110 protein-coding genes and 1 riboswitch (2 of these 111 cut by a window edge) are annotated in these 110491 nt (G+C 69.4%); of the genes, 36 read left to right on the forward strand and 74 right to left on the reverse strand.

Annotated elements, in window-relative coordinates; genetic code table 11:
• From O9255_RS03440 to O9255_RS03450, 3 genes are all read right to left on the reverse strand, one after another.
• A protein-coding gene (locus O9255_RS03440; RefSeq protein WP_297865435.1) for a DUF1631 domain-containing protein crosses the window boundary here: on the reverse strand, positions 1-752 show its 5' end (the start). It extends 1627 nt beyond the left edge of the window; only the first 752 of its 2379 coding nucleotides appear in the window; the start codon lies at positions 750-752; its stop codon lies off the left edge, out of view.
• Positions 753-911: 159 nt separating this feature from the next.
• Positions 912-2738, reverse strand: coding sequence for a TonB-dependent receptor (locus tag O9255_RS03445; protein ID WP_297865436.1), 1827 nt, complete (start codon positions 2736-2738; stop codon positions 912-914).
• Positions 2739-2881: 143 nt separating this feature from the next.
• Positions 2882-3064: riboswitch (cobalamin riboswitch) on the reverse strand.
• Between the two features lie 23 nt (positions 3065-3087).
• The gene (locus O9255_RS03450; protein WP_297865437.1) at positions 3088-3270 is read right to left on the reverse strand and encodes a CPXCG motif-containing cysteine-rich protein; all 183 of its coding nucleotides are present in this window, start codon (positions 3268-3270) and stop codon (positions 3088-3090) included.
• 95 nt (positions 3271-3365) lie between these two features.
• On the opposite strand from O9255_RS03450, the gene O9255_RS03455 reads away from it, so the two are divergent.
• Positions 3366-3956 (forward strand): histidine phosphatase family protein, encoded by a 591-nt coding sequence (locus O9255_RS03455; protein ID WP_297865438.1) that lies wholly within the window; start codon positions 3366-3368, stop codon positions 3954-3956.
• Between the two features lie 18 nt (positions 3957-3974).
• On the opposite strand, the gene hemW is transcribed toward O9255_RS03455, so the two are convergent.
• From hemW to rph, 4 genes are read right to left on the reverse strand one after another with little or no spacing between them, the layout of a single operon-like run.
• Entirely contained in the window at positions 3975-5213 is a 1239-nt protein-coding gene (gene hemW, locus O9255_RS03460) for a radical SAM family heme chaperone HemW (RefSeq protein WP_297865439.1), read from the reverse strand.
• 3 nt (positions 5214-5216) lie between these two features.
• On the reverse strand, positions 5217-5831 hold the full coding sequence (gene rdgB / locus O9255_RS03465; protein WP_297865440.1) for an RdgB/HAM1 family non-canonical purine NTP pyrophosphatase: 615 nt from the start codon (positions 5829-5831) through the stop codon (positions 5217-5219).
• Complete coding sequence (locus tag O9255_RS03470; protein WP_297865441.1) at positions 5828-6241, reverse strand: VOC family protein; 414 nt, start codon at positions 6239-6241, stop codon at positions 5828-5830. The genes rdgB and O9255_RS03470 overlap by 4 nt, the downstream gene beginning before the upstream one ends.
• A 23-nt stretch (positions 6242-6264) precedes the next feature.
• On the reverse strand, positions 6265-6981 hold the full coding sequence (rph, locus tag O9255_RS03475; protein ID WP_297865442.1) for a ribonuclease PH: 717 nt from the start codon (positions 6979-6981) through the stop codon (positions 6265-6267).
• Positions 6982-7057: 76 nt separating this feature from the next.
• Between rph and O9255_RS03480 the strand changes: the two genes are divergently transcribed.
• The 4 genes from O9255_RS03480 to O9255_RS03495 all read left to right on the forward strand — a co-directional run bounded on the left by O9255_RS03480 (position 7058) and on the right by O9255_RS03495 (position 10121).
• On the forward strand, positions 7058-7921 hold the full coding sequence (locus O9255_RS03480) for a YicC/YloC family endoribonuclease (protein ID WP_297865443.1): 864 nt from the start codon (positions 7058-7060) through the stop codon (positions 7919-7921).
• A 19-nt stretch (positions 7922-7940) separates the two neighbouring features.
• Complete coding sequence (gene gmk, locus O9255_RS03485) at positions 7941-8588, forward strand: guanylate kinase (RefSeq protein ID WP_297865444.1); 648 nt, start codon at positions 7941-7943, stop codon at positions 8586-8588.
• A 145-nt stretch (positions 8589-8733) separates the two neighbouring features.
• The gene (gene rpoZ / locus O9255_RS03490) at positions 8734-9030 is read left to right on the forward strand and encodes a DNA-directed RNA polymerase subunit omega (RefSeq protein ID WP_297865445.1); all 297 of its coding nucleotides are present in this window, start codon (positions 8734-8736) and stop codon (positions 9028-9030) included.
• Positions 9031-9152: 122 nt separating this feature from the next.
• The gene (locus O9255_RS03495) at positions 9153-10121 is read left to right on the forward strand and encodes an IS5 family transposase (protein WP_297865446.1); all 969 of its coding nucleotides are present in this window, start codon (positions 9153-9155) and stop codon (positions 10119-10121) included.
• 169 nt (positions 10122-10290) lie between these two features.
• Here O9255_RS03495 and O9255_RS03500 read toward each other — a convergent pair whose 3' ends face one another.
• Positions 10291-10992 carry an amino acid racemase gene (locus O9255_RS03500; protein ID WP_297865447.1) on the reverse strand — a complete coding sequence of 234 codons (702 nt, stop codon included), beginning with the start codon at positions 10990-10992 and terminating at the stop codon, positions 10291-10293.
• Between the two features lie 51 nt (positions 10993-11043).
• Between O9255_RS03500 and O9255_RS03505 the strand changes: the two genes are divergently transcribed.
• The 6 genes from O9255_RS03505 (at position 11044) to O9255_RS03530 (ending at position 16292) form a co-directional block, all read left to right on the forward strand.
• Complete coding sequence (locus tag O9255_RS03505) at positions 11044-11904, forward strand: methylated-DNA--[protein]-cysteine S-methyltransferase (RefSeq protein ID WP_297865448.1); 861 nt, start codon at positions 11044-11046, stop codon at positions 11902-11904.
• Positions 11905-12002: 98 nt separating this feature from the next.
• Positions 12003-12536 (forward strand): hypothetical protein, encoded by a 534-nt coding sequence (locus tag O9255_RS03510; RefSeq protein WP_297865449.1) that lies wholly within the window; start codon positions 12003-12005, stop codon positions 12534-12536.
• Between the two features lie 173 nt (positions 12537-12709).
• Positions 12710-13639: an ABC transporter ATP-binding protein gene (locus tag O9255_RS03515; RefSeq protein WP_297865450.1), complete on the forward strand. Its 930-nt coding sequence runs from the start codon at positions 12710-12712 to the stop codon at positions 13637-13639.
• Positions 13636-14424: an ABC transporter permease gene (locus tag O9255_RS03520; RefSeq protein WP_297865451.1), complete on the forward strand. Its 789-nt coding sequence runs from the start codon at positions 13636-13638 to the stop codon at positions 14422-14424. Before O9255_RS03515 ends, O9255_RS03520 begins: the two co-directional genes overlap by 4 nt.
• 67 nt (positions 14425-14491) lie before the next feature.
• Positions 14492-15307 (forward strand): alpha/beta hydrolase, encoded by an 816-nt coding sequence (locus tag O9255_RS03525; protein ID WP_297865452.1) that lies wholly within the window; start codon positions 14492-14494, stop codon positions 15305-15307.
• Positions 15308-15317: 10 nt separating this feature from the next.
• The gene (locus tag O9255_RS03530) at positions 15318-16292 is read left to right on the forward strand and encodes a GGDEF domain-containing protein (protein ID WP_297865453.1); all 975 of its coding nucleotides are present in this window, start codon (positions 15318-15320) and stop codon (positions 16290-16292) included.
• Positions 16293-16295: 3 nt separating this feature from the next.
• Here O9255_RS03530 and O9255_RS03535 read toward each other — a convergent pair whose 3' ends face one another.
• The 10 genes from O9255_RS03535 to O9255_RS03580 form a co-directional block, all read right to left on the reverse strand.
• Positions 16296-17489, reverse strand: coding sequence for an ATP-binding protein (locus tag O9255_RS03535; protein ID WP_297865454.1), 1194 nt, complete (start codon positions 17487-17489; stop codon positions 16296-16298).
• Between the two features lie 160 nt (positions 17490-17649).
• Positions 17650-18354 (reverse strand): hypothetical protein, encoded by a 705-nt coding sequence (locus O9255_RS03540; protein ID WP_297865455.1) that lies wholly within the window; start codon positions 18352-18354, stop codon positions 17650-17652.
• Between the two features lie 146 nt (positions 18355-18500).
• Positions 18501-19322, reverse strand: coding sequence for a TatD family hydrolase (locus O9255_RS03545; RefSeq protein WP_297865456.1), 822 nt, complete (start codon positions 19320-19322; stop codon positions 18501-18503).
• Positions 19319-20521, reverse strand: coding sequence for an NAD(P)/FAD-dependent oxidoreductase (locus tag O9255_RS03550; RefSeq protein WP_297865457.1), 1203 nt, complete (start codon positions 20519-20521; stop codon positions 19319-19321). The genes O9255_RS03545 and O9255_RS03550 overlap by 4 nt, the downstream gene beginning before the upstream one ends.
• A complete protein-coding gene (locus tag O9255_RS03555; protein ID WP_297865458.1) occupies positions 20511-21056 on the reverse strand; it encodes a YaeQ family protein in 546 nt (181 codons plus the stop codon). The genes O9255_RS03550 and O9255_RS03555 overlap by 11 nt, the downstream gene beginning before the upstream one ends.
• Positions 21057-21111: 55 nt before the next feature.
• Positions 21112-21969 (reverse strand): alpha/beta hydrolase-fold protein, encoded by an 858-nt coding sequence (locus O9255_RS03560; RefSeq protein WP_297865459.1) that lies wholly within the window; start codon positions 21967-21969, stop codon positions 21112-21114.
• On the reverse strand, positions 21966-22106 hold the full coding sequence (locus O9255_RS03565; RefSeq protein WP_297865460.1) for a hypothetical protein: 141 nt from the start codon (positions 22104-22106) through the stop codon (positions 21966-21968). Before O9255_RS03565 ends, O9255_RS03560 begins: the two co-directional genes overlap by 4 nt.
• Positions 22107-22160: 54 nt before the next feature.
• Positions 22161-23501: a Fic family protein gene (locus O9255_RS03570; RefSeq protein ID WP_297865461.1), complete on the reverse strand. Its 1341-nt coding sequence runs from the start codon at positions 23499-23501 to the stop codon at positions 22161-22163.
• A gap of 296 nt (positions 23502-23797) precedes the next feature.
• Positions 23798-26632: a DNA methyltransferase gene (locus O9255_RS03575; protein ID WP_297865462.1), complete on the reverse strand. Its 2835-nt coding sequence runs from the start codon at positions 26630-26632 to the stop codon at positions 23798-23800.
• Positions 26633-26644: 12 nt separating this feature from the next.
• Positions 26645-27139, reverse strand: coding sequence for a hypothetical protein (locus O9255_RS03580; protein WP_297865463.1), 495 nt, complete (start codon positions 27137-27139; stop codon positions 26645-26647).
• A gap of 91 nt (positions 27140-27230) precedes the next feature.
• On the opposite strand from O9255_RS03580, the gene O9255_RS03585 reads away from it, so the two are divergent.
• Entirely contained in the window at positions 27231-28382 is a 1152-nt protein-coding gene (locus tag O9255_RS03585) for a serine hydrolase domain-containing protein (protein ID WP_297865464.1), read from the forward strand.
• Here the strand turns inward: O9255_RS03585 and O9255_RS03590 are convergent.
• The 4 genes from O9255_RS03590 to O9255_RS03605 are packed head-to-tail and all read right to left on the reverse strand — an operon-like array spanning position 28343 to position 34183.
• Positions 28343-31576, reverse strand: coding sequence for an efflux RND transporter permease subunit (locus tag O9255_RS03590; RefSeq protein ID WP_297865465.1), 3234 nt, complete (start codon positions 31574-31576; stop codon positions 28343-28345). The genes O9255_RS03585 and O9255_RS03590 overlap by 40 nt on opposite strands.
• Entirely contained in the window at positions 31569-32642 is a 1074-nt protein-coding gene (locus tag O9255_RS03595) for an efflux RND transporter periplasmic adaptor subunit (protein ID WP_297865466.1), read from the reverse strand. Before O9255_RS03595 ends, O9255_RS03590 begins: the two co-directional genes overlap by 8 nt.
• A gap of 11 nt (positions 32643-32653) precedes the next feature.
• On the reverse strand, positions 32654-32857 hold the full coding sequence (locus O9255_RS03600) for a DUF2892 domain-containing protein (RefSeq protein WP_297865467.1): 204 nt from the start codon (positions 32855-32857) through the stop codon (positions 32654-32656).
• Positions 32858-32914: 57 nt separating this feature from the next.
• Positions 32915-34183 carry an FAD/NAD(P)-binding oxidoreductase gene (locus tag O9255_RS03605; protein ID WP_297865468.1) on the reverse strand — a complete coding sequence of 423 codons (1269 nt, stop codon included), beginning with the start codon at positions 34181-34183 and terminating at the stop codon, positions 32915-32917.
• A 227-nt stretch (positions 34184-34410) separates the two neighbouring features.
• On the opposite strand from O9255_RS03605, the gene O9255_RS03610 reads away from it, so the two are divergent.
• Together O9255_RS03610 and O9255_RS03615 are read left to right on the forward strand one after the other, a co-directional pair.
• Positions 34411-34794: a metalloregulator ArsR/SmtB family transcription factor gene (locus tag O9255_RS03610; RefSeq protein WP_297865658.1), complete on the forward strand. Its 384-nt coding sequence runs from the start codon at positions 34411-34413 to the stop codon at positions 34792-34794.
• The gene (locus tag O9255_RS03615; RefSeq protein ID WP_297865469.1) at positions 34794-35027 is read left to right on the forward strand and encodes a DUF2798 domain-containing protein; all 234 of its coding nucleotides are present in this window, start codon (positions 34794-34796) and stop codon (positions 35025-35027) included. Before O9255_RS03610 ends, O9255_RS03615 begins: the two co-directional genes overlap by 1 nt.
• A 25-nt stretch (positions 35028-35052) precedes the next feature.
• Here O9255_RS03615 and O9255_RS03620 read toward each other — a convergent pair whose 3' ends face one another.
• Positions 35053-35781 (reverse strand): peroxiredoxin, encoded by a 729-nt coding sequence (locus tag O9255_RS03620; protein WP_297865470.1) that lies wholly within the window; start codon positions 35779-35781, stop codon positions 35053-35055.
• A 40-nt stretch (positions 35782-35821) separates the two neighbouring features.
• Positions 35822-36718 (reverse strand): MBL fold metallo-hydrolase, encoded by an 897-nt coding sequence (locus O9255_RS03625; protein WP_345781359.1) that lies wholly within the window; start codon positions 36716-36718, stop codon positions 35822-35824.
• Positions 36719-36818: 100 nt separating this feature from the next.
• Here O9255_RS03625 and O9255_RS03630 point away from each other — a divergent pair, with 100 nt between their 5' ends.
• The 3 genes from O9255_RS03630 (at position 36819) to O9255_RS03640 (ending at position 39097) form a co-directional block, all read left to right on the forward strand.
• Complete coding sequence (locus O9255_RS03630; RefSeq protein ID WP_297865472.1) at positions 36819-37799, forward strand: hydrogen peroxide-inducible genes activator; 981 nt, start codon at positions 36819-36821, stop codon at positions 37797-37799.
• A gap of 103 nt (positions 37800-37902) precedes the next feature.
• Entirely contained in the window at positions 37903-38673 is a 771-nt protein-coding gene (locus tag O9255_RS03635) for a sulfite exporter TauE/SafE family protein (protein WP_297865473.1), read from the forward strand.
• 40 nt (positions 38674-38713) lie between these two features.
• On the forward strand, positions 38714-39097 hold the full coding sequence (locus O9255_RS03640; protein WP_297865474.1) for a rhodanese-like domain-containing protein: 384 nt from the start codon (positions 38714-38716) through the stop codon (positions 39095-39097).
• A 69-nt stretch (positions 39098-39166) separates the two neighbouring features.
• Here O9255_RS03640 and O9255_RS03645 read toward each other — a convergent pair whose 3' ends face one another.
• From O9255_RS03645 to O9255_RS03665, 5 genes are all read right to left on the reverse strand, one after another.
• Entirely contained in the window at positions 39167-39928 is a 762-nt protein-coding gene (locus O9255_RS03645) for a class I SAM-dependent methyltransferase (RefSeq protein WP_297865475.1), read from the reverse strand.
• 145 nt (positions 39929-40073) lie between these two features.
• A complete protein-coding gene (locus O9255_RS03650; RefSeq protein ID WP_297865476.1) occupies positions 40074-41732 on the reverse strand; it encodes an ATP-binding cassette domain-containing protein in 1659 nt (552 codons plus the stop codon).
• Positions 41729-43429, reverse strand: coding sequence for a thiol reductant ABC exporter subunit CydD (gene cydD, locus O9255_RS03655; RefSeq protein WP_297865477.1), 1701 nt, complete (start codon positions 43427-43429; stop codon positions 41729-41731). The genes O9255_RS03650 and cydD overlap by 4 nt, the downstream gene beginning before the upstream one ends.
• Entirely contained in the window at positions 43413-44411 is a 999-nt protein-coding gene (cydB, locus tag O9255_RS03660) for a cytochrome d ubiquinol oxidase subunit II (RefSeq protein ID WP_297865478.1), read from the reverse strand. Before cydB ends, cydD begins: the two co-directional genes overlap by 17 nt.
• A gap of 18 nt (positions 44412-44429) precedes the next feature.
• Positions 44430-45842 carry a cytochrome ubiquinol oxidase subunit I gene (locus O9255_RS03665; protein ID WP_297865659.1) on the reverse strand — a complete coding sequence of 471 codons (1413 nt, stop codon included), beginning with the start codon at positions 45840-45842 and terminating at the stop codon, positions 44430-44432.
• A gap of 213 nt (positions 45843-46055) precedes the next feature.
• On the opposite strand from O9255_RS03665, the gene O9255_RS03670 reads away from it, so the two are divergent.
• Both O9255_RS03670 and O9255_RS03675 read left to right on the forward strand, forming a co-directional pair.
• Positions 46056-46418, forward strand: a complete 363-nt coding sequence (locus tag O9255_RS03670) for a rhodanese-like domain-containing protein (RefSeq protein ID WP_297865479.1) — start codon at positions 46056-46058, stop codon at positions 46416-46418.
• A complete protein-coding gene (locus tag O9255_RS03675; RefSeq protein WP_297865480.1) occupies positions 46415-47383 on the forward strand; it encodes a DUF3365 domain-containing protein in 969 nt (322 codons plus the stop codon). The genes O9255_RS03670 and O9255_RS03675 overlap by 4 nt, the downstream gene beginning before the upstream one ends.
• A gap of 18 nt (positions 47384-47401) precedes the next feature.
• Here O9255_RS03675 and O9255_RS03680 read toward each other — a convergent pair whose 3' ends face one another.
• Complete coding sequence (locus O9255_RS03680) at positions 47402-47599, reverse strand: hypothetical protein (RefSeq protein WP_297865481.1); 198 nt, start codon at positions 47597-47599, stop codon at positions 47402-47404.
• On the opposite strand from O9255_RS03680, the gene O9255_RS03685 reads away from it, so the two are divergent.
• The 3 genes from O9255_RS03685 to O9255_RS03695 all read left to right on the forward strand — a co-directional run bounded on the left by O9255_RS03685 (position 47591) and on the right by O9255_RS03695 (position 51215).
• Positions 47591-48139 carry a Crp/Fnr family transcriptional regulator gene (locus O9255_RS03685; protein ID WP_297865482.1) on the forward strand — a complete coding sequence of 183 codons (549 nt, stop codon included), beginning with the start codon at positions 47591-47593 and terminating at the stop codon, positions 48137-48139. The genes O9255_RS03680 and O9255_RS03685 overlap by 9 nt on opposite strands.
• A 75-nt stretch (positions 48140-48214) precedes the next feature.
• Complete coding sequence (locus O9255_RS03690) at positions 48215-48859, forward strand: DUF3592 domain-containing protein (RefSeq protein WP_297865483.1); 645 nt, start codon at positions 48215-48217, stop codon at positions 48857-48859.
• Positions 48860-48962: 103 nt separating this feature from the next.
• Positions 48963-51215 (forward strand): TonB-dependent receptor, encoded by a 2253-nt coding sequence (locus O9255_RS03695; RefSeq protein WP_297865484.1) that lies wholly within the window; start codon positions 48963-48965, stop codon positions 51213-51215.
• A gap of 9 nt (positions 51216-51224) precedes the next feature.
• Here O9255_RS03695 and O9255_RS03700 read toward each other — a convergent pair whose 3' ends face one another.
• Positions 51225-51917: a cupin domain-containing protein gene (locus O9255_RS03700; protein WP_297865485.1), complete on the reverse strand. Its 693-nt coding sequence runs from the start codon at positions 51915-51917 to the stop codon at positions 51225-51227.
• 99 nt (positions 51918-52016) lie between these two features.
• Here O9255_RS03700 and O9255_RS03705 point away from each other — a divergent pair, with 99 nt between their 5' ends.
• Complete coding sequence (locus O9255_RS03705; RefSeq protein ID WP_297865486.1) at positions 52017-54086, forward strand: TonB-dependent receptor; 2070 nt, start codon at positions 52017-52019, stop codon at positions 54084-54086.
• A 6-nt stretch (positions 54087-54092) separates the two neighbouring features.
• Here O9255_RS03705 and O9255_RS03710 read toward each other — a convergent pair whose 3' ends face one another.
• The 7 genes from O9255_RS03710 to O9255_RS03740 all read right to left on the reverse strand — a co-directional run bounded on the left by O9255_RS03710 (position 54093) and on the right by O9255_RS03740 (position 61017).
• Positions 54093-54596 carry a hypothetical protein gene (locus tag O9255_RS03710; RefSeq protein WP_297865487.1) on the reverse strand — a complete coding sequence of 168 codons (504 nt, stop codon included), beginning with the start codon at positions 54594-54596 and terminating at the stop codon, positions 54093-54095.
• 24 nt (positions 54597-54620) lie between these two features.
• A complete protein-coding gene (queF, locus tag O9255_RS03715) occupies positions 54621-55451 on the reverse strand; it encodes an NADPH-dependent 7-cyano-7-deazaguanine reductase QueF (protein ID WP_297865488.1) in 831 nt (276 codons plus the stop codon).
• 63 nt (positions 55452-55514) lie between these two features.
• Positions 55515-56882 (reverse strand): hypothetical protein, encoded by a 1368-nt coding sequence (locus tag O9255_RS03720; RefSeq protein WP_297865489.1) that lies wholly within the window; start codon positions 56880-56882, stop codon positions 55515-55517.
• On the reverse strand, positions 56879-57970 hold the full coding sequence (gene zapE, locus O9255_RS03725) for a cell division protein ZapE (protein WP_297865490.1): 1092 nt from the start codon (positions 57968-57970) through the stop codon (positions 56879-56881). The genes O9255_RS03720 and zapE overlap by 4 nt, the downstream gene beginning before the upstream one ends.
• A 7-nt stretch (positions 57971-57977) precedes the next feature.
• Complete coding sequence (locus O9255_RS03730) at positions 57978-58652, reverse strand: alpha/beta fold hydrolase (RefSeq protein ID WP_297865491.1); 675 nt, start codon at positions 58650-58652, stop codon at positions 57978-57980.
• A gap of 27 nt (positions 58653-58679) precedes the next feature.
• Positions 58680-60434 (reverse strand): ExeM/NucH family extracellular endonuclease, encoded by a 1755-nt coding sequence (locus O9255_RS03735; protein ID WP_297865492.1) that lies wholly within the window; start codon positions 60432-60434, stop codon positions 58680-58682.
• A 64-nt stretch (positions 60435-60498) separates the two neighbouring features.
• Complete coding sequence (locus O9255_RS03740) at positions 60499-61017, reverse strand: c-type cytochrome (protein WP_297865493.1); 519 nt, start codon at positions 61015-61017, stop codon at positions 60499-60501.
• A 92-nt stretch (positions 61018-61109) separates the two neighbouring features.
• On the opposite strand from O9255_RS03740, the gene O9255_RS03745 reads away from it, so the two are divergent.
• The 5 genes from O9255_RS03745 to O9255_RS03765 all read left to right on the forward strand — a co-directional run bounded on the left by O9255_RS03745 (position 61110) and on the right by O9255_RS03765 (position 69345).
• Positions 61110-62624: a hypothetical protein gene (locus O9255_RS03745; RefSeq protein WP_297865494.1), complete on the forward strand. Its 1515-nt coding sequence runs from the start codon at positions 61110-61112 to the stop codon at positions 62622-62624.
• 102 nt (positions 62625-62726) lie between these two features.
• A complete protein-coding gene (locus O9255_RS03750) occupies positions 62727-63326 on the forward strand; it encodes a TetR/AcrR family transcriptional regulator (protein ID WP_297865495.1) in 600 nt (199 codons plus the stop codon).
• Between the two features lie 3 nt (positions 63327-63329).
• Positions 63330-64613, forward strand: a complete 1284-nt coding sequence (locus O9255_RS03755) for an efflux RND transporter periplasmic adaptor subunit (protein ID WP_297865496.1) — start codon at positions 63330-63332, stop codon at positions 64611-64613.
• A 3-nt stretch (positions 64614-64616) separates the two neighbouring features.
• The gene (locus O9255_RS03760; RefSeq protein ID WP_297865497.1) at positions 64617-67889 is read left to right on the forward strand and encodes a multidrug efflux RND transporter permease subunit; all 3273 of its coding nucleotides are present in this window, start codon (positions 64617-64619) and stop codon (positions 67887-67889) included.
• Positions 67882-69345 (forward strand): TolC family protein, encoded by a 1464-nt coding sequence (locus tag O9255_RS03765; protein ID WP_297865498.1) that lies wholly within the window; start codon positions 67882-67884, stop codon positions 69343-69345. The genes O9255_RS03760 and O9255_RS03765 overlap by 8 nt, the downstream gene beginning before the upstream one ends.
• On the opposite strand, the gene O9255_RS03770 is transcribed toward O9255_RS03765, so the two are convergent.
• Together O9255_RS03770 and O9255_RS03775 are read right to left on the reverse strand one after the other, a co-directional pair.
• Positions 69321-69692, reverse strand: a complete 372-nt coding sequence (locus O9255_RS03770; protein ID WP_297865499.1) for a YchJ family protein — start codon at positions 69690-69692, stop codon at positions 69321-69323. The two genes, O9255_RS03765 and O9255_RS03770, sit on opposite strands and share 25 nt — an antisense overlap.
• Positions 69689-70930: an MgtC/SapB family protein gene (locus tag O9255_RS03775; RefSeq protein WP_297865500.1), complete on the reverse strand. Its 1242-nt coding sequence runs from the start codon at positions 70928-70930 to the stop codon at positions 69689-69691. Before O9255_RS03775 ends, O9255_RS03770 begins: the two co-directional genes overlap by 4 nt.
• Before the next feature lie 93 nt (positions 70931-71023).
• On the opposite strand from O9255_RS03775, the gene O9255_RS03780 reads away from it, so the two are divergent.
• Genes O9255_RS03780 through O9255_RS03805 form a run of 6 tightly spaced genes read left to right on the forward strand, consistent with a single transcriptional unit; the run spans position 71024 to position 76102 of the window.
• Entirely contained in the window at positions 71024-72028 is a 1005-nt protein-coding gene (locus O9255_RS03780; RefSeq protein WP_297865501.1) for a class 1 fructose-bisphosphatase, read from the forward strand.
• A gap of 3 nt (positions 72029-72031) precedes the next feature.
• Positions 72032-72742 (forward strand): 2OG-Fe(II) oxygenase, encoded by a 711-nt coding sequence (locus tag O9255_RS03785; protein ID WP_297865502.1) that lies wholly within the window; start codon positions 72032-72034, stop codon positions 72740-72742.
• A complete protein-coding gene (locus O9255_RS03790; RefSeq protein WP_297865503.1) occupies positions 72739-73653 on the forward strand; it encodes a DMT family transporter in 915 nt (304 codons plus the stop codon). The genes O9255_RS03785 and O9255_RS03790 overlap by 4 nt, the downstream gene beginning before the upstream one ends.
• Positions 73650-73871, forward strand: coding sequence for a hypothetical protein (locus O9255_RS03795; protein WP_297865504.1), 222 nt, complete (start codon positions 73650-73652; stop codon positions 73869-73871). The genes O9255_RS03790 and O9255_RS03795 overlap by 4 nt, the downstream gene beginning before the upstream one ends.
• Before the next feature lie 15 nt (positions 73872-73886).
• A complete protein-coding gene (locus O9255_RS03800; protein ID WP_297865505.1) occupies positions 73887-74144 on the forward strand; it encodes a DUF1653 domain-containing protein in 258 nt (85 codons plus the stop codon).
• A 50-nt stretch (positions 74145-74194) separates the two neighbouring features.
• Positions 74195-76102, forward strand: coding sequence for an alpha/beta fold hydrolase (locus O9255_RS03805; protein ID WP_297865506.1), 1908 nt, complete (start codon positions 74195-74197; stop codon positions 76100-76102).
• Between the two features lie 24 nt (positions 76103-76126).
• Here the strand turns inward: O9255_RS03805 and O9255_RS03810 are convergent, their stop codons facing one another.
• The 26 genes from O9255_RS03810 to O9255_RS03935 all read right to left on the reverse strand — a co-directional run bounded on the left by O9255_RS03810 (position 76127) and on the right by O9255_RS03935 (position 103021).
• Positions 76127-77641, reverse strand: coding sequence for a sigma-54-dependent Fis family transcriptional regulator (locus O9255_RS03810; protein WP_297865507.1), 1515 nt, complete (start codon positions 77639-77641; stop codon positions 76127-76129).
• Positions 77638-78024 (reverse strand): response regulator transcription factor, encoded by a 387-nt coding sequence (locus O9255_RS03815; RefSeq protein WP_297865508.1) that lies wholly within the window; start codon positions 78022-78024, stop codon positions 77638-77640. Before O9255_RS03815 ends, O9255_RS03810 begins: the two co-directional genes overlap by 4 nt.
• A gap of 39 nt (positions 78025-78063) precedes the next feature.
• Positions 78064-79467, reverse strand: coding sequence for an RNA polymerase factor sigma-54 (rpoN, locus tag O9255_RS03820; protein WP_297865509.1), 1404 nt, complete (start codon positions 79465-79467; stop codon positions 78064-78066).
• Between the two features lie 118 nt (positions 79468-79585).
• On the reverse strand, positions 79586-80167 hold the full coding sequence (locus O9255_RS03825; RefSeq protein WP_297865510.1) for a class I SAM-dependent methyltransferase: 582 nt from the start codon (positions 80165-80167) through the stop codon (positions 79586-79588).
• Positions 80168-80242: 75 nt separating this feature from the next.
• Entirely contained in the window at positions 80243-80923 is a 681-nt protein-coding gene (locus O9255_RS03830) for a NeuD/PglB/VioB family sugar acetyltransferase (protein ID WP_297865511.1), read from the reverse strand.
• Positions 80920-81675 (reverse strand): SDR family oxidoreductase, encoded by a 756-nt coding sequence (locus O9255_RS03835; RefSeq protein ID WP_297865512.1) that lies wholly within the window; start codon positions 81673-81675, stop codon positions 80920-80922. Before O9255_RS03835 ends, O9255_RS03830 begins: the two co-directional genes overlap by 4 nt.
• Before the next feature lie 24 nt (positions 81676-81699).
• The gene (locus tag O9255_RS03840; RefSeq protein WP_297865513.1) at positions 81700-82476 is read right to left on the reverse strand and encodes an SDR family NAD(P)-dependent oxidoreductase; all 777 of its coding nucleotides are present in this window, start codon (positions 82474-82476) and stop codon (positions 81700-81702) included.
• Position 82477: 1 nt separating this feature from the next.
• Positions 82478-82702, reverse strand: a complete 225-nt coding sequence (locus O9255_RS03845) for a hypothetical protein (protein WP_297865514.1) — start codon at positions 82700-82702, stop codon at positions 82478-82480.
• On the reverse strand, positions 82695-83783 hold the full coding sequence (locus O9255_RS03850) for a ketoacyl-ACP synthase III (RefSeq protein ID WP_297865515.1): 1089 nt from the start codon (positions 83781-83783) through the stop codon (positions 82695-82697). The genes O9255_RS03845 and O9255_RS03850 overlap by 8 nt, the downstream gene beginning before the upstream one ends.
• The gene (locus tag O9255_RS03855; RefSeq protein ID WP_297865516.1) at positions 83780-84007 is read right to left on the reverse strand and encodes an acyl carrier protein; all 228 of its coding nucleotides are present in this window, start codon (positions 84005-84007) and stop codon (positions 83780-83782) included. Before O9255_RS03855 ends, O9255_RS03850 begins: the two co-directional genes overlap by 4 nt.
• Positions 84004-85557, reverse strand: coding sequence for an amino acid adenylation domain-containing protein (locus O9255_RS03860; protein WP_297865517.1), 1554 nt, complete (start codon positions 85555-85557; stop codon positions 84004-84006). The genes O9255_RS03855 and O9255_RS03860 overlap by 4 nt, the downstream gene beginning before the upstream one ends.
• Before the next feature lie 11 nt (positions 85558-85568).
• Positions 85569-86276: a formyltransferase family protein gene (locus O9255_RS03865; protein WP_297865518.1), complete on the reverse strand. Its 708-nt coding sequence runs from the start codon at positions 86274-86276 to the stop codon at positions 85569-85571.
• Positions 86276-87094 (reverse strand): phytanoyl-CoA dioxygenase family protein, encoded by an 819-nt coding sequence (locus O9255_RS03870; RefSeq protein WP_297865519.1) that lies wholly within the window; start codon positions 87092-87094, stop codon positions 86276-86278. Before O9255_RS03870 ends, O9255_RS03865 begins: the two co-directional genes overlap by 1 nt.
• On the reverse strand, positions 87091-88305 hold the full coding sequence (locus O9255_RS03875) for a DegT/DnrJ/EryC1/StrS family aminotransferase (protein WP_297865520.1): 1215 nt from the start codon (positions 88303-88305) through the stop codon (positions 87091-87093). Before O9255_RS03875 ends, O9255_RS03870 begins: the two co-directional genes overlap by 4 nt.
• Before the next feature lie 150 nt (positions 88306-88455).
• Entirely contained in the window at positions 88456-90804 is a 2349-nt protein-coding gene (locus O9255_RS03880; protein WP_297865521.1) for a tetratricopeptide repeat protein, read from the reverse strand.
• A gap of 58 nt (positions 90805-90862) precedes the next feature.
• Complete coding sequence (locus O9255_RS03885; RefSeq protein ID WP_297865522.1) at positions 90863-91402, reverse strand: PilZ domain-containing protein; 540 nt, start codon at positions 91400-91402, stop codon at positions 90863-90865.
• Positions 91395-91685, reverse strand: a complete 291-nt coding sequence (locus tag O9255_RS03890; RefSeq protein ID WP_297865523.1) for a hypothetical protein — start codon at positions 91683-91685, stop codon at positions 91395-91397. Before O9255_RS03890 ends, O9255_RS03885 begins: the two co-directional genes overlap by 8 nt.
• Before the next feature lie 4 nt (positions 91686-91689).
• Positions 91690-92073: a flagellar export chaperone FliS gene (gene fliS, locus O9255_RS03895; RefSeq protein ID WP_297865524.1), complete on the reverse strand. Its 384-nt coding sequence runs from the start codon at positions 92071-92073 to the stop codon at positions 91690-91692.
• A 6-nt stretch (positions 92074-92079) separates the two neighbouring features.
• Positions 92080-93408 carry a flagellar filament capping protein FliD gene (gene fliD, locus O9255_RS03900; RefSeq protein WP_297865525.1) on the reverse strand — a complete coding sequence of 443 codons (1329 nt, stop codon included), beginning with the start codon at positions 93406-93408 and terminating at the stop codon, positions 92080-92082.
• Positions 93409-93497: 89 nt separating this feature from the next.
• Complete coding sequence (locus O9255_RS03905) at positions 93498-94712, reverse strand: flagellin (RefSeq protein ID WP_297865526.1); 1215 nt, start codon at positions 94710-94712, stop codon at positions 93498-93500.
• Between the two features lie 241 nt (positions 94713-94953).
• On the reverse strand, positions 94954-96147 hold the full coding sequence (locus O9255_RS03910) for a flagellin (protein WP_297865527.1): 1194 nt from the start codon (positions 96145-96147) through the stop codon (positions 94954-94956).
• Positions 96148-96278: 131 nt separating this feature from the next.
• Positions 96279-97478: a flagellin gene (locus tag O9255_RS03915; protein WP_297865528.1), complete on the reverse strand. Its 1200-nt coding sequence runs from the start codon at positions 97476-97478 to the stop codon at positions 96279-96281.
• Positions 97479-97628: 150 nt separating this feature from the next.
• Complete coding sequence (gene flgL, locus O9255_RS03920) at positions 97629-98849, reverse strand: flagellar hook-associated protein FlgL (protein WP_297865529.1); 1221 nt, start codon at positions 98847-98849, stop codon at positions 97629-97631.
• A 12-nt stretch (positions 98850-98861) separates the two neighbouring features.
• A complete protein-coding gene (gene flgK / locus O9255_RS03925) occupies positions 98862-100745 on the reverse strand; it encodes a flagellar hook-associated protein FlgK (RefSeq protein ID WP_297865530.1) in 1884 nt (627 codons plus the stop codon).
• Entirely contained in the window at positions 100745-101863 is a 1119-nt protein-coding gene (gene flgJ / locus O9255_RS03930; RefSeq protein ID WP_297865531.1) for a flagellar assembly peptidoglycan hydrolase FlgJ, read from the reverse strand. The genes flgK and flgJ overlap by 1 nt, the downstream gene beginning before the upstream one ends.
• A 9-nt stretch (positions 101864-101872) precedes the next feature.
• The gene (locus O9255_RS03935) at positions 101873-103021 is read right to left on the reverse strand and encodes a flagellar basal body P-ring protein FlgI (RefSeq protein ID WP_297865532.1); all 1149 of its coding nucleotides are present in this window, start codon (positions 103019-103021) and stop codon (positions 101873-101875) included.
• A 299-nt stretch (positions 103022-103320) separates the two neighbouring features.
• Between O9255_RS03935 and O9255_RS03940 the strand changes: the two genes are divergently transcribed.
• Positions 103321-103956, forward strand: coding sequence for a hypothetical protein (locus O9255_RS03940; protein WP_297865533.1), 636 nt, complete (start codon positions 103321-103323; stop codon positions 103954-103956).
• 27 nt (positions 103957-103983) lie between these two features.
• On the opposite strand, the gene flgH is transcribed toward O9255_RS03940, so the two are convergent.
• The 8 genes from flgH to O9255_RS03980 all read right to left on the reverse strand — a co-directional run bounded on the left by flgH (position 103984) and on the right by O9255_RS03980 (position 110132).
• Positions 103984-104667 (reverse strand): flagellar basal body L-ring protein FlgH, encoded by a 684-nt coding sequence (gene flgH / locus O9255_RS03945; RefSeq protein ID WP_297865534.1) that lies wholly within the window; start codon positions 104665-104667, stop codon positions 103984-103986.
• Between the two features lie 8 nt (positions 104668-104675).
• Positions 104676-105461, reverse strand: a complete 786-nt coding sequence (gene flgG, locus O9255_RS03950; protein WP_297865535.1) for a flagellar basal-body rod protein FlgG — start codon at positions 105459-105461, stop codon at positions 104676-104678.
• Positions 105462-105473: 12 nt separating this feature from the next.
• Entirely contained in the window at positions 105474-106229 is a 756-nt protein-coding gene (locus O9255_RS03955) for a flagellar basal body rod protein FlgF (protein WP_297865536.1), read from the reverse strand.
• 26 nt (positions 106230-106255) lie between these two features.
• Positions 106256-107479, reverse strand: coding sequence for a flagellar hook protein FlgE (gene flgE, locus O9255_RS03960; protein ID WP_297865537.1), 1224 nt, complete (start codon positions 107477-107479; stop codon positions 106256-106258).
• A gap of 57 nt (positions 107480-107536) precedes the next feature.
• On the reverse strand, positions 107537-108214 hold the full coding sequence (locus tag O9255_RS03965) for a flagellar hook capping FlgD N-terminal domain-containing protein (RefSeq protein ID WP_297865538.1): 678 nt from the start codon (positions 108212-108214) through the stop codon (positions 107537-107539).
• 20 nt (positions 108215-108234) lie between these two features.
• Positions 108235-108642, reverse strand: a complete 408-nt coding sequence (flgC, locus tag O9255_RS03970) for a flagellar basal body rod protein FlgC (RefSeq protein WP_297865539.1) — start codon at positions 108640-108642, stop codon at positions 108235-108237.
• A gap of 25 nt (positions 108643-108667) precedes the next feature.
• Entirely contained in the window at positions 108668-109102 is a 435-nt protein-coding gene (locus O9255_RS03975; protein WP_297865540.1) for a flagellar basal body protein, read from the reverse strand.
• 88 nt (positions 109103-109190) lie between these two features.
• Positions 109191-110132, reverse strand: coding sequence for a chemotaxis protein CheV (locus O9255_RS03980; protein WP_297865660.1), 942 nt, complete (start codon positions 110130-110132; stop codon positions 109191-109193).
• A 162-nt stretch (positions 110133-110294) separates the two neighbouring features.
• On the opposite strand from O9255_RS03980, the gene flgA reads away from it, so the two are divergent.
• Positions 110295-110491, forward strand: the 5' portion of a protein-coding gene (gene flgA, locus O9255_RS03985; RefSeq protein WP_345781357.1) for a flagellar basal body P-ring formation chaperone FlgA. The gene runs 577 nt beyond the window's last position; the window shows 197 of its 774 coding nt (coding positions 1-197); its start codon is at positions 110295-110297; its stop codon lies off the right edge, out of view.

Raw genomic sequence — 110491 nt, forward strand, 5'->3', positions numbered from 1 at the left:
GTGGTGCGCGCGTCCGGCGGTTCGACCGGCTTGGGCGCGGCGTCGCCTTCGACCGGCTTGGCGTCCGCGGGCCTCGATGCAGCCCGGGCCTGCGGCGCCGCCGGGCTGCGGAAGGGCATGTACTGCAGCCCCGGAAGCACGCCGTGCTTGATCAGGTGGTTGTTCAGCGCTTCGAGCAGGCGGCCGTACTCGGCGAGCATCTGGCGCTCGAACAAGCGGTACAGCAGCACCCGGTGCTCGGAGGAGATCTCGAGGTTCGCCGCGGCGACACGGAGGATCTTGCACAGCGTCTGCGGCCCGACCGGCAGGGCTTCCGCATCGAAGGCCGGCTTGCCGGCCAGAACGCCGAAGCGTTGGCCGAGCAGGTAGATCGGCAGGCTGTGGCGCATCTCGATGCGGCTGCCGATCTCGGCCAGCGTCGTCGATTCGTCCATCTCCGAGGCTTCGATCAACGACAGCTCGGCCATGTTGCGCTGCGTGGCGCGCTCGGCCTCGGTAGCGCTCGGTTCGCGGATGGCGGCCAGTTGCGCTTCGACGCCCTGCAGGAAGCGGGGAACCAGATCGGGGCGGGTGCGACGGACCGTGCGCAGGGTTTCCAGCCAGCGCACCTGGATGTTGTTGCTGCGGGCCTGCTCGGCGTTGTTGAACGCCTGCTGCTCGAACTCGTTCAGCGCCCCGGTGAGCTCACGCTCGAACGCATCGGCCGCCAGTCCGTAGAACCCCTGCAGGATCTGCCGCACCTTGCGGGGCAAGCTGCTTTTGGAAAGGCTGGCAGGGGAATTCGAGCTGGAGGCCGCTGGGCCGGGCATGCGCAAGTCCCATTGCGAATAGTCAATGAAACTGAATATAGCAGGCAGGCCGGAGCCTCGCCGCCCCCTGTGGGACGGCGAGGTGAAGGTCGCGGGCGGGGTTCAGCGACCGGGGCGCCAGGCCAGCTCGACGAGCAGGCTGCGCTCCGGGGGGGCGAAGCCGCTGGCCAGGGTGTAGCGGCGGTCAAGCAAGTTCTCGAGCCGCGCGCGCAACGCCCAGTCCGGCCCAAGATCGGCCTCGGCCCTCAGGTCGAAGCGCGTGTAGCCCCCGAGTGGGCCGTCGAAGTCCTGCCGTCGCGAGGCCGCGGTGGCGTCCAGTCCGAAGCGCAGCCCGTCGTTCGCAGGCAGGTCGAGGCTGAGTGCGCCCTTGCGGGGAGCACGGCGCAGCAACGGCGCGCCCGTGACGGCGTTCTCGGCGCGCTGCCAGCCGACGTTGCCGCGGATGCCGAGGCTGCCCAGCGTCCAGCGGCCGTCCAACTCCACGCCATCCAGCCGCGCCTGGTTGATGTTGGTCGCGCCGAAGGTGGGGCCGGCGAAAGCGATCAGGTCGGTCACCCGGCTGCGGTAGGCGGAAAGCTCGAGCCCGCGGTCCTCGCCCTGCCAGCCGAGCCCGAGCTCGGCGCTGCGCGAGCGTTCCGGGTCGAGGTTCGGATTGCCGGCGAAGCCGCCGCCGAAGCCCGGCGAGTACAACTCGTTGGTGTTCGGCGCCCGGAAGCCCTGGCCCCAGCTTGCCCGCAGGCGCCAGCCGTCGCCGAAGGCCAAGCCCCAAGCCGCCTGCGCGGTGGTCGTGCGGCCGAACTGACTGCTGTCGTCGCTGCGTGCGGCGAGGTCCCATTGCTGCGCGCCGATCGTCCCGCGCCAGGCGGTGAACACGCCCGTGTTGTTTCGGCCGCGGTCGTAGACCACCGCGTTCGAGGCATTGCGCGACACGGCGTCCTCGGCCACGCGATTGACTCCGAACAGCAGGGCCTGGCCCTCGGCCAAGGACAGGTCGTGCAGCCAGTCCGCCGAGCGGCGGCGGCTCTCGAAGCGGCTGCCGAAGCTGGAGAGCGTCTTCAGGTCTTCGCGAGCCTCGCCCAGCGCGAGGCTGTGCGACCAGCGCGCGGCCAAGGGGCCACCGAGCGTCGCGCCACCGCTCACTGAATGCGATTGCGTCAGGCCGCGATCGAACTCGACGTCGGCCACCGTGGAGAGCAGGTTCACACCGAGGGCCTGCGTGCCGAGCGTGGTGCGGCCGCCGAGGCTCAGGTGGCGATTGCGGAAGCCGTCGCGGTCCGGGTCGAAGCCGAAGCTCCTCGGCGTGCTGACGTTGTAGCCCTCCGCGTCCTGCACGCCACCACCGATGCCGAAGCTGCCGCGCTCGCCGGAGACGCCCCATTGCGCGGCGCTTTCGACGCGCTGGAAGCTGCCGAAGCGCGCCTGCGCGCCGTGCTGGCCGGGATCACGGGTGAAGATCTGGATGACGCCACCGATCGCATCCGAGCCCCAAAGCGCCGCGCGCGGGCCGCGCACGATCTCGATGCGTTCGATGCGGTCGATCGGCAGGCTGCTGAAGTCGTACAGGCCCTGCTGCACGGAGTTCACCCGCACGCCGTCGACCAGCACCAGCACATGGTTGGAATTGCCGCCGCGCAGGAACAGCGTCGATACCGAGCCGGGGCCGCCGGTGCGGGAGACGTCGATGCCCGCCTGGTGGGCCAGCAGGTCGATGAGGTCGGGGGCTTGGGCCTGTTCGATGGCGGCGCGGTCGAGCACGGTGGTCGAGGCGAGGCCGCGAGCGATCGGCATCGGCGAGCGCGTCGCGGTCACCACGACGGCATCGAGGGTTTCGGCGGAGTCGCTGGCGTCGGCGGACGACGCCGGCGCGGCAACGACGATGGGAGCGACAAGCGCCAGCGCGAGGCCGGCGGCGAGGGGAGAACGGTTCATGGACATCCTTCTTTGCAGCGCACACCCGCGGGAGGCGCGAGCGGGAACGCAAGGACGTCGATCGGCCACGACGCAAGCGAGGCCGAACCCACGCCTCGCTGCCCACCGCAGCGCGCCATGACCGCCCACGCGCCCGGGATGTGGCGCGTCGACGGTCTGAAGGCCGGTCTCCGGACTTTCCGCTTGCGATGCGTGGCGCATCGCGGCCTGCCGCCTTCCCAGGGCGAGCCCCAGTGGCGATCTGGCAGGTTGGCAGCGGATTACCGTTGCGGGGGCAGTGCCGGATTCACACCGGCTTCCCGAACACCTTCAGCGCCGAGGAGTGTAGCGGATTCGTGAAGAACTCGGCTCACTCGTCGTCGCGGAACACCCGCAGCCGTCCTCCGCGGGCACCGGGGCGCAGCTCGAATTCGATCGGTCGGCAGCACACTTGGCAATCCTCGATGTAGCGCTGCGCCTCGTCGGTCGATTCGATCTCGACCTCGATCGGTTCGCCGCAGTAGGGGCAGTCGATGGAACGCGAACGCAGCATGGGCAGGACCTCCGCCAGCGACGATACTGCGGCACCGCTGCCATGCCCCGTGAACCCGCGATGCCCGACGCCTTCGTCCCATCGATGCCCGCGCCGTGAGACCCGCCCCGCTGATTGCCATCCGCCACACGCCGGTGCAGGGCGGGCAGGGCGTGTGCTACGGCCGCAGCGATCTGCCCGTGCATGCGCGCGATGTCAGCGACGCGGCGCGACGCCTGCGCCTCGCCTTGCCGGACTGGCCCATCGCCAGTAGCCCGCTCACGCGGGCGCGCGAGCTCGCCGAGGCCACGGCAAGGGCGTTCCCAATCGAGGTCGCCCCCGGCCGCGGCGTGCCGCCCACGCCCTGGCCGATGGCGAAGGCGCGGTCTGACGTGCGCCGGATCCGATTCGACGAGCGCCTCGCCGAACTGCATTTTGGCCAATGGGAAGCCCAGCCCTGGGACGCCATCGACCGCAGCGCCTTGGCCGCGTGGGAAGCCGATCCCGCCGGCTTCCAGATGCCAGAGGGCGAGCGCTACCTCGATCTCGAGGCCCGCGTGGCGGCCGCGCTGGCGGACCACCGCGAACCGACGCTGTGGTTTACCCATGCCGGCGTCATCCGCGCGCTGCACCACCTCATCAGCGGCATCGATCGCGAGGAGGCCCTGCGCATGCCGGTGCCCTACGCCACGCCGATCCGCTTCTGAGCCGGAGCGTCCGCGGCGTCAGTCCTTCAGGAACAGGCTGACGAGGTCGTTGTTGAAGTTGCGGCCCTGCGCGGTGAGCGCATAAACCTCGCCGTTGCCTTCGAGCCAGCCGCGCGCTTCGGCCATCGCGATCTCGCCGGCGATCGCGCGGCGCGACAGCCCCGTGGCCTGCTCGAACTCGGTGAGCGCGAACGGTGCATGCAGGCGAAGACGGTTCAGCATGAAGTCGAAGGGGCGGGCGGGCATCAGCACGTCCTCGTCGCCGCCGATGAGGGCACCGTCGGGCGCGCCCGGTGCCAGCGCGGCGAGGTACTCGCGCGGGTTCTTCTTCTTCCAGCGCCGCAGGATGCGGCCATCGAAACCGAAGCTGATCTTGCCGTGCGCCCCGGCACCGATGCCGAGGTAGTCGGCATAGGTCCAGTAGGCGAGGTTGTGGCGGCACTGCCGACCCGGCTTCGCGTAGGCCGAGATCTCATAGTGGCCGAAACCGGCTTCCGCGATCCGCTGCTGGCAGGCCTCCTGCATCGCCCACGCGTCGTCTTCATCCGGCAGGCCCTCGGGCGGGCGGGCGGCGAAGACGGTGTTGGGCTCCATCGTCAGGTGGTAGTGCGAGAGGTGCGCCGGCTGCAGGGCGATCGCGCGTTCAACGTCGTGCAGCGCCATTGCCATGGTCTGGCCGGGCAGCGCGTACATCAGGTCGATGTTGAGGTTGTCGAGGCCGGCGTCCTGCGCCAGCTTCACCGCGCGCTCGGCTTCACCGCTGTCGTGGATGCGGCCCAGCGCCTTCAAGCAGCCGTCGTCGAAGCTCTGCACGCCGAAGCTCAGGCGGTTCACGCCGGCGGCGCGGTAGCCCTCGAAGCGGTCGAACTCGGCCGTGCCCGGATTGCATTCCAGCGTCACCTCCGCGCCCGGCGCGAAGCGGAGGCGCGAACTGCAGGCCGCGAGGATGTCGTTGATCGCCGAGCCAGGGAACAGGCTGGGCGTGCCGCCGCCGAAGAACACGCTGTGCACCGTGCGGCCCCAGACGTTCGGCAGGTCGAACTCGAGGTCGCGCACCAAGGCGGCGACGTACTCTGCGACCGGCAGTTCCTGCGGCCGCTGGTGCGAGTTGAAGTCGCAGTACGGGCATTTGCGCACGCACCACGGGATGTGGATGTACAGCGCCAGCGGGCCCGGCACGAGCGCGGGCGCGGCATCGTGGTCGCAGCCGGGGGCGCAGTGCTCGCTGTGCGCGTGGGGCGCGTCGTGGGCGTGCATGTCTCAGCCCGTCGCTGCGCCGCGCGCGATCCAGTCGGCGAGGCGTGCTTTCAGCACGGCCAGCGCACGGCCGCGATGGCTGATCGGGTTCTTCTGCTCGGGCGGCATCTCGCCGGCCCCGAGCCCCGTGTCCGGATCGAAGAACACCGGGTCGTAGCCGAAGCCGCCGCTGCCGCGCGCGGCCTCGAGGATCAGGCCCGGCCATTCGCCTTCAGCGATCAGCGGTTGCGGGTCCTCGGCATGGCGGAGCAGCACCAGGCAGCAGTAGAACCGCGCCGTTCGGCGTTCGCTGGGCACGCCCTGCAATTCGCTGAGCAGCTTGGCGATGTTGCCCTTGGCGTCGCCGTGCACGCCGGCGTAGTGCGCGCTGATGAGGCCCGGCGCGCCGCCGAGCGCATCGACGATCAGTCCGGAATCGTCCGCCAGCGAAGGCAGGCCGGAAATCCGCGCCGCGTTGCGTGCCTTGATCAGCGCGTTCTCGACGAAGGTGTGGCCGTCCTCGACCGGATCGGCGATGCCCAGCGCGCCCTGCGGCACCAGCTCGAGCCCGGCACCGGCCAGCAGTTCGCCGAGCTCGGCGAGCTTGCCCTTGTTGCCGCTGGCAAGAACGACCTTCATGCGGTCGCCCCGCCCGTGGCCGGTTGAATCAGGTCCCAGCGGTTGCCGTAGCGGTCGATGAAGACCACCACCTTGCCGTAGGGCTCGTCGCGCGGGGTTTCAGCGAATCGCACGCCGCGGGCGGTCATCGCCGCGACATCGCGCTCGAAATCATCGGTGTGCAGGAAGAAGCCCACGCGGCCGCCCGTCTGGTCGCCGATGCGTGTCTTTTGCGCTTCTGTCGCGGCCTTCGCCAGCAGCACGCGGCACTGCGAAGCCGGTGAGGGCGTCACTTCCACCCAGCGCTTGCCGTTGCCGCGATCCTCGTCGCAGACCAGCGTGAAGCCAAGATCGTCGACGTAGTGGCGGATGGCAGTGTCGTAATCGTCGACGACGAGCGCGAAGAGGGCGAGGTGGCGGTGGGCGCTCATGTGGTGGCGGTGCCTGACGGGGCTCAGCCCGCCAGCGCCGCGCGCTGCGCGGCGACCAGCTCGGCGATGCCCTTCTCGGCCAAAGCCAGCATCGCGTCCATCTCGCTGCGGCGGAAGGCATGGCCTTCGGCCGTGCCTTGCACCTCGATGAAGCCACCGCCGTCGTTCATCACCACGTTCATGTCGGTGTCGCAGTCGCTGTCCTCGGCGTAGTCGAGGTCGAGCACCGGTTCGCCGCGATAGATGCCCACCGAGACCGCCGCCACGGCGCCGAAGATCGGATTCCGCGTGGTCTTCAGTGTCGAGACCGCGTCCACCAGGGCCACGTAGGCGCCGGTGATCGCCGCGGTGCGCGTGCCGCCGTCGGCCTGCAGCACGTCGCAGTCGAGCGTGATGGTGCGTTCGCCCAGTGCGTTGCGATCCACGCAGGCCCGCAGGCTGCGGCCGATCAGGCGCTGGATCTCCAGCGTGCGGCCGCCCTGCTTGCCCTGCGCCGCCTCGCGGCCCATGCGCGAGTTGGTCGAGCGCGGCAGCATGCCGTACTCGGCGGTGATCCAGCCTTCGCCCTTGCCGCGCAGGAAGCCCGGCACGCGCTCCTCGACGCTGGCGGTGCACAGCACCTTGGTGTCGCCGAAGCTCACCAGCACCGAGCCTTCGGCGTGCTTGGTGTAGCGGCGCTCGATGCTCACGGAGCGCATCTGGTCGGGTTGGCGGCCACTGGGGCGGGCGATGGCGGTCATGGAACGGGCCGGTGGTGGCGAAAGGGCGCGGAGTTTACCATCCGCGTCCCTGCCGCCCGCCGCGCGAGCCACCCGCATGATCCGCAGCATGACCGCCTTCGCCGCGGTCGAACGCGCCACCGCCGCCGGCACGCTCGCCCTCGAGCTGCGTGCGGTGAACCATCGCTACCTCGAACTCTCCCTGCGCCTGCCGGACGAACTGCGCGTGCTGGAGCCGATGCTGCGCGAGAAGGTCGCCGCGAAGATCTCGCGCGGCAAGCTCGACCTCGGCCTGCGCCTGCGCAGCAGCGGCGACGCCCTTCGCCCGCTGAGCGTGAACGAGGCGCGCCTGCAGCAGCTCACCGAGCTGCACGCCACCTTCGCCGCGCGCTTCAGCACGCTGGAAACCAGCTTCACCGACCTGCTCGCCTTCCCCGGCGTCCTGGCCGATGCCGGCACCGACATGGACGCCCTGCGCGCCGAGGCCGCCGCGCTGGCCGATGCGCTGCTGGCCGATTTCCTCGCCCATCGCGAACGCGAGGGCAAGGCGCTCGCCGCGTTGATCGAGGAGCGGCTCAAGGCCATCGAAACCATCATCGCGACCGTGCGCGGCGTGCTGCCGGAGCTGCGCAGCGCGATCCGCCAGCGCATCGAGACCCGCTTCGGCGAACTGAAGATCGAGGTCGATCCGGCACGGCTCGAGCAGGAACTCGTGCTGCTGCTGCAGCGTGCCGATGTCGACGAGGAACTTGACCGCCTCGCCACCCACGTGGTCGAAGCCCGCCATGCCATGAAGCGCGGCGAGGCCGTCGGCCGTCGGCTCGATTTCCTGCTGCAGGAGTTCAACCGCGAGGCGAACACGCTGGGCTCGAAGGCGGTCGACGCCCGCTTGACCCAGGCCTCGGTCGAACTGAAGGTGCTGATCGAGCAGATCCGCGAACAAGTGCAGAACATCGAGTGAGGCCGGAGGGCCGCCCCGCATGAGCCACCCCCACGCCCCCACCGAACGCGGCACCCTGTTCGTCGTCGCCGCGCCCTCGGGCGCCGGCAAGTCGAGCATGGTCAACGCCGTCCTCGCCCGCGAACCCGGCATCGCGCTGTCGATCAGCTACACCTCGCGCGCGCCGCGCCCCGGCGAACGCCACGCCCACCACTACCACTTCGTCGACAAGGCCGAGTTCGAGCGGATGATCGCCGCCGGCGACTTCTTCGAATACGCGCTGGTGCACGGCGACTACAAGGGCACGGCCCGGCAGTCGGTCGAGCCGCAGCTGGCCGCGGGCAAGGACGTGCTGCTCGAGATCGACTGGCAGGGCGCCCGCCAGGTCCGGGAGAAGATCCCGGACGCGGTCAGCGTCTTCATCCTGCCGCCGTCCACCGACACCCTCGAGACCCGCATGCGCAACCGCGGGCAGGACAGCGAGGCCGTGATCGCCCAGCGTCTCGCCGCGGCGCAGGAGGAGATGTCGCACGCGTCCGAGTTCGACTACTGGATCGTCAACGAGCACTTCGACACGGCCGCCAACGAGCTGCGTTCGATCTTCATCGCCCACCGCCTGCGCCGGGAAGCCCAGGTGCGTCGTCACGCCAGCCTGTTCGCCGGGCTGATGGCGGGTTACGAGCCTTGATCCACTACAAGTCGTTGATCTGATTGGTGGGTCGGCAGGCTCGTTCAGGCCCGGGCGGGGATTTTCCTTGCCCGCAGGCAGCCCGCCCGCTATCCTGCGCGGTCTTTGAAGGCAGGCCCGTCGGCCCGCCGAGCCGGAGTACCGCATGGCCCGCATCACCGTTGAAGATTGCCTGGACGTCGTGAACAACCGCTTCGAGCTGGTCGTTCTGGCCTCGAAGCGCGCCCGCCAGCTGGCCAAGGGCGCCGAGCCGACCCTCGACAACAGCGAGCACGAAGACAAGCCGACCGTGCTGGCCCTGCGCGAGATCGCCGCCCGCCAGATCGACGAAGCGCTGATCGAGCAGGTCGAGAAGGCCGAGCGCGAGCGCCGCGAGCGCGAAGCCCTCGAGTGGGCCGCCGCCGAGGTGGTGGACGACGACATGAAGGGTGGCGACGACTGATCCACGTCGTCATCACGACCCTCGCGCGGCTTTCCGCTGCGTGAACCAAGGCCCGTTAAGGAAGGTCTGAACAACTCCTCCACTTTCGGCGAGAATCGGTCATCGCTTCAAGGGTGAGTTCGATGCAGCTTTCGTTTGGTGATGCTGAGGATCTTGGAGGCCGCAAGCGCACGCGGCGCGAGGTGTTCTTGGCCGAGATGGACCAGGTGGTGCCGTGGAAGGCGCTGCTTGCCCTGATCGAGCCGCATTACCCGAAGATGGGCCGGCCTGGCCGCCAGCCGTATGCCTTGGCGACGATGCTGCGGATCCACCTCCTGCAGCAGTGGTACGCGCTGTCCGACCCGGCGATGGAAGAGGCGCTGGTCGACACGCCGGTCATGCGGCGGTTCGCGCAGCTCGGTGGGCTGGACGACATCCCGGACGAGACGACGATCTTGAACTTCCGGCGTTTGCTGGAGACGCATGGCTTGGCCGAGAAGCTGTTCAAGCAGGTCAATGCGCACCTACAGCGCAAGGGCCTGAGTCTGCGATCGGGCACGATCGTCGACGCGACGATCATCAACGCGCCGAGCTCGACGAAGAACGCTGACGGCGAGCGGGATCCGGAGATGCACCAGGCGAAGAAGGGCAACCAGTGGTTCTTCGGGATGAAGGCGCACATCGGCGTGGACGACGCGTCGGGCTTGGTGCACCACGTGGAATGCACGGCGGCGAACGTGTCGGACGTGACGCAGGCGCACAGGCTGCTGCACGGCAAGGAGGACGTGGTGTACGGCGACAGTGGCTACACCGGCATCGCGAAGCGCGAGGAGTTGAAGGACGTTGATGCGGTGTTTTTCATTGCCGAGAAGCCCTCGGTGATCAAGGCGATGAAGACGAAGCGCGAGCAGAAGCAGGCCCGGGCGCTGGAGCGCTTGAAGGCGAGCGTGCGAGCCAAGGTCGAGCATCCGTTCCGGGTGATCAAGCGACAGTTCGGCTACGTGAAGGTTCGCTATCGCGGCATCGCGAAGAACGCGGCCCAGGTGCTGACGCTGTTCGCGCTGTCGAACCTGTGGATGTCGCGCCGGCGTTTGATGCCGGCGGCAGGGTAAGTGCGTCCGCTGAACGGGGAAACCCGTCTGGCGGCGCGGCAAAACGTGGAATTCCGACCGGATTGACGCGATTTCGGCCTTCCTGCCGCGAAATCACGAGGGTTCGGCGGATTGTTCAGACCTTCCTTAGGCGCCGAAGAACGCGCAGGCGGCCTGAAGCACGCCGCGCTCAGGCCTCGCCCAGCAACCAGGCCACGCCGGCCGCGGCGTGGAGCGCCATGGTGTCGAACAGCGGCACGGCGCTGTCCTCGTCGCGCACGATCATCATCAGCTCGGTGCAGCCGAGGATGACGCCCTCGGCACCGGCGGCCACGCCGCGCGCGATCACCGCTCGAAGCTGCTCGCGCGAAGCATCGAGCACCCGACCGGCGACCAGCTCCTCGAAGATGACGCGATGCACCTCGGCGCGGTCGGCGGCCTCGGGAACGAACACCTCGAGCCCTTCGGCGCGCAGGCGGTCGAGCAGGAAAGGCTGCTCCATCGCGAACGCCGTGCCGAGGAAGAGCAGTCGCCGGCAGCCGGCCGCGCGCGCCGCGGCGGCCGTGGGCGTGGCGATGTGCAGCACCGGTAAGCCGCCACCGGCTTCCACCGCGTCGACGAGCTTGTGCATTGTGTTCGCGCAGATCATCACCGCACTGGCACCCGCCGTCGCGAGGCCGCGCGCCGCGTCGGCCATCAGCAGCGCGAGCTCGTCCCAGCGCCCCGCGTGCTGAAGCGCGCTGATGCGGGCGAAATCAAAGGAATGCAGGCGAAGCTCGGCAGCATGCGGCGCACCGCGCGCCTCGCGCACGCCCTCGTTGAGGGCGCGGTAGTAGTGGGCGGTGCTTTCCCAGCTGATGCCGCCGATGAGGCCGAGGACGCGATCCGACATGGCGGCAAGAAGCGGAGTGCGGGCGCAGCCCGGGGCGGCCAGAATGCCGCCATGCCCGACCGCTACGCCACCTTCCGTGACTGCGACGACGCCACGTTGATTGCGATGGCGCGCGCCATCGTCGCCCGCGCCGACGAGCCGTGGCCCTTGGCGGCGATGGCCGCCGAATTCGGCCTCTCGCCCTCGGCCTTCCAGCGCCGCTTCACCGCGCTCGTCGGGCTGTCGCCCAAGGCCCTGCAGGACGCCGCGCGGCTCGGCCGCCTGAAGCAGGCGCTCAAGGCCGGCTCCACGGTCACCGACGCGATCCTCGAGGCCGGCTTCGGCTCGACCAGCCGGGTGTACGGCGAAGCGCCACGCGACCTCGGCATGACCCTCTCGGCCTACCGCGACGGTGCCCCGGGCGAGACGATCCACTGGGCGGCGCGGCGCACGCGGCTCGGGTGGCTGGCGATGGCCGCCACCGCGCGCGGCGTGTGCTTCGCGCAGTTCGGCGATAGCGCCGATTCGCTCCGCACCGAACTCGGCCGCGAATTTCCGAAGGCCACGATCCTCGCCAGCGAAGCCCACGCGCCGCTCGATGCCTGGATCGACGCCCTCGACGCCCACCTCTCGCGCTCGGCCCCCGCGCCCGACCTGCCGCTCGACCTCCGCGGCACCGCGTTCCAGATGCGGGTGTGGCGTTTCCTGCAAGGCATCCCGCTCGGCGAAACGCGTTCGTATGCCGACGTCGCCGCCGGCATCGGCGCACCGAAGGCCACGCGCGCGGTGGGGACGGCCTGCGGCGCGAACCGGGTGGCCGTTCTGGTGCCCTGCCATCGCGTGCTTCGAGGCGACGGGGCGCTCGGCGGCTACCGCTGGGGGCTGGAGCGCAAGCGCGCGCTACTCAAGACAGAGGCGACGACGACCCAGTGACGAGCCCCAAACGCTTGCCCCCCCCCCCACGGACTCGCCTAGGATTGAATCGCGCCTTGCGGTGCACCCCCCAACTCAATGACAGAGGACGTTCCCCCATGTCCATGCTTGGACTCACGCTTGCGCTCGCGGTTGCTGCCGCGCCCGAAGCCGCAACTCCCGAGATGATTCCGCCGGCTGCTGCCCAGTGCGTTGGGCAAAGTGTGTTGATCGAATCCCGCCGATCGTTGCGTGGTGCAGAGGCCGCCCGCACGCACGAAGCGGTCGGACGTATCGTTCTCCAAACACCGGGGCTTTCAAACTCTAGTCGCACTTCGTTTCTTCGCCGATCGCCGGCAACGGTCGGCACGGCGTACGCTATTTCTCGTCGAACGATCTGCATTGCGGCCGCTGAAGCGACAACGAAGGGTGTCGTCGATCCGCCTGATTTCCCGGACATTCCGCTCGACCGTTTCGCGTCACCCGGGGACACCTTTGTCTACAGCACGTGCGACCCCATCAGCAGATACAAGGCGACGTACACGCTCCGCTATGTGAGCGACAAGGACGGTAACCCGGCCACGAAAGACCCGGGCTGGATCATCGACAAGGAAGTGAAAGAGTTGCTTACCGCCGGTTGCCCCGTCGAGTAACGAGCTTGGGGGAGGGGTCCGCAACGGCTCCCTCCTCGCTCCACCGGGACTGCAGCCGCCGTACCGTCGCGCTGAACGCCGCATTCCGGCGCAGCTACGCGCCAGCTGCCCGGCGCGGAAGCCGGGGCACCTATACTTCACGCCCTGCACTCCCGCCCGCCGCCTGAAGGCCCATGGCCGCCGTCCCCGCGCTCTGCGTCACCGACCTCCGCAAGACCTACGACAACAAGACCGAGGCCCTGAAGGGCGTCTCGCTCAGCGTGCAGCCCGGCGACTTCTTCGCCCTGCTCGGCCCCAACGGCGCCGGCAAGAGCACCCTGATCGGCATCGTCAGTTCGCTGGTGAATGCCAGCTCGGGCTCGGTCTCGATCTTCGGCGTCGACCGCTTCGCCCACCGCGAAGACGCGATGCGGCTCCTCGGCCTCGTGCCGCAGGAGATCAACTTCAACATGTTCGAGAAGCCCTTCGACATCCTCGTGAACTACGCCGGCTTCTATGGCGTGCCGCGCGCCGAGGCCGAACGCCGCGCCGAGGAGCAGCTGAAGCTCGCGCAGCTGTGGGAGAAGGCGCAGGTGATGAGCCGCACGCTCTCCGGCGGCATGAAGCGCCGGCTGATGATCGCCCGCGCGATGATGACGAACCCGCGCTTGCTGATCCTCGACGAGCCCACCGCGGGCGTCGACATCGAGATCCGTCGCGGCATGTGGAAGCTGCTGCGGGAAATCAACGCGCAGGGCACCACCATCATCCTCACCACGCACTACCTCGAGGAGGCGGAGAACCTCTGCCGCAATCTCGCCATCATCGACAAGGGCCGCATCGTCGAGCAGGGCCCGATGCGCGACCTGCTGGCCAAGCTCGACGTCGAGGGTTTCGTGTTCGACATCGAAGGCGCCTTGCCGGCCACGCTGCCGGCCATCGAGGGCGTCAAGCTGCACGCCGAGAACAGCCAGACGCTGAAGCTCGAGATGCCGCGCGAGATGGACCTCAACCGCGTCTTCGCCGCCTTCCAGCAGGCCGGCATCACCGTGCGCTCGATGCGCAACGAGGTGAACCGCCTCGAGGAGCTCTTCGTCCGCCTGACCAACAAGGACGCCGCATGAGCGCCGCCACCCCCAACCCCAACTGGACGGCGTTCCGCACCATCATCCGCCGCGAAGTCGCGCGCATCGTCCGCATCTGGGGCCAGACCCTGGTGCCGCCGGCGATCACGATGACGCTGTACTTCCTGATCTTCGGCAAGTTGATCGGCAGCAAGATCGGCGACATGGGCGGCTTCAGCTACATGGACTTCATCGTGCCGGGCCTGGTGATGATGTCGGTGATCCAGAACGCCTACGGCAACATCAGCTCCAGCTTCTTCGGCGCGAAGTTCGGCCGCCACATCGAGGAGCTGCTGGTGGCGCCGCTGCCGAACTGGGTGATCCTCGGCGGCTACGTCGGCGGCGCGGTGCTCCGCGGCTTCATGGTCGGCGCCATCGTGCTGGCCGTGGCGATGCTGTTCACCAAGGTGCGCGTGCACGATTGGGCGGTGACGGTGAGCACCGTCCTGCTCGGCGCGGTGATCTTCTCGCTCGCCGGCTTCGTCAACGCGGTGTACGCGAAGAAGTTCGACGACATCGCGATCATCCCCACCTTCATCCTGACGCCACTCACCTACCTCGGCGGCGTGTTCTATTCGGTGAAGCTGCTGCCGGACTGGGCCGAAGCGGCCACGCACGCCAACCCGATCTTCTACATGGTCAATGCCTTCCGCTACGGCCTGCTCGGCACCGGCGCCACCGACGTGCCGCTGTGGAGCGCGTATGCCGTGATGCTGGGCGCCGTCATCGCACTGACCTGGCTCGGCCTGTGGCTGCTGCAGCGCGGCGTCGGCCTGCGCAGCTGAGGAACCCCCGCCCGATTCGGGCGGGCGCTATGCTCCACGCGACCAACTCGGGGCGCGGGAGTACGTGATGGACGACGCTGCCACGCTCGATATCCACCGGCGCCACCGCGTGCGGGTGGAGGGAACCGGCCCCACCCTGCTCTACGCGCACGGCTTCGGCTGCAGCCAAGCCATGTGGGACGCAATCCTGCCGGCGTTCGCCGGGAGCCATCGCCAAGTCGCGTTCGATTACGCCGGATCAGGCCGGTCCGATCGTGCCGCGTACGATCCGAAGCGCCACGCCTCGCTCGAAGGCTACGCCGACGACCTGCTCGCGATCGCGCGCAGCGTCGCGCCGCCCGAAGGCCTCACCCTCGTGGCCCACTCGGTGAGCTGCAGCATCGGCATGCTCGCCGCCGCGCGCGAGCCCGCCCTCTTCCGCGACCTCGTTCTGCTCGGCCCGAACCCCTGCTTCATCGACCATCCGCCCGACTACATCGGTGGCTTCCAGCGCGCCGACCTCGAAGGCCTGCTCACCCTGATGGACCAGAACTACCTGGGCTGGGCGCAGACGCTGGCCCCGGTGGTCGCCGGCGAAGGCGGCGGGGCCGAGGTGGCAGGGCGGCTTTCCGAAAGCTTCTGCTCGACCGACCCCGATGTGGCGCGCCAGTTCGCTGCGGCCACCTTCTTCTCGGACAACCGCGCCGACGTCGAGCGCGTCCGCACGCCCGCGCTGCTGCTGCAGCACCGCCACGACGCGCTCGCACCTCTGGACGTCGGGCGCTGGCTGAAGGCGCGCCTCCCGCAGGCCACGCTGGAGGTGCTCGACGTCGCCGGCCATTGCGCCCACATGAGCCACCCGGCGCTGGTGGTCGACGCGCTGCGGAGGCGGCTTGCCCGCTGAGCGCTCATCGATGGCCGAGCTGCTGCCGCGCCTGCCGGCGCTGGTGGTCGTCACCGATGCGAGCGGGAGCCTGCAGACGATCACTGGCGACGTCGTCGAAGAGCTGGGCATCGAAGCCGGCGCCCTCGACTACATCGGCACGCTGTTCGGCCGCGCCTCGGCCATTTTTCTTGAGACCCACCTCTGGCCGCTGCTGCGTCGCGATGGGCGTTTCGATGAATGCCACGTGCTGCTGCAGTCGCCGGGCGGCACCCCATGGCCCTGCCTCGTCAGCGCACGTCGCCTCGACGACGGCGCGCGGGTGCTCTGGCTGTTCTTCCCCGCGAGGGAGCGCGCGCGCTTCGAAGCCGAGCTGGTGGCCGCACGTCAGTCCGCGCAGGGTCTCGCGCGCGAGCTGGCCGAGGCCAATCGGCGCCTCGAGGCGCAGTCCGAAGCCATCCGCACGCGCAACGACGAGCTTGACCAGCTCGCCCGCACCGACCCGCTCACGGGCCTCGGCAACCGGCGCGCGCTCGATGCCGCGTTCATGGCCAGGCCGGCCGCCCCGCAGGACGGCACGCCGTCAACCGACAGTGCGTTGCTCATGGTCGATGCCGACCACTTCAAGGCCATCAACGACCGCTGGGGCCATGACGTCGGCGACACCGTGCTGGTGGCCATGGCAGGCGTTCTCCGAACCTGCCTGCGGCGCAGCGACACCGTCGTGCGCCTTGGCGGCGAAGAGTTCGCGTTGTGGCTTCCCGACGCGAGCCCCGAGGCCGCCGCTCGCGTGGCGGAAACCGTGCACGCCAAGATGGCGGCCATGCTGCTGCCGGATGCCACCCAGGCACTGACGGTGAGCATCGGCGCGGCGATGCTCGGCGGCCAACGCCATCGCAACGACCTCGCCTTGCTGCTCAAGCGCGCCGACGAAGCGCTTTACCTCGCGAAGAGCGCCGGCCGGCACTGCACGCGCCGGGCGGACGCGCTGCCGCATGCCGACTGACGATCAGCCCTCGCGCCAGTCCTCGCCGGGCAGGATGCGCCGCAGGTAGGCGTCGAACATCGGCACGGTGAACGCGGTATCGCCGTGGTTCGGGCTCCACACCATGCCCTTGTCGATCAACTGCGCGCGGATCGGCCCCATCGCGGTGACCTTGCGACCGAGGGTGTCGGCGATGTCGCCGGAGCGGTGCGGGCCCGGCCCCAGCGCCGCCATCGCGCGCAGGTAGCGCTTCTCGGCCAACGTGAGGCGATCGAAGCGCACGCGGAAGAAGCTTTCGTCGAGGGCCGCCACCGCCTCGCGCGCGGCGCGTTCGACGTCGGCGACCGTGATCGGCGAGCCCTTCGCCACGTCCCAGGCATGTTTGCCCCACTCCTGCAGGAAGTAGGGGTAGCCCTCGGTGGCTTGGAGGATCGCCTCGGTGGCCGCGGGCTCGAAGCGCACGCCCAGCGCGGCCGCCGGCACCTCGATGGCATCGCGAGCGGCCGTGGCGTCGAGCGGCCCGATGAAGGGGAACGCGAACAGCCGCTCGGCATAGGACTTCGCGCGGCCCATCTGGCCGGGCAGCGACGGCAGGCCGGCGCCCACCAGCACCACCGGCACCTGCTGCTGCGCGCAGCGATGCAGGGCCGTGACCAGCGAGGCCAGCTGCTCTTCCGGCACGTACTGCAGCTCGTCGACGAAAAGCACGAGGGCGGTGCCGTCGGCCTGCGCGGCACGGGCCGCGGCTTCCAGCAGGGCCAGCAGATCGCTCTCGAGGTCGCCGTTGTCGGCGAGGCCGGGCTCGGGATCGAGGTCGATGCCCACTTCGAGATCGGCGTACTTGAGCTTCAGCGATTTCGCGAACCCGGCCAGCGCGCGCAGGCCGCGGCTGGCGAGGTCCTTGGCCTTGTCGCGACGCGACAGGCGCAGCAAGGCGAGGCGCAACTGCGGCGCCAGCATGGCCGGCAGCGAGCGGCCTTCCGGCGCTTCGATGCGGATGGTCTCCATGCCCGCGGCCTCGGCGTCCTGTCGCATGCGGTCGAGCAGCACGGTCTTGCCGACGCCGCGCAGGCCGACCAGCAGCACGCTCTTGGCCTGCCGGCCGGCACGGATGCGCGCGATGGCGATCCGCACCTGCTCGATCAGGGCGTCACGGCCGGCGAGCTCGGGCGGCGGCGCCCCGGCACCGGGGGCATAGGGGTTGGCGATGGGGTCCATGGCCGCAGCCTAGGCCGATCTTCGGAAAATTACAAAGAAAAGATAATCTTCCTAACTTCGACCAAGCCAGCGGCCGGGGTGGTCGGCGAGAACCGCCGCAGCGCCCGGAATGGCGGCGCAGCGAGCCCAGGTATCGACGCGGATGACGTGGTGATGCCGATCAATGGCCCGCCCGGGCCGGAACGCGCGGGATGATCGTTCGCCGCCGGACGCCTCGGCCCAGCGCCGCGAAGGTCCGGGTGAGATGCCGCCGCGCGAAGACCTGCAGCAGTGCCAGCCCCCCGACGAAGCAGAACACCATCGCCGCCAGGGCCACGCGGTCCTTGCGGTCACCCGCCTGTTCGCGGGTCTCGATCTGCGCCTTGAATTGGCTGCGTATCGCCTCCGCCGCCCCCGAAAGGCTCTCCACGAAACCACCACGGAGAGCCTCGTGGCGGCGACTCAGGAGGACAGCGCGCGGGCCGCCGCCGGGGAACGGCTGCAGGGCCGAGCGTTCGTAGGTGCGGAGCTGCTTCCAGGCATCGAGGGAGCGCTCCAGCGGCGAAAGGAGGGCAACGCCCGCGCCGGAGGCTTCCAGGGCATCGAACTGCGCCTCGACGCGCCCCGTGGCCTCGTCGAGATCGGCCAGGTCGGCCTTGATGTCGTCGACCAGTCCGGGACCGAGGGCAGCACGGCTCACGGCATGCGAATGATCGAAAGCGAGGTCGCGCAAGGCATCGACGAACGCCTCCGAGAGTTCCTGTTGGCGGGCGAGCTCGCGTTCGCCCTCCGAACCCGCGCGATGGAGCAGCAAGGCGGCGATGGCCACGCCACAGAGCGTCACGACGATCGACAGGGAAACACGGCTGATGGTTGCGATCCGCATGGCACGCCCTCCTCGCTTTTTTGCCGGTTTACGACCCCGATCAAGCCCATTCCGTCGACCACGTCGCGTCCGCGGCGAGGCATCGCGCCGCACAAGGTCACACGCGGTCAAGTGCGGTCGGGCGTCACACTCTGCCGCCCGCGGGCTCAGGCCTCGGGCAAGCGGAAAAACGCCCGTGCCGTCGCCGTGGTGCTGGCCGCCGTCACCGCCACGTCTTCGCCGCGGTCCTTCGCGAGCTCGTGGACGATGTGCGGCAGGAAGGCCGGCTCGTTGCGCCTGTCCTTCGGCGTGGGCTTCAACGTGCGCGGCAGCAGGTAGGGGCAGTCGGTCTCGACCATCAGGCGGTCGGCCGGGATGCGCTTCACCAGCTCGCGGAGGTGTTGGCCGCGGCGTTCGTCGCAGAGCCAGCCAGTGATGCCGATGTAGCAGCCGGCGTCCAGCGATTCCATCAGCGCACGCTCATCACCGGTGAAGCAGTGCACCACCGCCGGGCCGCAACGCGGCAGGAAGGGCTTGAGGATGGCGAGGAAATCGTCGTGGGCGTCGCGCTGGTGCAGCAACAGCGGCTTGCCGCATTCGACGGCGAGCTCCAGCTGGCGTTCGAAGGCGCGCTGCTGGGCATGACGCGGGGCGAAATCGCGGAAGTAGTCGAGGCCGGTCTCGCCCACCGCCACCACTTCCGGGTGCGTGAGCAGTTCGCGCAGATCGGCGACGGCTTCATCCGTCACCTCGATCGCGTGGTGCGGGTGCACGCCGGCGGTGGCGAACAGCCGGCCCGGGTGCGCGCGGGCGAGATCGAGTGCGTGGCGCGAGCCCTCGCGCGAGGCGCCGGTGACGACGAGCTGGTGGACGCTGGCCTCGGCCGCGCGTTCGAGCACGGCGTCGAAATCATGGCCGAAGCTCTCGTGCGTCAGGTTGGCGCCGATGTCGACGAGCGGGTGCGGGAAGGTGGTGCGGTAGGGGTTCATGCGTGTTGTCCGGCGGCATGGCCGGAAGCCGAGGCCCATTGGAAGTTGTAGCCACCGAGCCAGCCGGTGACGTCGAGCACTTCGCCGACGAAGTAAAGGCCCGGCACGCGACGGCTTTCCATCGTGCTGGACGAGACTTCCTTGGTGTCGACGCCGCCCAGCGTGACCTCGGCGGTGCGGTAGCCCTCGGTGCCGCTGCAGACCAGCGGGAAGCGGGCGAGCATCTCGGCGATGCGCTGCAGCGGCTTCGGGTCGAGCTGCTTCATCGGTCGGCTCTCGAACACGGTCTCGCACAGGCGCTCGGCGAACCGCTTCGGCAGCAGCTCAGCGAGGACCGTGCGCAGCTGGGCGTCGGGCCGCGCGGCTCGCAGGGCCGTGAGGGTTTCGAGCGCGTCCTGCCCGGGCAGCAGGTCGAGTTCGAGCGCCTCGCCCGGCTGCCAGTAGTTGGAGATCTGCAGGATGGCCGGGCCGCTGATGCCGCGGTGCGTGACCAGCATCGCGTTGCTGAAACTCGTCTTGCCGGCCCGTGCGGTGACAGGCAAAGCGACACCGGCCAGCTCCGCCATCTGTTCCGCCGGCTTGCCGCTCTGCGTAAGCGGCACGAGGCCGGCGCGGGTGGGCAGCAGCGCATGGCCGAACTGCTTCGCCAGCGCATAGCCGAAACCGGTGGCGCCCATGCTCGGGATCGAAAGGCCGCCCGTGGCGACCACCAGCGATTCGGCCTCGACCACGCCCTGCGACGTGGTGATGCGGAAGCGCGGAGCGCTTTCGGCCGCGCCCTCCCGCGTCTCGACGGACTCCACCGCGCAGGACGTGCGCACATCGACGCCAGCGTCTTCGCACTCCTTCAGCAGCATCGCCACGATCTGCTTGCTGCTGTCGTCGCAGAACAGTTGGCCGAGCTCCTTCTCGTGGTACGCGATGCCGTGGCGCTCGACCATCGCGATGAAGTGCGCCGGCGTGTAGCGGGCGAGTGCGGACTTGCAGAAGTGCGGGTTGGCCGAAAGGAAGTTCGCCGGCGTGGTGCCGGTGTTGGTGAAGTTGCAGCGCCCACCACCTGACATCAGGATCTTCTTGCCGCAGCGGTTGGCATGCTCGATCACGCGCACGCGCCGGCCGCGACGACCGGCGGTGAAGGCCGTCATCAGCCCGGCCGCGCCGCCGCCAATCACGACGACGTCGACACGTTCAGCCCGCACGCTGGTGCCACACGGGCGTGACGCTGACCGAGCCGCCCTCGCCCATCAGCTGCACTTCGCCGTCCTGCACGAGGCACTGCAGGTCCATGCCGCGGGCGAGCAGCGGCGCGAGCGCTTCGGCCGTGCCCGCCGGCAATTCGACGACGTCGAGGTTCGCGCAACGCGCCAAGCCGGCAGCGTTCTTCTCCCACCACAGGCCGAAGCCGCGGCCGCTGTAGCCGACCACCGTGACGCGACGCGAGCGCCCACAGGCGCGACGCACGTCGGCCTCCTCGGGCTGGCCGAGTTCGATCCAGTGCTCGATGTCGCCGGTGAGCGAGCGCAACCACACGTCGGGCTCGCCCTCGCTGCTGATGCCGCGGCCGAACTCCAGGCGCTCCTCGGCGAACAGGCCGAAAGCGAGCAGGCGCACCATCAGGCGCGCATCCGTCTCCGACGGGTGCTGCGCCAGGGTCAGCGTGTGCGTGGCGTAGTAGTGGCGATCGAGGTCGGAGACCTGCAGCGTCGCGCGGTGGACGGTGGCCTTGAGCGCCATGGGAATTCCGGGGAAGAAGCGGCACGCATTGTAGGCGAGCCCGCCTGAAGCGCCCTCAGCACGGCTCGCAGATCGGGGCGAAGCGCCAGCACAGGGCGGTCGGCAGCGCCGCGCGCCACGCGGCTTCGTTGTGCCCCGCGTTCGGGTCTTCGAGGAAGTTCAGCCGCGTGGACGGCGATCGAACGCTGAAGGTTTCGAACATCGCCCGGGCTTGGGGCAGCATCGATTCGCTCTCCATGCCGCCGGCATACACGTAAACCCGCTGGCCGGACTTCAACGGCGTTGCTGCGGTCTCCTCGGCAATGGCCCGCGAGAACCAGTAGCTCGGCGAGAAGATGATCGCCCCGCCGAAGACATCAGGCCGCCGCAGCACCGCGGCATGCGCCATCAGCCCGCCCATCAAGCTGCCGACGATGGTGGTCGAGGCCGCCGCGGGGCGCGTGCGGTAGCGCGCGTCGATGGCGGGCTTCACCGCACCGACGAGATCGGCGAGGAAGGCCTCGCCACGGGCCGGCTTGAACTCCGGGTTCTCCCACACGCTGAGTTCATTCATCCGCGCCTCGCCACCGTGGTCGACGCCGACGGCGATCACCGCGAGGTCGTGCTTCACCAGAAGCTCGTCGAGCGCCTCGTCCGCACCCAATTCGCCGACATAACTGGTGGCAGCGTCGAAAACGTTCTGGCCATCCATGAAATAGACGACCGGATAGCGGCAGCCCTCGCAGTTCGTGTAACCGCGCGGCAGGTAGACGCGCAGCGTGCGCTCGACGCCGAGCGTGGGCAGCGCGACGGTGAAGGTCTCGAAGCGCGAGGGCGCGGCCACCGTGGATTCGCGCACCGCCTCGGCGGGCGCCGCGGTCACGGCCCAAGGCGCGAACGCCAGAAGGGCGGACGCCAGCAGCGCGCGCTTCACTCCGCCTCCGGCAAGGTGTACTCGAAGCGGTAGAAGTGGTCGCCACCGGCGATGTCGGTGCCCATCCGCGCGTCCAGCATCCCGACCACGCGTTCGATGGCGACATGGCCGGCCGAGCTGCGGCGGAGCATCCGCATGCGCCAGCGTTTCGGGCGTCATCTGGACGTGGAAAGGGCCTTCGATGGTGTGGGTCATGGGTGTCCCTGCTGCATGCGCGTTTCAAGATCTTCGGCAGGAAGATAGATCACGCGGCGCCCAGAACGGACGGCACGCAGCCAACCCTTATCGACAAGGTCAAGAAGATCGGCGCGCGCCGTAACGCCGCTGATGCGGTGCGACGTCGCGTGCGAATCATGGCTGTACTCCGCTTCCGGCCGCCTCAGCGCGTGATCGAGCAGCGCGAGCTGCCGATGGTTGAGGTCTCCGCGATCGGCAAGGCGTCGACGCAAGACGGCCTGCGCGCTTCCCTTGCGTTCGACATACGCGAAGAGTTCCGCCACCGCCTGATCCAGCACTTCCAGTTGCTGGATGAGGAAGTACGTAGCGTCCTGGTCGTCGCTTTCGACCTGCTGGTAGGCCAGCTCGTAGGGCCGGCGATTGCGGTACAGCAGGCGGGAAATGGAGAAGAACTCGGCGAGCCAGTAGCCGCGATGCAGCATCGACCAGTAGAACAACGCGCGCGCAGTCCGGCCGTTGCCATCGTAGAACGGATGGTCGTAGGCGAGTTGGAAGTGGAGAAGAATCGATCGGAGCACCGGATGCAGATACTGGCCATCTTCAATGTCGGGCGCGTTGGCGAAGGCGATGAGCGCCGCCATCCGCTCCGGCAGCTGCTCGGCCGGCGGCGGCGTGTGGACGATGCGATTCACACGATGATCGACCACATCGACCCGAACGTCGCTAGGCTGCTGCAGTTTCCCAGCCTGCGAATCATCGTCCAGCGTGCCGTCGGTGAGGATGCGATGCAGCTCGAGAACCCCGTCCAGACTCAAGGGCTCGGGCGCCATTTCACGCAGACGCTCCATGGCACGGAAATTGTTGAGGATCATCCGCTCATCGCGATTCAACGGTTCGCGACGCGAGCGCAGCATGTCCTTCGCCGCCTCGCGCGTGCTCACGGCGCCCTCGAACAGGCTCGAATGGATGGCCTCCTCCATCAGCGAGCTGGCAAGGTACTGGTCGCGGGTGACCGGGCTCGCGGCGGCCTGCGGCAGCGTCTGAGGACCGGCGAGAAAGCGGTCCATCCGCGACACGCCGAGCTCCACCCGCGCGTGCCGAGTGTAGGTGAGCGTCCGGCCGTTGATGGCCCTCAGCCGCGGTACCTGCACAGCGGCGCTGGCACGCCGCCATTTCAGCGCGAACCACCACTCCTTGGAGGACAGCCCCGCCGGTGGGGTGCGGTGCCGCAGGGCCTCCCAGTGCAGGTAGGCCAAATCGTCGAGAGCCGCGGCGCGCTCGGCGACCGCGCGCACGCGCTCCGGCGGTAGTCGGAACAGATCGTCCAGCGTTGGGGTGGGGGGGAGCGGCTTCATTTGAAGACTTTTAAGTTTTAAGCGAACTTAATTCAAGTGAAGTGCCCTCGATGCGCTCCCTCGGCGGATCGAGGCTCCAGCCCACCGGGAAAGGTTAAACCATTGATCCATATGATTTTTTCGTGCGGCGCCTTGGCGCCTCCGCCCGATGTCCTGCTACACACCCCTAAGGCGCGGACAGGGGTCATGGAGAAGAAAGCGCGGCGAGGGCGGGACTTGAACCCGCAGTCCTATGCGGCCATGTCGGCCGCCATCCCCTTTACCGTGGTGGGGCCCTACCCGCCGCGCAGCGCACGCTACGCCCGCGCATCACGCCTCGCAAGGACCTTGCGCGACGACCGCGCCTTCTTCGTATTCGTCACCGGCAGCAGCGAGGTCAGGGCCTCGTAGCGCTCGAACAGAAAGGCGATGCGCTCGGCGTCGCTGCCGAGCTTCGGCGCCTTGCGGCCGGCGGCCTTCTCCGCAGCGACATAGGCGGCATCCACGGCTCTGTCGAGCTGTTGGTGCGCCTTCACCAGCGCGGGCGGCATGGTCAGCGGGTCGTACAGATCGGCCAGCGTGCTGCCGGGGAAGGCGGCACGCGCGTCGATCATGTCCTGTGCGGCGGCTTCAATGGCAGTGCGTGCTTTGTCGTCCAGCGGCTCGGGCCAGGGGAAGTTGTTGTAGACGATGCCGGCGGAGTAGCGGTAATCGCTCTTGATGCGACCACATGTCGTTCGAATCCACGCCATATGCATTCGCGATGAAATGACTCCGAAGAAGCAGAGATCATCGGACGACACGATGAGGTTGGCATCGCCCGAAAGATCGTTTGGCGACATGAAACCTGAAGGCATGTAGTCACGGTTCTCGGAGAAATGGCGCGGCAGCAACAAGTACGAAGTCTTGGGAAGATTTTCGACATGAAACCGGGTGGGCGTCGGGGCGAGAGCTAGAGAACTCTGGCCCGCCTTTGCCTCTCGACCACTTTTCGCATCAATCTCACCCAAACGATAACGACGGACTTTTTCAACAAGAGCGAGCACGGCAGGCATCGCCCGAATCGCAGACGGTTCTGCATCAGCAAGCCAAACGCAGTAACGCTCGATCCCGTTCAAGAACTCTGTTGCGCCGAACCAGCGCTTGATGAATCGAGCGGCATTGGGTTCAGCCTGCAAGAGTAAATCCCGCTCTTCTGGCGTCAACAAGTAGTAGCCGCCATCGATCGGCTTATTGCCAATCCCGATTTCCGGCACATCACAGAGCGGCTTGCTCCGATTCAGAAGCAGCACATCGTGCGCATCCACCAGATAGGGGTTGATGTTGCCTGCCGCAACTTCCTGCGGCTCGCCGCCCACCGTCTCGTAGTCAAACAGCCGCCTCGGGCTCGGCGGCGTACGGCTCATGCCGACGATGATGCAATGCACAGCTGCCACGCCCTTTGCTTCGCTGTTCCAACGAAAGGTCCGATGCGCGAAGGCGATGCGCCAGCCGCGCGCCAGCAACTCGCCCCACAGAATGCCCACCTGCTCGCCCTGGCAGATCGAGTTGGTGGATACGAAGGCGATGCCGATGCCCGTGCCTTCCGCGTAAGCCGTTGCCTTCAGATGCCAAGCGCAGACGAAATCAAGAACGCCAGCACCTTTCAGCTTGCCGGCCACGGCCAGCAGATCGGTGCGCTGCCCTTCCGTCATCAGCTTCGAGCCGATGAACGGCGGATTCCCGAGGATGTAGCTCAGCTTCTCCTTCGGAATCACGCTTGCCCAATCAATGCGCAATGCATTTTCGTGCACGATGGTCGGGCTCTTGGTCAACGGCAGGCGCGCGAAGTACTCGCCGAAGCGTTCGGCCACCTGCAGGTTCATCTGGTGGTCCATCAGCCATAGGGCCACCTGTGCGATCTGCGCCGGGAACTCCTCGATCTCGATGCCGTAGAACTGGTCCACGTCCACCAGCACGTGGTCGCCCACGCGGGTGAACACGCTGCCCTGCTTCGCGTACAGGCGGTTCAGCACCTCCAACTCGATCAGCCGAAGCTCGCGGTAGGCGATGACAAGAAAGTTGCCGCAGCCGCACGCCGGGTCGAGAAAGCGCAGCGTGCCCAAGCGCGCATGGAACTCGCGCAGCTTGGCTTCGTGGCTGCCAATCTTCTCCAGCTCTGCCTTCAAGCCATCGAGGAACAGCGGCCCGATGAGCTTCAGGATGTTCTTCTCGCTGGTGTAATGCGCGCCGAGGTTCCGGCGCGCCTTCGCATCCATCACGCTCTGGAACATCGAGCCAAAGATGGCCGGGCTGATGCGGCTCCAGTCCAGCGCCGCCGCGTCCAGCAGCTGCTGGCGCATGGTGGCGTTGAAGTTGGCGAAGGGCAGCGGCTCTTCGAACAGCTTGCCGTTGACGTAGGGGAACTCCGCCAGCTGAGCATCGAGCGTGCTCTGGCGTTTGGTGGCCGGCGTGTTCAGCGTCTGGAAGAGCTGGGCCAGCCAAAGGCCGAGGTCGGCACCGTCCACGCCGGTGCGCTGCGCCACCAACTCGGTGAAGGCATGGCGCGGGAAGATGCCGGTGTCGTCGGCGAACAGACAGAACAGCAGGCGCACCAGCATCACTTCCAGCGCGTGGCCTTCGTAGCCAGCGGCCTTCAGCGCGTCGTGCAGCCGGCCCATACGCTCGGCGGCCTGCACGTTGACGGGGTCTTCGTCCTTGTACGTGCGCGCCTGATAGCCCGCCATGAAGCCGAAGCGCTTCACCTGCTTGTGCAGGTCGCGCAGCGCGAACTCCACCGGCGACTCGCCGGTTTCGAGGTCGTAGAGCCGGAAGCGCGCGAAGTCCGAGACCAACAGGTACTTCGGCAGCTCGGCATCGCTCAGGCCGGCGAAGTAGTCGCGGGCCTGAGCGTGGGCTCGATCGAGGTCCTTGCCGCGGGATTTGTGCTCGACCAGCAGCACGCCCTTCCAGAGCAAGTCGATGAAGCCGTCCTTACCGTCGAGCTTCTTCACCTTTTTCTCGAAGGTGCCGACGCGACGGCGCGGCACCCCGAACACCTCGAAGAAGCCATCCCAGAAGGACTTGGCCTCGGCGTCCTCGCTGGCTTCATCCGCCCATTCGCGACTGAACTTCAGCGCGCGGTCCTTGATCTCGTTCCAGCTCAGTGGCATCCGGCCTCTCCCTCAGTTGCAGCGGATGGTGCCAGCGTCCTGCGCCGGGCGTTGGCCCCGCGCGGCCTGCACACGAAGCACCTCACCGCCCACGGAACGCTTCAGCCAACCCGCCGCTTGGCCGCAGATGGGTCCGGCCGCTTGGGCCGCAGTCAGGCCCTGCAGCTCCACCATCACTACCGGCCCGCCGGCGGCGTCACTCACGCCTTTCACACGCACTGCCGCGAGTCGCTGCTCGAAGGTGAGTTGCTGGCGTTCGGCAGTCTCACGAGCCATAGCGTCGCCCGCTGCTTGGATTTGTGCCTGCATCTGGCGGGTCGCCTCACGGAGATCCCGTTCCGCCAGCTTGGCGTGCACGGCGTATTCGTAGAACGGGTAGATGGCCAGCATGACGAGCCCGGCACCAAGGCCGACCCAAAGCCGGCTCCAGGCGCCTCGGTCGGTGTCGTCACTGGCTTGGCGGCGGCGAGCCCCGAACTCCCCGGCTTCGTTTCCCCACGTCGTCATGACATCGCGCTCCGTATCCCTTCGAGGTGCCATTGGGGCCCAGCCGCAACACCCCGGTCAACCATCCCGCCCCCGCCGCGTTATCCGACCCATGCGCCCGCTCCTCGCCTTCCTCGCCCCCCTGCTGCTGGCCCTGCCCACCGCGGCACGGTCGCCGGCGAAAACCGATTTCTCGGCCATCGATGCCCGCATGCAATCCCTGGTGGCGCGCTACCGGCTCGATGGCGCCTCGCTGTGGGTCTCGCACAATGGCCAGCCGGTGTTGATCCGCTACTACGGCGGCTACTCGGAGGCGACGCGCATCCCCATCGCCTCGGCCAGCAAGTGGGTGTCGGCCCTGGTGCTCGCGCGATTGGTCGAACGCGGCACCCTGCGCTGGGATTCAACCGTCGGGGAATGGTGGCCCACGGCCCCCGCCGACAAGCGCGCCATCACCTTGGCGCAGCTGTTCTCGCACACCAGCGGCTTGCCCGGCGACGAGTCCGGCTGCATCGCGAATGCGCTGACGACGCTGCAGGCTTGCGCGGGACAGATCCTCGCCGGGCCGATGATCGCCGCGCCGGGCAGCACCTTTGCCTACGGCGGCCTCTCGATGCAGGTGGCCGGCGCGATGGCCGAACGCGCGACCGGGCTGGGCTGGGACACGCTCTTCGCCCGCGAGCTCACCACCCCACTGGCGCTGACGGCCACGGAGTTCGGCTTGAACAGCAGCGCCCCCGGGATCGTCACCCTGCCGAACCCGCGCATTGCCGGCGGCGTGCGCAGCACGCTCTCGGACTACCGGAAGCTGATGGCGATGTGGCAGGCCGACGGCATCATCCGCGAAGGGCCGAACGCCGGGCAGCGCTACCTCGCCGTGTCCACGATCCGCGCCATGCAGCGCGACCACGCCGCCGGAACGGCGAAGGTGGACGTGCCCAATGTGCCGCAATCCATCGGCAACTGGGGCTACGGCTTCGGCTATTGGCTCCTGCCCACCACCCGCGCAGGCGCGCCGGTGGTGGAGTCCAGCCCCGGGGCCTTCGGCTTCCAGGGCTGGGTGGACGGCGCCGCGGGCATCGCCGGCGTGTTCATGGTGCAGGACACGAACGCGCGGATGGCGCCGGAAGCCGCGGCCGTGCAAGCGGATCTGGCCCGCCTGCTCGATCCGCCGCGCTTCACGCAGTCGGCGGGCGCGGCCATGAACCCGCCGCCACCCCCGCGTCAGGCCGTGCGCGGACGCCCGCTGAGCCAGGCGAAGTAGAGCAGCGGGATCACCACCAGCGTCAGCAGGGTGGAGACGGCGATACCGAAGATCAGGCTGATGGCGAGGCCGTTGAAGATCGGATCGTCGAGGATGAACAGCGCACCGAGCATCGCCGCCAGCGCGGTGAGCCCGATCGGCTGGGCGCGCACGGCGCAGGCTTCGACCACGGCGTCGGCGAGCGCGCGGCCGTTCGCGATCTCGTGGTTGATGAAGTCCACCAGCAGGATCGAGTTGCGAACAATGATCCCGGCCAGCGCGATCATGCCGATCATGCTGGTGGCGGTGAACTGCGCGCCGAGCAGCGCATGCCCGGGCATCACGCCGATCACCGTCAGCGGGATCGGCGCCATGATCACCAGCGGCACGACATAGCTGCGGAACTGCGCGACGATCAGCAGGTAGATCAGCACGAGGCCGGCGGCATAGGCGAGGCCCATGTCGCGGAAGGTCTGCCAGGTCACCTGCCACTCGCCGTCCCACTTGATGGTGAAGGCCAGCGGGTCGTCCGGCGCGGTGAAGAAGCGCTGCGCCACCGGCACGCCGACGTCGAGCGAGTCGACGCGCCCCACCAGCGAGAACATGCCGTACAGCGGCGAATCGACATCACCCGCCTCGTCGGCCATCACGTAGGCCACCGGCAGAAGATCCTTCTGCATCAGCATCGGCTCCCACGGCTCGCGACGGACCTCGACGAGTTCGACCAGCGGGATCATCCGGCCGTCTTGGGCGCGCACCTTCAGCGCCAGCAGCTCTTCGATGCGGGCCTGGTCGCCGGCCGGCAGGCGCAGGCGCACCGGGATGGCGTGCTTGGCTACGCCGTCGCGCAGGTAGGTGGCGTCCACGCCACCCACGGCGAGCGCGAGCGTCTGCGCGATGGCCTGCTGGCTCACGCCGAGGCGCGCCGCGCGCACGCGGTCGATCACGACCGTCTCGCGCGAGGCTTTCGCTTCCAGCGTGGTGTCGATGTCGACGAGGCCGTCGGTCTCACGCGCCAGGCCTTCGAGGCCTTCGACGATGCGACGCACCGTGGCGGCATCCGGGCCATAGACCTCGGCGACCAGCGGCGCCAGCACCGGCGGGCCGGGCGGCACTTCGACCACCTTGAGCGCGGCGCCGTAACGCGCCGCGATCGCCTGCAGCGCCGGCCGCCACGCGCGGGCGAGATCATGGCTCTGGTCGTCGCGGTCGTGCTTGTCGACGAGGTTCACCTGCAGGTCGCCGAGCGCGGCGCCTTCGCGCAGGTAGTACTGGCGCACGAGCCCGTTGAAATTCACCGGCGCCGAGGTGCCGGCGTAGCCCTGCACGTCGAGCACTTCGGGGCGCTCGCGGAGTTCAGCGGCCAGCTCCAACAGCAGCGCGTTGGTGCGCTCCAGCGGCGTGCCTTCCGGCAGGTCGACGACGATCTGCAGCTCCGACTTGTTGTCGAAGGGCAGCATCTTCAGCACGACCAGCTGCACCGCGACGAGGCCGACCGACAACGCCACCGCCGCACCGATGCCGGCGAAGAGCTTGAAGCGTCGCGACCCGCCCTTGCCCGGGTCGAGGAAGGGGCGCATCAGGCGATCGAACACCCCGTGCAGGCGCGCCGCGAGGCCACCGTGACCGTGGCCACCCGCCTCGCCGAGGCGCGCGTAATGGCGCGAGAGCAGCTTCACCGCGAGCCAAGGCGTGACCGTGAGGGCGATCAGCAGCGAAAGCAGCATGCCCACCGACGCGTTGATCGGGATGGGCCGCATGTACGGGCCCATCAAGCCGGTGACGAAGGCCATCGGCAGCAGCGCGGCGATGACCGTGAAGGTCGCCAGGATGGTCGGGCCACCGATCTCGTCCACCGCCGCCGGCAGCGCCTCGCGCAGCGACTTGCCGCCGAGCGTCATGTGGCGGTGGATGTTCTCGACCACGACGATCGCGTCATCCACCAGGATGCCAATGGAGAAGATCAGCGCGAACAGCGACACGCGGTTGATGGTGAAGCCCATCGCCCAACTGGCGAACAGGGTGACGGCCAGCGTCAGGATCACCGCCGCGCCGACCACCAGCGCCTCGCGCCAGCCCAGCGCGACCAGCACCAGCAGCACCACGGCCATGGTCGCGAAGACCAGCTTCTTGATCAGCGTGATGGCCTTTTCGTTGGCGGTGAAGCCGTAGTCGCGCGTCACCGTGGCCTGCACACCATCGGGGATCAGCGCGCCCTCGAGGGCAACGAGGCGCTCGCGGATCGCAGCGGTGATGTCGGCGGCATTGGCCCCCGGCTTCTTGGCGATGGCCAGCGTGACCGCTGGCGCCCATTCGAGCGGCGCGGCCTCACCGGACGGCGCGCCCGCACCGGCCGCATGCCACACGTAGGCGGTAGGCCGGTCGGCGGACTCGCGGATGGTGGCGATGTCGGCGAGACGGAGCGGCTGGCCCTCACGAAGGCCGAGCACCAGATCGGCCACGCCATTCGCATCGGCGAGGAAGGTGCCCACCGTTACCGGCACCTGCGTGCCGCCGGCGTCGACGCGCTCGCCGGCCTGCAGCACCACGTTGGCCGCGGCCAGCGCCTGCTGCAGCTCGCCCACGGTCATGCCGTGGGCGGCGAGTCGCGTGGCGTCGAGTTCGACGACCACCGCGCGCTCCGGCGCGCCGATGGTGGTGATGTCACGCGTACCGGGCACGCGCTTGAGTTCGGTTTCCAGCGCGCGTGCGACGGCGCCGAGCTCGGTCGCGCCGCGCTGCGGGTCGTCCGTCCACAGGGTGACGCCCATCACCGGCACGTCGTCGATGCCCATCGGGCGCACCAGCGGCGGGCCCACGCCCAGCCCCGGCGGCACGAAGTCGGCGTTGGCGAACACCTGGTTGTAGAGGCGGACGAGGGCGTCCTTGCGCGGGATGCCCACGTCGAACTCGACGGTGACCACGGCCATGCCGGGACGGCTCATCGCATAGACGTGCTTGACGCCTTCGACTTCCGAGAGTTTCTGCTGCAGCGGCACGCTGACGAGCGATTCGACATCGTGCGCCGACGAGCCCGCGAAGGGCACGAACACGTTCGCCATCGTCACGTCGATCTGCGGCTCTTCCTCGCGCGGCGTGATCATCACCGCGACGAGGCCGAGCAACAGGGCCGCCAGCGCCAGCACCGGCGTCAGCGGATTGGTCTGGAAGGCCCGCGCTAGGCGGCCGGATACGCCAAGTCGAGGCTCACTCATCGGCGGCCTCCCGCGCGGCGCGCTGGGCCACGAGCGCCGCGACCGGATCGAGCGCGACGGCCTCGCCCGTCGCCAGGCCAGCGATCACTTCCACGCGATCGCCGAACACCTCGCCCACGCGGATCTGGCGCAGGCCGACGCGGCCTTCGGGCGACACCACGTACACGGCGGCGATCTCGCTGCGGCGAACGAGGGCGGTGGCGGGGATCAGCAGGCGCTCGGCCTCGCCCAGCTTGAAGCGCACCTTGGCGGTGTTGCCGGGCTGCAGACCGGTTTCCATTTCCGGCAGTTCGACGCGAACGGTGAAGGTGTGGGTCTGCGGGTTCGCGGCCGGGAACACGATGACCTCGCGGGCTAGGACGTCGCGGCCGTCGGCCAAGCGGATCGTGGCGGCCTTGTGTTCACGGATGGCGGCGATGTCGGCCTGCGGCACCTGCACTTCCACGCGCAGCTGGCCCAGCGAGAGGCCCGACACCAGCGGCTGGCCGGGCGCGACGGTCTCGCCGATTTCGACATGGCGCTGCGTGACGAGCCCCGAGTACGGCGCGCGCACCACGGTGTAATCGACCTGCTCGCCCGCCTGCTTCACGCCGGCCTCGGCGGCGGCGAGGGCGGCACGCGCGGCATCGCGTCGTGCCGTGGCCTGGTCGAGCTGCGAGCGCGCCACCAGCTGGCGCCCGGCCAGGTCGGCGATGCGGCGCTGGTCGGCTTCCGCTTCCGCGGCCTGCGCACGCGCCGCACGCAGGGCGGCCTCCGCCTGCGCGCGACCGCTGCGCTGCTCGACATCGGTGAATCGCACGACGACATCGCCGGCCTTCACCACGTCGTTCACATCGAAGGGCAGTTCGACCACCCGGCCGGCCGTCTGCGCCGCCAACGTCGCCTGATGCACCGCCTGCACCACGCCGTCCCAGCTGCGCTCGCGCGCGGCGCTCGCCGGTGCAACGGCGAAGGTTTGCAGGCCGGGATCCGTCGACGTGGGGGCCGCGTCCTCGCTGCCCGAACAGGCGGAAAGCGCGAGAGCAGCAACGAGGGCGGCGGCGAGGGGCAGGCGGCGGAGGGCCATGGGGGAATCCTTCAGCGGAACGCGCAGCCGGACGACAGGCCCAGCTTCTTGAAAATGATGGCGGCCGGGCAGAAGCCGGTAAAGGCCGACTGCAGCAGATTGAGGCCGATGAACGCCGTGAAGAGGACGAACCACGGCGAGACGAAGTGGGTCAGGGCGATGGAAAGAAGGGTCATGACGCCGGCAAAAGCGAAAACGGCACGGTCGAGGTTCATGGCGGGACTCCGGGGAAAGAAAGGGCGGAACGGAAAGCGCGAGGCGCGGGTCGATCCTTACTTCAGGCGCTCGATGCCCAGCGCCTTCAGGATGTACTTCTCGTAGATCGGCTCGGTGTTGCCGGATTTCATCTTGGCGAGGAAGTACTTCTCGAACGCCACCTTCGCCACATGCACCCACTTGCCGACCTTTGCCCACGTCACGTTGCGGGGCGGGATCTGCGGGATGGCGACGAAGGCGGCACCCGTGTCGCCCATGTCGGCGAGGCAGATGGCGTTCCACGTCGGCACCTCGTCCGGCTCACGCCCGGCGAGCACCGCGGCGAGGTTGTGCGCGATCGCGGTCACCATGGATTCGATCATGAAGCCGGTCTTGGGCGCGCCGGTCGGCACCGTCGTGACCTCGACCGGCGGGATCGCCACGCAGACGCCCGCCGACCAGACGTTCGGGAAGGCCGGGTGGCGTTGGTGCTGGTCGATCAGCACGAAGCCGCGGGGATTGACCAGCCCTTCGACGCCGCGAACGGCATCCACGCCGGTGAAGGGCGGCATGATCATGGCGAAGCGATGGGCGACGGCGTGCTCCTTCACCACGTTGCCACGCTCGTCGAACTCGGTGGCGCTCACCGTGTCCGCGGTGACGCCGGTGATCTTCGCGTTGGCGATCCACTTGATGTGGCGCTGACGGAGCTCGCTCTCGAGCAGGCCCTTGCTGTCGCCCACGCCGCCGAGCCCCATGTGGCCGATGTAGGGCTCGGGCGTGATGTAGGTCATGGGCACGCGGTCGCGCAGCTTGCGCTTGCGCAGGTCGGCATCGAGGATCATCGCGAACTCGTAGGCCGGGCCAAAGCAACTGACGCCCGGCGCTGCACCGATGACGATCGGGCCGGGGTTCTTGAGGAAATCCTCGTAGGCGGCCCATGCGGTGGCCGCATGCTCGGTGGTGCAGATCGAATGGCTGTGCGCATCCGGACCGAGCCCCGGAACTTCGTCGAAGGCGAGGCGCGGCCCCGTGCAGATCACGAGATGGTCGTACGCCAGTTCGCGACCGTCCTTCAGAACGAGACGATTGCGGACAGGATCGACGCGCTGCGCCCCAGCACCGTCGAAACCGATCTGCTTCTTGGCGAGGTGCCCCGCGACGTCGATCTGGATGTCGGCGGCCTTGCGCCAACCCACGGCAACCCAAGGATTAGAGGGCGTGAAGCTGAACTTCCCGCCTTCGCCAACGACGGTCACCTCATGCTCGCGCCCAACGGCGGCTCGGATTTCATAGGCGGCGCTCATGCCGCCAAGACCTGCACCGAGAACGACGATCTTTGCCATGGCGCGCCCCGCATTGGTTTGGTTGTTTTCTAATTTAGCACGCGCTAAAGTTAAGTCAAGCAACGCCCGATCGACGGTCGGCCGGGCGTCGCGTCATCCCCGTCGGAGGCCCCATGTCCCGCCCGAACGAACGTCGAAGCGCCGGCGGAAGCGGGCTCTGCCGCTTGGCGGGGCCGTCGACCTACAATGACGCGCCTATGCCCAAGACCACGAACCGCCTCCCGCCGATGGCCGCCGCCATGGCCGCGCAGGCCGAAGCCGCCGCAGAACTCCTCAAGACGCTGGGCAACCCGCAGCGGCTCCGCATCCTCTGCCTGCTGGTGGAGGGCGAGCATTCGGTCGGTGAGATCAACGCCCACGTGCCGTTGTCGCAGTCGGCGCTGTCGCAGCACCTTGCTGTCCTGCGGGAACAGGGCCTCGTCGAAACACGGCGCGAAGCGCAGACGATTTTCTACGCCCTCGTCGACGGCCCCGCCCGCGCGATGCTCGGAACGTTGCACGATCTCTATTGCCCTACGCCGGAGAGCGCTGCGCCGAAGTCCCGCCAAAGCGCGAAGTCGGCACCACGGCCTACGGCAGCGAAGACAGCCTCGCGTCGGAATGCCTCGTGATGGACAGCCTCAAGTTTCGCAGCCTGTTCGCCGTGCTCATGGCCCTGCTGATGGCCTTCCTGATGAGCGCGGTGCTCACTGCGGTGAACACTGGCGTCGGCGCCGGCTTCGTCGGCCGCTGGCTGCACGCCTTCATCGTCGCCTGGCCGATCGCCATCGTCGCGGCATTTTTCTGCGCGCCCATCGCGCGGCGCTGGACGATGCAACTGCTCGGAATGGGGGGGCCGCGCTAGGCGGACCCCACTCTTGCTGAAGTCTTCAGGACGCCTTCTTCATCGAGAAGTACCAGTCGGTCGTCTCGAGCCCTTCGCCGAGTCGGGCCTCGAGGTCCGCGACTGTCTTCGGTGCGCCAACCAGCACCTTGTCACCCGGCTGCCAGCCTTCCGGCGTCGCCACGCCCTGCGAAAGGCTGGTCTGCAGGCCACGAACGAGGCGGAGGATCTCGGCGACGCTGCGGCCGTTCGTCATCGGGTAATAGACCATCGCGCGCAGGATGCCGTTCGGATCGATGATGAAAGTAGCGCGCACCGCCGCCGTATCCGATGCGCCCGGGTGGATCATCCCGTAGGCGCGGGCGACGTTCATCGACAGGTCCTCGATGATCGGGAAGGGAATCTCGACGCCGAACTTCTCCTTGATGTTCTGCACCCAGGCAAGGTGGGAGTAGATCGAGTCGATCGACAGGCCCAGCAGTTCGCAGTTGATCGCCGCGAAGTCGGCGGACGCCTTGGCGAAGGCGGTGAACTCCGTCGTGCAGACCGGCGTGAAGTCGGCGGGATGCGAGAACAGAACCAGCCACTTGCCGCGGTAGTCATCGAGCGAACGCGGGCCGAAGGTGGTCTGGGCTTGGAAAGCCGGCGCGCGCTCGTTGATGCGCGGGAGGCCGTAAGCCATCGGCTCGGCGGCGGAAGACGGGGCCGAGGGCGTGGACGCGGCGGGCGCGGCCTTCGGAGCGACGGGAAGGACGTTGGATTCAGAGCAGCTCATGGCGGATCTCCTGGGGGCCGCGCGTGGCGCGGCGAAAGGGTCAGAGTGAGTCGAGGGGAACCTTGAGGTAGCGGACGCCGTTGCTCTCGGGTTCCGGAAGAGCGCCGGCTTTCATGTTCACCTGCAGGGAAGGAACGATCAGGGTCGGCATGCCGAGGGTGGCGTCGCGGGCGGTGCGCAGCCGCACGTAGTCGTCCTCGGCGATGCCGTCGCGCACGTGGATGTTCGAGGCTCGCTGCTCGGCGACCGTGGTTTCCCAGCGGATCTCGCGGCCGCCCGGGCCGTAGTCGTGACACATGAACAGGCGCGTCTCAGGCGGCAGCGACAGCACGCTGCGCATCGACCGATAAAGCGTGCGCGCATCGCCACCGGGAAAGTCCGCGCGGGCGGAACCGCCATCCGGCATGAACAGCGTGTCGCCGACAAAGGCGGCGTCACCGATCAGGTGGGTCATGCAGGCCGGGGTATGGCCGGGCGTGTGCAGCGCGAGGGCCTGCAGCGCACCAATGGTGTAGCGCTCGCCGTCCTGAAAGAGGTGGTCGAACTGGCTGCCGTCGCGGCGGAACGCCGGGCCTTCATTGAAGATGCGGCCGAAGGTGTCCTGCACCACGTCGATGCGTTGCCCGATGGCAATGCGGCCGCCGAGCTCACGCTTGAGCCACGGCGCAGCCGACAGGTGGTCGGCGTGCACATGGGTCTCGATCAGCCACTCGACTCGCAGGCCCTCGGCCCGCACCACGTCGGCGATGGCCTGGGCCGATCGATGGCTCGTGCGGCCGGAGGCGTAGTCGAGGTCCAGCACCGGGTCGACGATGGCGCAGGCCGGGCCGTCCGGCTCGCGGACCAGGTAACTCACCGTGTGGGTCGCGGGATCGAAGAAGGCCGTGACGCGCGGGGTGGGGCCGCCAGGGCCTTCGAGGGGGTCATTGGCGCTCATCGCGATGTCCTTGTTCGTCGTCATGGGAGGCACTCTAGGTCGCTTATTTGATTGATAGAAATGAATAGTTTTGATCGCTGTGTATGGTAACGTCGAACACATGGACAACCCACCCAGCCTTCGGCAACTCGAATACCTCGTCGCCCTCGACGCCCATGGCCATTTCGCGGAGGCCGCGCGTGCCTGCGGCGTCGGGACGCCGGCCTTCAGCAGCGGCCTCGCGGAGTTGGAAGAGCGCCTCGGCGTTCGCGTCGCCGAGCGCGACCGCCGCCACGTCACCATGACACCGATCGGGCGGCGGCTCGCAGCACAAGCCCAGCGCGTGCTCACGGAAGCCACGGCTTTTGTCGCGCTGGCCCGGCAGGACTCGCGGCCGATGGCGGGCGCGTGGCGGCTCGGCAGCATCCCGACCATCGCCCCCTTCCTGATGCCGAAGCTGCTGCCGGCGATGCGCGAACGGTTTCCCGAGCTCGACCTCCGGCTCTCGGAAGACAAGACGCCGGAGCTTCTCGTGCAGCTGGAGATAGGCCACCTCGACCTGCTGCTGATCGCCTTCCCCTACGAGGTGCCGGGCTGCGACACCGACCGGCTGTTCCATGACAGCTACCGGTTCGCCTGCAGCCCGCGGTGCGCGCTGGCGAAGTCAGCGCGGATCGGCCCGAAGGACATCGCCTCGCAGCCCCTGATGCTGCTGGAGGCGTCGAACTGCCTGCACCACCATGCCCTGCCCGTCCTCGAAACGGCCGCGGCGGCGCCGCAGACCACCTTCGCCGGGACCAGCCTGCAAACCCTGGCGGCGATGGTGGCCGTGGACATGGGCAGCACCCTGCTGCCGACGCTCGCCATCGAGGGCGGCCTGTTGCAGAGCGCCGACGTGGTCACGCGTCCGCTCGACTATGAGGGGGGGCGCCGGACCTTGGGCCTGTGCTGGCGGCGCGGCCATGCGCGCGCCGCGGAGTTCCGCGAGTTCGGTGCCGCCATCCGTGCGTGGGCGTCGGCCGCCCGGATCGGCGAGCCCCTCGCGCTCCCGGCAGCCCGCGCGGCGAAACGCGCGGGTGTGCGCGCATCGAAGCGCGACTGACCGGGACGTCGGACGGCGATGGCGTGGCGGTTTGTGCATTAGCAACTACTAATGTATATTCCGCGCATGTCCATGCCCTCCGCCATCGACTGAGGTCGCCCCGGTGATCTGGCTCGCACTGCTCGGCGCGATGATCGTGGGCCTGTCCTTGGGGCTGCTCGGCTCCGGCGGCTCTATCCTCACTGTGCCGCTCCTGGTCTACCTGGTGGGCCAGCCGGAGAAAGTCGCCATCGCGGGCTCACTGGCGGTCGTTGGCGGCATCGCGCTCGCCGGCGCCATTCCCTCGGCGCTGCGCGGCGGCGTCGAGTGGCGAAGCGTCGGCTGGTTCGGCGTCCCCGGCATGCTGGGCACGGTGCTCGGCGCCCACCTTTCGCGATGGATTCCCGGTGACGTTCAGTTGCTGCTGTTCGCGGCCGTGATGCTGGTCGCGGCCTGGCGCATGGCCCGAGCCGCACCGGCGTCGACCGCAACGGGGACGCCGAGATCACGGACGTGGATCGTCATCGACGGCCTTGGCGTTGGCCTGCTTACCGGCCTCGTCGGCGTCGGCGGTGGATTCATGATCGTCCCAGCCCTCGTCCTACTGGGCGGCCTGCCGATGCAACGGGCCATCGCCACCAGCCTGTGGATCATCGCGCTGAACGCGTTCAGCGGCTTCGCCAAGCACCTGTTCGTTCTCGATGCCGCGGGCTTGGCCCTCGACTGGACACTGCTCGCGCTGTTCACTGCCGTAGGCGCGATGGGCAGCCTCGTCGGCCAGAAACTCGCATCACGTTTGCCACAAGCGCTGTTGCGTCGTGGCTTCGCCGCCCTGCTGGTGGTGATGGGCCTCTACATCGTCGGGCGGGAACTGCCCACCTTGCTTGCTTCCTGACCTCGCCGCGAGAGCGGCGTCCCTTGCCGAGGAGAATCCGATGAAAACCGTGCAGGACCTGGTGGCCAACGCGAAAGCCCGCATCCGGGAAATCGACCATGCGGAACTCGAAACGCTGCTTGCCCAGGGCGCGCCAATCATCGACGTGCGCGAGCCCGGCGAGTTCGCCGAAGGGCGCATCCCCGGCGCGGTGAACATTCCGCGCGGCGTTCTGGAATTCGAAGTCGACGGTCATCCGGCGGTGAATTGCATCAAGGACCCGGCGTTGTCGCATCGCGAGACACCCGTGATCCTGAGCTGCCGAAGCGGCGCACGGAGTGCCTTGGCGGCCGCTGCATTGAAGGACTTGGGCTTCGCCGAACCCGTCTCACTCGCCGGCGGGTTCATGGGCTGGACCAACAGCGGCAAACCCGTGGAGCGCTGATCGCGAAGTAACTTCCGCTGTGCTCCGAACCGGAAGGCCCTTGGCGAATGGCGCATCGCTGGATGCGCCTCAGGGACCATCATCGATCTTGCGGGCGATGTAGAAACCGTAACTCACGAAGCGTCGGAAGCGCTCGTAAAGATCAATCTCCAGCACCTCGGCCGCAACGACGGCCTTGGCGGCCTCGCTCGATCCGTGACGTTCCAGGAACGCCGGGAAGCGTCGCTGCATGGGGCGATAGTAGGCATCGATCCAGCAATGCTCAGGCAGGACGAAGTACCCAACCGGCTCATAGCCGGCACGTTCGAGCACGTCCATCTTGGACGAAGCGGTCGCGACTTCAGCGTATTGGGCGCGCCAGTGCTCCTCCAGCTCGACAGGCCGGCGAGCCGTCAACCACGTGAGTTCTGAGACAGCCAGCAGACCGCCTGGTTTGAGGAAACGTCGCCACTGCCGCACGCCGTTGGCGAAACCGATGTTGTAGATGGCCCCTTCCGACCACATCACGTCGAGGCTTCCATCCTCGAACGGCAGGCTATCCATCGAAGCACTCATGGTGGTGATGCGATCCGACAGTCCAGCCCGCTCGGCGCGCGATCTCAGCGCACCAAGGAACTCGGGCAGGGTGTCCACAGCAACGATCTGAGACCGAAGATCTTGCGCGAGGACCATCGTCGAAGCACCGGTACCGCAGCCGATGTCTGCGACCTTCAGCTGGCTCGATGGCGACAACCCCGCCAACGCGATGGCCTTGCGCGTTTGCGCGGCATCACCGGGGCCTTGACGGTCGGCCCCAACATGAAGGTCGATCAGCAGATTCAATTCATCCATGGGGTCATCCTTCCCGTTGGCAGAGTCGGTTGTTCGGGGCTGGCAGATTTCCATAGGACGCTCACACGGCACTTCACACCGGGGCGCGGCCCGTCTGACGGCGGCAACCGGTCGACCGTCTGAACGAACCCGAGCTGACGCCTCTTCACTCCGACCTTGCCAGCGGCCAACGCTCTCGCCGCCAGCCCGACGGCAAGGCTTCTGGCGCATGCGTGACGACGAGGCAACAGCGCGCTTCGAGCCACGACTGGAGGATCGGCAGAAGGTTCGCCATTACCGCCGCATCGAGGCCGCGGAAGGGTTCATCGAGGATCACCAGATCGGGATCGCGCAGCAGGAGCGCGGCCAACTGAAGGCGTCGCGCCTGCCCCCCGGACACGCGTGACCCTCGTGGACCCAGGCGGTAATCGAGGCCGTCGCCCGTGCGATCGAACACCGAGTCGAGCGCGACAGCCTCAAGGACCCGGTGCAGCGCTGCATCCCCGACATCGCCGAGTCCCAGGCTCAGGAACTGCCGCACTGTCAGGTCGAGCAAGTGGTCGTCTTGGCCCAGGTAGGCCATACGCGCATAACGTTGGGCATCGGACAAGTTGAGCCAGTCCACGCCATCGAGGCCGACGCAGCCTCCCAGTGGCGGAAGCTCGCCAGCGAGCGTGGCGAGAAGACTGCTCTTGCCGCCGCCGCTCGGGCCGTGGAGGACCCGAGGGACGCCGGGCGACAGGGTGGCGAACCATGCGGGCGCCTCCTCGGGCTGATGCCGGGCACGCAGGCCATCGATGACCAGAACCCTCCGCCTCGCCGAGGTCAGCGGCATGCCGGGACGGTTCGTCTCGACGACAGTCTCGATGCCAGATTCAAGCGCCATGACCCGTCGTGCCGATGCCTCCGCCTCGCCCACCCGCCACCACGCACCGGGGACGCCCGCGAAAGCCTCACCGAGACCGAGCGTCATCAAGGCGACCAGCGCCAGCGAAGCGGCGTCGAGCTTTCCCCAACCGATCGCCACCACGGCCACCAGCCACAGGCCCACCAGCGCCTGGACACCGTGCTCGGCGAGCAACGCCCACTGTTCCTGGCGCCGCTCACGACGCAGGACGTCGAGCGCCAGGGCGTCCAGTCGCTCCCGCCCATGATCCGCTTTGCGGTAGGCGAGACGCTCGGCGAGTCCGTTGAAGTGATCGTGATGGGCGACTCGGAGGGCCGCGCGCGAGGCCACCAGCTCGATACCGCGGCGGCGGCCCCTCGCGGCGAACGCGAACGCCACGAAGCCGATGGCCGTCCCGCCGATGCACAGGCCCGCGGCCATGGCGGGTGAGCCCCAGTGCGCCATGGCCACCACCGCGGCGAGCAGCGTGAGCGCCGCGGCGAGCAAAGGGCCCACCACGCGCAAGGGAACGCCATCCAGCGTGTCGATGTCGCGCATCAGCCGGGTGACGAGGTCCGCATGGCGCTCCGCGCCGAGCGCCGCCGCCCAGCGCAGCGCGGGCGTCGCCGCGACCGTGGTGAAGAGGCGGACGCGGAGATCGGCGAGCAGATGAAGCACCGCCGAATGGCCGATGACGCGCTCGGCGTAGCGCGTGATCGGCTTCACGAGGGCCAGCCCGCGGATCGCGGTGGACGGAGTGAAGATGTTGAGCCCGACCAGCAGACCCAAGCCGGCAAGCGCACTCGCCGCGATGAACCAGCCCGACAACGCGAGCAATGCCGCGCCGGCGATCCAGGTGAGGGCGAGGAATCCCCAAGCCATGCCCCACCGGCCGAGGCCGGACCGGTACAGGCGCCAGAGGTAACGCCGTGGCGTCATGGCGAATACGAAGGATCGGTGAGCGCGATGATCCGGTCGCACCGGGCCAACACGACTGGATCGTGGCTGGCAATCAGCACGGACGCGCGGGCAGAGCGCGCCAGCGGGAACAGCTGGTCGAGGAGGCGGTCCCGCGTCACGTCGTCCAGCGCCGCCGTGGGTTCATCGAGCAGCCAAAGCGGTGCCCCGGAGAGGAGGGCGCGGGCGAGGCCGATGCGCTGCGCTTGCCCGCCCGAAACGCCCGTCCCCTGCTCGCCGATCCGCGTGTCCAGACCCTTCGGCAGGGTCCCGGAGTCGGCACCAAGGCCCACCGCCTCGAGGGCGGCAGACAACACGGCATCATCGACCGCGCCCTCGCAGGCGAGTTGGAGATTGGCGCGCACGTCCCCGTGGAAGAGGTGGACGCGCTGGGGCACCCACGCCCATCGACCGCTGCGCACGACGCGGCCGGCGTCAGGGGAAAGGAAGCCCGCGGCCAAGGCCATCACCGTCGACTTGCCACTGCCACTCGACCCAGCCAGCCCCACGATCTCCCCGCGGCGAAGGCGAAGACCAAGACCCGCCAGGACGGGACGACGCCCCGCGCCATAGGCGTGATGGACGGTCTCGAAGACGAGGCAGGCCTCGTCCGCGTCCGTCGAGCCGCATGGGGAAGCCTTTGCGGGCGGCGCGTTTCCTGCATCAAGGCTGGCCAGCGACGCAGCAGCGGCCAAAGCGGAGCTGCGCTCGTGGTAGGCCTGCGCGAGTTGCCGCAGCGGCAGGAACCCCTCAGGCGCCAGCAGCAACACGAAGAAACCCGTCCAGGCGTCCATGCTCGCGGCGGGGCCGAAGGCGACCAGACCCAGCAGGGCGAAGCCGACGTAGAGCGCGACGAGACCAATCGCGAGGGCGCTGAACAGCTCCAGCGTGGCCGATGAAAGGAAGGCGACACGCAGCACCCGCATCACGAGGTTGCGATGGGCATGTGCCGCATCCGCCACTGCCGCCGTGGACTCACGGAGGGCGCCCATACGGCGCAACCACGGGAGCGTCTCCAAGCGCTGCAGGAGTTCCGCGCCCAGCGCTGCCTCGCGCGCTTGCTGGGTTTCCTGCACCGATTGCGTGCCCAGACCGATGAGCACCATGAAGAGGGGAACGAGAGGGATGGCGACAAGCAGCAACAGGCCGGCGATCCAGTCGAGGGACACGACGATCGCGACCACGGCCAACGGAACGATGCGGGCCCATTCCCGCGACGGCAGGTAGCGGGCGAAGTAGCCGTGCAGCGCATCGACCTGATCCAGGTGGCGCTGTGCCCACCACGCCGTCGAGCCGACGGTCGCCAGTGCGGCCGGGCCTCGTTGCGTGGCATCGGCCACCAGTCGCGATCGGAGTGCGTGGCGCACCGCTGCGGACAGTGCCTGGCCGGCGTGGTCCCTCGCGAGCCCCCCCAGGAACCGCAGCACCACGCCCGCGACAAGCCCGGACCAGATCAGGGCGGCCGGTGCTTCCGCTGAAGGCGCCAAGGCCGCCACGAGCACACCCGCGAGGCTGCCGTAGAGCAGCAACGCGCCGATCAATGCGACCAAGGCGCCAGCACGTGCGAGCCACAGCCAGCGGCGATGCTCGCGCGCGAGCGCCTCGAGCCAGCGGGCTTCGATCGCCGCGCGGGATGCTCCCGCGAGTGTCTCGACGGCGGACTCAGTGGTAGCCGACACCCATCTTCACCTTGCCGCGGAACACGTAGTAGGTCCACGCCGTGTACATGAGCACAAACGGGATCACAAACAGTACGCCGACGAGCAGGAACAGCTGGCTCTCCGGCGCGGAGGCCGCGTCATGGAAGGTGTGATCCGGCGGCACGACATAGGGCCACTTGCTGAAGAGCAGGCCGCCGTAGAACAGGCCGAACAGCGCGATCGTGCCAATGAAGGGCAGCGCGTCACGCCCGCGGGCCAGCGCACGCCACACCAGCGCGGCAACCGCCACCGTCGCGGCAGGCAGCACCCACAGCCAGGACAGGTTGCCGAACCAGCGGTCATGCACGTAGGCATCCATCTGCGGCGTCCACACGCTCACGACCACGAAGAAGCCCATGACCACGGCCAAAAGACGGACCGACCAACGGCGCATCCGCTGCTGCAGTTCGCCTTCGGTCTTGAGCACCAGCCACGTGGCGCCGAGCAACGCATAGCCCGCGACGAGGCCAAGGCCAGTCATCACCGTGAACGGCGTCAGCCAATCGAAGGCGCCGCCGACGTAGCGCATGTTCTCGGTCTCGAAGCCCTGGATATAAGACCCGACCACGGCCCCTTGCGCGAAGGTCGCCACGAGCGAGCCGCCGGTGAAGGCGAGGTTCCACATTGGTTTTCCCTTCGCCGAGGCCTTGAAGCGGAACTCGAAGGCGACGCCGCGGAAGATCAGGCCGGCCAACAGCAGGAACACGCCAATGTAGAGCGCCGGCAGGAACACCGCGTAGACCAGCGGGAAGGCCGCGAGCAGGCCAGCGCCGCCCAGGATCAGCCAGGTCTCGTTTCCGTCCCAGACCGGCGCGACGGAATTCATCATCACGTCGCGTTCCTCTTCGCTGGCGGCGAACGGGAAGAGCATGCCGACGCCGAGGTCGAAACCATCGGCGAGCACGTACATCAGCAGGCCGAAACCGATGATGGCCACCCAGAGATAAGTGAAGTCGAACATGGCAGGCGCTCCGGGCGATCAGTTCTGGAAGAAGGACGGCGTGGAGGACGGCGTCTCATCGATCTCGACCGCAGAGAGCGGCCGCTTTGGCCGCCCATGGTCGTCGCTGTGGGCCGGTAGCTCGGTGATGCCGTGCTGGACGACCTTTCGGAGATAGTGCAACCCCGCGGTGAAGACCACCGCGTATACCGCGATGTAGCCGACCATCGTGAACAGCACCATCCAACCTTGAAGGCTCGGCGTCACTGCCTCGCTGGCGGTCATCACGCCGTAGATCAGGTAGGGCTGACGGCCGATCTCGGTCACGAACCATCCGGCGAGCACGGCGATGAAGGGCGCCGGAATCATCCAGGTGAGCACGCGCAGGAAGCGCGGCGACGAGCGCAGCGAGCCGCGCCACACGTGCCACGCGCCCCAGAGGCCGACGAGGATCATCAGCATCCCGATGCCGACCATGATGCGGAAACTCCAGAACACGATCGCCACCGGCGGCCGCTCTTCGGGCGCGAAATCCTTGAGTCCCTGCACGACGCCATCGGGGTCATGCTTGAGGATGACGCTCGCGAGCTTCGGAATGCCGACCTCGAGGTGGTTTTCCTCGGCCTGCTGGTCGGGCAAAGCGAACAGCAGCAGCGGCACCTGCCCGCCAGTCTCCCAATGGCCCTCCATCGCCGCGACCTTGGCCGGCTGGTGCTCCAGCGTGTTCAGGCCATGCAGGTCGCCGACGAACATCTGCAGCGGCGCGATGACGGCCAACAACACGAGGGTCATCTTCAACGCGCGCTCGGCTGATTCCACTGCATGGCCACGCAGCAGGTAAAGCGCGGAGACACCGGCCACGACGAAGCCGCCGGTCAGGAAGGACGCCAGCGCCATATGCGCGAAACGGTATGGGAAGGACGGGTTGAAGATCGCCTCTGCCCAGCTCGTCACATGGATCATGCCTTCGCGGAGCTCGAAGCCGGTCGGCGTCTGCATCCAGGAATTGGCCGACAGGATCCAGAAGGAAGAAATGAACGTGCCGATCGCCACCATGTAGGCGGACAGCAGGTGCAAGCCCTTCGGCACCTTGCCCCGGCCGAACAGCAGCACACCGAGGAACGCGGCCTCGAGGAAGAAGGCCGTCACCACCTCGTAGGCGAGGATCGGCCCGAGGAAGTTGGAAGACACGTAGGCGAAGTTGCTCCAGTTGGTACCGAACTGGAAGGCCATCACCAGGCCCGAGACCACGCCCATGCCGAACACCACGGCGAATATCTTCGTCCAGAACGCGGCCAGCTTTTCCCAATGAGGGCTGCCGGTTTTCAGCGAGATCGTCTCCAGCACCGCGATGTAGCTCGCGAGGCCGATCGTGAAGACCGGGAAGATCGCGTGGAAGGAGACGACGAAGGCGAACTGCAGCCTGGAAAGGAAGACCGGATCGAGATCCATGGTGCTGGCCTGCTGGGGGGCCGGCGGGCGCCGGCCGGGGTTGGACGGAATCGGAAGCGGCGAGGGCACCTTAAGGGAGACGCGCACCGGACTGAACCGGGGTGCGTCCAAGAGTCGCAGGGCCTTCGCTGCTCCGACGAACGACTTTATATCGGAATATGCTTATATTAGGATTGACTGAACTCAAAAGAGAAGAGGTGTTCGATGCTCGCCATGCTTCGCAGTCTGTTGGCAGGTCCTTCCGCCTCGGCATCGGTCGATGAAGCCTTGGCCATGATGGCGTCGGGTGCGATCCTTGTGGATGTGCGCGAGTCCTCCGAGTGGCGGGCCGGGCACGCACTAGGCGCCGTGCACGTCCCACTGGGGGACCTCCAGGGCCAAGGGCTTCGTACCCTCGAGTCGAAAGGCGTGAAGGCGGGCACGGGTGACATCGTCCTGCTCATCTGCCACAGCGGCATGCGCAGCGGCCTCGCCTGCCAGACGCTGGCTGGCGACGCCCCCTTCAAGGCCATCAATGTGAAGGGCGGAATGATCGCCTGGCAGCGCGCCGGCCTGCCGATGGCAGGTGCACGATGAGCGCCGTGATCCTTCGGGCCAGCGTCGTCGTGGCTCTGGCCTTATCCGCCGGGCTTTCCGCCGCACAAGCCTCTGCGAATGCATCAGAGCAACCGGCGGATGCACGAGCCTTAGAAGCCGCGAAGGCGTTCTCCTCGGAACTGCGCGCTACCTTGGGCGCCGCCATGGCCCATGGTGGGCCCGCCGCCGGTGTCCGGGTCTGCCACGACGAAGCGCCCCGCATCGCTGACCGGATCTCCGCCGAGCACGGCGTCCGCCTTGGCCGCGTGGGGGTTCGCTCGCGACAACCCGCCAACCGACTCGAGGGTTGGCAGAAAACGCTCCTCGCCGCGTGGCAGGCCTCGCCACCGGCGGGCACACCGGCGAACTGGGCCCCCGTTAAGTCGATGGAGGCGCCCGGCGGAACGCTGCGATGGGCGAAAGCCATTGAGACCGAAGCGGTCTGCGTGGTTTGCCATGGCCCCTCGGTCGAGCCCGGCTTGGCCGACACCATCCGCCGGCTCTACCCCGATGATCCCGCCGTTGGCTTCGAGCCCGGCAGTTTGCGCGGACTGGTGTGGGTGGAAGTGGCGTCGGCGAATATCGCCGAACCGACCAGCGCCGATGCGCGCCAGACGATCCGCATGAACCCTGCGCAAGCCGCGGCGCTGCGTCGACAGATGCGAGCCCACCTGGAGCGGATCGAAGCAACGCTGCTGGCACTGGGCCACGGCGACAACGCGACAGCAGGGACGCTCCTCGCAGAAGGCGGGGTCGGAGGTCGGCATGGGGGAAGCGACGATTTTCGATCCGCATTGCCAGACGGCTGGCCGCGCTTCGCGCGACCGATGCACGTCGCGATGGGCCAAGCCTCCGAGGCCGCCGCCGCGGAGGACCTTCCCCGCACGCTGCGCCATCTGGGCGAGGCCGTCGGCCAGTGCAATGCCTGCCATGCGACCTACCGCGTCGATGCCAGGGAGCCCTGATCCGTGATTCTCCCGTCCTCACCGGCTTTCGCCCTGCTCGCAAGGTTGGGCGTGTTGCCAACGCTGGGAGAGCGCCCTCCGACGCGAGGTGCGCATGTCCGGCGCCTGCATGTCGTCGGCCACCCGGACCTGGCCATCGAGCACCTCTCGTTGCCAGGCCGTGCCGTGCTCTTCGAGGCTGGAGAACCCTTCCAAACGCTCCACATCGTGCTTCATGGCGCCCTCAAGACCGTGGCCCATGAAGGGACCGACACCGAACGCATCACGTCGTTCGTGCGTCGAGGCGAGGTCATCGGCTTCGAACAGATGGCGGATGGCGGACACGCCGCGGAAGCGGTCACGCTCGAACCTTCCGTGGTCCTGGCCGTACCCGTGGCGGGCCTCGAAGCGCTGTCCATGGACGACCCGACACTGTTGCGTCTGTGGTGGCGCACTTGTGCCGAACCGATGGAGCGGCACGCCGCCCAACTCATCCTGCTCGCGCGGCGCCTGGTCCATGAACGCCTCGAGCGCTTCCTCTGGTCATTGGCCCCTGCATCGACCGTGATGGCCGAAGGCGCACCCCGCCTCCATCTCGCCATGGGCCGTGGAGAAATCGCCAGCTACCTCGGTATGACGAACGAAAGCGTCAGCCGGGCCTTCGCGAAGCTTGTCGAGGAAGGACGGATCCGCGTACGTGGCCGGCATATCGACCTGCTTTCCGGCCCCAACGCGCCGTCGCGGCTTGCCGCAGGCCTCGCTGTTCGGCGAGCCTGACGCCGATCCCGTCTCGAGGACACGCCGATGCCTTGGCCACACCTCCTCCGTCAGAAGCGACTTGGTTATGCCGGGATGCTCGCCTTCGGGCTCGTACTCGTCGGCTTCGGGCTGCAACCCCTAATCCGCGACGTCTTGATCGAAGCCCACGGGGTGCAGACGGTGGCCACCGTGGTCGATGCCGGCTCCGTGCCGTCGTCCGGAGGAAGCCGCGTCGGGTTCATCCGCTACGAATTCAAGGACGCGGACGGGGCGCCCCACGCCGGCCAAAGCAGCGGCTATTCGGGCACGGTCGGTGAGTCCGTCCTGGTCGAGTACGCGCCGTCCTTCCCCTTCGTCCATCGTCTGGTCGGCGAAGACCGCCGGCTCGCAAAGGGATGGCACTGGGGCATGGCCGGATTCGGACTTCTGCTTCTGATGGCCGGCACACACAGCCTGATCGTGCTTCGTCGCACATGGGGGCTCGTGCAACGCCTGCGGCGTGCGTCGCCGCGACTCACCGGGCGTGTCATCCGCCGATCGCACGACGGCCGGACCCTCGACTACGAATACGCGGCCAGCGGCCGCACGCGACGGCGCCGCACCTTGCCGATGCCGATGTCGGCTTGGCAGGGCGTGTCGCCCGGCGACGACATCGCCCTCCTCGCCACGGATGCAGAGGCGAACGAGGTGTTGACGGTCGTCGAAAGGGACCACTTCGCGGCGTCACCGCCTCGCTGAGGCCTGCGACACATCGTCGCAGGGCGGGACGGAATTGATCGCACTCAAAGCGCGGAAAAGCGCCAAAGGAGACCCTGCGCGCCTCGTTTCCTTGGACCTTGCCATGCGCTCTCGTCGCTCCCTGCTCGCGCTCGCCATCGTTTCCGGTCTTCCCGGCTTCGTGACGGCCGCTCCCTCGCCGGACGCCGTCACCCTCGATCGCGTCGAAGTGCACGGCGACCACCTGCGGCCGCTGCCCACCGCGGAGGAAGCCGACACCACGGACCGTCGCGCGCATCACGGTGCCGACGTGGCGGCCCTGCTCTCCCGCGTCCCCGGCGTCGCGTTGCAGGGCGCCGGTGGTGCATCCAGCTTGCCGGTGCTGCGCGGATTCGCCGACGACCGCGTGCGCATCGCGGTCGACGGCATGGATCTGCTGGCCAGCTGCCCGAACCACATGAACCCGCCCATGTCCTACCTCGCGCCGTCGCAAGTGCGGAAGGCCGCCGTATTCGCCGGTCTCGCTCCCGTGAGCCTCGGCGGCGACAGCCTCGGCGGCGCCATCACCATCGACGCGACGCCGCTGCACTTCAACGAAGCGGCCAAGGACTGGACGGCCGGCGGTCAGCTCGGCGGCTACGCCCGGGAACAAGGAGACGCTCGCGGCATCGATCTTGCGCTACACGCTGGCGACGCCAACACCAGCCTCGCCGTGATCGCCAACCATGCACAGGCGGACAACTACCGTGCGGCCGAGCCCTTCAAGACGATCGCGAGCACCGGACGGGAAGGTCGTGTGCTGCCGCTGGATGAAGTGGGGTCGAGCGCCTACGAGACGCGCAATCAGCAACTCACCGTCGCGCAACGTTTCGAGGAGCAGCAGGTCGACGTGACGATCTCGCGCCAGGACATGCCCTTCCAAGGCTTTCCGAACCAGCGCATGGACCTCACCGAGAACCAAGCCGACCGCGTCAACGCGCACTGGAACGGCAAGCTGGGCGGCGTCGCGGTTGATGCACGCATCTGGCACGAACAGGTTGACCATGCGATGGACTTCGGTCCGGACAAGCGCTTCTGGTACGGCATGGCGTCGAACGTGCCGGGGGCCATGACGGAAGGTCGCCCCTGCGCGCCGATCTCGCCGACCTGCGCAGCCGGCATGCCGATGCTTTCGGCCAGCCGGACCAACGGCGCGAGCCTCCGCGTTGACCACACGAGCGCCGAGGGCGACGCGCTGCGCGCCGGTGTCGATCTACTCGCCTATCGGCTTCAAGAGGACTGGCCTGCTTCGGGTGCGGCCATGTGGCCAGGCACCTTCGTCAACATCAACGACGGCCAGCGCGATCGCGCCGGCGCCTTCGTCGAATGGGAATCGTCGCCGGGCGAAGGCTGGACGCGCCTCGTCGGCCTGCGTGTTGATCGCGTGGTCAGCGATGCCGGCCCGGTGCGCGGCTACGACATCGATCCAGCGCCGCCGGGCTCGTACATGATGACCGCCGCAGACGCCGCGGCCTTCAACGCGCGCCAGCGTCGGCAGTCCGACCTGCACTGGGGCTTCGCCGCGATGCTTCGTCGCAGCTTCGACGCAGGATTCAGCGCCGAAGTCGGCGTGGTGCGCCGCGTGCGCTCGCCGAACCTGCACGAGCGCTACGCGTGGTCCACGTGGTCGATGGCTGCACTCATGAACAACACGGTCGGCGACGGCAACGGCTACGTCGGCGACGTCGGCCTGAAGCCCGAGACCGCGCACACGCTCTCCGCCACTCTCGATTGGCAAGACAAGGAGAATGGCCACTCGGCCCGGCTCTCGCCCTATGTCACGTGGGTGGACGACTACATCGACGCCGTGCGCCTCACCAACAACGCGACCGGCTTCAACGTGCTGCGTTACTCCAACCAGTCGGCGCGCCTGCACGGCATCGACGCCAGCGCGACCTGGACGCTGGCCGACGGCACGGCAGGCCACTGGGCACTGGAAGGCAGTGCCAGCGTCACGCGCGGCCGCAATCGCCAGACCGGCGGCGGCCTCTACAACGTGATGCCGCCGCAGGGGCGGCTCGGCCTTGTCCACCATCGCGGCCCGTGGAAAGCGCGCGTTGATTGGGAAGGGGTACGCCGCAAGGCGTCGGGCTCTGCCGCGCGCAACGAGATCCGCACCGCCGGCTACGGCCTGCTCGCGGCCTCGCTGGCTTGGACCTCGGACGACCTGCGCGTCGACGTCGGCGTGGACAACCTGCTCGATCGGTTCTACCAGCATCCGCTGGGTGGGGCCTACGTGGGCCAGGGCGCGACGATGATGCTGGCAGGCGTGCCGGCGGGCATCGCCGTGCCGGGACCGGGACGCTCATGGCGCGCGGGGTTCCGTTGGTCGTTCTGAGCCGCGTGGTCAGCCCGCACCGGTACCGAGCCACGGCGCCAGCCGCTCGGTATCGAGGTGCCCGGTCTTGACGTACAGCGTGGTGCCTTCGCGGCTGAACGGCGTGTGCCGCGAACCGTGCGGGCTGCGCAGCCAGGTGCCCGCCGGGTAGCGGCCGTGCTCGTCCTCGAACACGCCGCGCAGGACGAGGATCTCCTCGCCACCCCAGTGCGTGTGCGGCTTGAACACCGTGCCCGGCGCCCAATCCACGAGCGCCGTGTGCTCGGTGCCGTGCGAATGCAGGGGCATCACGCTCAGGCCCTCGACCAGACCCGGCCGCCACGCCTCCCGCGAGGCATCGATGCGAACGGTCTCGCGGTCGTCCGCCGCGAACTGCCGCAGCTTCACGAACAGCGTGCAGCCGTCCGCGCTTCGCGGCGCGTGGCGGAAGCCTTCCGGGTTGCGCAGGTAGCTACCCGCCGGGTGGTCGCCGGTGTCATCGCTGAAGACGCCCTCGAGCACGAAGATCTCCTCGCCCGCCGGATGGCCATGCTCGGCGAAGGTCGACCCCGGCGCGTAGCGCACGAGGCTGGTCGCACGCGCGGCTTCGTCGCCGATGCGATCGAGCATCCGCCGCGTGACGCCGGGGCTCGGCGACGGCTGCCACGCGGCCTCGTCGGGAGGCAGCACCACGCGCTGGTCGAAATCGGCATTCAGGCGCATGGCGGCCCCGTCACGAAAAAGGATGGGGGCATCGTAGGCCCCGTTTCGCCACGCGTGCACCCGGGGTCGTCCACACTTCAACACCTCAGCCCCCCTTCGATGTCCGACGTGCCACGCTCGATGCCCCTTTGGCTGGCGATGTTGCCGGCGCTCGCCACCCCTGCAGCCGCGTCCGCCGCACCGAACCCGGAGTCCGGAGTGGCGCTGTCGCGCCTCGACGCAGTGCAGGTCACCACGCGCCGCCCCGAGGACGGCCGTGCGCGCGCCGAAGCAGTCGCGCGTCTCGACGCCGCCGCGCTCGAGCGCCTCGCGCCCACGCATGCGAACGAAGCCCTCGCACGCATCCCCGGGGCCTGGGCCAGCCGCGGCAGCGGGCAGGAGCAGTTGCTCGCCCTTCGCTCGCCGGTGCTCACCGGCCCGGGCGCCTGCGGCGCCTTCCTCGTGCTCGATGACGGCGTACCGATCCGCCCCGCGGGTTTCTGCAACGTCAACCAGCTCTCGGAATTGAACCTCGCGCAGGCCGCGAGCGTGGAGGTGCTTCGCGGCCCCGGAAGCGCGGTGCACGGCAGCAACGCGCTGCACGGCGTGGTGGCGGTGCGGCCGCGCCTTCCCGGTGAAGGCGGTGGCGCGCGCGTCGAGTTCGGCAGCGACAACTATCGCCGTGCGCTGCTCTCGCTCGATGGCGGTGATCGTTTACGCCTCGACGCCAACCTCGTCGACGCTGGCAGCTTCCGCGCCGACGAAGGCTACCGCCAGCAGCAGGCCAACCTGCAGTGGCAACCGGCGTCGGACGGCGACACCCGGCTGGCGTTCGCCGCACATCGGCTGCGCCAGGAAACGGCGGGCTTCGCCTTCGGTGAGGGCGCGTGGCGCGATGCGCGCCGCTTCGGCAATGCCAATCCCGAGGCGTTCCGCGAGGCCGACAGCGCGCGCCTCGTGCTGCACCACGTGCGCGCGGCCGGCGACGGCGAGTGGCTGCTGCGGCCTTACGCGCGCGATGAGTCGCAACGCTTTCTGCAGCATTTCAACCTCGGCCAACCGCTCGAGGAGAACGGCAGCCGCAGCCTCGGCGTGCAGACCATGTGGTCCAACGAATCGCTGCGGGTGGGCCTCGATGTCGAAGGCGTCGAAGGCGAGCTGCGGCAGACGCAGGCCCGCGCCCTGACCACCGGCACGCCGGCGCAGAACGCCCAGCGCCCCGCCGGCACGCATTACGACTACGCGATCGACGCCCGGCAGGTCGCGTTTTTCGGTGAGAAGCAATGGCGATTCGACCGCGACGCGATCACCGTCGGAGCGCGCCTCGAGAACCTCCGCTACCGCCACGACAACCGCGCCGCCAACGGCAACCTCCGCGACGACGGCACGCCCTGCGGCTTCGGCGGCTGCTTGTACCTGCGCCCGGCCGATCGCCGCGATGCCTTCACCGCGCGCAGCGCGCAGCTCGGCTGGATGCGAAGCCTCGACGGCGGCTGGTCGGTGGGCGCCCGTGCGGCGCGCGCCTTCCGCTTCCCGCAAGCCACCGAGCTGTACCGGCTGCAGCGCGGCCAGTCCGTCGAGGGCATCGGCGTGGAAACCGCCGACAGCCTCGAAAGCGTGCTGCGCTTCAACGGCCCCACGCTGCGCGCCGAGGCCGTGGCCTACGCCATGCGCAAGCGCGACGTGCTGCTGCGCGACGCGGCCGGACTGAGCGTGCCAGGCGCGGCCACCCGGCATCGCGGCGTCGAACTAGCGGGAACATGGATGCCGGACGACGCGACATGGCTCGAAGGCCAGCTCGCGTGGAGCGACCAGCGCTATGCCTTCGACCGCCTGCTGCCCGGCGGCGAGACGATCCGCCGCGGCGCGCGCATCGACACCGCGCCGGAATGGCTGGGCGGCCTTCGCGTGGGGCGGCGCTTCGGCACGCGCTTCGAGGCGGAGCTTGAAGGCGTGTGGCAGGGCGCCTATGCCATCGATGCGGCGAACACCCGCCGCTACGGCGGCCACGTGCTGTGGCATGCGCGGCTCGGCGCGGGGCTCAACGACGACTGGCGCGCGACCTTTCGAGTGATGAACCTCGCCGATCGCCGCTACGCCGAGCGCGTGGACTTCGCCTTCGGCGAGGAGCGCAGTTTCCCCGGCGCGGGGCGCAGCGTGTTCGTGGGTCTGGAGCGGCGTTTCGAGTAGCGCGCCTCAGCGCACGTCGAAACTCCGCACGCCGGCACTCTCGCCGTCGACGCTGACTTCGACCTCGTAGCGGCCCGGTGCCCAGCCGCCTTCGGGCTGGCGGGTGAAGGTGTGCACGGCGGGGCCGCTGGCGGTGATCGCGCGCTCGTCGGCATCGATCTCGGCACCGCTGGCGTCGCGCCAGGCGATGGCGAGCATCGCCGCTTCACTTTCGCCGACGGTGACGAGGCTGGCGTGCACGGCATCGCCGGGGCGAACGCGTTCCGCTACGGCGGCGACGCGGCCATCCGCATCGAGCACCACGCCCACCTCCAGCGCCACGGCTTCGAGGCTGCCCTGCGGCAGTTGAACGATCGGCTCGGCACCCGCGCCGCCCGCATCGGCGGCAGTCGACGGCGCTTCGGCGCCTGCGGCCGGCGCCGCGGGTTCACCACCGCAGCCGGCGAGCAGCAGGACCAGAGCGAATGCGATCGGGCGATTCACGAGCGGACGAACGCGGCGACGGGGCATGGCGAGGCTCGGCGGGGGGAGCGGCTACTGCCGCGACAGGCGCAGATTGTCCGGCATCGCGGCGCCCGGCAAGGCCCGGAACGGGTTGATGTCCAGCCCGCCGCGACGGGTGAATCGCGCATACACCGAGAGCTTCACCGGGGCGCAGCGCGCGCGCAGGTCGAGAAAGATGCGCTCGACGCAGGCTTCGTGGAAATCGCTGTGGGTGCGGAAGCTGACGAGGTAGCGCAGCAAGGCGGCGCGATCGATGCGCGGGCCGGTGTAGGCGATCTGCAGGCTGGCCCAGTCGGGCTGGCCGGTGACCGGGCAGTTCGAACGGAACAGGTGCGAGACGAGGGTCTCCTCCACCGTTTCCTGGGCGTCGGACTTCAGCAGCTCGGGCGCGGGCGGGCCGTAGTGCTCGATGGTGATGGCGACGCCGTCGATCAGCTCACCGGGCAGCACGCTGACCGGGAAGGCCTGCGGCGAGGTCGGCGCGATCAGGCTCACCGACACGGGCGCGCCAGCGGCGGCGGAGAGGTCGGAGATCAGCGTCGCGCGCAGGGCGTCGGCGTTGGCCAGCCGCTCCTGCGCGAAGGAGTTCAGGTACAGCTTGAAACTCTTGGATTCGACGAGGTTCGGCGAGGTCGCAGGCACGCGGAACTCGGCCAGCGCCACCTGCGGCTTGCCGCGCAGGTCGAGCCACGAGAGTTCATACGCGTTCCAGAGGTCGACGCCGACGAAGGGCAGCGCCTCGTCGAGACCCAGCTTCGAGCGGGCCTCCGTGCGCGGGATCGGGAACAGCAGGCCGGCGTCATAGGACGACGGAAAGGCGACGCTCTGGCCGAGCGTCGAGGTTTCGGGGGTGTTGGTCATCGCGGCGGAGGATAGCGCCTGCGAGGGCAAGAACCGCTGAATCCCCGGCCGCGATGCGGGGCCTCAGCGGCCCGCGCGGGGCGCGGGCGAAACCAGCAGCACGAAGGCCACAAGGCTCGCCACCACCAGCCACAGCAGGTAGCGGAAATCGGCAGCGGTCGCGAGCGGCACCAGGGGCGCGACCATGGCCAGCCCCGAGGCCGACAGCGCTGCGGCGGCCGTGCGACGCCGCCATGCGGCGGCAGCGAGCACGCCAGCTGCGAGCAGCAGGTAGAGCCAGCCCATGAAAAACGGCCCATCCACCCATCGGTGCCACGTGGCGACCAGCACCTCGCGCAGACGCGAGGGCGCCATCGTGAGCGGTGGGTTGTCCTTGAACGGCACGAGGTCGGGCATCAGCACCTGCGTGTCGGCGAGTTCGGCGTTGCGGAGGCCGAACAGGTAGCCCGACAGCCGCAGCCGATGCCGCGCCCAGGCCTGCGGTTCGCGCAGCGGCAGCATGAGCCAGGCCTCGCGCAGGGTGGCGAGGTCCTCGGCGCGCAGCACGATTTCGTAGCTGAAATGGATGGTGCCGGTGGTGAAGCTCGGCACGTTCACGGCCGGATCGAATTCGCGCGCGAGATCGTCGACCGTCGCGCCCGGCTTCAGGAAGGCCGCGGGGATGGCCATGCGCCCGGTCTCGATCGAGACGGCAGCGAGATCCCACAGCGCCATGACCGGCCACACGGTGACGTGCTTCACGGCCCCCAACCGGTCGGGCACGGCGGCGAGTCCGAGGAGCAGGGGCAGGCTGAGCGCGGCGGCCGCGATGCGCCAACGCGCAGCGCGTGGGGTTGCCCCGGCTTCGGAGGCCGGCCCCACCGGCACGCGGGCGATGCGCCAGGCCAACCACGCCCACAGCGGCAGCACGCCGGTGATCGCGTTGAAGCGGAAGGCCGTGGCCAACGCCAGCATCAGCAGCGCCAGCCCGCGCCATCGCCACGCCGGCTCGGCCTGCTCGCGAAGCAGCGCGCCGACGGCCCACAACAGCGCGCCGACCATCCACAGGTCCTTCCAGACCTGCGGCTGCAGCGCGACGAACGCCGGCCACAGGCCGATGCCGAGCAGCACGGCGACCCGCCACGGCGTGCGCAGCGGCAGCGCGGTGGCGACGAAGGCCAGCCCACTCCAGACGAGGAGCAGCTGCAGAGCGAAGAAGCCTTCGGGATCCGGCAACAGCGCGCGACTGGCCTGCCACAGCCGCACCATCACCGCGGGGTGCGTGGAATCGAGCTGGCCCGTGCGCGCCATCCACCACTGGTGGGCGGTGTCGAAGGTGAACCAGCCGGGGGCGAACAGCGTGAACAGTGCGGCCGCCGCCAGCAGCGCAACGCCCCACGGCAGCCATGCCGCAGCGCGCGCCGAACGGGCCGCGCGGGCCTCCGGGCTCACGGCCGATGCGCCCGGGCGAGGTACTCCTCGCTGCGCATTTCCACCAGCCGCGAGATCGTGCGTTCGAACTCGACGCGCAGCTTGAAGCCCTTGTACAAGCCCTGCGGCTGCGCGGCCGCGGTGGCGACGAGGTTGACGTTGCGGTCGTAGAGCTCGTCGACGAGGTGGATGAAGCGTCGCGGCGCGTCGGTGCTCTCGTCGCTGAAGGTCGGCACGCCGCTGAGCAGCAGGGTGTGGTGCTCGCTCGCGATCTCGATGTAGTCCGCCGCGGAGCGCGGGCCCTCGCACAGGGCTTCGAAATCGAACCAGGCCACGCCTTCGCCGAGCGCCTTCGCGGGGATGTCGCGGCCGTTCACCGACAGCGGGCAGGTCTGGCACACGCCGATGCCATTGAGCACGCGGAAGTGCTCCGCGAGCTGCGCCTCGCCCGCCGCGTCGATGGGCACATGCCAGGTGTCGGCATGGGTGAGCTGGCGCAGGCGGAAGTCCGTCTCGCTGCCGAGCTTGTGCACCACGCAGTCCTTCTCGAGCAGGGCGATCGCCGGCAGGAAGCGCGCGCGCTGCAGGCCGTTGGCGTACAGGCCCGGCGGCGCGATGTTCGACGTCGTCACGAGGGTGACGCCGCGGTCGAATAGCTGCTCCAGCAATCGCGAGAGGATCATCGCGTCGGCGATGTCGTTGACGAAGAACTCGTCGAGCACCAGCAGCGGCGACATCGCGGCGTACTGCGCGGCCACGACGCTCAGCGTGTCGGCGGTGTCGTGCAGCGCCTTCATGCGCGCGTGCACGTCCTGCATGAAGCGGTGGTAGTGCAGGCGCTGCGGCTTCAGCTCGGCGCAGGCGTCGAGCAGCAAGTCGCAGAGCAGGGTCTTGCCGCGGCCCACGCCGCCCCACAGGTACAGGCCGCGCACGCCGGCGTGGCCGGCGAGCCGGAATCCCAGCTTCTTCAGGAAGCCCGCACGCTGGCGGTCGAGCAGTTCGACGGCGACGCGATCGAGTTCGACCAGCGCGGCGAGCTGGCCGGCGTCCTGCGTCCAGCGGCCTTCGGCCACGCCGTCCAGATAGCGCTTCGAAGGCCGGCTCGGCATCGCGGGATCAGGCCTGGTGCTGCAGCGGCGGCAGGTTCTTGCGCACGCCGTTGCGGATCGCTCCACGCAGGTCGACGAGGCGGGCGTGGAAGAAGTGCCCGGCTTCGGCCATGCGCACCAGGGTCGGCGGGTTCTCGGCGGCAGCGGCCCAGTCGAACACCTTCTGCGGATCCACCACGTCGTCCTGCTCGCCCTGCACCACCAGCCACGGGCAGGTCGGCGGCGGCACGCCGGTGAAATCGCGGAAACCCACCGGCGGCGCGATGCACACCATCTGCTGGACGTGGAGCTGGCGCGCGGCACGCAGGGCCACCCAACTGCCGAAGGAGAAGCCGGCCAGCCACAGCGCGTCGTTCGGACGCTGCGCCTGCAGCCACTGGGCGACGGCGAGGAAGTCGAGCGTTTCGCCGCGGCCCTGGTCGTACACGCCTTCGGAATGGCCCACGCCGCGGAAATTGAAGCGCACCGAGGCGATGCCCGATTCGGCCAGCGCACGCGCGATCGTCGTCACGACCTTGTTGTTCATCGTGCCGCCGTCGGGCGGATGCGGATGGCCGATCACCGCCACGCCGCGGCGCATGTCCTCGGGCTTCGGCAACTCGACGGCGGCTTCGATCACGCCAGCCGGGCCCGCGAGGCTCAGCGGGCCGGAAACCGTCGGGAAGGTGGGCGCAGTGCTCATGCGTGATGGAGTCTAGCCGTGCCGACTTCAGCGCGCGGGAGCGGCGTCGAAGCCGAGCAGCAGCGGGTCGTGGTCGGAGCTGCGCCATGGGCCGGCCTCGCGACCCAGCGCGCCGTCGTAGGCGAAGCCGATCGACTCGTCGCTGTTCACCGGCCACTTCGCCGCGCCGCGCAGCATCGCCGCCATCGACGGGCTCATCATGGCGTGGTCGAGGCGCCCGGCCTGGCCGTCGAAGACGAAGCTGTGCGGGGTGTGGCCGTCCTCGGTGGCCATCGGTGCATCGACCCAACCGCGCTCGCGGAGCACGCGGATCGGGTCTTCCATCGCGTAGGCGTTGTAGTCGCCGATCGCCACGACGCGGTCGCTGCCGCTGCCGGTCGGGTCGGTCGCCAGCCACGCGTGCATGGCTTCCGCGCTTTCCACGCGCTTGGCGTTGTAGCAGCCCTGGCCGTCGTCCTGGTCGCGGTCCGCACCCTGCGCGTCCTCGCAACCGCCCTTGCTCTTGAAGTGCACGCTGGCGACGGTGAACACCGGGCTGTCACCCACGCGGAAGCTCTGCGCCAGCACCGGGCGGCTGCCGTACTCGAAGGGGCCCTCGGTGGCCAACGCCGGGGCGCCCACGGCCTCGGCGCGATCGGCGCGATACAGGATGCCGACGGTGATCTGGTCCGTGCCGGGCCGGCCTTCGCTGGCCACCGGCGTCCAGCGCGCGCCGGGCTGCGCCGCGTTCAGCGCGTCGGCCAGTTCCTGCACCGCCGATTCCGGGCCGAAGCCGTCGTTCTCCAACTCCTGCGCGGCGATGATCGCCGGGTCCAGCGCGGTGATCACGGTGACGTGCTTCGCCATCTGGCGCGCGTAGCCGTCGTAGTCCTTGGCGCCGCGCTCGGTCGGGAAGCCCCCGCCCTGGCCGTCGCCGTTGAAGAGGTTCAGCAGGTTCATGCCGACGATGCGAATCGCGCCCTCGACGACCGGGGTGCCCGGTCGCGGCGCCTGACGCACTTCACCGACCACCGCATCGGCCTGCAGGCGGTAAGCGCCCCAGCGCTGGTCGAGCACGCCCTGCACGCCGACGAGCGTACTGCCGGCACGCAGCGGCTCGTCGGCCGACAGCGGCGCCGACAGCCAGGCGATGGAACCGGGGTTCTCGGCAGTGCGGGCGTCGTCGAGCACCAGCAGGCGGCGGCGGTTGTCGGCGCGCTGTGCGATGGCGGCCTCGCCGGGCGCGGCGATCTCGGTCGGCGTGTAGAGCCGGCCGTCGAAAGCGAGGTCGACTTCGCCGAAGCGCAGCAGGGCGTCGTTGCCGGTGACCGTGAGCGGGGCCTCGATGCGCAGGCGCATGCCTTCGAAGGCCTCCCAATCGGCGGGCGGCGCCGCGAGCACCACCGGCTCGGGCAGCGCGGCGGTGCCACGGACGTCGATGCGCGCATCGGCCAGCGTGGTCAGCGTCGCGCCGTCGCCGGATTCCGCGACAAGCCCTTCGGCGACGACGTGCTGGCCCACGTCGAGCGCCGGCTGGCCGTCTGCCGGCATCACGAACAGGCCTTCGGCGGTCGCCGCGTCGGCATCGGCCTGCACGCTCTGCACGAACGCGCCATCGGCCATCAGCAGGGTGACGACGCCTTCGATGCGGGCGCGCTGGCCTTCGAAGGCGCTGCGCTCGCCACTCCCCTGCACGGCGGCGATGCCGTCCGCGGCGACGGCGGCCGTTTGATCACCGCAGCCGGCGGCAAGGAGGGCAAGGCCGAGGGCAAAGGCGAGCGGGGCGGGACGGAAACGCGTCATCGGAACTCCAGAGACAGCGACGCCGCCCGAAGGCGGCGTCGGAAACACACGGGATGGCGCGAGCTTACTGGTACTTGTTGATCATGTAGTCGACCGACGCGGCCATCTGCTCGTCGGTGAGGCGGGCGTTGCCGCCGCGGGCCGGCATGATGCCCGCCGCGCCCTGGAAGCCTTCAATCGCGTGCTTGAGCAGCGTGTCGCGGCCCTGGGCGATGCGCGGCGCCCACGCCGCAGCGGTCGGGGCCGGGGCACCGCCAGCGCCGTTGGCGTGGCAGGCCGAGCAGAGGTTCTGATAGATCACCGCGCCATCCAGCGTGCCGCCGTAGGGTGCGCCGCCCGCGGCCGCGGCCTCGGCGGCGGCCTTCGCGGCGGCAGCGGCAGCAGCGGCACCGGTTTCGCCGGCATACACTCCGCCCAGAGGCTGGATGCGCTCGATCGTGCGGGCTTCGGCGATCGGGTTGGGTTCGTGGGCCTTGCGACCGTTGAGGTAGAGGCCGATCAGGATCAGCACGACCATGATGCCGAACAGCACCGCGATGACCTGCGAGAAGTGCTTCAGGAAGACGAGATCGTGATTGCGCACGGGGATACCTGGTTGGGCTGGGCCGCCGAAAGGACGACGAAGTATATCGGCCCCTTGCGCCGGCGCGAAGCGCCGCGGCGTGGGGTGGCGGCGTGACGTCGCGCGCGGACGGCCCGGTGCCCTGGGCGGCCGCGCTGCTCCTGCTCGCCTATGCACCCGCCTGGATGCTTCTGGAGACGCTCTCGACGCCGCTGGCCTTCTGGCCGGTGGCCCTGCGCTTCCTGCTGCTGTGGTTCCTGCCGTTGCGCTACTGGCCGGCCCTGATGGCGGTGGATGCCGCCGGGGGGGTGCTGGCCCGGCATTTCCTGGGGGATGGTCCGTTGTTCGCCCTGGAGGCCTGGCTGCTGGCGCTGGCCCCGGTGCTCGTCTACGCCGCGATGATCCGCGCGCTGCGGGGCCCCGGCGAACCCGCCGCCCCGGACACGCCAGGCGGGATGGCACGGTTGCTGGCCGCTTGTGCCCTCTGCACCTTCGGCGTCGCGCCCTTGCTGGCCCTGCAGGGTGGCGGCTTCGACGCCCTGCTCGCCTTCGGGTTCGGCGACCTCTTCGGCCTGCTGGTCGTGGTGCCGGCCGCGCTGACCTTGCGGGCCGACCCGACCGGCCTCTGGCGCTCGCGGCGGTGGGGCTTCGAGGGTGCCCTGGCCTTCGCGGTGACGCTGGGCGTGATGAGCCTGGCCCGGCAGAAGCCCGCGCTCGACGAGCACCTGCTGCTGATCGTGTTCCTGCCGGCCGTGGTCCTGGCGTTCCGGCACGGCTGGCGCGGTGCGGCCTGGTCGCTGGCCGGGCTCGGTGGCTTGCTGGCCCTGGGCTTCAGCGATCGGCCGGATCCGATGCGCCTGCAGGTCATGACGGCGGTGATCGGGGGCGCCGCGCTGCTGCTGGGCGCCGCGGCCACGCAGCTGCGCGAGCAGCGCGAGACGGTGGAAGCCCAGCATGCGGCGCTGCGGCTCGCCCTGCTGGAGCAGCGTGAACTCGCCGGGCGGATCGTAGCGCTCGAGGACGACGGCCAACGCCACGTCGCCGAATCGCTGCACCAGCAAGTGGCGCCGCCCCTGCAGGAGCTCCGGACCCTGCTGGCGATGGCCTGGCGCGGCAGCGGCGACGAGCGCGACGCGCGCATGCTGGAATCGCTGCGCGGCCACACCTGGCAGGTGCAGGACGGCCTCGAACGAGCCCTGCGCCGGCTCCAGCCGCCCTCGCTGGCCCGCGGTGACCTCCATGCCCTCCTGGCCCACGGGCCGCTGTGGGAATGGGCGCAGGAACAGGGCGCCGCCTGGTCGGTGCAGCTCGACGGGCCGGTGCAACGCCTGCCCGAACGCTGGAAAGGCGTCGCCTACCGGATCGCGCAGGCCGGCCTGGAGCACGGCTTGGCCCACGGGGCGCGGCAATGCCGGATCCACCTCGTGGCCACCGCCAACGCCGGCAGCCTCGACATCGACCTCCAGCTCGATCTCGACCACCCGCCGGGCGCATCGGCGCAGGGCCTCGGCATCGAAGCCATCCGCGACCGCACGCTGGCCGCCGGAGGCCGCTACCGGGCCGAACCGCGGCCCGAAGGCAGCCGGCACCGCGTGCACCTCGTCGATATCGCCATCGCGCCGGCCTGAGCCGGGGGCGCCGGCGTTGCGAATCCGTCGCAACAGCGTTCCATAGCCGGAACAGCGTCTGGACTTATTTCTGTACAAAACGTCCTGTAAAGTTGCGCCCCTATGACTCGCCCGCCCAAAGCCCGCCAGAAAGTGCTCGACGCCGCCCGCCGGATCGTCGAAACCCGCGGCGCCGGCCACCTCACCTTCGAAACGCTGGCCGAAGAGTCCGGCGTGACCCGCGGCGGCATCACCTACCACTTCCGGACCAAGGAAGACCTGCTCAAGGCCCTGATCGAAGCCGACATCGCCGACTGGAACGCGGCCTCCGAGCAGCTGGGCGGCGACGCCGGCATGCCTTGCCCGAAGGCCTGCCGGATGATCGGCCACGTGCGGTCCTCGCTGGCCGACGACGACGACGCCCACAAGCGCTTCGTCACCGGAATGATCAGCGCCGCAATGGTCGACCCGCAGCTGCTCGACCCCGTCCGCACCCACCTCGCCGAGGAATTCGCCGATTGGCGCTGGGACGACGCCGACCTCGAGCGCTACCTGCTGCTGCTCGCCGCTGACGGCCTGTTCTGGAACCAGCTGTTCAACGTCAGCCCGCTACCGCCGGCCGCGCGCCCCCGGCTCGCCGCCCTGATCGAAGCCAAGGTGCGCGCCTTCGCCGCCGACGCCCCGCCCCCACCCGAATCCCCGAATTCCTCTTCCGGAACCTGAACCATGGCCCCGACACCCCACGCCGGCTTCGCCCCCCGTCCCGCCCTCGCGGCACGCCTCGCCCTCGCGAGCGCCCTGGCCCTCGCCCTCGCCGCCTGCGGCGGCGGCGGCGGTGGCATGCAGATGCCACCCACCGAAGTGAACGTCGCGCCCGTGGTGGCGAAGTCGGTCGCGCAGTGGGATGAGTTCACCGGCCGCATCGAAGCCATCGAAAGCGCCGAAATCCGCCCGCGCGTCGGCGGCACCGTCGTCGGCGTGCACTTCGACGAGGGTGGCCTCGTGGCGAAGGGCGACCTGTTGTTCACCATCGACGACCGCGAGTACCGCGCCGCCGTCGCCAGCGCCCGCGCCGACGTGGCCCGCGCCGAAGCACGTCGCGCCCTCGCTGCGACCGAACTGAAGCGCAGCGAGACGCTCATCGCCGCCAAGGCCGTGAGCGCCGGCGAGCTCGAAAGCCGCCAGAACGAAGCGAAGCAGGCCGACGCCGACCTGCTCGCCGCACAGGCCCGTCTCGAGACCGCCGAGTTGAACCTGTCGTTCACCCGCGTCACCGCGCCGATCGCCGGCCGCGTCGGCGTGGCGCGGATGCGCACCGGCAACCTCGTGGCGCCGGGCGAGCCCGTGCTCACCACGGTGGTGTCGCTCGACCCGGTGTACGTGAGCTTCCAGGGCGACGAGCGTGCCTACCTGCGCTACCAGGAGATGGCGCGCGACGGCAGCCGTCCGAGCTCGCGCAACGCCGCCAACCCGGTGCGCGTCGGCCTCGCCAACGAGCAGGGCTTCCCGCACACCGGCCGCATGGTCTTCGTCGACAACGTCGTCGATCCGGCCACCGGCACCATCTTCGCCCGCGCCGAACTGCCGAACCCGGACGGCGTGTTCACCCCCGGCCTGTTCGCGCGCGTGCAGCTGCTCGGCTCTGGCCAGCGCGATGCGCTGCTGGTGCACCCGCAGGCCGTGCTCACCGACCAGGACCGCCGCTACGTCTACGTGGCGGACATGGTGACCCTGCCGCCCGAGATGGGCGGCACCGGCGAGCCGCACCTCGGCGCCGTGCGCAAGGACGTCGAGCTGGGCCCGACGATCGACGGCCTCGTGGTCGTCGAGAAGGGCCTCGACGCCGACGACAAGGTGGTGGTGAACGGCATGCGCAAGATCTTCTACCCGGGCGCCGCGATCGCACCGGTGGAAGTGCCGATGGACGCGCCGAACACCGTGGTCGCCGCGCCGGGCCCGGCCGATGCCGCCGGTGGCGCGACCACCGCCGACGACACGGCCGAGGGCTGAGCCATGGCCTCCGGACACACCGATCTTTCACGCGTCTTCGTCGACCGCCCGATCCTCGCGGCGGTCCTCTCGATCGTCGTCTTCGTCGCCGGCCTGATCGCCATCCCCAACCTGCCGATCACCGAGTACCCGGAAGTCGCGCCGCCGACCATCCAGGTCACCGCGATCTACCCGGGCGCCAACCCGAAGACGATCGCCGATACGGTCGCTGCGCCGTTGGAGGAAACGATCAACGGCGTCGAGAACATGATCTACATGAAGTCGGCGGCGTCCTCGGACGGCACCCTCGTCCTGTCGATCACCTTCGGCCTCGGCACCGACGTCGACCTCGCCGCCGTGCAGGTGCAGAACCGCGTGGCGCAGGCCCTGCCGCGCCTGCCCGATTCGGTGCGCGCGCTCGGCGTCACCACCGCCAAGGTGTCGCCGAACATCACGATGGTCGTGCACCTGACCTCGCCTGACGGCCGCTACGACGGCCTGTACCTGTCGAACTTCGCCAACCTCAACGTCAAGGACGAGCTCGCCCGCTTGTCCGGCGTCGGCAACGCGCAGGCCTTCGGCGCCGGCGTCTACGCGATGCGCGTGTGGATCGACCCCGACCAGGCGGCCGCCCGCGGGCTGACGGCGCTCGACATCGTCGGCGCGATCCGCGAACAGAACGTTCAGGTCTCGGCCGGCGCCATCGGCGCTTCGCCGCAGCCCACCGGCGCCTCGGTGCAGCTGCTGGTGAACGCCCGCGGCCGCCTGGAGACGCCCGAGGAGTTCGGCGCCATCGTGCTGAAGACCGGCGCCGGCGGCGCCGTGACGCGCCTGCGTGACGTCGCCCGCGTCGAACTCGGCTCGAACACCTATGCGCTCAACAGCTACCTCAACAACGAGGAAGCCGCAGCCATCGTGATCTTCGAGGCGCCGGGCGCGAACTCCATCGCGCTCTCCGACGCCGTGCGCGCACGGATGGCTGAACTGAAGAAGGACTTCCCGGAAGGCGTCGACTACGCGATCGCCTACGACCCGACCGTATTCGTGCGGGCCTCGGTCGACTCGGTGGTGAGCACCCTGCTCGAGGCGGTGCTGCTCGTCGTCCTCGTCGTGGTGGTGTTCCTGCAGACCTGGCGCGCCTCGATCATCCCCCTGCTGGCCGTGCCGGTCTCGATCGTCGGCACCTTCGCGGTGCTGCTCCTGCTCGGCTATTCCATCAACGTGCTGACCCTGTTCGGCCTGGTGCTGGCCATCGGCATCGTCGTCGACGACGCCATCGTCGTGGTGGAGAACGTCGAGCGCCACATCGAGGACGGACTCACCCCGCTCGATGCGGCGCACAAAGCGATGAGCGAAGTCTCCGGGCCCATCGTCGCGATCTCGCTGGTGCTGGCGGCGGTGTTCGTGCCGATCGCCTTCATCGACGGCGTGACCGGCCAGTTCTACCGCCAGTTCGCGGTGACCATCGCCGCCTCGGTGCTGATCTCGGCCTTCAACTCGCTCACCCTCAGCCCGGCGCTGGCCGCGGTGCTGCTGAAGCCGCACGGCGCGCCGAAGGACGCTCTCGCACGCGGCATCGACCGCGTGGCGGGACGCTTCTTCGGCTGGTTCAACGCCCGCTTCAAGCGCAGCTCGGACCGCTACGCCGGCCGCATCGGCGGCACCATCCGCCGCTCGACGCGCCTGCTGGTGCTGTACGCGGGCCTGGTCGGCGTGACCGTGCTCGGGTTCACGCAGATCCCGGGGGGCTTCATCCCGACGCAGGACAAGCAGTACCTGTTCGCCGGCGTGCAGCTGCCGGAAGGCGCCACGCTCGAACGCACCGAAGCGGCGATGAAGCGCATGGGCGACATCGCCTTGGCCACGCCGGGCGTGAAGGACGTCGTGCAGTTCCCCGGCCTCAACGCCATCCACTTCGTCAGCACCCCGAACGTCGGCGTGATGTTCATCGGCCTCGATCCGCCGGACGACCTGCCCAAGCCGGCTGCTGCGATCGCCGGCGAGCTGACGGGCAAGTTCGGCGCCATCCAGGACGGCATGGCCTTCGCCTTCATGCCGCCGCCGGTGAACGGCTACGGCAACGCCGCCGGCGTCGAAGCCTATGTGCAGGACCGCCAGCGCGTCGGCTACGGCGAACTCAACGCCGCGACGCAGGCCCTGACCGGCACGATCAGCCAGCAGCCCGGCTTCGGACCCGGCTCCTCGTTCTCGTCCTTCCAGGCCAACGTGCCGCAGCTTGATGCCGTGGTCGACCGCGACAAGGTCAAGGAATCCGGCCTCGCCCTGACCGACGTCTACGACTCGCTGCAGGTCTACCTCGGCAGCGCCTACGTCAACGACTTCAACCTGTTCGGCCGCACCTACTCGGTGTACGCGCAGGCGGATGCGCCGTTCCGCGACGAGGTCGGCGATGTCGCCCGCCTGCAGGTGCGCAACGCGCAGGGCGAGATGGTTCCGCTCGGCAGCGTGGTCGAACTGGTGCCGAGCTTCGGCCCCGATCCGGTGGTGCGCTACAACGGCTATCCCGCGGCGGACGTCAGTGCCAGCCCCTTCGATCCCGCCTCGGTGAGCAGCACGGACGCCGTCCGCATCGCCCGCGATACCGCCGGGCAGGTGCTGCCGCGCGGCATGGCGCTGGAGTTCACCGGCCTCACCTACCAGCAGGTGAACCAGGGCATCGCCCAGTTCCTCGTGTTCCCGCTCTGCGTGCTGCTGGTGTACCTCGTGCTGGCGGCGCTTTACGAGAGCTGGTCGCTGCCGCTGGCGGTGATCCTGATCGTGCCGCTCTGCCTGCTTTCGGCGCTGGCCGGCATCTGGGTGCTGAACCAGATCAACGGCCTGTGGTTCGTGGCGCAGATCGTGACGGGAGCGATCAACCCGATGACGGCGGCACCGCCGACCATCATCGACATGAATGTGTTCACCCAGATCGGCCTCGTGGTGCTGATGGGCCTGGCCTGCAAGAACGCCATCCTGATCGTGGAGTTCGCGCGGGAGCTCGAACAGCAAGGCCGTGGCATCGTCGAAGCCGCCGTCGAGGCCTGCCGCCTGCGCTTGCGCCCGATCCTGATGACCAGCTTCGCCTTCATCGCCGGCGTGCTGCCGCTGGTGTTCGCGGGCGGTGCCGGCGCCGAGGTGCGCCACGTGATGGGCGTGACCGTGTTCTTCGGCATGCTCGGCGTGACCTTCTTCGGCCTGTTCTTCACCCCGGTGTTCTACGTGGTGATCCGCCGCATGGTGGAGAACCGCAAGGCGCGTCGCGCCGTCGCACAGCTCGAGGAGTCCTCCCATGCCTAAGTTGCACGCACGAGGCCTCGCGCTGGCCGTCACCGTCGCCCTGCTCGCCGGCTGCACCGTCGGCCCGCCGCACACGCGGCCGGATGTCAGCCTGCCGAACGAGTTCGACCAGGCCAGCAGCGAACAGACCGCCGCCGCTCCCGGCACCGCGGTGTGGCAGGCCTTCGACGATCCCGCCTTGGCGCGGCTGATCGAACGCACGCTGGTCGCGAACACCACGATCGCGCAGGCCGAGGCGCGTCTGGCCGAAACCCGCGCGCTCTCCGGGCTCACGCGCTATTCGCTGTTCCCGACCGTCACCGCCGCCACCGACGCCGGTCGCAGCCGCGCCAGCAACCAGGACCCCTTCGTGCCGCCCGGCCTCGGCACGATCGAGACCTACCGCGCGGGTTTTGATGCCACGTGGGAGCTCGACCTGTTCGGCAGCCTGCGCAACCGCAGCCGCGCGATCCACACGCGCACCGCCGCAAACGCGGCCGAGCTGCGCAGCGTGCGCATCAGCATGGTGGCCGAGACGGCGCAGACCTACTTCGCCCTGCGCGGCGCGCAGCGTCGCCTCGCCCTCGCGAAGGAGAACCTCGCGGCGGCCGACGAGGTGCTCGGCGTGATCGAGCTGCTGTACGACAACGGCCGGCAGAACGGCGTCGATTTCGCCCGCGCCCGGGCGCAGCGCAGCAGCCTCGCGGCCAACCTGCCGCAGCGCGAAGCCGAATTGGTGGCACAGGAGCAGCGCCTCGCCGTGCTCACCGCCCAGCCGGTGGCGGCCCTGCGCGAGCAGGTGGGTGAAGCCAGCACCTTCCCCGAACTGCCAACCCTCGTCACCGCCGGCACGCCGGAGGCCTGGCTGCAGCGTCGTCCCGACATCATCGCCGCCGAACGCCGCCTCGCCGCGGCGCGCAACGACGTGGGCGAGGAAATCGCACAGTACTTCCCGAAGCTGTTCCTCGACGGTGCGTTCGGTTGGACCGGCCAGGTCGCCAATGTGCTCGGGGACTCCGGCGCGCAGCGCTGGCAGTGGGGGCCGAGCCTGACGTGGCGTTTCCTCGATTTCGGTCGCGTGCGCCAGAACGTCAAGGCCGCAGAAGCGCGCGCCGACGGCAGCGTGGCGGCCTACCGCGAGACGGTGCTTCGCGCGCTGGAGGAAACCGAGAACGCGCTCGCCGGCTACCGCGCCAGCAACCGCGCGGCGATCGAACTGGGCAACGCCGCGGAGGCCGCCAGTGAAGCTTCGCGACTGTCGCGCCTGCGCTTCGAGGCCGGTGCCGACGACGCGCTCACCCTGCTGCAGACCGAGCAGACCCGCATCGACCTCGAGGACGCCTCAGTGCAGGCGCAGACGTCCCGCACCACGGCACTCGCCGCGCTGTACAAGGCCGTGGCGGGGGATTTTGCCGAGGCCTCCGCCGACGTCGGCGCGACGACGTCGGCGGCTCAGGAAAACGCGCCGTCCACGTAGAACCAGCACCCGTCCTCACGCACGAAGCGGCTGGTTTCGTGCAGGCGCACGGCGGGCTGTCCGCCCACCTTGAAGCGGGCGACGAACTCGACGACGGCGGTGTCGCCGTCCTCGACCGCGCGCTTCACCTCGAGGCCCAGCCAGCGCGTGGCGGGATCGGGGGCGAGCGAGGCCGCGTCGGGGCGCGTGTCCGCATGCCAGGTGGCGAGCAGGTAGGCGACATCCCCACGCACGTAGGCGCTGTAGCGCGAGCGCATCAGCGCTTCGGCCGTGGGTGCCGGTGCGTCGGCGTGCCAGCGCCCGCAGCAGTCGGTGGCGACCCGGCCGCTGCCGCAGGCGCAGCTCACAGCCCGGCCGGCAGCAGCACGGTGGCGAGGGCCGCGGCGACCCAGGCGGCCAGCAGGCCCGCGCTGACGCGCAGGCCGTAGGCCGCGCCGCCCGACACCCAAGCGACGGCGCCGCGGGCGATCACACTGGCGGCGAGCACCGCGAGGATCGCGTGGCGGGCGGTCTCGACCCCCATCAGGCCCTGGCCCACCATCTGGCCGATCGAGGCGACGGCCGCGTGCACTTCGGCGATCGCGGCGAGAAAGGCCGTGGCCAGCGCACCCGCCTCGCCGAAGACCTGGCGCAGCAACGCCGAAACAACCAGCACGCCCGCCATGAACCCTGCGAAGTAGAGCGCGTGCGTGAAGCGGAACATCCGCGACTCCTGCGTGGGCGCCGGCTCGTCGCCGGAGCCGCCACGCAGGCCCAAGGCGCCGCCGATGGCGAGGACGAGTCCGAAACCCAGCAGCGTCGGCATCACCGCCTTGAGCAGCGTGGCCGACACCGTGGCCAGCACCGGGAACATCAGCAGCAGCGAGGCCAGCGCCGCGAACATGGCCGCACCCACGCTCGGGCGCAGCAGGCCCGGCGTCACGCGCACGCGCTGGCCGAAACCAGCGATCGCCGCCGTCGAGGACACGAAGCCTGCAAAGAAGCCCGCGATGGCGAGGCCACGGCCGCTGCCGACGACACGCAGGGCGACGTGGCCGAGGGCGCTGACGGCCATCACCAGAACGACGAGGCGCCACAGCTTCTGCGGGTTCAGCGCACCGCCGGGGCCGATCGATTCGTCCGGCAGGAGCGGCAAGACCAGCAGCGCTGCGGCCAGCAGCAGCAGGCCGTCGCGCACTTCCCGCTCGCTGATCAGGTCGCGCCCGAGGCGATGCAGGCGCTCCCGCGCTTGCAGCAGCAGGGCGACGAGGACGGCCAGCGAGGACGCCAGCCCCGGCGACTGCTGGGCGAGGGCGCCCAGGAGAACGGTCGTCAGCAAGGCCACTTCGCCGGTCTGGCCGGGATCGGAGGCATCGGTGAGGCGATAGCTGCCGTAGGCCAACAGGCCGATGGCACCGAGCACGACGAGGAACACCGGCAAGCCGAGGGTCCAGGCCACGGCGCCGGCAAGCGCCGCGATGGTGTGGGTGCGCATGCCCGCCGGGGTGTGGCCGCCATGGTCGCGCTGGCGCTCGCGCACCACGCCGATCAACAGGCCGAGGCCGAGGGCGCTGAGGTAGCCGGCGTAGGTCGGATCGAGTGTCATGCCGCGATGATGGCACCGCCAGAGTCGGGGTGGTCGGTCGGTCCCCTCGGAGGGGTCGGTAGAATGCGCGCTTCCCGCCCTGGAGCCGTCGCGATGTCGAGCCGCACCCCCCTCACCCGCTTCCTGATCGAGGCCGAACGCGCCGGGCAGATCAACCCGGAGCTGCGCCTGCTCATCGAAGTGGTGTCGCGCGCCTGCAAGTCGATCAGCTACGCCATCAGCAAGGGCGCGCTCGGCGGCGTGCTGGGCGATGCCGGCACCGGCAACGTGCAGGGCGAAGCGCAGAAGAAGCTCGACGTGCTCAGCAACGAGATCCTGCTCGAGGCGAACGCCTGGGGCGGCCATCTCGCCGGCATCGCCTCGGAGGAGATGGACGACCCGCACCCGATCCCGGACGCCTACCCGAAGGGCAACTTCCTGCTGCTGTTCGATCCGCTCGACGGCAGCTCGAACATCGACGTGAACGTGAGCGTGGGCACCATCTTCTCCGTGCTGCGCTGCCCGGACGGCATCACCGAACCGCAGACCGAGCACTTCCTGCAGCCGGGCACCGAGCAGGTGTGCGCGGGCTACACGGTGTACGGCCCCTGCACCGTGCTGGTGCTGACCGTCGGCCACGGCACGCACGCTTTCACGCTGGATCGCGAGACCGGCAGCTTCATCCTCACCCAGCGCGACATCCGCATCCCGGCCGACACGCAGGAGTACGCGATCAACGCCAGCAATGCGCGCCATTGGGACGCGCCGGTGAAGCGGTACGTGGATGATCTTCTCGCAGGAAAAACCGGCCCGCGCGGCAAGGACTTCAACACGCGCTGGGTGGCCTCGATGGTGGCCGACGTGCACCGCATCATGACCCGCGGCGGCACCTTCATGTACCCCGTGGACGCGAAGTGCCGCGACAAGGGCGGGCGCCTGCGCCTGATGTACGAAGCGAACCCCATGGCCTTCCTCGTCGAGCAGGCCGGCGGCGCGGCCACCACCGGCACGCAGCGCATGCTCGAAGTGACGCCGACGGGCCTGCACCAGCGCGTGCCGGTGATCCTCGGCTCGAAGAACGAAGTGGCGGAATACGAGCGCTACGTGCGCGAGGGCTGAGCGATGGAGAGCGCACACCCCGACTTCATCGAGGTCTACGAGGGCCTGATCGACCCGGCCTGGTGCGCGGCGCTCTGCCGTCGCTTCGACGCGGCCAACCACGTCGACGGCCGCGTGGGCGGCGGCGTCTTCCCGGACATGAAGAAGAGCCGCGATCTCGAGATCACCGGCCGCGCCGATTGGAACGACGTGAGCGCGACGCTGATGGGCGCGGTGCTGAAAGCGCTGATGGCGTACCTGCGCACCTACCCGCACACGATCGTCGCGCCGCTGATGCTCGAGCACCGGCCCGCCGATGGCGGCCCGGCGCGCCGGCTGGGTGCCGAGGATCTCGCCGCCATGGACGACAACAGCCTGCTCGGCCTGGTGCAGCAGCTGTTGCGCCCGGGCAGCATCAACCTGCAGCGCTACACCGCCGGCGAGGGCGGTTACCCCTACTGGCACTGCGAGCTCTACCCGCGCGACGCGAACGCCGAGACGCTGCACCGCACCCTGCTGTGGACCATCTACCTCAACGATGCGTTCGACGAGGGCGAGACGGAGTTCCTGTACCAGCGCCGCAAGGTGGTGCCGAAGACCGGCAGCGTGCTGATCGCACCGACCGCGTTCACGCACACGCACCGCGGCAACCGCCCGGTGGGCGGCGACAAGTACATCGCCACGAGCTGGATCCTGTTCAATCGCGCGGAAGCCATCTTCGGCCGCGCGGGATGATGCCGCGCACGGCGCTGGCCGCGACGACGGCGCTGGCGCTGCTGGCTTTCGCGGCGAACTCGCTGCTGTGCCGGTTCGCGCTGGCCGAGGGCGGCACCGATGCGGCGAGCTTCACCGCGATCCGCCTCGGCGCAGGCGCGATGGTCCTGGCCGGCCTGATGGCCGTGCGGCAGCAACGTCACGAGGCGTCAGGCCGTGAGGCCAGCACTGCAGGACGCGGCGGCTGGCGCAGCGCGTTCGCGCTGTTCGCCTACGCGGCGGGCTTCTCGCTGGCCTATGTCGATGTCGGCGCGGCCACCGGCGCGCTGCTGCTCTTCGGCGCCGTGCAGGCCACGATGCTCCTCATCGGACTTTGGCAGGGCGAGCGACTGGCGTCCGCGCAATGGGCCGGCTTCGCCGTGGCCGCGCTCGGCCTCGTCGCGTTGCTGCTGCCGGGCGCCGCCGCGCCGCCGCTCGGCGCCGCGCTGTGGATGATCGCGGCGGGCGTGGCCTGGGGCCTGTATTCGCTGTGGGGCCGCGGCAGCACCGATCCGGTGGCCGACACCGCCCGCAACTTCGTCCGCAGCCTGCCCTTCGCGCTGGCGCTCCTCCTGCTGCATCTCGACGGCCTCGCCGTGGACACGCGCGGCCTCGTGGGTGCCGTAGCCTCCGGCGCGCTCGCCTCGGGCCTCGGCTACGTGCTGTGGTATCGCGTGCTGCCGCAGCTCGGCGCGCTGCGTGCCGCCAGCCTCCAGCTGGCGGTGCCGCCGCTCGCGGCCCTCGCCGGCGTGCTGCTGCTCGGCGAATCGCTCGACGCGACGCGACTGGTTGCCGGCGCCGCGATCCTCGCCGGCATCGCCGTCGTGTTGCACGGCCGTCGCGCGGCGACGCATCCTCAGGCGCCAACCGCCACCTCCGGGCCCCGACCATGATCCTGCTGCGCTTGATCGCCATCCTCCTCGTCATCGCCGGCGGCCTCGCGCTCGCATTTGGCAGCTTCAGCTACACGCAGGAAAAGACGGCACTCAAGGCCGGCCCGCTGGAACTGAAGGTGCAGGACAAGGAAACCGTCACCATTCCGCCCTGGGCCGGCGGCGGCGCCATCGCCCTCGGCGTGGTGCTGCTGCTCGTCGGCGGCCGCAAGCGCTGAGGCCGGAGCACCGCGATGAGCGACACCGACCTGCCCCCGCTGCCCGACACGCCGACCGGCTTGTACCGCCACTACAAGGGTGGCGAGTACGAGGTGGTGGGCTGCGTGCGCCATAGCGAAACGCTCGAACCCCTCGTGCTGTATCGCGCGCTCTACGGCCAGCACGGGCTCTGGGTGCGCCCGCACGCGATGTTCTTCAGCCCGGTGATCGTGCACGGGCACGCGCAGCCGCGCTTCGCCTTCGTTTCGCCGGACCTGCCGCCGGAGCACTGAGCGCGTCGAGCGGAACACATCGACGGATCACACACGACGGGGAGCGGGGAATGGCGACGAAAGCGTGGCTCGCGGCACTGGTTCACGGCGGTTTGTGGCTCGGCGCACTGGCCGCGGCGGATGCCCGCGCCGCACCGGTCTTCGTCGAGGCACCGTGCGACATCCCGATCGTCAACGACGCGGTGCGCGAACGACTGCGCTGCGGAACCGTGAGCGTGCCCCGCGACGTCGCGCGCCCCGACGACGGCACCTTCGAGCTCGCGGTCGTGGTGAAGCGCAGCGCAGCGCCCACGCCAGGGGCCACGCCGATCCTGTTCCTGCACGGCGGCCCCGGCTGCCAGCAGGTGCCCTACATGGGCCTGGGCGCGACGGACTTCACGCCGGGCCACGACGTCATCGCCTTCGATATGCGCGGTGGCGGCCGAACCGGGCCGGCGCTGTGCAGCGGCATGGCCGCCGCGCTGTTCGAATCCTTCCGCATCGCCCTGCGCGGCGATGATCCGATGCCCGCGCGGAATGCCGCGCTCGACGCGTGCATGGGCGAGCTCGCCACGGCCGGCTACAAGCCCGAGCACTTCGGCAGCGTGCGCAACGTCGAGGACGCGGAAAGCATCCGCCAAGCCCTCGGCATCGAGCGCTGGGCCGTGTACGGCACGTCGTACGGCACCACCGTCGCCGCCGAGTACCTGGCGCGGCACCCCGAGGCCATCGAGTCGGTGGTGCTGGATTCGCTCTACCCGCCGGACGCCTACGTGCACACGGTGCGCGAGGCCCAAGGCCGGGCCATCGGGCGCCTGCTGGACGAGTGCGCGGCCGACGCGACCTGCGCTGCGCGCTTCCCCGGCCTCGACCGGGCGAAAGCGGACGCCGCGCTGTCGTCGTTCGCGACGGATCCGCTCCCCTTCCATCTGGGGCGAGAGCGCTACGTGGCGGATGAACGCGCCGTCCGCAGCGCCCTCTACACCCTGTTCTACACGGAAGCGACGGCGCGCTCGGTGCCCTGGTTCGTGGATGCCATGGTCCGCCGCGACGGCGACGCGATCGCCGCAGCACTCGGGGCTCCGCTGCTGGTTGGTGACGCGTTTGCGGACGCTGGCGTCGCCATGCCCGGGCTGCTGGGCACGGATTGCCGCGACCGCGCGCGGCACCACGCGCCGCACGCGGGGCCGGGTCCGAACTGGATGGACATGTTCCTCGGCATCCCCAACGGTGCCTGCGGCGACCTCCCGCTCGGGACGGTACCGGGCCTGCCCGTGGGCACGACGGTGCCGGTGCTGGTGCTGTCCGCTGGCTACGACGGTTTCCAGCCCGACGGCGAGGCGGTGGCCGCGGCCATCGGGCCGGCCGCCACCGCTTACCTGCTGCCGCGGGCCGCCCACAGCGTGCGCGGCGCCGGCGACTGCCCGCGCGGCATCGTGTCGGCCTTCATCAACGAACCGTCGAAGACACCGGACACCACCTGCATCGCCGAGATGACGGCGCCGCCCTTCGTGCTCGACGTGCGGCCAATGCCGGCGGTCGTCACCCTCGGCGCGTCGGCAAACGGAGGCCGTCCGCCGGCCGGTGCACTGGTCGCGGCGGCCGGACTGGCGCTGCTGCTGGTCGCGGGCCTCGTCGTGCCCGCGACGCTCTGGCTCTGGCGTCGACTGCGCCGACAGCCCGCGGCACCCGGCGCGCGAGGCGTGCGGGCCTTGGCGGTGGGCGGCGGTCTGCTGGGCGTCGCCGGCGCGGTTCTGCCGGTCGCCGGCACGATGCAGGCACATCCCGGAATGATGGGCTTCGGACTGGAGCCGACGCTCGCCCTCGGCCTGTGGGCGATTCCCGTCGGCGGCGCGCTGGCAGGGCTCGCCCTCGGCCTCGCCCTGCGGAAACGACAGTGGGGCGTCGCGCTGGCGGCCCTCGGCGGCGTGGTCGCCGTTGTGGGGGTTTTCGCGCTCGGCCTGGTGCCTTGGGGCTGAAGCCGGCTCCTTGAGGCGGGGAGGTCAGGCCTCCTCGCCGCCCTCGCGCTCGATGCCGTACTTGCGCAGCTTTTCGACGAGGGTGGTGCGCCGCAGGTTGAGCAGGGTCGCGGCATGGGCGACGACACCCTCGGCGCGTTCGAGGGCCTGCCGCAGCAGCGATTCCTCGATGGCCGCGATGTGTTCCTTGAGGTCGAGGCCGTCCTCGGGCAGTTCGTCGAGGGCCAGCGCGGCCGGAGCGCCGAACAGCGCGGCGCGCTCAGCCGCGAGTTCTTCCGCCTCGGACAGCCCGCGGTCGGCCGCCAACGCGGCCACCGGCGGTGATTCGCCACGATCAGGCGCCGGGACGGGCGTGGATGTCGCCGGTGCCGGCGGGGCGCCGTTGGCCTCCCAGACCGCGCGGTAGCGCTGCGGCAGGTCGGCGGCGGTGACCGTCGCGTTCGGGTGGAGCACCGCGAGGCGTTCGATGAGGTTGTGCAGCTCGCGCACGTTGCCGGGCCAGGCGTAGGCGGCCAGCGCTGCCATCGCATCGGCGCCGAGCTTCACCTCGCCACGGCCATCCTCGGCGAGCCGCAGGCTGATCGCCTGCACGAGGGCCGGCAGGTCGGCGATGCGCTCGCGCAATGCCGGCATCTCGATGGGGAAGACGTTGAGGCGGTAGTACAGGTCCTCGCGGAAACCGCCTCGGGCGATCTGGTCTTCGAGGTTGCGGTGAGTGGCCGCGACCACGCGCACGTTGCACTTCAGGGTCTGCGTGCCGCCGACCCGCTCGAAGTTGCGCTCCTGCAGCACGCGCAGCAGCTTTACCTGCATGGGCAGCGGCATGTCGCCGATCTCGTCGAGCAGCAGGGTGCCGCCCTCGGCCATTTCGAAGCGGCCTTTGCGCGCCGCCAAGGCGCCGGTGAAGGCGCCCTTCTCGTGGCCGAACAGTTCGCTTTCCAGCAGCTCGGCGGGCACGGCGCCGCAGTTCAGCGCGACGAAGGGGCCTTTCGCGCGCGAAGACGCCGAGTGGATCGCACGCGCGGCGACCTCTTTGCCGGTGCCGCTCTCGCCGAGGATCAGCACCGTGGTGTCGAAGGGCGCGACCTGCTCGATCATCCGCCGCAGCCGACGCACGCCCTCGCTCTGCCCTTCCGGGCCGGCGTCGCGCTCGCTGCGCTCTTCGCCGCGCAGGGCCTGCAGGCTGGCGCGGCGGAGATGCCCTTCGAGCTGCGGGTGGCGCAGCGGCCAGTCCAGCGTCCAGACCTGCTCGGGGTGCACGCCGAGCTGCTCGGTGAGGCCGTGCAGGGCCGGCAGCACCAGCAGCGGCGGGTGCAGCGGTGACTTCGACAGCCACCCGCCGAAACGGCGGAAGTCCTCCAAATCCTCCACCCCGCCGACCACGATCGCCAACCAGTCGCGCGGCTTGGCCCGGGCGAGGTCGAGCTCGTCGACGGCGCCGATGCGCTTCGGGGTGAAATCGAGGAAATCGAGCAACGCGCCGATGCGTTCCGCGCGGGCGTCGTCGGCCTCGACGACGAGGATGCGCGAATCGCTCATGCGCCGCCCTGCGCCTTCCCGGCGCGGGAGTCGATGATCGGCAGCAGCTCGGCGATGTAGTTGAGCTTGCTGATGAAGGCGTCGGCGCCGGCCCGCTGCGAGTGCTCGCGGTGCTCGACGTCGTCGAAGTGCGAGGCGATCACGACGAACGGTGGTTCGTCCTGGGCCTTGATCAGGCGCGTGGCCTGCAGCCCGCCCATCTCCGGCATGGCGAGGTCGAGGACGACCACGTCCGGCTTCAGCTCATCGGCCAGGGCCACGGCTTCGATGCCGTTGCGGCCGCGGCCGATGATGGCCACGTGCGCCACGCGCCGAAGATGGCGCTCCGCCGCGTTCAGGAACGCGTCGTGGTCGTCGACGATGAGCAGGCGGATGAGGGTCATGGCAACGGGCTCGCGGCGCCGCGGGCGGCGTGGAACCGGTCAGGCCGCGCGGGCCGCGAGGCCCCGCTGCCGCGCCGGCGGGATGTTCAGCTGCTCACGATACTTGGCGACGGTGCGGCGGGCCACCTGCACGCCGCGGCGGGCGAGCAGGGCCACCAGCACGTCGTCGGCCAGCGGCGCGGCCGGCAGCTCGGCATCGATGAGCTTCTTCACCAGCGCGCGGATGGCGACCCCGGCGATCGCGCTGCCTTCCAGCTTCACGCCGAAGAAGCGCTTCAGCTCGAACAGGCCGCGCGGGGTCTGCAGGTACTTGCCGGTGGTGATGCGCGAGACGGTGCTCTCGTGCACACCGACGTCGGCGGCGATCTCCTTCAGCGTGAGCGGCAGCAGACCCTCTTCGCCGCGCTCGAGGAAGGCCTGCTGGCGCGCCACCACGGCGCGGGCGACCTTGATCAGGGTGTCGTGGCGCTGGGCGATGCCGCGGGCCAGCCAGCGCGCCTCGTTCATCAGCGCCTTGAGGTGCTGCACGGAGGGCGAATCGCCGGCTTCCGACAGCGCGCTCTCGTACTCGCTGGCCACGCGCACGCGCGGGGCGGTCTGCGGGTTCAGCGCGACGTGCCAGCGGCCGTCCGCCGGCCACGCCACGACATCCGGCAGCACGTGCACCTGCTCTTCGGCCAGAAGGGGCTCGCCCGGCTTGGGGTTCAGCGACTGGATCAGGCGGGCGGCGACGCGCAGCGCCTCCATCGGCGCGGCATGCGCGGCGGCCAGGGCCGGCCAGTCGCGCTGGGCGACGAGGGCGAGGCTGCGGTCGATCATGTCGCGGGCGAGCGCCACACCGGCGTCCTTCGCCGGCAGGTCGTGGATCTGGGCCAACAGGCACTCGCGCAGGTCGACGGCGGCAAGGCCGGCCGGCGTGCCGTGCAGCAGGCGCTGGCGGATGGCCTCGGCGCGGCCCTTGCGGAGGCCGAGCGCGGCGGTGATGTCGGCATCGATGGCGTCGCGGTCGCCGGCGAGGTAGCCGGAATCCGCCGTGCGCTCCAGCCAGGCCGCGGCGATGGCGAGGTCGGCGTCCTTCAGTTCCATCGCGAGGCCTTCGAGCACCCGCAGGGCCGGGTCATTGCTGACCGGCGCGGCCACGCGGGACAGGCGGTCTTCGCCTTCTTCCGGATCGAAACCGCTGCCCATGCCGGGCGTCGACCAGAGGTCGGGCAGCTCGTCGAAGGCTGCCGTCTCCTGCGCCGCGCGCTCCTGCGGGGTGAGCTCGGGCAGCGCAACGTCGGACTCGTCCTCCTCGCGCTCCAACATCGGGTTCTGGGCGAGCGCCTCGGCCAGCTCCTGCTCCAGCTCGAGGCCGGTGAGGCCGAGCAGGCGGATCGACTGCAGCACCTGCGCGTTGAGGCTCTGCGACTGGGACTGGGTGGCGGCGAGGCGGTTCTTCATGGCGGCACTTCCGAGGAGGTGCCGAAGCGGGATGCAAGGGGCGTGCCAACGGGGGTGGCGGGAAACCGTCGGGCCGGGACGACCCCGGGCTGCGCGCCGACGCCGACCCCTCCGGGGCTCAATCCACGGGTTGGAAGCGCATCTCGCGCGGATCGGATTCGTCCAGCCCCTCGCGATGGCGACGGAGCACCAGCCCGTACTCGAGCGGGAAAAGGTTCCGATCGGGGGTGTTGAGCTTCTCCAAGGACACCGTCTCGAAATCGCGGAACAGCACCTTCAGGCCGAACTCGGTGAAGCGCCAGCAGTCGGGGATCGGCCCGTGGATGCGGGCATTGAGCGGCGTGGTGACCAGCAGGTGCCCGCCCACCTTCAGGATGCGGCGCAGCTCGCGGACGGCCGCGAACGGATCGACCACGTGCTCGAGCACTTCGGTGCACATCAGGGCGTCGAACTGGCCATCCGCGAGGTGCGGGTTGTGCCGGGTGATGTCGGCGACCACGTCGGGATTCGTGTCCGGCGTGATGTCGAGCGTGACGACGCGGAAGGCCTTCAACTCTGGGATGTCCTTGCCCTGGTTGCCGATGTCGCAGACCACGTCGCCCTCGCGCAGGTACTGCGCGACGAAGGCTTCGCGGGTGCGGGTGATGAAGTCCCGTGCCACCGGGAAGCTTTGCAGGTCGAAGGCCGAAGGCAGGGTCATCAGGAACTCCAGGAAACCAAAGGGAACGCCGGGACGCATGCGCGGCGCCGGTGGCGGAATGGGGGGATGCGGGCGTCAGGCGTCGCCATCGCGGTCGGCACCGTTGTCGATGACGCAGGCGGGATTGCCGAACACCGTGGCGCGCGGCGGCACCCGCCGCAGCACCACGCTGCCCAACCCCACCTTGGCCCAGGCGCCCACGGCTTTGCCCGGGTGGACCATGCTGCCCGCACCAAACAGCACGCCCTCGCCCACTTCGACGTGGCCATTGATGGCCACGTTGCCGAGCAGGCTGCAGTAGTCGCCGACGACGGCATCGTGGCCGACGCCGCAGGAGGAATTCACCAGCACGTGCGCCCCGATGCGGCTGTCCGTCGAGATGCGGCAGCAGGGGCAGATGATCGTGCCGGCGCCCATCACGGCGTTCAGCCCGACGTTGGCGCTGTCGTGGACGAAGGTTTCGGCCGTCCAGCCCAAGGCATCGAGCGCCAGGGCGATGCGGCGCTTCGCCGCTGGCTCGGCGATGGCGATGACATACCGCGCTGGCGCTCCCTCAAAGGCCTCGGGCCGAAGCACCGGTAGGCCATGGCAGGTCTCGCCGGGTGCGGCCTGCTCGGTCACGAAGGCCTGCACGCGGTAGCGCTGGCGCGTCGCCTCGCTGCAGCCGGCGATCCAGCCCAGCAGCTCGCGGCCAAGACCGCCCGCACCGACGATGACGAAGGGCGCCTCGGGCGCCGCGGTCGGGGCTGGCCTCATGCCGAGATGTTCGCTGTGCGGCCGCCGTCGACCACCAGCTGCTGGCCGGTGATCCAGCGCGACTGGTCGGACAGCAGGAACTCGACCGCGTCGATGACGTCACGCGGCTCGCCGACGCCCAAGGGGTAGTCGCGCAGCAGGCGGGCCGCGGTGTCCGGGTCGTCGAACATGCCGGCGGTCATCGGCGTGCGCACGGCGCCGGGCAGAACGGAATTCGCTCGCACTTCGGGCGCAAGCTCGACAGCCAGCGAGCGCATCAGGGCATCGAGCGCGGCCTTGCTGGCGCTGTAGGCCGAGAAGCCCTTGGCGCCGAACTGCGCGGCGATGGTCGAGATGAAAACGAGATTGCGAAGCCGCTTGTGGTTGACGTCCTTGCGCATCAACAGGCGGGTGATCTCGAAGGCGGACAGCACATTCGTGGCCATCACCTGCTGCGCGTGCGCGGCGGTGATGCTGCGCAGCGGCAGCACCGAGAGCGTGCCGGCGCAGTGCACGAAGGCCTCGATGCAGGCCGGCTGGGCGGCGAGGCAGGCGCCGAGGCTGGCCGCGATGCCGTCCACATCCGCCAGATCGTGGCACCACGCGAGGTGCTGCTCCGGCGACTCGCAAGCAAGACGCGTGGCCTCGAGGCGTTCGCGATCGCGGCCCGCCAGCACCAGGCGATGCCGCCGAGACAGCGCGATGGCCATCTCGCGGCCAATGCCCGAGGAGGCGCCGGTGAGCAGAAGGTAGGGAGGAAGCGCGTCGGCCATGGGGCAAGTCTGTCCGTTCGGCGATCAGTGCGCGAGATAGCCACCATCGACCACCAGCACCGTACCGGTGATCCAGCGGCCGGTGTCGGCGGCGAGAAACACCACGGCATTGGCGATGTCCTCGGGCTCGCCGAAGCCGAGGGGATGCTGCGCCTCCACCGACTCGCGCTGCCCCGGCTCCCAGAGGCGCTCGGTACGCTCGAGCAGCGGCGTGCGCACGAAGCCCGGCGCGATGCAGTTGACACGGATGCGCTTCGGCGCGAGCTCGACCGACAGCGTGCGGGCCATGCCATGCAGCGCGGCTTTGCTGGTTGCGTAGGCCACGGCACCGGCAGAGCCGGCCATGGCCATGACGCTGGAGATGAAGACCAGGGCGCCGTGTTCGCCGGCGTACACCTTGCGGCTGGCGAGCGCGCTCGACAGCGCCAGCGCGGCCTCGGTGTTGACCGCGAACAGCTCGCGGGCGCGCTCGAGCTTGAGCGTGCGGACCGGCATCACGCTCTGGAGGCCGGCGCAGTGGACGATGCCGTGCAGCGGGCCTTGCGCGGCCACGCAGGCCTCGACCATCGGCCCGATGGCCTCGGCATCGCGCAGGTCGAACGCCGTCGTCTGCACCGCACTGCCTGCGGGAAGCGCGACGCGCACGTTCTCGAGGGCGGCGGTGTCGATGTCGACCAGGCTCAGGCGCGCGCCCAGCCGGGCCATCAGCACGGCGACGGCGCGACCGATACCGGAGGCGGCACCGGTCACGAGGTAATGCCGGCCCGTCAGGTCGAGCGGGTGGAACGCGGGCGCCTCCATCTCAGGCCGCGGCTCGCCGGCTGAGGATCAGGTCGTACAGCGCCTGCACCGTGTCGACCTTGCGGACCTCTTGCGCGGTGACCTTGGCGCCGAACGATGTGTCCGCCATGGCCACGACCGACAGCACGGCCAACGAATCCCAGGCGTCGAACGCGTCGAGCACGGCATCGCCGACGACGGCGTCGGCCTCGAGGATCTCGGCCATCTCGGCGAGGAAATCATCCATGGTCAGCTCCTTGGGACGGGAAATCGATCATCTCGCAGAACTCGAGCGGGCCGAGCTCCATCAGCAGAGCGCTCCAGGTGAGGCCCACGCCGAAGCCGCCGAAGCACACCGTCAGGGTCTCGCGGCGCAGGCGCTCGGCGAAGTTGGAGGCGGTGGCAACCGGGATGGTGACGCCACTGGAATTGCCGTACTGCTCGACCACGTTCGACGGCATCTTCTCGTAGGGAACGCCCAGCTTCTCGGCGAGCTTGTGCAGCATGAATCGGTTGGGCTGGTGGAAGAGGAAGGCGTCCACGTCATCGACTGAGGTGCCGGTGTCGCGCAGCAGCGCATCGACGAGGGCCGGCACTTCGGTCATCACGAAATTGAAGACCGCCGAGCCGTCCATGACCAGATGATCGGCAGCGCGGGAATTGCCCTCGGCGTCCTCGTGCAGCTCGGCGGTCTCGGCACTGCAGGGCTGGCGCATTCCGCCGGCCGGGATCGTGAGGGCGCCTCCACGGCTGCCGTCCATCTTCAGGCTGGCGTGGACCACCGCGGCATTCGGATCGCGCTCCACGAGCGTGATCGCGGCGCCGTCGCCGATCAGCGGGTAGCTGTTGCGATCGCGTGGCGACACCTTGCGACTGAGCACATCCCCGTTCACCAGCGCGACCTTCGCGATGGCGGGTTGATCAAGCAGCATGAAGGCCTGAATCAATCCGACGACGAAACCGGCGCAGCCCTGGTTGATATCGAGGCAGAACACGTCGTAGCCGAGCCCGAGGCGCCCATGGATCACGCTCGCCGTGCCGGGCATCAGGTAGTCGGGCGACTGCGTCACCACGACCAGGGCGTCGATGTCAGATGGCGCGAGCTGGCCCCGCGCGAACAGATGCTCGAAGCCCGCGACGGCGAGGTCGGAAACGCAAACCGGTCCGTCGACGATGCGCCGACGGTCGTAGCCCATGACGTCCTTCAGCTTGAGGGAGCGCGCGGGGCTGAAGTTGTAGTTCGCCATCTCGTCGACGAACAGGCGCTCATACGCCGGCAGGACCGTGAGCAGTCCAGTGATGCGCTTGCCGGCGAAGCGAAGATTCACGGGCGGGCTCCGGCCTCGCCGAGGAGACGCTCGATCGCCTCGAGGTTGCTGAAGTTCTCCGGCACGATCGCCATGCCGTCGATACGGATGCCGTAGGTCTTCTCGAGGTCCGACACCAGGGTGATCAAGTCAAGCGAGTCGAGCAGGCCGTCGCCGAAAAAATCCGCGGACTGGCGGAAATCGAACTCCGGTCGGATGGCGGAAAGCAGGTCGAGCACGCTCATGGCGTCGATTCCTCGAGGGTGTTCTTCAGGCCGTTGCGATCGATCTTTCCGTTGGGGTTGCGCGGCAACTGCGGCATGGGATGGAAGGCGGTCGGCAGCATGTACTTGGGCAGCATGGTCGACAGATGGCTGCGGATCGCGGCGGGCTCCACCGCTGCGGCCTCCACCTCGTAGAACAAAGTGATTTCCTTCTTCGCCGAGTGGTAGAGCACGCAGGCGTTGGCGATGCCGGGCACACCGATGACGTGGTGCTCGATCTCCGGCAGTTCGATGCGGTAGCCCATGTGCTTGACCTGGAAGTCCTTGCGGCCGGCGAGGTGGATCTCGCCGTTGGCGCCGCGCACCGCGAGGTCGCCGGTGCGGTAGATCCACTCCGGGTAGCGGCGGTTCAACGGGTTCTGCACGAAGGCCTTGGCGGTCTTCTCCGGGTCGTTCCAGTAACCCAGCGCCAACGAGCTGCCGCGCACGCACAGCTCGCCCATCTGGCCGTCGGCGCAAGGGGCATCGTGCTCGTCGAGGATCAGGATTTCGGTGTTGCGGCAGGGGACGCCGATCGGCAGCGGCTCGTCGTCGGCGAACTCGCGGTCGACGATGAAATAGGTGCAGTCGACATGGATCTCGATCGGGCCGTACAGGTTGACGAACATCGCCCCGGGCAACGCGCGCCGCCAGTGGTTCAGATGGCGCGTGGGGAAGACCTCGCCGGCGAAGAAAACCGTCTTGAGCGCCGGCAGCGGCACCGCTTCGAGCAGGCCGAGCTTGGCGATGTGCACCATGATCGACGGCACCCAGAACAGGAAGCTGACGGCGTGCTCGGCGAGGAAGGCCATCAGCTTCGCCGGGAAGATCGCCAGCGATTCGGGGATGACCACCAGCGTCGCGCCCTTGGCGAGGCAAGCATTGAGTTCCAACGTGTAGATGTCGAAGTAGAACGGCGAGAGGCTGCCGATGACCATCGTCTCGTCGAAGGTGAACGTGTCGAACACCCAGTCCATGAAGTCGACGGTGCCGCGATGGCTGAGCGCGACGGCCTTCGGCGTGCCGGTCGAGCCGGAGGTGTTGATCAGGCACAGCGGGTCGGTGTCGATCACCCGGGCGCGGCGTGCCTCGAGCGCGGTCTCGTCGAAGCCCGTGTTGCCATCGGAAGGCGCGGCGACGAGATCGTCGATGAACACCATCCGCGCCGCATCGACTCCGGCAGCCGCAGCGTCGGCCATCTGCGTGCGCGACGTGATGACGAGATGTGGGCCGACATGCTCGAGGATGTTGCGAAGCCGCTGCGTCGGCAGCTTCACGTCGAGGTTCATGTAGACGTTGCCGCTGTAGGCGATGCCGAGGTCGGCAACGACCACGTCGGCGCCCTTCGGCAGGAAGACCGCGACCGGTGAGTTCAGGACGTCGGCGCGTTCGACCAGACGCGCAGCGCAACGCTTCGCGCGGACCGCGAGCTCGGCGAAGCTGAGTCGCTGATCGCCATCAATGACCGCCAGCTTTTGGGGGCAATGGCGAAGTGCGCCGTGTTCGAAGTAGTCGAGGACGTTCGTCTGCATGGGGGCTCCGGTCACGCGGCAGCGTGCCGATCGACGTCGGCGAGCTGGGCCGCCAGCGTGGGGAAGAAGGCCTGGTAGGGGCCGAGACGACTGGCGCGACGGCGGCGCTCGGGCGAGGCCTCGGCGCAGAGACGCGCGACATCCTTGTAGCCGAAGGCCTTGCCCGCATGGTCGACCGGCGTGGCGACGTCGTCACCCGCGGCGATGGCGGCGACGTGCTGCTCGTAGAGGTGCTTGCAGGCGTCGAGGCCCCGGCCGAATACGATGGGGAAGTCATCCTCGGCCGCGACCGCGAAGGCCTGCTGGCCCACCACCGGCCCCGTGTCGACCTTCTGGCCCGGCAAGAGGCGATGCAGGGTGGCGCCATACTCGGCTTCGCCACGGCAGATCGCCGCGACGACGCACACCTCGGCCAGGCCGCGATAACGCTGCACAAGTCCGTTGTGGATGTTGTAGAAACGCGGGCCCGACGCGAGCAGCGCGTCCGAGAGCAGGAACCGGTTGTTGATCGAGAACACCACCTTGCCGCCCGGTGCCGCGAGCTGCGGTGGGAGGTCAGCGTTCGGATCGTCGGAGGAAAGAACGGTGACGCCGAGGCGCGCGAGGCGCGGCAGCGCGGGGTCACCCACGGGGCAGCAGACGACCGCAACCGGCAGGCCGAGGGCCAGCGCGTGGCCTACGGCATGCGAAAGCAGTGCGCCGCCGCCGACGAAAACCATCAGTCGCTCCCGCCTTGAAGCCGCGACAGCTCGGCGGTGAGCTCCTTCATCCGCGTGGTGCGCGAACGTTTGAACAGCCCCGCGGCGGCCGAGCGGTCGATGCGGTTCACCGGGCCGTTCTCGCCGCAGACCATGGCGACCGTGCTCGGATCGCTGGCCGGCTGGATGATGGTGTCGGCGAGGATGCGGTCCGGACCGCCGAGATGCGGGCCGGAGCGATGCCAGGTCGAGCTGTCCATCACGACGAGGTCGCCGGGATTCAGCTCGGGGAGGATCGACGGCCACGCCGGGAACGCTTCGGGATCGATCTCGCCGGCATCGCCGAGGTAGCCGTACTGATGCGTGCCGAGGAAGAACTCGAGTCCGCCGTTCTCGCGCCCGCAGACGCTGAGCGGAGTGAAGAACGAGGCCTTCTCGGGGAAGCCGAGGTGGTAGCAGTAGTCCTGGTGCAGGAACACCGGGTCACGCGAGAACTGGTCCTTGATGACGAAGCGATGGTTGTAGAGGCCGACATCGGGGCCGAACATCGCGCGCGCCACGGCGCGGTGCTCCGGCGACTCGTACATCGTCGCGAGCACCGGCGGCAACGGTTCTTCGACCGCGACCTTGTTGAAGCCGACCTTGCGCGCGGCCAGGGTGTTCGCCTGGAACTCGGCCCACGCCGCCTGCCAAGCGGCGACGGTCTCGGCGGGGAACAGATTGCGCACCACGAAGGCCCCCACCGCGCGGAAAACTTCGACGTCGAACACCGGCGCGTCGCAGGCCGGCGCCAGCGCGGCGACCTGCTCCGGCGTCAGGCCGCGCGACGCGCGGCTCATGCGCGGGCCCTCGAAGCGCCCAGCACACGGAACACCGAAGCAATGACCTCGATGGCATGCGGCGGCAACGCCGTTCCGGTGGGCAGCACGATGACGCGCTCGGCGACCGCCTTCGTGTTCGGGAGCAACAGGCCCGCGTGCGGGTACAGGTCTCGATAGGGCTGCATGTTGTGGCAGCCGGGCCAGAAGTACTTGCGGGCCAGGATGCCCTCCGCGTGCAGCGCCGCCACGATCTCGTCGCGTGAAGCCGCGAAGCCCGAATCGACTTCAACGATGACGTACTGGAAGTTGCTCTGCTCTCGCGGGTCGTAGCGCAGCAGCGAGACGCCCTCGATATCCGCCAGTGCAGCCTCGTAGGCCGCAAGGTTCGCGCGGTTCACTTCGACCACGGCGTCCAGCGAATCGAGGTTGGTCAGGCCCATCGCCGCGCAGATCTCCGGCATCTTGCCGTTGGTGCCGACGTGCACGGCCTTGTCGTAGGTCTCGAATCCGAAGTTGCGCATGTAGCGCATCGTCGTGGCGAGGTCGTCCTCGTTGGTGGTGACGGCACCGCCCTCGAAGCAGTTGAAGAACTTGGTGGCGTGGAAGCTGAAGACCTCGGCGCGGCCGAAGGCACCGACCCGACGCCCGCGGTAGGTCGAACCGAAGGCGTGCGCGGAATCGAACATCAGTGAGAGATGGCGGCGGCGGGCGATCTCGGCCAGCTCGTCGACCGGCGCGGCGCGGCCCCAGAGGTGCACGCCGATGATGCCGCTGGTGCGCGGCGTGATCATCCGCTCCACCGCCGCGGGATCGATGTTGTGCGTGACCGGGTCGATGTCGGCGAACACCGGCGTGATCTCCTGCCATTGCAGGGCGTGCGCCGTCGCGATGAAGGTGTACGAGGGCAGGATCACCTCGCCCTTCAGGCCGAGCGCGCGGATGGCGATTTCCAGGGCGATGGTGCCGTTGGACATCGCCACCACGTGGCGGACCCCAAGGTAACGCGCGAGCTTCTGCTCGAGCTCCTGCACCAAGGGGCCGTTGTTGGTCAGCCAGCGACTGTCGAGCATGGCGTCGACGCGGCCCATGAACGCAGCGCGGTCGCCGATGTTCGGCCGGCCCACGTGCACGATGTCGGTGAATGCGGGCGGTGCGCCACGGATGGCGAGGTCCGCGAGGCCGCGGATGGCCTTACGTCCCGGGCGGGACTCGCCCGGCGGAGCGATCACGTCTTTCTCCACGGAGCCCCCCGGCACGGCGGTCGTTGCATGGGACGTTAGCATTGCGATCACGCTCGCGGCGAAGGAGTCGTGCCCCTCCCCGTGCAAGGCCCATGCCACGCGGTGGTGACGCTCGGTCGACGCCGGCCCAGACCGCCGTCAGCGGGAGCGTGGGGGAACCAGCAGCGGAGCCGGCGGCAGACCCTCGCACCAGCGCTGCCAGGCCATCCGCGCGCCGTCCTCGAAAGTCTCGATCGCGGCCTGCGACGAGCCGATGTTCGACGCTCCCATCCGTTCGCGAAGGCCGGCCCGGACCGCGGCCAGCCTCTCGCGTGCCGACGGATCGGCGAAGTCCGCCGCGCGGGCGACGAAGTCGCCTGCATCGCTGGCGATGAATTCCATCAGCCCGACGCGCTCGAGGATGGCCGCGCCGGCCCGGCTTGGCAGCGTCGGCCCGGGCACCGTCAGCGTGGGCACGCCCATCCACAGGCCGAGGCAGGTCGTCGTGCCGCCGGCATACGGGGACGTGTCGAGCAGCAGGTCGATCCGGTCGTGCGCTTTGAGATAGCTCGTCGTGTCCGTGCGCGGCAGGAACTCGAGTCGCGAACCCTCGACGCTGCCGGCGGTGAATTGGGCACGAAGCCGCGCCTCGCCCGGCGCATCCGCCGCACCGATCACCAGCCGGGAACCCGGCGTCGCACGCAGTACCGCCGCCCACAGCTCGACTGTGCGCGGCGTGAGCTTGCTCATCCGATTGAAGCTGCCGAAGGTGAAAGGAGCCCCGCCGGCCGACGGCAGGGGCGCCACATCGGGTGCATTGGCGGGCGGCTGGAAGGCGGCGTTGGCGGCGCCAAGCATCAGCTTTTCGGTGAATTGCCCGTCCATCCGCCCCGGCGGCGCAAAGATCGTGTCCGCGAGGTAGTAGTCCATGCGCGTGAGGCCGGTGGTAGCCGGGTAGCCGTAGGAACTGATCTGGATCGGTGCCGGCTTCAGGGCGAAGATGCCGAGGCGGTTGAAGGCCGTATGGCCGGAAAGATCCACGAGCACGTCGATGCCGTCCTGGCGGATGCGGTCGGCCGCCCGCTCGTCGGTCAGGCCGGCGATGTCGCACCAGCCGTCGGTCGCGGCGCGGAGCTGCGCCGTCGTCTCGTCGTTGGTGCGGTGGCTCGAATAGGCGAAGACTTCGAAAGCGGAGCGGTCCATGCCGTCCCATAGCGGCTGGACAAAGCCCGCCATCGCATGCCGCCGGAAGTCGCCGGAAACGAATCCGACGCGGAGGCGACGCGCTGGGTCGCGCTCGTTCTCCCAATGCGTGTTTGGCGCTCGCTCGCGCTCAAGCAACTCACCAAAGCGGCGATGCAGCGCGAAAAGCTCATCGACGCCGATCTCGGCGATGTGGGTACCAACGAACAGGGCAATGCCCAAGGCGCCAAGATGCGGCGTTTTCGTCGTGTCGAGGCGGCGGAACAGCGCAGCCGCCTCCTCGTGGCGCCCCACGCCGAGATAGCAGACCGACAGCGCGGAGACGCAGGCTTGGTTGGCGGGATCCGCCGCCATCGCCTCCTCGAGGAGTGGCAGCGCTTCCTCGTGCAGGTCGCGGTCGCGCAGGTAGGCACCCAGCGCCAAAGCCACCCGGGCATCATGGACACCCAGAGAGCGCGCGCGGCGCAGCAGCGTCTCGGCCTCGGGGTCGCCGCGCAGATTGAGCAGAAGTCCGCGATTGACGAGGGCCCGGAGGTTTTCGGGCTGGCGCTGCAGCACGTCGCGGAAAAGCGCCTCGGCTTCGTCGAGCCGCCCGCGCTCGTTGAGCGCGAGCGCGAGGTTCATCTCCACGTCCACACCCTCGGGATCGAGATCGCAGGCGATACGCAGGACTTCGATGGGTCCGTCGCCGCGCTCGTCGGCGGGCATGCTGGCCCCGAGCACCCGCCAAGCGAAAGCGCACAGTGGATACTGGGCCACGAAGGCCGACGCGGACGCACGCGCCTCGGCGAATTCCCGCTTCAGGAAAACCTCCCGAAGCGCCATCAAGGCCGCGCGGGGCGCTTCAGCGGCCTGCTTCGCCGTCTTGCCGCTGGCGCGCACCTGGGCCGCGATGATGGCAAGGCGTCGATCGTGGAGACGCTTCTCGAATCCTGCGGCAGCATCGGCGGGCAAGCCCGACTGCATCGCCCGATGCAGCAACCGATGCACGGCCTCGTGCTGTCCGAGTTGCATCAGGGCCTCGAGCTGGCTGATCCAGAATTCCTTCTCCCAGGGGCGAAGCTTCAGCGCACGCCCGAAGCGGGGCAACGCGCCTTTCCAGTCGCCGCGCTGCGCAAGCAGCCACGCCAGCCCGTGCTCGGCCTCGGCGGCATAGGGGTTGGCCCGGAGCGCGTCCAGGTACTGGGCCTCGGCCTCGTCCAGACGTCCGGATTCATGCGCGGCATGGGCCTCCCGCAACGCGATCTGCGCATTGCGGGCCAAGTCGGCGGAAGGTGCGGCGTCGCGGGTCATTTCGGCCAGCATGGCTCAGGCATGTCGGGACAGGAACCCTCGACGTGCAAGCCGCATGCCGGCTTCGGTCTCAGCCGCGTCGCTGGGCCGCGAGCCAGCGCCGATGCAGGCGGAACACGTGGCGTTCGAGCAGGTCCGCCAGCACGGGCTCGAGGGGCTCGAAGGCCCACCACGAGCTCTCGCCTTGGCGGGCGAGGCAGCGTACCGGCAGATACGCCAGCAAGGGCAGGCCATCGCCCGGCTGCCAGGCCAAGGTGGCCGGCGTGTCCGCGACCTCCGCGTCGGCTGCGGACGCCTGAATCCGCAGGCCGCGAGCGCTCAAGCGCACCACTCGCGGTGGTGGCGGCGCGAGCGCCGGCAAGGCTTGCGCCAGCAGCTGGAGGGTGAGATCCAGCTTGGCCTCGAGACGGCGCAGCGCTGGATCGGTGGGGTGCGCCGGGTCGTCGGTTTCGCCGCGACGCTCCTCCATCATCGCGAGGTCGCGCAACAGTCGTTCGACGCCCTCGGCACTGCCCGCGGGAGGGGCGCCCGGCTGCACGCGCACCCGGGCCGTCAGCTCGCAGGCGACGGCGCCATCGAACAGCGCGGCGTCGGCGGCGGCCTCATCCACCGGCGTTGCCCAGGTAGGCGCGCGCCGCAGCACCGCCTTTGCGGGTAGCGGAGAGCTCGCGCGAGACGCCCGATTGCACATCGAGCAGGGCCTGAAGCAGCTCGCGCTGGCCGGCGGCCAACATCTCCATCTCGCTCGTGGCGAGCGGGCTCGCGCCGGCGCAAGCGGCGCGCACGGCGGCATCGTGGTCCTGCAGGGCCGCCTCGGCGCGCGGAAGATCGACGGCGTTGAGCGCGTCGCGGGCCTCGCGCAGGGCCTGCAGGGCCGTCGCGTAATCGCTCATCGGCTCAGGCCGGCTTGATCTGCTTCCACGCGGCGAAGACGTCGTCCAGCAAACCGGCCACTTCGCCGAAGCCCTGCGCGTCGTTGGCGGCGTTGGCGGCGACGATGCGGCGCGAGGCGTAGTCGTACAGCGCCTCCAGCCGGGCGGCGATGTCGCCGCCTTGGCTGAAATCGAGGCAGCCGGACAGCGAATCGACGATCGCGCCGGCTTCGGAGGCAGCCTTGGCCTTGCGCGTGAAATCGCCGCTGGCGATGCAGGCCTCGGCCATGCGCAGGCGCTGGATGGCGCCTTCGAGCATCAGCGCGATCAGCTGGTGCGGGTCGGCCTCGTGCACGCGGGTTTCGACGGCGGTGCTGCGGTAGGCGGCGGCGGGGTTGCGGGTGGTCATCGGGCATCAACCAGCGCCGGGAAGGCGCGCGAGTTCCTGGGTGAGAAAGGACGACGTGCTTTGCAGCTGCGAAACGAGACCGTCGAGCGCCGTGAACTGCCGACGGTAGTTGTCCTCGATGCGCGAGATGCGCACATCAAGGCGCTCGCGGTCGCTCAACAGGCCCTTCAGCCGATCGTTGAGGGCCTTGGTGCGGGCGTCGAGCAGGCCGGTGTTCGGGGCGACGGCGCCCTCAAGGCGAGCGGAGAGCACGGCGCCGAGGCTGCCGGCGATCTCCTTGTCGAACAGGCGCTCCACGGCCGAGGGACTGGCGGCGAGCGCGGCGTCGAACTTGCTGACGTCGATGCTGAGCGAGCCGTCCTTGCTGCTCTTGATGCCGAGCGTACTGAGCTCGTCAAAGGCGTCGCCGATGGCCCCGCGCAGCTGCTGCTGGAGGCCGCGGACGGCGGCATCGCCGACGAGCGGGCCACCGACGCGGGTTTCGGCATTGAAGGCGCTGGCGTTGCGCAGCTGGGTCAGCGCGGCGTTGTAGGCGCCGACGAAGCTCTGCATCGCCGTGCGGACGTTGGCATTGTCGGCGACGATGTCGAGGGTGAAGGTGCTGTTGTCCTGCGCCTTCGTCAGGTCGATCGTGACGCCGCCGATGAGATCGGTGAGGCGGTTGCTGTCCGCCGTCCGGGTGACGCCGTCCACCTTGACCACGGCATTCGTCGCCGTCGTGGTGACCGCGAGGCCATTGGTGAAGGTGGCGATGCTGCCCGTGGCGTTGATGGTGATGGCGCCGGCGGTGCCCGCTTTCGCGGCGTTGAGCACCAGCACGCTGCCGGAGTCGCCGTTGACGACGGTCGCCGCAAGGCCCTTGCCGGCGGTCGCCGTGTTGATGGCGTCGCGCAGCTGGGTGATGGTGTTGGTGGCACCGAGCGTGACGTTGAAGGTCTCGGTGCCCACGGTGAAGCTCAGGGTGCCGGTGCCGAGATCGGCACTGGTGGTGACGGGGCCACTCTGGCGCTTCTGCGCCGTGGCCAGCGACTCGACCTCGATGGTGTAGCGCCCGAGGGCGGCGGCGCTGGTGGCCGTCGCCGTGAATCCGGCGTCGGCCTGGATGGTGGCCTTGCGGCCGGCGACACCGCTGCTGCCATCGAGCGCGTTGGCGGCCGTGCGCAGGCTGGAGAGCGCGGTCTTGATCTGGTTGAACGCGGTGAGGTCGGCGCGGGCGTCGGTTTCCCGGCGGGCGATCCGCTGCTCCTGTGGCGCGCGCTCGGCCGCCACCAGCTGGGAAACCAGCTGGTTGACGTTGATGCCGGACCCGATGCCGGGACTGGAAATCGAACCCATGGCGAACTCCTCGACTCTGCGGGATATCGGCCGCGCCCCCGGGGCCTGAAGCTACGCCGCCGGGGGAAGGGCCGCCAGTGCGCGCCGGTTCAGCCCCGCAGCAGGGTCAGGACGTTCTGCGGGATCTGGTTGGCCTGGGCCAGCATCGCCGTACCGGCCTGCTGCAGGATCTGCGTGCGGGTCAGCTCGGCGGTCTCGCGGGCGTAGTCGGCGTCTCGGATGCGGCTTCGCGAGGCGGTCAGGTTCTCGGAGTTCGTCGTCAGGTTGGCGATCACCGAGCTGAAGCGGTTCTGGATGGCACCCAGATCGGCGCGACCCCCGTTCACCGTCGTCAGTGAGAGGTCGACGATCGATAGCGCGCGGCCCGCCCCCACCACGGTGGAGACGTCCAAGGTGTCGAGATAGGCCGGGTTGCCGGCCGGGGCCACCGTGTTCGCCGCCGGCTCCGTGCCGAGCGTGATGCCGGCGGTGCTGCTGCTGACGGCACCGTAGTCGACCTCGTAACCGGCGAACGCACCATTCGCGTCAACCGACTGGCGCACCGAGGAGAAGGTGATGTCGACGCCGTTGGCAGCGACTTCGGCGTACAGGCCGGTCTCGCCGATACGGGCATTGATGGCGGCAGCGATGCGGCCCACCACGGTGCTGGCAGTGTCGCCGATCCGGATCTCGACGTCATCAATGGTGACGACGTTGTTCAGGCTGTCGGTGACGGTGATACCGGAGATCGTAGCGGACGCCGTGGCCGTGCCGGTCACGACCGCGGCACCGGTGAAGGTGTCAAAGACGGCACCGCCCAGGCTCTCGGCACGGGTATCTGCGGTCTCGGTGATGGCGATGGCCTGGCCGGCGTTGGCGCCGACCTGGAACAGCTGCGCGGTGAACGAGCCGTCCAGCAGCTTGGTGCCGTTGAACTCGGCCTGCTTGGCCACGCGGTCGACTTCGTCGATGAGCTGCTGCACTTCGGAATTCAGCGCGTCGCGGTCGCTCTGGCTGTTGGTGGCGTTCGCCGACTGCACGGCCAGCTCGCGGATGCGCTGCAGGTTGGAGCCGACTTCGCCGAGGGCGCCTTCGGCCACCTGGGCGAGCGAGATGCCGTCGTTGGCGTTGCGGGCGGCCTGGTTGAGGCCGCGGATCTGGGTGGTGAAACGTTCGGAGATGGCCAAGCCGGCGGCGTCGTCCCGGGCGCTGTTGATGCGCAGGCCCGAGGACAGCCGCTGGATGGTCGTCGCCAGCGAGGCGCTGTTCGCCTGGAGATTCCGCTGGGCATTCAGCGAAATCGTGTTGGTATTGATGATGCTCATGTCCGTTGGATCCTCGAGGAGATGGGAAGAGCCCTGCGGGCCAAGGCCCGGCAGGACACGCGGATCCCTCACGGCATCCGCCGACCGCCGGCTTCCCGACAGGTCTGCCCCAGAGCTGCAAGCCCCGTGCCATAGGCACCCTGAGGGCGGCACGCCAACGGAAACGGGCCGGAGGTCGCCCCCCGGCCCGGTGCTCGAACATCATTGGATGGGACGGCTCGAAGGCCGCCGTCGGGACGGCTTAGCGGAGCAGCGCCAAAACGTTGGCCGGGATCTGGTTGGCCTGCGCCAGCATCGAGGTGCCGGCCTGTTGCAGGATCTGCGTCCGCGTCAGCTCGGCGGTCTCGCGGGCGTAGTCCGCGTCGCGGATTCGGCTGCGGGAGGCCGTCAGGTTCTCCGCACTGGTGTTGAGGTTGGCCACCACCGACTGGAAGCGGTTCTGCACCGCACCGAGATCGGCGCGGGCACCGTTCACCGTGGTCAAGGCCTTGTCGATGATGGTGATGGCGCGACCAGCCCCAACGATCGTGCTGACGTCGAGGTTGTTCAGGCGACTCACCGAGGTATTGCTGCCTGCACCGCCAGTCACACCGAACGTGGTGATGCCGGCAGCGCCGCTGGTTCCGCCATTGATGGTGATCCCGGCAGCGACGCCGCTGCTGTCGACCCACTCGGTGATCGACTCCAGCGTCATCCCGGCACCGCTGGCTCGAGCCAAGACCCCGGTGTCCGCGACGGCGGCATTGAACGCGGCTTCCATCTTCTTCACGACTTGTGCGGCCGTGTCACCGATAGCGACATCGACATCGCCGACGGCGATGGTGTTGCCGTTCGGGCCGACCACCCCGAGTCCGGTGATCGTGCCGGCCGACGTCGCCGTGCCGGTCGCGAACGCGCCGCCGGTGATGAAGCCGAACGTGGCTGCGCCGACCTGATCGACGCGCGCGTCGGCGGTCTTCTGGATGGCGATGGCCTGGCCGGCGTTGGCGCCGACTTGGAACAGCTGGCCGAGGAAGGAGCCGTCGAGCAGCTTGGTGCCGTTGAACTCGGCCTGCTTGGCCACGCGGTCGATTTCGTCGACCAGCTGCGTGACTTCGGCGTTCAGCGCGTCACGGTCGCTCTGGCTGTTGGTGGCGTTCGCCGACTGCACCGCCAGTTCGCGGATGCGCTGCAGGTTCGTGCCGACCTCGCCGAGGGCACCTTCCGCCGTCTGCGCCAGCGACACGCCGTCGTTGGCGTTGCGGACGGCGACGTTCAGGCCGCGGATCTGGGTGGTGAAGCGCTCGGAAATCGCCAGGCCGGCCGCGTCGTCGCGGGCGCTGTTGATGCGCAGGCCCGAGGACAGGCGCTGGATCGTCGTCGCCAGCGAGGCCGAGTTCGACTGCAGATTGCGCTGGGCGTTCAGCGAAATCGTGTTCGTGTTGATGGTGGACACAGCCGCTCCCCTCGGCGCACCCGGAGGCGTCGCCGCGCGAATTCAGGACAAAGCAAAGGCGGGCCCGGGCTCGGGCCCGCCTTCGGGCATCGCGGATCGGGACGCCGGTGCGAGGCCGGCGCCCGGATCGATTACCGCAGCAGCGAGAGGACGTTCTGCGGGATCTGGTTGGCCTGGGCCAACATCGCCGTACCGGCCTGCTGCAGGATCTGCGTGCGGGTCAGCTCGGCGGTTTCCTTCGCGTAGTCCGCGTCGCGGATTCGGCTGCGGGAGGCCGTCAGGTTCTCTGCGCTGGTGTTGAGGTTGGCCACCACGGACTGGAAGCGGTTCTGCACCGCACCGAGGTCGGCGCGGGCGCCGTTCACCGTGGTCAGGGCCTTGTCGATGATCGCCAGGGCCTGGCCGGCGCCCTTGACCGACGAGATGTCGAGGTCGTCGAGGAAGGCCGAGGCCGGTGCCGTGGTGTTCTGGGCCGGCGCCGAGGCCAGGGTGATGCCCGCAGTCGAGCTGCTCACGGTGCCGGTGTTAACGATGAAGCCGGTGAAGGCGCCGCTGGCATTGACCGACTCGCGCACCGAGGCGAAGTCGATGTTGGTGCCGTCGGCCGTGGCCAGCACGCCGGTCTCGCCGATCTTGGCATTGATGGCCGCGACGATCTTGCCCGTCACAACGGCGCCGGTGTCGCCGATGGCGATCGAAACGTCGTCGATGGCGACCGCGTTGCCGAGGCTGTCGGTCACCGAGATGCCGGTGATCGTGGCCGCGGCCGTGGCGGTGCCAGTGGCAGCACCCGCGTTGTCTTCGGAGTCGAACACCGCGCCGCCGAGGGAAGCGGCCTGCGCATTGGCGGTCTTCTGGATGGCGATGGCCTGGCCGGCGTTGGCGCCAACCTGGAACAGCTGGCCGAGGAACGAGCCGTCGAGCAGCTTGGTGCTGTTGAATTCGGCCTGCTTGGCCACGCGGTCGATTTCGTCGACGAGCTGCGTGACTTCGGCGTTCAGCGCGTCACGGTCGCTCTGGCTGTTGGTGGCGTTCGCCGACTGCACCGCCAGTTCGCGGATGCGCTGCAAGTTGGTGCCGACTTCGCCGAGGGCGCCTTCCGCCGTCTGCGCCAGCGAGATGCCGTCGTTGGCGTTGCGGACGGCCACGTTCAGGCCGCGGATCTGGGTGCTGAAGCGCTCCGAGATCGCCAGGCCGGCCGCGTCGTCGCGGGCGCTGTTGATGCGCAGGCCCGACGAAAGGCGCTGGATGGTCGTCGCGAGCGTGGCGCTGTTCGTCGAAAGATTGCGCTGGGCGTTCAGCGAAATCGTGTTGGTATTGATGACGCTCATGGCAGGGTCTCCTGATCGGGTCTTTACGCCGGTGCGACGGGGTGCCGTCCGGGGCCGCGGTGGGGGGCCGTGGCCCGGTGCTCCCGCTGCTGTATGCAGTAACGGCGCTACCGGCCGGAGCTTTAGGCCCCGGAGACTGCGATTTGTGGATCAGCGCAAATAATTGAACAGGGAGAGGCTGGCCACACGCTGGAAGCTGAGCTGGGCCGCGTCCAGGGCCGTGCTCTGCTGGGCGAGGCGGCTGGCGGCCTCGGCGACGTTCACGTCCCGCAGGTCGGAGAGCGTGGTCTTCAGGGTGACCGTGGTGGCCTCGCGCAGGGCGCTGGCCTCGTCGATGCCGGCCAGCCGGGCCCCGCCGGCGGCCCGCTTGTCCACGAAATGGTCCTGGGCCGAGGAGACGTTGGCCAGCGCCACGAAGATGGCGTTCTGCTGCCGCACCCGCTCGGTGACAGTGGTCGCCGGCGCCTCGAGGCTGTCGGCCAGGGCATCGAGGGTGCCGAAGATGTCCTGCCGCCCGGCGGGGTCGATGGTGAACACGTCGCCGGTGGCCGGCTCGCCGTTGAGGCGGAGCTGCAGGCCCTCGAAGCTGAGCGTGTCGCCCGGCGCGTAGGTGCCCGTCTGGGGGGGCACCAGCGGGGCGCCGCCGGCGTCCTGGATCTCGTAGGTGGTCGGCGAGGTGAAGGCCACCCGGTAGCCGACGCTGCCATTCGCGGCCCAGGCCGCCGCATCGAGCACGCCGAAGGTGCCGAGCAGGCCGGTGCCGGTGTTCGCCGCCGCGGCGGCCACGGCGACGCGGCCGTCGCCGGTGGAAATGCGCATCCACACCTCGCTGCCCGGCTCGGCATCGGCCAGGGCCAGGGCCGGGGCCACCTCGATGCGGCGCTGCACCTGGTCGCCCACGTAGGTGACGCCGGTGGTGGCATCGACGAAGGGCGGGCGGTCGTCCTGCGCGCCGCCGAACAGGTAGCGGCCGGCCGCGTCGGTGCCGTTGGCGATACCGAGCAGGCCTTCCCGAATCTGCCGGATTTCGCGGGCGATGGTCTGGCGGTCGCTGGCCGAAAGCGGGGCGTTCGCGGCCTGGATGCTCAGTTCGCGCACGCGCTGCAGCAGTTCACCGGCTTCCGTCAGGTTGCTTTCCTGCAAGTTCAGGCGGTTGCCCAGCACGTTGGCGTTGAGTTCGAAGCGTTCCAGCTCGGCCAGCGAGCGGTCGATGGCGGTGGCCGCGCCGGCCGCGAGCGGGTCGTCGGCCGCGGTGTTGACCCGTCGGCCGCTGGCGATCTGGTTCTGCGTGGCGATGAGGTCGACCTGCCGGCGCAGCAGCTGGGCGATGTTGGCCTCGTAGAGCGAATTGCTGGAGATGCGAGTGGTCATGGCTGTGCTCCGTCAGCGCCGCACGGCGGCGAGGAAGGTCTGGAACACGGTGTCGGCGATGCTGATGACCTGCGCCGCCGCCTGGTAGGCCTGCTGGAAGCGCAGCAGGTCGGCGGCCTCTTCGTCGAGGTTCACGCCGGACAGCGACTCGCGCTGCTGCACCAGCGCTTCGTCGATGGCCTTCTGGCTGTCGAGCGAGAAGCTGGTCTCGCGCGCGGCCGAGCCGATGCGCGTGGTCTGCGCGACGATGGCGTCGTTGAGCGAGTTGGCGCCGCCGCCGAGCACGCGGGAATCATCCAGCTGCGCCCAGGCCCGCATGTTCGTGTTGTCGCTGGAGTTCGAGACGTTGGCGCCGACGCGGAAGGTGTCGCCGGCCCGCGGCACGCCGTCGAGCACGAGGCGCCAGCCGTTGGCGTCGATGTTGGCGCCCGGCGTGTAGGCCTGGGCCGGGCCACCGTTGAGGCTGAACGTGGTGGGCGTCAGGAACTGGACCGTCGCCGGCGTGGTGAGCGCGGCGTTGGTCGGGTCGAGCACCGCCAGCGAGACCACGCGGCCCTGCCCGAGGTTGGTCAGGTCGGCGCTCGGCCGGATGCGGCTGGCGGCGGCGATGCGGTTCGGGTCGTTGATGGCCAGCGCGATATCGCGCGCCGCGTTGCTGGTCGGCTCGATCAGGAAGCGGTCGTTGGCCGCGGCCGCACCGGACACCACCACCTCGATGCCATTGACGACGAAGGGGCTGGCCACGGTGCCGAGGCCGGCCAGCGCGACCGGCGCGCCATTGTCCCCGCGGCGTGCGGTCCAGTTGGCGCCGTCGAAGCGGAATTCCAGCGGCACGCCGTCGAGCGCACCGACGTTCGCGATGTCGACGGCGAGCGTGGCCGTGCCGGTGTTGTTGCGGTTGGCCAACGGCTGCGGTGCCGCGAGCGCGAAGAAGTCGGTGCCAACGTTGCCGTTGAGGTCGAGGCCCGCAGTGCTCTGGCCGTTGACGATCTCGGCCAGCGTGGCGGCGATGCGTCCCAGTTCGGCGCGGCCGGCATCCACCAGGTCCGCGCGCGAGGACAGCGCACCACCGAGCTGGCCGGCGATGCTGCCGGCGCCGAGGCGCACGGTGCCCGTCGTGGTTTCCAGAGCCAGCACGACACGGTCGTTGCGGAAGTCGTCCTGCACGGTGACGAAGCGCGAGGCCGTGGCGCCGACCACGATCGGCTGGCCGCCGGTGGTGAAGACGTTGAGCGAGCCGTCTTCCTGCGGCAGGGTGGTGACGCCGGTGAGGTTGGCCACATCCGCCACGAGGCGGTCGCGCTGGTCGAGCAGGTCGGGCGAGGCGTTGCCAGGGCCGTTGCGGCCGATTTCGACGTTGAGCCGCGCGATCTCGCTGGCCAGCCGGTTCACTTCCTCGGCCCCGCCGGTCAGGCGCGCGTTGATCTCACGGTCGATCTGGTCGAGCCCGCCCTGCAGCTGGTCGAAGCGGGCGACGAGGGCCTCGGCGCGGCCAAGCAATTCGGTGCGCGCCGCCTGCGAGGCCGGCTCGGCGGCCACGCCCTGCGCGGCGTCGAAAAAGGCCGAAAAGGGCTGGGCAAGGCCGGTGGTGGCGTCGGTGAACAGCTGGTCGATGCGCAGCGCGAAGCCGTTCACAAGGTCGAGGCGACCGATCTCCCCCTGGCTGTCGAGCAAGCGGTTGGTGACCAGGGTGTCGGAGAGGCGCGTGATGCTGGCGATCTGCACGCCGGCACCGATGTAGTTGTTGCGCAAGCCGTCGCCGGGGCGATTGGACAGCTCGACGCGCTGCCGCGTGTAGCCGTCCACCGTCGCGTTGGCGATGTTGTGGCTGCTGGTCGCCAGCGCGCGTTGGAAGGCCAGCAGGGCACTGGTGCCGTTGCCGAGGATGCTGGGCATCAGAAGGCTCCCATGCCGCTGGCGGCAAACATCAGGTTGCGGGCCGACGGGGCGGTCGGGCCGGTGGCGTCGTCGATGTCGAGGCGGGCCAGCGCGCGATTCAGGGCTGGGCCGGTGGCGATGGCTTCGATCTTCCGGGCATAGGCCGGATCGGTGGCGTAGCCGCCGCGCTGCAGGGCCGCGGCGAAGCCGCGGATGTCGTCCCCGGCATTCAGCGCCCCGGCGTAGCGCGGGCTGCGCTTCAGCAGGGCGGCGTAGTCGTTGAAGCTCTGCTCGACGCCGTCGTAGGCGCGGAAGGCCGCGCGTTCGGTGCGGAAGCCGCCATTCGCGAACTCCTGCGTCGCCGTGGCCACGCTGCCGCCGCGCCAGCCGCCGGTGGCCTTGATGCCGAAGTAGTTGTTCGCCGTCTGGCCGTTCGCGCTGATCGTGCTGCGGCCCCAGCCGGTTTCGAGCGCCGTCTGCGCGACGATGGCGCGCGGGTCGACGCCGAGTTCGCGACCGATCTTCTGCGCGTGCGGCCAGACCTTGGCGACGAAGGCGTCGACGCGGGCGTTGCCCGGGCCTGCCGTCGCGGAGGGCGCAGGTTCGGTGGCGGCGCTGGCGCGCACGGCCGGCATCATCCGCGGCACGTCGGCGGCGGCGATCCAGTTCGGTCGAGCCGGGGTATTCGAGGCAGCGAGCGCCGGCGTCGACGCGCCAGTGGGCGCGGACGGCAGCGGCGCGGCGGCGTCACGCGCCAGCGGCTTCGCCGCCAGCGGTCGCAGGTAGGTGTCGAGCGGCAGCATCGGCGCGCTGCCGGCTTTCGGCATCGAGAGCGGCAGTGCCTGCACGGCGTCGTCCGCACCCCCGCCGGCCTGGCGGCTGAGCTGCCGGGCGATCATCGTGGAGAGCCCAAGGCCCTTGCCTTCGGTCAGCGACTTCGCGATCTGTTCGTCGTACAGCTCGCGGAACTGGCCGGCGGCGCCGGGGAACATCGTGTCGCCGAGCGCCGTCTCACGCATCTGCTTGATCATCATCTGCGCGAACAGGCCTTCCATCTGCCGCGCGACCTTGTCGATCTGCGCGGCGTCGTTGGCCGGCGGCGGCGAAAGCGGCAGGGGACGGGCGTCGACGCGCATGGCCGTGGCTCAGATGATTTCCAGCTCGGCGCGCAGCGCGCCGGCCTGCTTCAAGGCTTCGAGGATGGCGATCACGTCGCCCGGTGCGGCCCCCACTTCGTTCACGGCGCGCACGATCTGGTCGAGCGAGGTGCCGCCGCGGAACAGGAACATGCGCGAGCCGTCGACGGTGGCTTCGACGGTCGATTCCGGCGTCACCACGGTCTCGCCCTGGCTGAAGGGCGCCGGCTGGCTGACATTGGCGGATTCGGTGATCGTGACCGTCAACGAGCCGTGCGCGACGGCGGCCGGCATCACCTGCACGTTGCTGCCGATCACGACGGTGCCGGTGCGGGCGTTGACGACCACCTTGGCGGCGATCTGGCCGGGGTCGAGCGTCAGGTTCTCGACGCGGGCGAGGAAGGCCACGCGCGCGCCGGCGTCGGTGGGCGTCTGCACCTGCACGGTGCCCGCGTCGAGCGCCGTGGCGGCCGCCTCGCCGAAGGCCTTGGTCAGGGCGTCGACCATCCGGCTGGCGGTGGTGAAATCGGGCTGGTGCAGGTTGAGCATCAGGGTGCCGCCGGCGCCGCTCTGGGCCAGTGCGTCCGGGATCGCGCGCTCGACGATGGCGCCGTTCGGGATGCGGCCGGAGCTGGGGATGTTCACCGACACGCGGGAGCCGTCGCTGCCTTCGGCGCCGAAACCGCCAACCACCAAGTTGCCCTGGGCGATGGCGTAGACCTGCCCATCGGCGCCCTTCAGCGGCGCCATCAGCAGGGCGCCGCCGCGCAAGCTCACGGCATTGGAAATCGAGGACACCGTGACGTCGATGGCCTGCCCCGGTCGCGCGAAGGGCGGCAGCTCGGCATGGATGGCGACCGCCGCCACGTTCTTCACCTGCGGATTGATCCCCGGCGGCACCGTCACGCCGAGCTCGTCGAGCAGGTTCTTGAGGCTCTGGGTGGTGAAGGGCGACTGGCTGGTGCGGTCGCCGGTGCCGTCCAGGCCGACCACGAGGCCATAACCGATCAGGGGATTGCCGCGCACGCCCTCGATCTGGGCGAGGTCCTTGATGCGCTCGACGGCGCTGGCCGGGGCGGTGGCCAAGGCAGCCAGCAGCGCCAGCAGGGCGAGCAGGCTGGTGTGGACGGAACGGGCACGGGCGGCATTGGGCAGCATCGGGAGTCTCCAGCGGTATCGACCGCACGGGCGGGAACTTGCAATTCCCGGGCCAGACCGGCTTCGCGGCGTTCCCCCACCTCGGGACGCGTGGTTTTCCTACAAGTCGGGCCGGAAACCCGGCGCAGGATTCGCGGGCTCCACCCCCTCCCCCGCCCAATGGAGAACCGCGATGATCCGCTCCCCGCTCCCCGCTCGCCCTGGCCGCCCTCGCGGCCGCCCTGCTGGCCGCCGCCCTGCCCGCCCGCGCCGCTGACCGCCTCCCCGGGGTCCTCGCCACCGAACTCACCGACGCCGACGTGGGCGACGCCGCCAGCTTCGGGCGCAACGCCCGCTGGCTCGGGCTGCTCTCCGGCTTCATCGAACTCGACACCGACTGCAGCCCCGCCACCCCGACCGATCCGCCGCGCACGAACTGCGTGGTGCTGAACCCGGCGCCGGCCACCACCAGCTTCGACCGTCCGGATCTCGCCAAGATCACGCTGCCGGGGAGGAGCACGAACAGCCTCCTCTGCCATTGGCAGACCCCGGTGGCCCAGGTGTTCTGGAGCAACGAGACCGCCGCGAACGCGAACGCGCGCTTCGTGCTGCGGCCGTACTACGTGATCGAGAACGAGGTGCTGGCCGACCCGACACTGGTGAACCCGCTCACCGGCCTGCCCTTCGCCGGCCGCTTCGAGCAGTCGCTGATCGCAGTGAACGAGCTGCAGACGATGGCGCCCGGCTTCTCGACCAGCCGCCTGTACACCTATTCGCGCGTGTGCATCGGCGGCGCGATCAGCCGCAGCTTCCTCGTCGACAGCCTCGGCCTCAGCGAGGACCAGGCGAAGCAGTTCTTCCGGAAGCCGACGACGATCCGCATCGGCCTGCGCGGCAACGCCCAGCTCGTGCAGTTCGCCTCGATCAACGTGGGGACGCGTTTCCTCGGGGATTGACCCCGGGGCAGGCGGCCGCGCGGTGCCTCAGTTCGGGAACCACGCGCCGTTGAAGAAGCGGTCGAGCCAGCCCATCGCATTGCTGCGCGCGATCGGCCCGCGGCCGCCGTAGACGATGCGGGCATCCGCCACGCGGGTGCTCGCGATCGTGTTGTCGGGGCCGATGTCGGCGGTGCGGATGATGCCCTGCACCTGGATCAGCTCGTTGCCCTGGTTCAGCGTGAGCTCCTTGCTGCCCTGGATGACGAGGTTGCCGTTCGGCAGCTTCTGCACCACCTGCGCGGTGAGCGTGCCGGTGATCTGGTTGCTCTGCGTCGAGTTGCCATCGCCGGCGAAGTCGCGGGTGTTGGACAGCGAGTTGTCGAGGACGTCCTGGCCACCCACCGTCACCGGGGCGCCGAACACGGTGCCGGACATCGTGTTGGTCGATTCCTTCGTGATCGCCGTGTTGGCGCGCGTGCTGGCCTGGGTGCGTTCCGACAGGTTGATCGTGACGATGTCGCCCACCTCGCGCGCCTTGCGGTCGGTGTAGAGCCGCAGGCCGGGGCCTTCGCGGTAGATGGCGCCGGCGCTCGGCACGGCCGTGGCCTGTACCGGCACCTGCATCACCGCCATCGGCGCCAGCGGCTGGACGTCGCCGCGGATCATCGCGCCGTGGCCGCAGGCGGTGAGCATCAGGAGGACGAGGGCGAGGACGAGGGCGCGCTTCATGGCGGGGCTCAGACGTTGTTGTTGAGGTAGGCCAGCATCTGGTCGGTGGTGCTGATGGCCTTGGCGTTGATCTCGTAGGCGCGCTGCGTCTCGATCATCGCCACCAGCTCTTCCACCGTGTTGACGTTCGAGCTCTCCAGCGAACCCTGCGCCAGCAGGCCGATGCCGGCCTGGCCCGGCGTGCCGGCCTGCGCAGGGCCGGAAGCGCCGCTTTCGAGGAAGAGGTTCTCGCCCTTGGCGAACAGGCCGGAGGGGTTCACGAAGTCGGTGAGGGTGATCTGGCCGACTTCCTGCGGTGCCGCCTGGCCGGCGATCTGCACCGTCACCGTGCCGTCGCTGCCGATCGAGATGGCCTGGGCGCCTTCCGGGATCTGGATGCCCGGCTGGATCGTGTAGCCGGAGTTCGTGACCAGCTCGCCCTGGGCGTTGATCTGGAAGCTGCCGTCGCGGGTGTAGGCCTCGGTGCCGTCGGGCAACAGCACCTGGAAGAAGCCGCGGCCGTTGATGGCGACGTCGAGCGCATTGCCGGTCTGCAGCAGGTTGCCCTGGATGTGGCTCTTGGCCGTGCTGACCACGCGGACGCCGGTACCGAGCTGGAGGCCCGAGGGCAGGTTGGTCTGCTGGGAGCTCGCACCACCCGGCGCGCGCACCTGCTGGTAGAGCAGGTCTTCGAAACTGGCGCGGTCGCGCTTGAAGCCCGTCGTGTTGACGTTGGCCAGATTGTTGGCCACCACCGACATGCGCGTCTGCTGCGCGTCGAGGCCGGTCTTGGCGATCCAAAGGGCGGGGTTCATGGCGCGTCTCCTTTAGCGGGCGCGCAGCAGCGTGTTCGCCGCCTGCGCGTTCTCGTCGCCGCTGCGGATGACCTTGAGGTTCATCTCGAACTGCCGCGAGAGGGAAATCATGGCCACCAGCTGTTCGGTGGCATTGACGTTGCTGTTCTCCAGCACGCCGCTCATCAGCACCTCGCCGGCCGCCGCCTGCGGCTGCGCCGCCGGATCGGTGGAGGTCGGGCGGAACAGCCCGTCCTCGCCGCGCTGGAGCTTCGTGGGATCGGCGCGGACGACGCCGATGCGGGCGACGTTCTGCGCCGTACCGGTGGCATCGCCGAGGGCGACGATGGCGACGGTGCCGTCGCCGCCGACCGAGAGGCTCTGGAACGGCGGAAGGGCGACGGGCTGGCCGGAATCGTCCAGCACCGGCTCGCCGCGGCCGTTCATCAGCCGGCCGGTGGCATCGAGCTTCAGGTCGGTGGCGCGCGTGTAGGCGGGTTTGCCGCCGCGGTCGGCGACACTCATCCACAAGTCCGCGCCGTTGAGCGCGAAGTCCAGCGGATTGCCCGTGGTCTGCAAGCTGCCGCCGGTGGCATCGAAGCCGCCGACGTCGCCCATCGTGTAGGTGCGCGAACCGACCTCGCCGCCCTTGGCCGGGAAGGCCTCGGTGGCGTGCAGCAGCGCCTTGAAGCCGGCGGTGGAGACGTTGGCCAGGTTGTGCGACACCGCGGCCTGGGCGCGCAGGTTGGCCTGCGCTCCCGACATCGCGACGTAAAGGGCCTTGTCCATCGTCGTGCTCCGGTGTCAGCCCGCGATCAACGCAGGTTGATGATGGTCTGCTGGATCTGGTCGGTGGTCTGGATCATCTGCGCGTTGGCCTGGAAGTTGCGCTGCGCGACGATCATGTTCACCAGCTGCTCGGTGAGTTCGACGTTGGAGCCTTCGAGCGCGCCCGAGGTCACCAGGCCGAAGTCCGAGGTGCCGGCCGCGCCGCGGCGCGGGCCGCCCGAGTCGAAGGTCTCCGACCACAGGTTGTCGCCGAGGTTCTGCAGGCCCTGCTGGTTCGGGAAGGTGGTGAGCGCCACCTGGCCGAGCGGCGCGGCGACACCGTTGGTGTAGCGCGCGAACACCACGCCTTCCTGCGAGAACTCGATGCCGATCAGGCGGCCGGTGGTGTAGCCGTCCTGGCGCAGGTCATTGATGGCGAAGCGCTCGCCGTACTGGGTCGAGCTGCGCAGGTCGAGCGTGAGGTTGATGGCCGCGGCGCCGGTGGTCGGCGTGTAGGCCGGCAAGGTCACGAAGCCCGTCGCCGGCGTGGTGAGCGCACCCTGGGCGTCGTACTGCAGCGTCTGCGCCGTGCCGACCGCCGTGCCGTCGATGTAGTTGTGCAGCTGCCACTCGTTCGGGTTCGCCGTCTTCACGTAGTACAGCGTCTGCACGTGGGCGACGCCCAGCGAGTCGTACAGCGTGATCGAGGTCGAGTGGTTGAAGGTGTTCGTGTCGTTCGGGTCGAAGGGCGCGGCCGTCGGCACGGTGCCGTTGGCCGGCAGGTTCGAGCCGACGACCACCTCGGTCGACGCGCTCGGCGCGCTGTCCGTGGTGGTGAGCTGCAGGTCCTGCAGGCGGCCGGTCTCGAAGTTGTTCCCGGACTGGTCCGTCGGCGGGAAGATCTGCAGGCGCGCGCCGGTCGGGTTCACCACGAAGCCGTCGCGGTCCACCTGGAAGTTGCCGGCGCGCGAGTACACGGTCGCGCCGTTGTTGTTCAGGGTGAAGAAGCCGCCACCCGAAACCGCCACGTCGAGGTTGCGGTTGGTGAACTCGATTGGGCCTTGGGTGAACTGCTGCGTGATGCCGGTGACGCGCACGCCGGAGCCGGCGGTGTTGCGCGAGGTGCCGAAGATCGACGCCGCATAGAGGTCGCCGAACTCCGCGCGGCCTTTCTTGAAGCCGGCCGTCGAGACGTTGGCGATGTTGTTCGAGGTCACCGAGAGGTCGGTGGTGGCCGCGTTGATGCCGGAGAGGGCGGTGCGGAAGCTCATGGCGTGACTCCAGGTGCGGTGCAGCGGGTGTTGTCGGTGGTCATGACCGGCGAGGCATCAGCCCAATCGGCGGATCGCGGAGAGCGGCGCCGTGCCGAGGCCGCGGAGGTTGAGCAGCATTCCCTGCGGGTCGAGCGTGACGCTGTCGATCGGCGCCATGGTCCCGGTGCCGACGGCCTTCGAATCGCGGCCTTCGCCGAAGGTGGCGCGCATCCGGTAGGTGCCCGGCGCCATCGCCTGCCCCTGCTCGTTGCGTCCGTCCCACGCGAAGGGCACGTCGCCGGCCCCTGAGGAGGTGACTTGCAAGCGCCGTACCAGCGCGCCGTTGGCGGTGGTGATCTCGATCGTCACCGGCCCCGCGCCCGGCGTGGCGGCGACGCCGCTGGCCGAGAGCACGCCTTCGGCGTCCGCGGAGAGCGGCAGGCGATTGGTTTCGACGAGGGCGGTGCGGCCGATGAGGCTGGCGCCACGCAGTGCCTGGTCGCCGTTGAACGACGTCGCCATGTTGTCGATGGCGGTCTCGAGGTCGCCCACGCCCTGCGCCGTCGACATCTGCGCCATCTGGCTGACGAACTCGGCGTTCGAGAGCGGCTTGAGCGGGTCCTGGTTCTTCAACTGCTCGGTCATCAGGCGCAGGAAGTCGGCCTGCGTGAGGTCGGACTTGCCCATGCGGCTCTGGGTCTGCGGGCTGCTGGTGAGGCCGATGCCGTTGGCCACGTTGACGTCGAATGCCATGGTCGATTCCCGGGGCCGCGTCAGCGGCCGATGGTGAGCGTGGCGAGCGCGAGCTCGCGGGCGGAATTGAGCACTTCGACGTTGGCCTGGTAGCCGCGCGAAGCGGAGATGAGGTTCACCATCTGCGCTACCGGATCGACGTCCGGCGCGTAGATGTAGCCCTCGGCGTCGGCCATCGGATGGCCGGGCTCGTAGCGCTTGATGGCCGGTTTCTCGGACGGGTCGACGCGCAGCACCTTCACCCCACTCATGCCCTCCTGACCGGGGAGTGGCGCCGTCTCGAAGGTGGGCTCGATGGGTTTGTAGGCGGTGTCCGCCGTGCGGCCGACGGTGTCGGCGTTGGCGAGGTTGGAGGCGATGGTGTTGAGGCGCACCGACTGCGCGGAGAGCGCGCTTCCGGCGACGTCGAAGATGGGCAGGCTGCTCATGGCGATTCCTCAGTGGCCGGCGGCTTCATTGACCCGTGATCGCGGTCATCAGGCCGCGCACTCGGGATTCGAAGAAGGTCAGCGAGGCGCGGTACTCGAGCACCGCGCGACCGAAGGCGGCGTTCTCGGTTTCGGTGTTCACGGTGTTGCCGTCGAGGCTCGGCTGCAGCGCCTGCCGCGTCGTCACGTAGCGGCGGAAATCCGGCCCGTCGGCGAGGCCCATCGCATCGGCCGCACCGCCACCGCCACCCAAGCCGAGCGGCCCGCGCGAGGGGCCGGCGGAGACGCTGCGCTGGTGGTCTTCGGCGCCCTTCAGCGCACGCTGGAAGTCGAATTCCTGAGCCTGGTAGCCCGGGGTGTCGGCGTTCGCGAGGTTCGACGACAGCACCTTGAGCCGTTGCTCGCGCAGCGGCAGCGACAGGGCGGAAAGACCGAACGGATTGTCGAAGGGACCGGCCATGGGCGGCTCCGGGCGTGGGTTGCCTCGGAGCGGTGCAAGGGCCGTGCCAGACCGGCGGGACGCGCCGGCGGCAGGGTCGGCGGCGGCCTCAGGCCGCGGCTTTCTCGCGCTGGAAGGCCTGCACGCGGGCCAGCACCTTCTCGGCGAGTTCGTTGGCCGAGTACTTGGCCACGAAGGCGTTCGCGCCCACCTGGTCGACCATGGCGTTGTTGAACACGCCGGAGAGCGAGGTGTGCAGCAGCACGAACAGACCGGCCAGCGCCGGGTCGCGGCGGATTTCCGTCGTCAGGGTGTAGCCGTCCATCGAGGGCATCTCGATGTCGGAGATCACCATCGCGTAGTGGCGGGTCACATCGATGCCCTCGGCGGCCAGCTGCTTCAGGTGCTCGATGGCTTGGCGGCCGTCGGACAGCAGGGTCGACGAAACCCCCAGCTGGTCCAGCACGCCGCGAATCTGGTTGCGCGCCACGCGGGAGTCGTCGGTGACGAGGATGCGGACCGGTTCCTCGCCGTTGCCCAGCTTCAGGCGCTGCTCGATCGACTGCAGCATCTTGGCGCCAGTGGCATCGGCCAGCACCGACTCGACGTCGATGACCTGGATGAGCTCGCCGCCGTAGCGGGTGACCGCCGTCAGGTAGCTGTCGTCCACGCCGAGTTCCGGCGGCGGGCGGATGTCCTCGACGGCGATGTTCACGATGCGGTCCACCTCGGCCACGAGGAAGCCCTGCACCGAGCGGTTGAATTCCGTCACCACCAGGTAGGGCGGGTCGAGATGGCGCTCGGGGTAGCGCACCGCGCTGCCGAGGTCGAGGATCGGCACCGAGCGGCCGCGGATGTCGGCGGCGCCAACGAAGCCGGGCGGCAGACGCGGGATCGGGAACAGCGGCGGCCGGCGCAGCACTTCCTGCACCTTGAAGACGTTGACGCCGAACAGCTGGCGGCCGCCGAGGCGGAACAGCAGCAGGGCCAGCCGGTTGTGGCCGGCCAAGCGGGTGCGCTGGTCGATGCGGTTGAGCAGGTCGCGCGACATGCGGCTCGGCAGCCTCGGATCCATGGGGACAGTCCTTGTCGTTGTCGGCCCGTCCGCGGGCTTCTTGAGCGGGGGTCCCGGTCGGGACGGCCCGTGCACGTGGCGTGCCGCGGCACACCGCTTGCACAGCCTGCCACGACGCATCCGCGCCCGGAGTGACCGATGTCCCGCCCTGAAGCGACCCCGCTGCCCGCCCCGGCCCCGCTGCCGCCGCCGCGCCTGCCCGACCTCGCGCGGAGCATCCGCCGCCAGCGACGCGTGCTGCGCACCTTGCATGTCGGCCTGCTGAGCCTCGCGAGCCTCGCGGCCGGCCTGGTCTTCGCCGGTGACCTCCGGGCCGAGGACGGCAGCTTCCAGAC

Origin of the sequence: Silanimonas sp., assembly GCF_027530345.1 — a bacterium.
GTDB lineage: Bacteria > Pseudomonadota > Gammaproteobacteria > Xanthomonadales > Xanthomonadaceae > Silanimonas.

Excerpts from the sequence above, each read along its gene's own strand:
- O9255_RS03445 (WP_297865436.1), bottom strand. The coding sequence starts at position 2,738 with ATGAACCGTTCTCCCCTCGCCGCCGGCCTCGCGCTGGCGCTTGTCGCT.
- O9255_RS03450 (WP_297865437.1), bottom strand. The coding sequence starts at position 3,270 with ATGCTGCGTTCGCGTTCCATCGACTGCCCCTACTGCGGCGAACCGATC.
- hemW (WP_297865439.1), bottom strand. The coding sequence starts at position 5,213 with ATGCACGCCCACGACGCGCCCCACGCGCACAGCGAGCACTGCGCCCCC.
- rdgB (WP_297865440.1), bottom strand. The coding sequence starts at position 5,831 with ATGAAGGTCGTTCTTGCCAGCGGCAACAAGGGCAAGCTCGCCGAGCTC.
- O9255_RS03470 (WP_297865441.1), bottom strand. The coding sequence starts at position 6,241 with ATGAGCGCCCACCGCCACCTCGCCCTCTTCGCGCTCGTCGTCGACGAT.
- rph (WP_297865442.1), bottom strand. The coding sequence starts at position 6,981 with ATGACCGCCATCGCCCGCCCCAGTGGCCGCCAACCCGACCAGATGCGC.
- O9255_RS03480 (WP_297865443.1), top strand. The coding sequence starts at position 7,058 with ATGATCCGCAGCATGACCGCCTTCGCCGCGGTCGAACGCGCCACCGCC.
- gmk (WP_297865444.1), top strand. The coding sequence starts at position 7,941 with ATGAGCCACCCCCACGCCCCCACCGAACGCGGCACCCTGTTCGTCGTC.
- rpoZ (WP_297865445.1), top strand. The coding sequence starts at position 8,734 with ATGGCCCGCATCACCGTTGAAGATTGCCTGGACGTCGTGAACAACCGC.
- O9255_RS03495 (WP_297865446.1), top strand. The coding sequence starts at position 9,153 with ATGCAGCTTTCGTTTGGTGATGCTGAGGATCTTGGAGGCCGCAAGCGC.
- O9255_RS03500 (WP_297865447.1), bottom strand. The coding sequence starts at position 10,992 with ATGTCGGATCGCGTCCTCGGCCTCATCGGCGGCATCAGCTGGGAAAGC.
- O9255_RS03505 (WP_297865448.1), top strand. The coding sequence starts at position 11,044 with ATGCCCGACCGCTACGCCACCTTCCGTGACTGCGACGACGCCACGTTG.
- O9255_RS03510 (WP_297865449.1), top strand. The coding sequence starts at position 12,003 with ATGTCCATGCTTGGACTCACGCTTGCGCTCGCGGTTGCTGCCGCGCCC.
- O9255_RS03515 (WP_297865450.1), top strand. The coding sequence starts at position 12,710 with ATGGCCGCCGTCCCCGCGCTCTGCGTCACCGACCTCCGCAAGACCTAC.
- O9255_RS03520 (WP_297865451.1), top strand. The coding sequence starts at position 13,636 with ATGAGCGCCGCCACCCCCAACCCCAACTGGACGGCGTTCCGCACCATC.
- O9255_RS03525 (WP_297865452.1), top strand. The coding sequence starts at position 14,492 with ATGGACGACGCTGCCACGCTCGATATCCACCGGCGCCACCGCGTGCGG.
- O9255_RS03530 (WP_297865453.1), top strand. The coding sequence starts at position 15,318 with ATGGCCGAGCTGCTGCCGCGCCTGCCGGCGCTGGTGGTCGTCACCGAT.
- O9255_RS03535 (WP_297865454.1), bottom strand. The coding sequence starts at position 17,489 with ATGGACCCCATCGCCAACCCCTATGCCCCCGGTGCCGGGGCGCCGCCG.
- O9255_RS03540 (WP_297865455.1), bottom strand. The coding sequence starts at position 18,354 with ATGCGGATCGCAACCATCAGCCGTGTTTCCCTGTCGATCGTCGTGACG.
- O9255_RS03545 (WP_297865456.1), bottom strand. The coding sequence starts at position 19,322 with ATGAACCCCTACCGCACCACCTTCCCGCACCCGCTCGTCGACATCGGC.
- O9255_RS03555 (WP_297865458.1), bottom strand. The coding sequence starts at position 21,056 with ATGGCGCTCAAGGCCACCGTCCACCGCGCGACGCTGCAGGTCTCCGAC.
- O9255_RS03565 (WP_297865460.1), bottom strand. The coding sequence starts at position 22,106 with ATGCGGATGCTCCGCCGCAGCTCGGCCGGCCATGTCGCCATCGAACGC.
- O9255_RS03570 (WP_297865461.1), bottom strand. The coding sequence starts at position 23,501 with ATGAAGCCGCTCCCCCCCACCCCAACGCTGGACGATCTGTTCCGACTA.
- O9255_RS03575 (WP_297865462.1), bottom strand. The coding sequence starts at position 26,632 with ATGCCACTGAGCTGGAACGAGATCAAGGACCGCGCGCTGAAGTTCAGT.
- O9255_RS03580 (WP_297865463.1), bottom strand. The coding sequence starts at position 27,139 with ATGACGACGTGGGGAAACGAAGCCGGGGAGTTCGGGGCTCGCCGCCGC.
- O9255_RS03585 (WP_297865464.1), top strand. The coding sequence starts at position 27,231 with ATGCGCCCGCTCCTCGCCTTCCTCGCCCCCCTGCTGCTGGCCCTGCCC.
- O9255_RS03590 (WP_297865465.1), bottom strand. The coding sequence starts at position 31,576 with ATGAGTGAGCCTCGACTTGGCGTATCCGGCCGCCTAGCGCGGGCCTTC.
- O9255_RS03595 (WP_297865466.1), bottom strand. The coding sequence starts at position 32,642 with ATGGCCCTCCGCCGCCTGCCCCTCGCCGCCGCCCTCGTTGCTGCTCTC.
- O9255_RS03600 (WP_297865467.1), bottom strand. The coding sequence starts at position 32,857 with ATGAACCTCGACCGTGCCGTTTTCGCTTTTGCCGGCGTCATGACCCTT.
- O9255_RS03605 (WP_297865468.1), bottom strand. The coding sequence starts at position 34,183 with ATGGCAAAGATCGTCGTTCTCGGTGCAGGTCTTGGCGGCATGAGCGCC.
- O9255_RS03610 (WP_297865658.1), top strand. The coding sequence starts at position 34,411 with ATGGCCGCCGCCATGGCCGCGCAGGCCGAAGCCGCCGCAGAACTCCTC.
- O9255_RS03615 (WP_297865469.1), top strand. The coding sequence starts at position 34,794 with ATGGACAGCCTCAAGTTTCGCAGCCTGTTCGCCGTGCTCATGGCCCTG.
- O9255_RS03620 (WP_297865470.1), bottom strand. The coding sequence starts at position 35,781 with ATGAGCTGCTCTGAATCCAACGTCCTTCCCGTCGCTCCGAAGGCCGCG.
- O9255_RS03625 (WP_345781359.1), bottom strand. The coding sequence starts at position 36,718 with ATGAGCGCCAATGACCCCCTCGAAGGCCCTGGCGGCCCCACCCCGCGC.
- O9255_RS03630 (WP_297865472.1), top strand. The coding sequence starts at position 36,819 with ATGGACAACCCACCCAGCCTTCGGCAACTCGAATACCTCGTCGCCCTC.
- O9255_RS03640 (WP_297865474.1), top strand. The coding sequence starts at position 38,714 with ATGAAAACCGTGCAGGACCTGGTGGCCAACGCGAAAGCCCGCATCCGG.
- O9255_RS03645 (WP_297865475.1), bottom strand. The coding sequence starts at position 39,928 with ATGGATGAATTGAATCTGCTGATCGACCTTCATGTTGGGGCCGACCGT.
- O9255_RS03650 (WP_297865476.1), bottom strand. The coding sequence starts at position 41,732 with ATGACGCCACGGCGTTACCTCTGGCGCCTGTACCGGTCCGGCCTCGGC.
- cydB (WP_297865478.1), bottom strand. The coding sequence starts at position 44,411 with ATGTTCGACTTCACTTATCTCTGGGTGGCCATCATCGGTTTCGGCCTG.
- O9255_RS03665 (WP_297865659.1), bottom strand. The coding sequence starts at position 45,842 with ATGGATCTCGATCCGGTCTTCCTTTCCAGGCTGCAGTTCGCCTTCGTC.
- O9255_RS03670 (WP_297865479.1), top strand. The coding sequence starts at position 46,056 with ATGCTTCGCAGTCTGTTGGCAGGTCCTTCCGCCTCGGCATCGGTCGAT.
- O9255_RS03675 (WP_297865480.1), top strand. The coding sequence starts at position 46,415 with ATGAGCGCCGTGATCCTTCGGGCCAGCGTCGTCGTGGCTCTGGCCTTA.
- O9255_RS03680 (WP_297865481.1), bottom strand. The coding sequence starts at position 47,599 with ATGAAGCACGATGTGGAGCGTTTGGAAGGGTTCTCCAGCCTCGAAGAG.
- O9255_RS03690 (WP_297865483.1), top strand. The coding sequence starts at position 48,215 with ATGCTCGCCTTCGGGCTCGTACTCGTCGGCTTCGGGCTGCAACCCCTA.
- O9255_RS03695 (WP_297865484.1), top strand. The coding sequence starts at position 48,963 with ATGCGCTCTCGTCGCTCCCTGCTCGCGCTCGCCATCGTTTCCGGTCTT.
- O9255_RS03700 (WP_297865485.1), bottom strand. The coding sequence starts at position 51,917 with ATGCGCCTGAATGCCGATTTCGACCAGCGCGTGGTGCTGCCTCCCGAC.
- O9255_RS03705 (WP_297865486.1), top strand. The coding sequence starts at position 52,017 with ATGTCCGACGTGCCACGCTCGATGCCCCTTTGGCTGGCGATGTTGCCG.
- O9255_RS03710 (WP_297865487.1), bottom strand. The coding sequence starts at position 54,596 with ATGCCCCGTCGCCGCGTTCGTCCGCTCGTGAATCGCCCGATCGCATTC.
- queF (WP_297865488.1), bottom strand. The coding sequence starts at position 55,451 with ATGACCAACACCCCCGAAACCTCGACGCTCGGCCAGAGCGTCGCCTTT.
- zapE (WP_297865490.1), bottom strand. The coding sequence starts at position 57,970 with ATGCCGAGCCGGCCTTCGAAGCGCTATCTGGACGGCGTGGCCGAAGGC.
- O9255_RS03730 (WP_297865491.1), bottom strand. The coding sequence starts at position 58,652 with ATGAGCACTGCGCCCACCTTCCCGACGGTTTCCGGCCCGCTGAGCCTC.
- O9255_RS03735 (WP_297865492.1), bottom strand. The coding sequence starts at position 60,434 with ATGACGCGTTTCCGTCCCGCCCCGCTCGCCTTTGCCCTCGGCCTTGCC.
- O9255_RS03750 (WP_297865495.1), top strand. The coding sequence starts at position 62,727 with ATGACTCGCCCGCCCAAAGCCCGCCAGAAAGTGCTCGACGCCGCCCGC.
- O9255_RS03755 (WP_297865496.1), top strand. The coding sequence starts at position 63,330 with ATGGCCCCGACACCCCACGCCGGCTTCGCCCCCCGTCCCGCCCTCGCG.
- O9255_RS03760 (WP_297865497.1), top strand. The coding sequence starts at position 64,617 with ATGGCCTCCGGACACACCGATCTTTCACGCGTCTTCGTCGACCGCCCG.
- O9255_RS03765 (WP_297865498.1), top strand. The coding sequence starts at position 67,882 with ATGCCTAAGTTGCACGCACGAGGCCTCGCGCTGGCCGTCACCGTCGCC.
- O9255_RS03775 (WP_297865500.1), bottom strand. The coding sequence starts at position 70,930 with ATGACACTCGATCCGACCTACGCCGGCTACCTCAGCGCCCTCGGCCTC.
- O9255_RS03780 (WP_297865501.1), top strand. The coding sequence starts at position 71,024 with ATGTCGAGCCGCACCCCCCTCACCCGCTTCCTGATCGAGGCCGAACGC.
- O9255_RS03785 (WP_297865502.1), top strand. The coding sequence starts at position 72,032 with ATGGAGAGCGCACACCCCGACTTCATCGAGGTCTACGAGGGCCTGATC.
- O9255_RS03790 (WP_297865503.1), top strand. The coding sequence starts at position 72,739 with ATGATGCCGCGCACGGCGCTGGCCGCGACGACGGCGCTGGCGCTGCTG.
- O9255_RS03795 (WP_297865504.1), top strand. The coding sequence starts at position 73,650 with ATGATCCTGCTGCGCTTGATCGCCATCCTCCTCGTCATCGCCGGCGGC.
- O9255_RS03800 (WP_297865505.1), top strand. The coding sequence starts at position 73,887 with ATGAGCGACACCGACCTGCCCCCGCTGCCCGACACGCCGACCGGCTTG.
- O9255_RS03805 (WP_297865506.1), top strand. The coding sequence starts at position 74,195 with ATGGCGACGAAAGCGTGGCTCGCGGCACTGGTTCACGGCGGTTTGTGG.
- O9255_RS03810 (WP_297865507.1), bottom strand. The coding sequence starts at position 77,641 with ATGAGCGATTCGCGCATCCTCGTCGTCGAGGCCGACGACGCCCGCGCG.
- O9255_RS03815 (WP_297865508.1), bottom strand. The coding sequence starts at position 78,024 with ATGACCCTCATCCGCCTGCTCATCGTCGACGACCACGACGCGTTCCTG.
- rpoN (WP_297865509.1), bottom strand. The coding sequence starts at position 79,467 with ATGAAGAACCGCCTCGCCGCCACCCAGTCCCAGTCGCAGAGCCTCAAC.
- O9255_RS03825 (WP_297865510.1), bottom strand. The coding sequence starts at position 80,167 with ATGACCCTGCCTTCGGCCTTCGACCTGCAAAGCTTCCCGGTGGCACGG.
- O9255_RS03830 (WP_297865511.1), bottom strand. The coding sequence starts at position 80,923 with ATGAGGCCAGCCCCGACCGCGGCGCCCGAGGCGCCCTTCGTCATCGTC.
- O9255_RS03835 (WP_297865512.1), bottom strand. The coding sequence starts at position 81,675 with ATGGCCGACGCGCTTCCTCCCTACCTTCTGCTCACCGGCGCCTCCTCG.
- O9255_RS03840 (WP_297865513.1), bottom strand. The coding sequence starts at position 82,476 with ATGGAGGCGCCCGCGTTCCACCCGCTCGACCTGACGGGCCGGCATTAC.
- O9255_RS03845 (WP_297865514.1), bottom strand. The coding sequence starts at position 82,702 with ATGGATGATTTCCTCGCCGAGATGGCCGAGATCCTCGAGGCCGACGCC.
- O9255_RS03855 (WP_297865516.1), bottom strand. The coding sequence starts at position 84,007 with ATGAGCGTGCTCGACCTGCTTTCCGCCATCCGACCGGAGTTCGATTTC.
- O9255_RS03860 (WP_297865517.1), bottom strand. The coding sequence starts at position 85,557 with ATGCAGACGAACGTCCTCGACTACTTCGAACACGGCGCACTTCGCCAT.
- O9255_RS03865 (WP_297865518.1), bottom strand. The coding sequence starts at position 86,276 with ATGGTTTTCGTCGGCGGCGGCGCACTGCTTTCGCATGCCGTAGGCCAC.
- O9255_RS03870 (WP_297865519.1), bottom strand. The coding sequence starts at position 87,094 with ATGAGCCGCGCGTCGCGCGGCCTGACGCCGGAGCAGGTCGCCGCGCTG.
- O9255_RS03880 (WP_297865521.1), bottom strand. The coding sequence starts at position 90,804 with ATGCTGGCCGAAATGACCCGCGACGCCGCACCTTCCGCCGACTTGGCC.
- O9255_RS03890 (WP_297865523.1), bottom strand. The coding sequence starts at position 91,685 with ATGAGCGATTACGCGACGGCCCTGCAGGCCCTGCGCGAGGCCCGCGAC.
- fliS (WP_297865524.1), bottom strand. The coding sequence starts at position 92,073 with ATGACCACCCGCAACCCCGCCGCCGCCTACCGCAGCACCGCCGTCGAA.
- fliD (WP_297865525.1), bottom strand. The coding sequence starts at position 93,408 with ATGGGTTCGATTTCCAGTCCCGGCATCGGGTCCGGCATCAACGTCAAC.
- O9255_RS03905 (WP_297865526.1), bottom strand. The coding sequence starts at position 94,712 with ATGAGCATCATCAATACCAACACGATTTCGCTGAATGCCCAGCGGAAT.
- O9255_RS03915 (WP_297865528.1), bottom strand. The coding sequence starts at position 97,478 with ATGAGCGTCATCAATACCAACACGATTTCGCTGAACGCCCAGCGCAAT.
- flgL (WP_297865529.1), bottom strand. The coding sequence starts at position 98,849 with ATGACCACTCGCATCTCCAGCAATTCGCTCTACGAGGCCAACATCGCC.
- flgK (WP_297865530.1), bottom strand. The coding sequence starts at position 100,745 with ATGCCCAGCATCCTCGGCAACGGCACCAGTGCCCTGCTGGCCTTCCAA.
- flgJ (WP_297865531.1), bottom strand. The coding sequence starts at position 101,863 with ATGCGCGTCGACGCCCGTCCCCTGCCGCTTTCGCCGCCGCCGGCCAAC.
- O9255_RS03935 (WP_297865532.1), bottom strand. The coding sequence starts at position 103,021 with ATGCTGCCCAATGCCGCCCGTGCCCGTTCCGTCCACACCAGCCTGCTC.
- flgH (WP_297865534.1), bottom strand. The coding sequence starts at position 104,667 with ATGAAGCGCGCCCTCGTCCTCGCCCTCGTCCTCCTGATGCTCACCGCC.
- flgG (WP_297865535.1), bottom strand. The coding sequence starts at position 105,461 with ATGAACCCCGCCCTTTGGATCGCCAAGACCGGCCTCGACGCGCAGCAG.
- O9255_RS03955 (WP_297865536.1), bottom strand. The coding sequence starts at position 106,229 with ATGGACAAGGCCCTTTACGTCGCGATGTCGGGAGCGCAGGCCAACCTG.
- flgE (WP_297865537.1), bottom strand. The coding sequence starts at position 107,479 with ATGAGCTTCCGCACCGCCCTCTCCGGCATCAACGCGGCCACCACCGAC.
- O9255_RS03965 (WP_297865538.1), bottom strand. The coding sequence starts at position 108,214 with ATGGCATTCGACGTCAACGTGGCCAACGGCATCGGCCTCACCAGCAGC.
- flgC (WP_297865539.1), bottom strand. The coding sequence starts at position 108,642 with ATGAGCAGCCTGCCCATCTTCGACGTCGCCGGAAGCGCGCTCTCCGCG.
- O9255_RS03975 (WP_297865540.1), bottom strand. The coding sequence starts at position 109,102 with ATGGCCGGTCCCTTCGACAATCCGTTCGGTCTTTCCGCCCTGTCGCTG.
- O9255_RS03980 (WP_297865660.1), bottom strand. The coding sequence starts at position 110,132 with ATGTCGCGCGACCTGCTCAACCGCATCGACCAGCGCACCCGCTTGGCC.